Source organism: Streptomyces sp. AM 4-1-1 (assembly GCF_029167625.1).
In the GTDB taxonomy this organism is placed as follows: domain Bacteria; phylum Actinomycetota; class Actinomycetes; order Streptomycetales; family Streptomycetaceae; genus Streptomyces.
This window is the reverse complement of sequence record NZ_CP119145.1, coordinates 115,344-229,474: the sequence shown is the minus strand read 5'-3', so window position 1 is coordinate 229,474 and position 114,131 is coordinate 115,344. Positions and strand designations below refer to the sequence as shown.

Here is a 114,131-nt window from a genome sequence, read left to right as displayed (position 1 = left end):
GCATAGGTCCAGCGGTGTCCGGCCACCGGGTCGACGATCGCGACGCGGTCCGGGTGTTCGGCGGCGCGGTCGCGCAGCAGCTGCCCGAAGGTCTCGCCGCGCCACCACCCGGCGGCGCGATAGCGCTCCGCGAACTCGGCCGGCCAGGTGGGTGCTTGCTCCGTACTCACAGGTCGACCCCCACCGCGTGCAGGAACGTGCGGAACTTCGCGGCGGTCTCCGCGGTCTCCGACTCGGGTTCGGACGCGGCGACGACACCCGCTCCCGCGTACAGCCGCAGGGTCTGCTCCTCCGCCTCCGCGCACCGGATCGTCACCACCCACTCGCCGTCGCCGTGGGCGTCCCCCCAGCCCACCACCCCGGTGAAGAAGCCGCGGTCGAAGGGCTCGGTCTCGCCGATCACCGTACGGGCGAGGCCGGTCGGCGTACCGCAGACCGCCGGGGTCGGATGCAGGGCGCAGGCCAGCTCCAGCGCGGAGGTGCCGGAGGCGGCGAGCGTCCCGGTGATGGTGGTGGACAGGTGCCACATGGTGGCGGTGCGCACCAGTGTGGGCCGCGCGGGCACGGTCATCTCCGTGCAGTGCCCGGCCAGCGCCTGGTGCACCGCGTCCACGACCACGGCGTGTTCGTGGAGGTCCTTGGCGGAGTCCAGCAGGGCGGCGGCCCGGCGGACGTCCTCGGCCAGGTCGGTGCTGCGCGGTGTCGACCCGGCGAGCGGATTGGCGACGACACGCTGCCCGTGGCGGGAGACCAGCAGTTCGGGGCTGGCGCCGAGCAGGGTCCGGCCGGGCGCGGTGGGCAGGGCGAAGGTGTAGCCGGACGGGTCGCGGCGGGCGAGCCGTTGCAGCATCGCCGGGATGTCCAGCGCTTCGGGGGCGGTGAGTTCGAGCGTGCGGGACAGCACGACCTTGCTGAACTCGCCGCGCCACATGCGCTCGACGGCCGAGGCCACCCCGGCCCCGTACACCTCCGGAGCGGGGACCGGGCGTATCTCCCAGTCGGCCGAGTCGGGGGCCTCCGCGGGCAGCGCGATCAGCGGGTCGGCGGTGAGCGGCGGCGCGCTGCGCACGGTCTCCGGGACGGCCAGGGCCGAGGGCGCGGTGTGGTCGAAGGGGACGGCCCCGACGACGACCGGCGCGGACCGTCCGGCGCTGCGGGCGGCGGCCAGCGTGGCGGCCACTCGCTGTGGCAACGGGCGTTCGTCGTGCGGGACTTCACAGGCGGCGCCGGTCGCCAGCAGGGTGCGCGTGGGGGTGGCGAGGAAGCGGGCGCGCGGGGTGTACGCGTCGAGCAGCGCGGTGGCCGCTCCTACGGCGGGGTGGGCCGGATCGGCCAGGGGGACGTGCGTGGCGACTTGGGATGCCGTCGACACGGGGGCTCCATTCTCGGTGGTTCCCGTCAGCGTGGCGGGGGTCGGGGTGCGGATGCGGTGGGGTGCGGGACGCGGGGTGGGCGGGGTCAGCGCAGGGTGGCGCCGCCGTCGACGTACAACTCCTGCATGGTGATGTGCCGGGCGCGGTCCGAGGCGAGGAAGACGACGGCGTCGGCGATGTCCTGGGGGGCGGCGATCCGGCCGAGCGGAATCCCTGTCCGGTACGTCTCGGGGTCCCCGGCCACGACCCGCCGTTCGGAGTCTTCGCCGGTCCACAGGGCCCGTTGCATGGCGGTGTCGGTCGAGCCGGGGGCCACCACGTTGCAGCGGACGCCGCTGCCCGCGAGTTCGAGCCCCAGACACTTCGTGAACATGGCGGCGGCGGCCTTGGACGCGGCGTACGCGGCCATGCCCGTGCGGGGAACGCCGGCGGCGTTGGAGCCGACCGTGACGATGCACCCCGAGCCCCGGCCGGCCATCCGTCGTCCGACGGCCCGTGAAGTATGGAAGATTCCGGTGGTGTTGACCGCGAAGGTGTCCGCCCAGTCCTCGTCGGAGAATTCCGTCACGGGGGCGGTACGGAGAATGCCGGCGACGTTCACCAGCAGGTCCACCGGCCCGAGTTCGCGTTCCACCTGATCCACGGTCCGGTCGACGGACGCCCGGTCGGTGACGTCCAGGGTGAAGGAACTGACCGAGCCGGTGGAGCGGTCGGTGTCCGTCTCATCGGCCGGACCGGGCACGTCGCGCCGCGGGGCGATGTCGGTCGCCGCCACCCGTGCGCCGAGGGCGGCGAGTGAGGCGGCGACGGCCGCCCCGATGCCTTGTCCGGCGCCGGTCACCAGAGCGACGCGGTCCGCGAACTCGCCACGACAGCCCGGTATGTGCTCAGGCATGAACAACCTCCCCATGTTGTTAGGTGAGCCTAACCTAATATGAAGTGGCAGCCCAGTGGGTATCAGCTGTCGAATCAGTGGTTAGGTTAACCTCACCTGAGCGAAAAGCCGCACGGCGCAGTGGCCGGAGCGGCCGCCCGCCGTACCGGTCGACGGAAATGCCGTCCTCGGGGCGCGGTGTGGCGCTTCGGCTGCCGCGCAAGGGAGTTGACGAGGCGTGCGGTGGTCGGCCGCAGAGGCGGCGGCGGTCCGCGGTGCGGAGTGACGGGGGCGACGGCCCGGTGCGAAGGTGCCGCGCTTCCGTGCGACGCGCGTGCGGGACGGCTCGCGGCGGAGCTTGCGGGTGGGTGGCGTGAACGAGTGCGGGACGGCTCGCGGAGGTGAGCAAGCAGCTGCGGGGGGCGGCTCGCGGGCGTGTGTCGGGCCGTGCGCCGGGGCGCGGGCCCAGGACGACCGGGGCGGCGGCCCGCGCGGGTGCCGAGCGAGCCGCCGCCGTCGCCTCAGCCCGTCGGGCCCGGACCCGTGTCCGGCGGATCGGCCCCGTCGCCACCCCGGAATACGCCGAGGATGCGTTCGGCCGCCAGAGTGGCCGTCAACTCCCCGTCCCGCACCCGCTGTTCAAGGGCGGGAGCCAGCGCACGCACCCGGGGATGACTGCGCAGACTGTCCAGGAGCTCGTCGCGGACCATCGTCCAGGTCCAGTCCACCTGCTGCTCACGGCGTTTCGCGGCGAGCCGTCCGCTGGACTCCAGGAGCGCCCGGTGCTGTTCGAGCCGTTCCCAGAGGGCGTCGAGACCGCTGGACTCACGGGCACTGCACGTCAGCACCGGGGGAGTCCACGCCGCGTCCGCCGGGTGCATCAGCCGCAGCGCGCCCGCGAGTTCACGCGCGGCCGACCGGGCGTCGCGCTCGTGCGGGCCGTCCGCCTTGTTGACCGCGATGGCGTCCGCCAGCTCCAGGACGCCCTTCTTGATGCCCTGCAACTGGTCGCCCGTGCGGGCGAGTGTGAGGAGCAGGAAGGTGTCGACCATGTTCGCGACCGCCGTCTCCGACTGGCCGACCCCCACCGTCTCCACCAGCACCACGTCGTAGCCCGCGGCCTCCATCACGATGACGGACTCACGGGTCGCCTTGGCCACCCCGCCGAGCGTCCCGGCGGTGGGGGAGGGGCGCACGAACGCGGCGGCGTCCACCGCCAGCCGTTCCATCCGGGTCTTGTCGCCCAGGATGGAACCACCGGTACGGCTGGACGACGGGTCCACGGCCAGTACGGCGACCCGGTGTCCGAGCCCGGTCAGCATCGTGCCGAGCGCGTCGATGAACGTGGACTTGCCGACCCCGGGCACCCCGCTGACACCGATCCGCCGGGCCCGTCCGGAATGCGGCAGCAGTTCGCTCAGCAGCCGCTGCGCGAGCGCCCGGTGATCGGGGCGGGTCGACTCGACGAGAGTGATCGCGCGCGCGATGTACGCCCGCTTCCCGTCGAGCACCCCCTTCACATAGCTGTCGAGGTCGATCGTCGCGGCCATGGGTCAGCGGCTCACAGCTCGTGGCCGAGCGCGGCACCGAGCCGCGTCACCAGGTCGAACGCCGCGTCCGGGATCACCGTGCCCGGCGGGAACACCGCCGTCGCCCCCGCCTCGTGCAGTGCCTCGATGTCCTGCGGCGGGATCACCCCGCCCACCACGATCATGATGTCCTCCCGGCCCTCGGCGGCCAGCTCCTCGCGCAGCGCGGGCACCAGCGTCAGATGCCCGGCGGCCAGCGACGAGACGCCGACGATGTGCACGTCCGCCTCGACGGCCTGCCGGGCCACCTCCGCCGGCGTCTGGAACAGCGGGCCCACGTCCACGTCGAAACCCAGATCCGCGAAGGCCGTGGCGATCACCTTCTGGCCCCGGTCATGGCCGTCCTGGCCCATCTTGGCGACCAGGATGCGCGGACGGCGCCCCTCCGCCTCCTCGAACGCGTCGACCAGGGCCCGGGTCCGGTCCACGGACGGCGACTCACCTGCCTCTTTGCGGTACACACCGGAGATCGTACGGATCTGGCCCGCGTGCCTCCCGTACACCTTCTCCAACGCGTCGGAGATCTCACCGACCGTGGCCTTCGCACGGGCCGCGTCGACCGCCAGCGCCAGCAGATTGCCCTCCAGCCCCGGCCCCGGATTCCGCCCGGCCGCCTCGGTCAGCGCCCGCAGCGCGGCCTGGCAGGCGTCCTCGGAGCGCTCCTCGCGCAGCCGCCGCAGCTTCTCGATCTGCTGGGTGCGCACCGACGAGTTGTCGACCTTCAGCACATCGATCTTCTCGTCGGTCTCCACCCGGTACTTGTTGACGCCGATCACGGGCTGACGCCCCGAGTCGATCCGCGCCTGGGTGCGCGCCGCGGCCTCCTCCACCCGCAGTTTGGGGATGCCCGCGTCGATGGCCCGCGCCATTCCGCCCGCGGCCTCCACCTCCTCGATGTGCTGCCAGGCCCGCCGCGCCAGGTCGTACGTCAGCCTCTCCACGTACGCGCTCCCGCCCCACGGGTCGATGACCCGGCAGGTGCCGGACTCCTGCTGGAGCAGCAGCTGCGTGTTGCGGGCGATGCGGGCGGAGAAGTCCGTCGGCAACGCCAGTGCCTCGTCGAGGGCGTTGGTGTGCAGCGACTGGGTGTGCCCCTGGGTGGCGGCCATAGCCTCCACACAGGTCCGGGTGACGTTGTTGAACACGTCCTGCGCGGTCAGCGACCAGCCGGATGTCTGCGAATGGGTGCGCAGCGACAGCGACTTGGCGTTCTTCGGATCGAACTGCCCGACCAGCCTCGCCCACAGCAGCCGGGCCGCCCGCAGCTTCGCGATCTCCATGAAGAAGTTCATACCGATCGCCCAGAAGAACGACAGACGCGGTGCGAACGCGTCCACGTCGAGCCCCGCCTCCCGCCCGGCCCGCAGATACTCCACCCCGTCGGCCAGGGTGTACGCCAGCTCCAGATCGGCCGTCGCACCCGCCTCCTGGATGTGGTAGCCGGAGATCGAGATCGAGTTGTAGCGCGGCATCCGCTGCGAGGTGTACGCGAAGATGTCGGAGATGATCCGCATCGACGGGCCCGGCGGATAGATGTACGTGTTGCGGACCATGAACTCCTTGAGGATGTCGTTCTGGATGGTCCCCGCCAGCTTCTCCGGCGGCACGCCCTGCTCCTCGGCGGCCACGATGTACAACGCGAGCACGGGCAGCACCGCGCCGTTCATCGTCATCGACACCGTCATCCGGTCGAGCGGGATGCCGTCGAACAGCTGGCGCATGTCGTAGATCGAGTCGATCGCCACCCCCGCCATGCCGACGTCACCGGTGACCCGGGGATGGTCGCTGTCGTAGCCGCGGTGGGTCGGCAGGTCGAAGGCGACCGAGAGCCCCTTCTGACCGGCCGCCAGATTGCGCCGGTAGAAGGCGTTCGACTCCTCGGCGGTCGAGAACCCGGCGTACTGCCGGATCGTCCACGGCTGGTTGACGTACATCGTCGGATACGGCCCGCGCAGATACGGGGCGATGCCCGGATACGTCCCGAGGAAGTCCAGCCCCTCCAGATCGTGCTCGGTGTACAGCGGCTTGACGCCGATGCCCTCCGGCGTCTCCCACAGCAGATCGTCCTCGGACGACCCCGTGGCCTCCTTCAACGCCGCGCGCCACCGGTCGTCCGAGCCGTCGGCGGGGCGGTCGCTCGTCAGGGCGACGCCGGAGAAGTCGGGAACCGGGCTCACCGGGCTGTCGGGCGTCGGCATCACGCCACTCCCATACGGTCGAGGACGGAGGTGAGGACCGCGACGGCGTCGCAGCCCGCGAAGACGTACGCGTCGACGCCGGCGTACTCGCCGGGCCGGCCCGCGAGGAAGACCCGGCGCGCCCCGGCCGTGCCGAGGGCGGCGGCGACCGCCTCGGCCTCCTCCGCGTAGAGCGCGTCACTGGAACACAGACAGGCGATCTCGGCCCCGGCGGCCGCGAACGCGTCGGCGGCGGTCGACGCGTCCACCGACACCGGGTCGTGGACCGGTTCGATCCCGCCCGCCCGGAAGAGGTTCGAGGCGAACGAGGCCCGTGCCGTGTGGGCCGACGCGGGGCCGAGCGCCGCGAGGAACACCCGGGGCCGCCGCCCGGTCGCCGCGAGATGCGCGTCCGACCGGGCGCGCAACGCCTCGAACGCCTCGTCACGGCGCACCTTCGGCAGACCGCCGGAGGGATCGGGCGGGGCGCTCTCCCGCTCCACCGGACGCTCCGCGAGGTTCGGGAACTCGCTGACGCCCGTGATGGGTTCGCCGCGCCGCGCCAGCCGCCTGCCGCGCTCCGCCCAGGTGGCCGCCAGCCGCTCGCCGATCATCCCGGAGCGCAGCGCCGCCGCCTGGCCGCCCGCGCGCTCGATCTCCTGGAAGAACGCCCAGGACGCCTCGGCGAGTTCGGCCGTGAGCCGCTCGACGTACCAGGAACCGCCCGCCGGGTCGATGACCCGTGCCAGATGTGACTCCTCCAGCAGGATCGTCGAGGTGTTGCGCGCGATGCGCCGCGCGAACGCGTCCGGCAGTCCCAGCGCGTGGTCGAAGGGCAGCACGGTGACGGACCCGGCGCCGCCGACGCCCGCACCCAGACAGGCCAGCGTCGTCCGCAGCATGTTCACCCACGGGTCGCGGCGGGTCATCATCACCGGAGAGGTCACGGCGTGCTGACGCTGCGCTCCCGCGCCGGGCTCCCCGCACACCTCGGCGACCCGCGCCCACAGCAGCCGCGCCGCCCGCAGTTTGGCGATGGTCAGGAACTGGTCCGCGGTGGCCGCGTACCGGAACTCCAGCTGGCCGCACGCGGCCGCGACGGACAGGCCCGACCCGGTCAGCTCCCGCAGATAGGCCACACCCGTCGCCAGCGCGCTGCCCAGCTCCTCGGCGGCCGAACCGCCCGCCTCGTGGTACGGCATCGCGTCCACGGTCAGCGCGCGCAGACCCGGGTACCGGGTGTCGCACAGCCCCGCCCAGTGCGGAAGGGACGCCGTGCCGGGTTCCGCGCCGGTACGGGCCGCGTGCCCGAGCGGGTCCACCCCGAGGGTGCCGCGCGCCGACTCCTCGGCCACCCCCCGCTCCTCGTACAGCCGCAGGAGTTCCCGCGCGGCGGCGTCGAAGTCACCGCCCGCGTCGAGGGCGACGGGGGCCAGGTCGAGATAGACCCCGTCCAGCGCCCGTGCGAGCCCGGAGACCGGCACCCCGCCCGCGCCGCCCACGGTCAGCCAGAGCGAGGTGACCCCGTTCTCCAGGTCGGCGAGCACCGCCTCGTTGAGCCGGACGGGGTCGGGCATCGTGTGGCGCTGGCGCACGTCCCAGCCGCCCGTCGCGTTTCCCCCGGGTCTGTCCCCGCGCACGAAGGGGGCGAAGCCCGGGTGACCGGCGGCGGGCGCGGCGTCGCGGGAGGTGTAGAGGGGCCGGGTGGTGAGCCCGTCCCCCAGCGCGGTGGACAACGCTTCCTCGGCGGCCGCGCCCGAGAGGTCCTTGCCCGATTTGCGCAGTACGCCTTCGACGAGGCTCTGCCACTGCTCGTGGGTGGGGTCGGGGAACTCGGCGGCCAGGGAAAGCCCGTCATCGGGCAGTACCGTCATGCTCAGATGCTAGGGCAGGGGCCGGAATCCGCGACAGGTGCGGCCTGTGACCTTGCCCTCTCCGGAGCGCCCTTGATCCGCCGCGCCCCCTGTCCTGAGGGCTGTCCCGTGATCCCTGGTGGGCGTGCGACGACAGCTACGGCGCCTCGCGGCGTTGTGGGAGCGTCCCCGTACATCCAGTATGCGGACGCTCCTCCGCCTGGCGACGCACCGCATCCGACGCCGCACGCTGATCCACCACGGATCGCGGGACAGCCCTTGGGGCGGGCCGTCAAAGGGCGCAGGGAGCCCGTGACGCGGACTTCGGGCGTTCGGCGGCGTCGCCCCGCCGCTCTCATACCGTCCGGCAGATGCCCCACGGAACACCAGGGAGCATTGCAGCTGCGAGACGTATGCGAATATCTTGTCGCACATGCAGTCCTACACAATCGGGCAGGCGGCGCGCTTGCTGGGAGTCAGCCCCGACACCGCCCGCCGTTGGGCGGACGCCGGCCGGGTCGCGACCCATCGCGACGACAGTGGCCGCCGGCTCATCGACGGCCGTGACCTCGCCGCCTTCTCCATCGAGGTGGGACAGGGCGGGAGCGGGGACGACGAACCCTCGTACACCTCCGCCCGCAACGCCTTCCCGGGGATCGTCACGGGCGTGAAGCTCGGCGATGTGGCGGCGCAGGTGGAGATCCAGGCGGGCCCGCACCGCCTGGTGTCCCTGCTGACCCGGGAGGCCGTCGAGGAACTCGGACTGGAGGTCGGGATGCGGGCCACCGCCCGCGTCAAGTCCACCAGTGTGCACATCGACCGCGTCTGACCTGTCGCCACTTCCGGAGGAGTCCCTTCCTGATGCCCACCACGCCCACCGTCCGCCGGACCGCCGCCGCGCTCATCACCGCCGCACTGCTGGCACCGCTCACCGCCTGCGGCGGCGACGACGGCGGGAAGGCCGACGGCGCCCGGGCCACCGGCTCGTCCGCGGCGCCCGAGGCGCGCCTCACCGTGCTCGCCGCCGCCTCGCTCACCGATGTCTTCAAGTCCGCGGGCGCCGCCTACGAGAAGGAGCACCCCGGCACCACCGTGACGTTCTCCTTCGCCGGCTCCCAGGAACTCGCCGCCCAGGTCAAGCAGGGCGCCCCCGCCGACGCCCTCGTCACCGCGGACACCAGGACGATGGACGGCCTCGCCTCCGACACCGGCACCCCGACCGTGATCGCCAAGAACCGCCTGGTGATCGCCACCGGGGAGGGGAACCCGCACAAGATCCAGGGCCTGAAGGACCTCGCCGACACCAAGCTGAAGGTCGTCCTCGCCGCCCCCGAGGTCCCCGTCGGCCGCTACGGCAAACAGGTCCTGGACGCCCAGAAGATCGAGGTGAAGCCGGTCTCGCAGGAGCCCAACGTCCGCGCGGTCCTCAGCAAGGTCGAACTCGGCGAGGCCGACGCGGGCATCGTCTACCGGACGGACGCGGCCGGCGCCACGGACAAGGTCGACGCCGTCGACATCCCCGACGCGCAGAACGCCGTCGCCTCCTACCCGGCCGCCACCCTCAAGCAGTCCACGCACACGGAGGCCGCCGACACGTTCGTGAAGTGGCTGAGCGGTCCCGCCGCCCAGAAGATCCTGCGGGCCGCGGGCTTCCAGCAGCCGTAGCCGGACAGCCGTGAACAGCCCGGGGGACCGCCGCCCGGCCGGGAGACCCGCCACAGGGACGTGACCGGCCGGACCCCGGGCCCCCGGAAGCGACCCGACCGGGTGGCCACCCTTCGGGGCGGCCCCCCGCCCAGCCCCAGGAACCCGCGATGAGACGCCACCGCACCCGCCCGGCCGGCCCCCGCGCCCCCCTGGCGCTGGCCGTTCCCGCCCTCCTCGCGATCGCGTTCCTGCTGATGCCGCTGGTCGGCATCCTGGCCCGCACCTCCTGGGCGGACCTGGGCACCCATCTGACCAGCCCCGGTGTCACCCAGGCGCTCAGGCTGTCGCTGCTCGTCTCCTTCTGGGCGCTGGGACTCTCCCTGCTCCTCGGGGTGCCGCTCGCCTGGCTGCTGGCCCGGGTGCCGTTTCCCGGCAAGACACTGGTCCGCACCCTGGTCCTGCTGCCGATGGTGCTGCCGCCGACCGTCGGCGGGGTCGCCCTCCTCCTCGGCTTCGGCCGCCGCGGGGTGCTGGGCCCCTGGCTGGAGAACACCCTCGGCATCACCCTGCCGTTCCACACCTCCGGCGCGGTCGTCGCCGCGACCTTCGTGGCGATGCCCTTCCTGATCATCAGTCTCGAAGGCACCCTGGCCGGACTGCGTCCCTCGTACGAGGAGACAGCGGCGTCCCTGGGGGCCTCCCCGGTCCGGGTGTTCCTCACCGTGACCCTTCCCATGGTCGCCCCCGGCCTGGCCGCGGGTGCCGCGCTGACCTGGGCACGCGCCCTCGGGGAGTTCGGGGCGACCATCACCTTCGCCGGAAACCTCCCCGGCACCACCCAGACCCTGCCCCTCCAGGTGTATCTGCTCCTCCAGGACTCGCCCGAGGCCGCCACCTCCGTCTCGCTGCTGCTGCTCGCCATCGCGATGACCGTCCTGATCGCCCTGCGCGGGCGCTGGACCGGCGGCGCCCCGGGCCGCGCCCCGCGCGTCACGCCCCCGGCGGCCGACACCACCCCGCCCGCCCCGGACACCTCCGAGGCCGTGGAACCGGCCGTGGAACCGGACGAGCCACGGCAGCGCTGGCCGCTGCACGCCGACGTCACCGGCTTCGACCGGCTGACCCTCGACGCCGATCCCGGCACCACCATCGCCGTCGTCGGCCCCAACGGGGCGGGCAAGACCACCCTGCTGCGCGCCCTCCTCGGCCTCACCCCCCGGGCCCGCGCCGAACTGCGCCTCGGTGACCTCGACATCACCGCGCTCCCCCCGCACCGCAGGGGCGTCGCCTGGGTCCCGCAGGACGGCGCGCTCTTCCCGCACCTGAGCGCCCTCGGCAACACCGCGTACGGACTCCGTGCCCAGGGCGTCCGCCGCGCCGAGGCCCGCCGCGAGGCCCAGCGCTGGCTCGACCAGCTCGGCGTCGGCCAACTGGCCCACCGCAGACCCGGACAGCTCTCCGGCGGACAGGCCGGACGGGTCGCGCTGGCCAGGGCGCTCGCCGCCCGGCCCCGGCTGCTGCTCCTCGACGAACCGCTGGCGGCCCTCGACCAGACCACCCGCGCACGGGTGCGCCACACCCTGCGCAGGCACCTCGCCGACTTCCCGGGCGTCTGTCTGATCGTCACCCACGACCCCGTCGAGGCGGTCTCGCTGGCCGACCGGGTCCTGGTACTGGACGAGGGACGCACCCTCCAGGACGCGTCGCCCGCCGAGGTCGCCCGCCATCCGCGCTCCCCGTGGGTGGCCCGGATGCTGGGCCGCAACGCCTGGCCGGGCACCGGGGCGCCCGACGGCACCCTCACGCTCGACGGCGGCGCCCGGCTGGTGACCGCCGAGCCCGTCGCGGAGGGGGCGTCGGCGCTGGCGGTCATCGCGCCCGAAGCCGTCTCCGTGCACCGTGACCGTCCCGCGGGCAGCCCCCGTAACGTCTGGCCGGGAACCGTCCGTGAGATCACCGCCGTCGGCAGCAGGCTACGGGTCGTGATCGCCTCTGAGCGGGCACCGGACCTGGTCGCCGAGATCACCACGGCGGCGGCGACGGAACTCGGCATCACCGACGGATCAGCGGTATGGACCAGCGTCAAGGCCACGGAGATCACCCTCGTGACCCGGTGAGGGCGCCGAAGCGCGGAGCCCGGCGGAGCGCGTCGCGAGGGCTACGGAAGCGGCCTCAGCGCAGCGCCGCCAGCACCGGTCCGCCGACGAGTCCCAGCACCACCGAACCGGCCGCGGTGGCGCAGGCGAGGAGGCGCGGCCCCCGCCCGCCGTCCCGCAGCCGCCCGCCCGCGCCCGGCGTGACGGCGGGGACGATCCAGCGCAGGTAGTAGAAGAGCGAGGCCACGGTGTTGACGGCGGCCAGCACCGCGAGCCGGCCGTGACCGCCGTCGAAAGCGGCGGTGAACGCCTCCAGCTTGCCCAGGAACACCGCGGTCGGCGGGGTGCCCACGAGTCCGAGCAGACAGACGACGAGGCTCGCCGCGAGCAGCGGGCGCCGCCGCGCCAGCCCCCGGTAGTCCGCGGTCTCGCGGGCGTCGGGCAGGGCGCAGACCACCGCGAAGGCACCGAGATTGGTGACGGTGTACGCGAACAGGTAGTACAGGAGCGCGGGTTGCGCGAGTGAGGCCCGCCCGGTCACCGCCACCGGCAGCAGCAGATAGCCGATCTGGCTGATCGCCGAGTAGCCGAGCAGCCGCTTCACGTCCCGCTGGAAGAACGCGCCGAGGTTGCCGAGCGTCATGGAGGCCGCGGAGACCACCGCGATCAGAGCGGCCCAGGGGAGCGGGCCACCTGCCAGTGGTACGGCTCCGAGCCGGCCCAGCGCCACCAGCGCGCCGATCTTCGGCAGGGTGGTGAGGAACGCGGCGACCGGGGCCGCGCTGCCCTGCACCGCGTCCGGCACCCAGAAGTGCGCGGGCACAGCCCCCGCCTTGAACAGGAGCCCGGCCAGCAGCCCGACCGCCCCCACGACGACCAGTCCCCGGGGCGCGTCGCGCAGCGCCGCATCCAGGGCCGGGTAGCCGGTGGCGCGACCGGCCGCGTACAGCAGAGTGACCCCGGACAGCATCAGCACCCCGAGGAACGCCCCGACGACGTAGAACTTCAACGCCGCCTCGGTACCCGGGCCGTCCTTGCGGAATCCGGCGAGGGCGTACGCGGGAACGCTCGCCAGCAGATATCCGGCGGACAGCAGCAGCAGGTCCTGGGCACCCGCCAGGACCAGCGCCCCCAGCGCGCCCAGTTGCAGCAGGACGTGGAACTCGCTCTCCCTGGGGTCCGCCCGCAGCGGCCCGGCGCCGAGCCCGATGACGACGAGCAGTCCGGCGAGCACGGCGATCCGGCAGGTGGTGGTCGGTGCGTCGACGGCGAAAGCGCCGCCGAACGCGGTGCTGTCCGGCCCGGCCGAGGCCACGGCCGCCGCCACGATCCCCGCGACGCAGACCGCGGCGGCCACCAGCGCCACCACCCACTGCCGGGTGCGGGGCAGCCAGGACCCGAGCAGCAGCCCGACGACCGAGCCGCCCGCCAGCAGGATCTCGGGCAGCAGGGCGGCCGGGTTCTCGTCCATGCCGGTCACCGCGCGAGCAGCCCGAGGACGGCCCTCGACGCCGGTTCGACGAGGTCCAGCAGGAACCGGGGGGCCACCCCCAGCACGACGGCGAGGGCCAGCAACGGCGCCACGGCCAGTCCCTCATGGAGCCTGATGTCCGTGAACCCCCGCGGGATGCCCGGGGCGTCGGACGGGGCGGCCGGTCCGAGGAACACCCTCTGAAAGGCCCGTAGGAACAGCGCGGCGGTCAGCACGATGCCGAACAGCGAGAGTCCCGTGGCCACCGGCCGGGGCCCGAGGGCGCCGGCGAAGATCTGGAACTCTGCGATGAACCCGGAGAAACCGGGCAGCCCCAGCGACGCGAAGGCCGCCACACCCGTGAGCCCGGCGAACACCGGCGCGGGACCGGCGACTCCGGAGTACGCCCCCATGTCGTACGTACGCCCCCGCTCGTACAGCACCCCCGCGAGCAGGAACAGCGCACCGGTCAGCAGACCGTGACTGACCATCTGCGTCACCGCGCCGGTCACGGCGAGGGACCGGGCCTCGGCCACGTCGCCGCCCACGGCGGCCGCCGCGCCCACGGCGAGCACGACATAGCCCATGTGGGTGACCGAGGTGTAGGCGATCATCCGCTTGAAGTCGGTCTGCGCCAGGGCGACCAGCGCCCCGTGCAGCACGGACACGACGCCGACGACGACGAGGACGAGGGCGTACCGGCGCCAGGCGTCCGGGAGCATCGGCATGGCGATCCGCAGAAAGCCGTACGTGCCCATCTTCAGCAGCACCCCGGCGAGGATCGCCGATCCGGCGGTGGGCGCCTCCGTGTGGGCCGGCGGCAGCCAGGTGTGGAACGGCACGGTGGGGGTCTTCACGGCCAGCCCGACACCGATCGCGAGCAGCACGGCGCCGCCGTACGCGGCGCGCCCGGCGAGCGGGTTCTGCCGGGTCAGCTCCACCATGTCGAAGGTGTGCGGCGAGGCCGCCAGATAGAGGCCGATGAATCCGAGGAGCAGCGCCAGCGATCCGACGAAGGTGTAGAGGAAGAACTTCAGCGCCGCCCGCCCGGCGTCCCGGTGTCCCCAGCCCGCGATGACGAAGTACATCGCCACGATGGACAGGTCGAAGAAGACGAAGAAGAGGATCAGGTCCAGCGAGACGAACACGCCCAGGCAGGTCGTCTGGAGGAACAGGAAGAGCGCCGCGAACTCCCGGGTACGCCGGGTCCCGCGCAGCGAGTACACCGCACAGGCCAGGAAGAGCACACAGGTCAGTGCGGTGAGCGGCAGGGAGAGGCCGTCGACGCCGACGTGGTAGCCGACGCCCGCGCTCGGAATCCAGCGCGCCCGCTCCTCATGACTCGTCCCGCCGCCCGCCGGGTGGCCCGACCGGACGGCGACGGTCAGGCCCAGCTCGGCGGCGGTGACCGCGAGCCACACGGCGCGGATCACCCGCGCGGGCGTGCGCCGGGGCAGGCAGAGCAGCAGCGCGGCCACCGCGGCCGGTGCGAGGACGAGGACGGTCAGCACGGGGTCACCTCACCAGGACGAACACGACGGCGAGCAGGGTGAAGGCCGCTGCGGCCTGGGAGAGGTACTGGTGAAGCTGCCCCGTCTGCGGGGTACGGGCGAGTGCGCCCAGCGCGCGTGCTCCGGCCGCGACGGCGGTGACCGTGCCGTCGACGGCCCGCTCCACCACCCGGTCCGTCCCGCGCGCCAGCCGGAGGGTGAGGCGGGCGGAGCCGTCGACGGCCCGGTCCAGCACCCGGTCGTCGAGGACCGCCGACAGCCGGGCGAGCCGCAGCACGGGCCGTACCACCAGCAGCCGCGCCGAGCGCTCCAGTCCCAGCCACTGCTCGGCCCATGCCCTGGCGGACGGTGGCAAGGGCAGCGCCCGCCCGCCCCACACCCAGGCGGTGGCGGCGGACGCCAGGGCCACCGCCCCGGACAGCGCCGCCTCCCAGGCGCCGGGCCCGGCCCGCCCGGTCGTCCCGAGCACCCGCTCCACGGCGTCGCGTACCGGCGGGAACGCCGTCGCGGTCAGCGCGACGCAGGCGGCGGCCAGCAGGACGAGCGGCGCCACGGCGGCCGGGGGGAACCGGCGGGTGCCCCGTCGTTCGGTGTCGTACTCCGGCCGGTCCCGCGCGGGCGCGGGGCGCAGCACGAACCACAGGGCCTTGGCGCTGTAGGCAGCGGACAGCACGACGGCGGTGAGCCCCGTGACGTACAGCCAGGGGCTCCGGCCGAGCGCGGAGGCGAGCAGCAGGTCCTTCGTCGCCCACAGCGACAGTGGTGGCAGCCCCGCCAGACAGAGGGCGCCGACGGTGAAGGCGGCGCCGACCGTCCGGTGAAGGCGGGCCGCGCCGGACAGTCCGCTCAGCGTCCTGGTGCCGAGTGCGGTGAGCCAGGCGCTCGCCGCGAGGAACAGCAGGCTCTTCGTCGCCGCGTGGGCGATCAGCTGGAGCGTCCCGCCGGTGACGCCACCCGCCCCGGCGGCCATGACCATGAAGCCGATCTGCGCGCAGCTCGAAGCGGCCAGCAGCTGTTTGAGATCGGTCTGGGCCACCGCGACGAGTCCCAGCGCCACGGCGGTGGCCGCACCGGTCCAGGCCACGGCCGCGCCGCCCCAGCCGGACGCTTCGAGCAGGGGTCCGGTGCGCAACAGGAGGTAGGCCCCGGCCGCGACCATCGTCGCCGAGTGGAGCAGGGCGGAGACCGGGCCGGGGCCGCGCATGGCGCCCGACAGCCAGAAGCTGAAGGGCAGCTGGGCCGACTTGCCGAGCGCGGCGACGATGATCCCGGCCGTGACCACGGACCGCCAGGGGCCGGCCGCGTCGGACAGCCGGGCCAGATCGAGCCCGGCGGGACCGCCGCCCGCGAGCGCGGCCCCGGCCGCGAGGTAGAGGCCGAGATCGGCGGTACGGGTGGTGAGGAACGCGGTGTCCGCCGCGGCGACCCCGGCCGGATCGCGCCACCGGTATCCGATCAGCGCCCAGGAGGTCGCGCCCATGACCTCCCAGCCCATGAGCAGCACCGGCAGCGAGACCGCGGTGACCGTGACCAGCATGCTCGCGGCGAAGACGAGCATCAGGCCGAAGTACCGCGCCCGTGCCTCGGCGGCGCCGAACTCGCCGACGCCGGAGGCGAGTACGGCCAGGGTCACCGCCGTGACGGTCACGACCATCAGTCCGGAGAGCCCGTCGACCGCCAGCCGCACCGGTAGGCCGGCGACCAGTGGCGCGCCCGCGTGCGGATGCCGCAGCGCGGCGGTCAGCGCGAGACCGAGATCGCCGAGCGCGACGCACACGGCGACGGGGGCCGCGATCCGGTCGGCGGCGCGTCCGGCGACGGCGAGCGCGGTACCCGCCACGAGCGGCAGGGCGATCAGCGTCCACAGGAGTCCGTCCGCCCCGCTCACTCCTTCAACTCCGCGGCCAGGTCCGTCATGTCGATCTCGCGGGCGCGGAACAGGGCGGTGACGACGGCGAATCCGATCGCCATCTCCAGGGCCATCGCCGTGACGGCGAGAACGACCAGCACCTGACCGTCGCCGGTCGCCGGGGCGATGTAGTGCCGGACGGCTGCGGCGGCGACGATGACACCGCCCAGCATCAGTTCGAGGCCCATCATCAGCATCACGACGCTCTGCTGGGTGAGCGCGCCGAACAGGCCGACGCAGAACAGCGCGGCGGCGAGCAGCAGGAAGAGTTCCAGGTTCACCGGCCGACACCGCCACGCACCGGGTCGTCGGCGTGCCGGGCGCCGAGGCCGTCGCCCAGCCGGTCGTAACGTCCGCGGCGGGTGGCCAGGACGACGGTCGCGACGATGGTGGCGAACAGCGCCATGCCGAGGGTCATCATGGTGAGCATCTGAGGTCCCATCAGGGACAGGCCGAGCTGTTCCGTGGCGTCGGCGGGTGGCCGGCCGCGCCGCGAAGGCCAGGGCACCAGGAGGATTCCGGCGGTCAGCCCGGCGAGGACGACGAGGCTGATGACCGTCGCGCCCCGTCGGTTGTGGAGCATCGGCATCGGCGTGAGCCCCGCCGGGTTCATCATGTACATGATCATGAAGACGCCCATGACCGCCATCTCGACGGTCATCATCAGCACGATCACCACGCCCAGGTAGTCCAGCCCCAGCAGCATCACCTCGCCGCCGACGCAGAGCAGCGAGAACAGCAGGGCGTACGTGGCCCGGGCCATCGAGTCGAAACGGAAGACGGACACCCCGCCGACGACCGCCGACACGCCCAGCACCCAGAACAGCGGCCCGTCCGTCATCGGCCCAGCACCACCACGGCGACCACCAGGGCCTGGAGAACCGTGAGCGGTGTGAGCACCAGCCAGGCGATCTCCGTGTAACGGTCCATGCGCACGGCCGGAACCAGGTGCCGGACCCGGACCAGTACGGCCAGCACGGCCGCGGTCTTGACCAGGACCCAGGCCCAGCCGGGCAGCCACGGGCCGTGACCGCCGCCGAGGAAGAGCGGCACACCGACGGCCGCGGCCACCACGAGCAGCAGCCAGCGGCCACCGAAGAACAGCACCCGGTCGGCGCCCGACAGCTCGGCGCCCGCACCGCCCGACACGTCACGTCCGACGGGCTGGTCGAACGGCCCCCAGAACGCCATCGCCATGGCGCTGACCAGGTACACCACGAAGGCCACGGGCATCCACACGACGAACCACAGACCGGCCTGCGCGTCGACCACGCCACCCACCCGCAGTGAGCCCGCGCCCAGCGCCGCCGTGGTGAGCGCGAACATGTGCGGCAGCTCGTACGCCAGCCCCTGCGCCAGGAACCGGTAGCCGCCGATCAGGGCCAGGGCCGAGTTCGACGCCCAGCCCGTCAGCCACACCGCGGCCCAGGCCAGCGCCTCCAGCGCGTTGAACCACACGACGCCGATGTCCGGGTCGCCCACCGCGCGGAAGCCGAGCGGAAGCACCGCGGCGGCCAGTACGGCCGTCGTCGGCAGCAGGACCACCCCGATCCGGAGCAGCGTGACGTCCATGGCGGTCGTACGGCGGGGCTGCCGCACCAGGAGGCGTACCACCTCGCGCACCGGGGCCGCCGCCCGTGAGGCCGTCTCGCGGACCGTTCCGGCCCGGCCGCGCGCGGCCCCGGCCGTGAGGACGGCGTCGAGACCGGCGGTCGCCGCGGCGGCCGTGATCAGCAGGGCGGGCAGCAGGGCGGCGCTCCACAGCGGCCCCGGGTCAGCCACCTCGCACCTCCGTGCCGTCCGCGGACCCGGCGGCGCTGGTGACCAGGCCGTCGAGATCGGGGTCGAGGCTGGCCACGATCAGACGCGCGCCCGCGAACTCGGCTCCGTCGAGGAGGGCGGGCAGCAGATCGAGCAGCGCACGGGAAGGGGGACACGGGCCGTCGAGCGCGCCCCTGGGGCCGGTGCGCGCGGCGGGGCCGTCCAGCGGCCGGGCGTCCGCCGACTCCGCCGAGGCGCGTTCGGCGCCGGCCAGCCAGGCCAGCAGCCGGCCGTACACGTCCCCGTGGCCGTCCTCCGTGGCGGTCTGCGCGGGCCCGGTCGCCCCGGCGGCCACCGCACGCGCCCCGGTGAGCACGCCGAGCCCGGCCGTCGAGCGGCGCAGCACCCACGAGCGTCGTACCCGCCGCGCCAACGCATCGACGAGCGGCGGGAGTTCGGCCGCCGGGGTGTCCGTGAGCGCGGCGTCCCGGACCGACCGGGCACGCGCCGCCGCGTCGCCCCACCCCGCCACGGCGAGGAGCCGGCCCAGACTGTCGAGATGCGCCGCGCAGAGCCGTCGCGCGGCGGCTCCCCGGGACACCGTCTCGCCGCGCAGCGCGCGCAGCCACGGCTCGTCCCAGTACGCCGGCCGCGTGTGGTGCGCCGAGGGCGGCGGTGTCTCGACGGCGGCCCGCTGGATCACATCGCCCTGGAGCGCCAGCCGCAGCACCAGCCCGGCGGGCCAGTCGGGCAGCATCGGCCCGAGCGGGAGGTGCAGCCGGTCCAGCCGGAGACCGTCCCGGTCGTCCGCGCGCTCGGCCATCGCGGCCCCCGCGACACCGGACGTTCCGTGCCCGGTGTGCTCTTCGTGCCCGGTCCGTCCGTGCTGTGGGCCGGCGCCCGGGGAACGCCGCCGATGTGCCGTCAGGTCGCTTCCACGGCCGGGTTCCTGAGGCCGGCGCTCGACCGTGGGGTGGCCCCCTCCCGTCGCCCGGCAGGCGGCGAGCAGCGCCCGGTGCGCCTCGTCGAGAGCGTCGGCCACCCGCTCCGCCGCACCGACCGCGACCCTGGCGCGTGGCGCGCCCATCGCGTCCCACACCCCCGCGGCCCACTCGGCGTGACCGGTTCCCGGATCTCCGGCGACGACGAGCAGATCGGCGTCGGCGGGACCGTGCGCCGTGGGCCACCCCCGGCGCGGCAGTTCACGTTCGACGGCCAGCCGCACCCGTGTCGCGCCCGGCCCGGCGGCGACCAGGACGGCGGGTCTGCGCAGGGCCGCGCGGCGTAACCGGACGAGCGGGGTCAGGTCCATCGGAAGGCACCCTCGCGCCAGGCGTAGGCCACCGCCGCGAACAGGACGCCCAGGAAGAGGAACATCTCGACCACGGCCGACACGCCGACCTCGACGACGACCTTCGTCCAGGGGTACATGAACAGCATTTCCATGTCGAAGGCCAGAAAGACCATCGTCACCGGATACCAGCGCACATGGAACCGCGACATCGCGTGTTCCGGCGGAGCGAGCCCGCCGCTGAACGGCCGCGTCCGCAACGGCTCACGTACCACCGCCAGCAAGGCCCCGGCCGCGTGGAGCGCCGCCGTCCCGGCCAGGACGACACACAGCAGCAGCGCGATCGCCGGGCCCGACCCGTTCATGCGCACTCCTGTCCCCGCGTGACACCGGCCGTGCGCGTGGGGCGCACGGCCGGGGGCGTATCAGCAGACTCTCAGAAGATCTGCCGTATTCGTGGGGAGAAACGCCGTTATGGGAGTGGGGGAGGGGCCGGACGGACCGCGCCCCGCCCGGTCAGCCCGCCTGGCCGCGGGCGGCGGCCCGCAGGGGGGCACCCGCGTCGTGCAGGCTCCGCAGGGCCTGGCGGTAGGAACCGATCAGCCCCGTCTCGACGTAACGGACACCCAGTTCCTGGCAGTACCGCTGGACGATGGGGCGGGCCTTGCGCAGATGCGGGGTCGGCATGCTGGGGAAGAGGTGGTGCTCGATCTGGTAGTTGAGCCCGCCGAGCGCCACATCGGTGAACCAGCCGCCGCGTACGTTGCGGGACGTGAGGACCTGGCGCCGCAGGAAGTCGGGCCGGTCCTGGCCGGTGAGAGTGGGCATGCCCTTGTGGTTGGGGGCGAAGATGGAGCCCAGGTACAGCCCGAACAGACACTGGTGGACGGCGAGGAAGGCGATGGCCTTGCCGGGCGGCAGCACCACGAGGAGCGCGGTCAGATAGAGCGCGAAGTGGGCGAGGAGCAGCCCGCCCTCCGCGCCGCGCTGCTTCAGGGTCCGGTCGGCCAGCGCGCGTACGCCCGCGACATGGAGGTTGAAGCCCTCCAGCGCGAGAAGCGGGAAGAAGAGGTACGCCTGGTGGCGCCCGATCAGCCGGGGCAGCCCCTTGGCGACCCGTGCCTGGCGCGCGCTCCACACCAGGATGTCGGGGTTGACGTCCGGGTCCAGTTCCTCGTGGTTCGGGTTGGCGTGGTGGCGTGAGTGCTTGTCCTGCCACCAGCCGTACCCCATCCCGATGACGAGGTTCCCGGCGATCCGCCCGGTGCGTTCGCTCGCCCGGCGCAGCCGGAACACCTGGCGGTGACCGATGTCGTGCGCGACGAGGGCCACCTGACCGAAGACCACGGCGAGGAAGGCGGCCAGGGCGAGCGTCCACCAGCTGTCACCGACCATGACGAAGGCGGCCCAGCCCGCCGAGCAGAACAGCGCGACGAGCGAGATCCGCACCAGGTAGTAGCCCGGTCGCCGCCGCATCAGACCGTCCGCGGTGATCGCCCTGGACAGCCGGGCGAAGTCGCTGCCCGATTCGCGTGGGGGAGCGGTGGCCGTGGGGGCCCCGGAGGTGTGGATCGTCATGCCGTCAACGCCCTAACGAGTAGAAGAACCGGATCACGCGCTGTGCCACGTTTGGTACGGGACGAGAGAGGCGACGCGAGTCGCGGGACGCGAGATGCCGGGTACGGATTGCCGAAGTGGTCACTGCCACTGCGGTGTCGAGAAGGCGACGGGAGCACGGCGGCGTCGTGACGGATGCCGCGGTGACGGTCGCTGACGTCCCCGGTTGGGACCCGCGGCCCTGATGAGGCCGGTGGTCGCTGCCCGCGGGAGGGGCAGCCAGAAGCCAGGGGCTGGGGCGTCTTGTTCACCATGATAACCGCCCGCACAAACGCGGGCCGGACCGGTGAAGCGTACGGGAAGGGCCGGTGAAGGACGGGGGACGGGACGGTGAGGGGCGCGGAGCGGGAGAACGGCCGTGGCTCCGGCCGCGCGCGGAGCCGGACATGCCCCGGTGCGGCGCTCGGGGAGGAGCGCCGCACCGGGGCGGGGCCGGGGATGCCGGAGTGTTCGTTCAGACGCGGAGCAGCAGTTCGGCGCTCTCGCGGTAGCGCTGCAACGCGATCCTCAGTTCCTCCGTCTGTGCCTCGGTGTCCTGGCCCTGCCACCCGGCCCGCAGGGCGTCGCGGCGTCGGGCGAGGGCGTCCGTCAGCCCCGTGACGATCTCGTCGAAGGCGCGGTCGGCCTCCTCGACCGCCCGGCGCGGGCTCTCCACGAAGTCGCTGACGGCCTGCTGGAGGCGCGCGGCGAGCTGGTCCTGCTCGCCCGAGGGGAACAGCGGCTCGGCCGCGCCGGCACCGTCCGTGTTCCCCGCCGGTCCGGAGGTGCGGTGACCGTCCCGGGACGACGGGGTCCGCTTCCGCGCCCCGTCCTCGTGGACGTCCTGGTCCGGTCCGGCGCCGGACGCTCCGACGCCCGCTCCCGGTATGTCCAGCCGGGTCGTGTCGTGACCGCCGTCGGTTCCCGTCCCCGCCGTACCGGGCTCGGTGGGCAGATCCGTCCGGTCGTCGGGCCGGTCACCCGGGATCGGGCGCACGGTGGGAGGCGCGGCGCCCTCCGGACCCTGGGCCCTGGAGGCGGAACCGCGCCGCCCGGCGTTCTCGGAGCGTCCGGTGTTCTCGGAGCGGCCGGCGCGATTCGCCGGGGTCTGCGGGGTGCGTGCGGATTCGTACGTCATGATGTGCCACTTTCCTTCGTCGGGTGGTGCCCGCCGGCGTGGGCCGGCACCTTGGTTCCGTCCGAGAGCAGCGCGTCGAAGAGACCGCGGGCCTCGATCAGCGCCTCGCGCATCTCCTCCGTACCGGTCTGGCCGCGCCGGGCCGTGTGGACCCGGCGGTAACCGTTGACGTGCTCGGCCCGGTGCACGGACAGCGCCGCCATCTGCTCGTCGAAGTTCTCGGCGTCCGGGAAACCCCGGTCCCTGGCCATACGCGCCAGCAGCGCGTCGGCCTCGGCGACCGCGTTCTGCGGCGAATCGACGAACTGCTCCTGAAGCTCGGTCCAGCGCGCGGCGTACTCCGCGCGGGCCTCGGCCGACAGCGGCCGTTCGTCGAGGGAGCCGTACCGCTTGACCCGTTCACCGAGCTCCTGCTCGGCGGCATGGGTGTCACCGTCGTGCCGGGCGACGGCACGCTCGTACTCGGGGCCGAACCGGCTCCGCAGACCGCGTCCGCCCCGGGTGCGGCCGAAGGCGAAGAACAGTCCGGCGGCCACCACCAGGACCGCCACGATGATGATCACGACAGTCGTCATGGTCACCGCCCCCGCCGGGTCTCGGTCGTCGCGTCGTGCTGTTCCACTCTCACCAACCCCTTTCGTCCGTAACCGGAGCCGATGTCTGGGCTGCCGGATGCCGTGCTGGAGGTCGTGTACCCCGCCCGCGCCGTTCAAGGCCGGTCCCGCTCCGGAGAGAAGTGCGGGAGTCCGTGCGCCGGATCACGCGTGATGGACCGCCGGAGCGTGCGTAATACTCTCCACATGACATCGAGCATTACGCCCAGGGGTGGCGCCCCACGTCGCGAGGACGTGTCGGTGCGCCGGGCCACCGCGCGTGACACCAAACGGCTCACCCGGCTGGTCACGGCCTCCCGTGCCTACGAGGGGCCGTACGCGCCCATGGTGGCCGGATACCGTGTGGGGCCCGACTACGTCGAGACGCACCGGGTGTTCGTCGCCGTCGACAGCGCCTCGCACCGGGTGCTCGGCTTCTACTCGCTGATCCTCGACCCGCCGGAGCTCGACCTGATGTTCGTCGCGGACGACGCTCAGGGACTGGGGATCGGCCGGCTGCTCGTCGGTCATCTGCGGGACGAGGCGCGTCGCGCGGGGCTCGACGAGGTGCGGATCGTCTCGCACCCGCCCGCCGAGGGCTTCTACCGCAGCGTGGGGGCCCGGCGCGTCGGAACCGAGGCGGCCGACCCGCCCGCCGTCATGTGGGACCGCCCGGAGCTGGTGCTCCCCGTCGGCTGACGGCGCGGGGCGGCCACCTCCCCGTACCGCGGACCGACCCCGAGCTGCCTCCGATCCCGACCGGGACCCGAGGCCGGGCACGCCGGGGCGTGCCGTTCGACGCGGTCGTGAGCACGACGATCGAAAAGGGTTGCGAGCGGGGCCGTGGGCCGGATAGAGATTGCCTCTGCGTCCGCACCGTGAGGTGCGGGGCCACGACAGCGAGAGGAGGGACAAGCCCATGATCCGCAGGATTACCGCGCTCATGTCCTCCCGGGGCGCGCACCGCGTCTGACCCCGGAGCGGACAGGCGCCTTCACCGGAGTGTGCTTGACCGTGAAAACGAACGACCTGACCATGCGTCCGATCACCGGACGCGAAGAACTCGACCTGTTCTCCCGGCTGCCCTACACCCTCAACGGGGAACTGGCGAACGATCTCGCCGCCGGCCGTCGCCGTCCGGAATGGATGTGGGTCGCCCTGCGTGGTGACCGCCTGCTGGCCAGGGTGGCCTGGTGGGGCCGGGCGGCCGATGACGCGCCACTCATCCTGGACGTCCTCGACATCGAGGACGGCGCTCCGGATTCCGGCCAGGTGGACACAGGGGTACGACTCCTGCGCACCGCGATGGCCGCTGTCCTGCCGGACGGGGCGCACCCCCCTGAGTACAGCCGGTTCGCCCCGCCGGACTGGCGTGAGAACGCGATGACCGCACGAGTCGTCCAAGACCGCATGGCGGTACTGGAAGGAGTGGGGGCCCGGCCCTTCGTCGAACGACTGCGACTGGAGTGGCGCCCCGAGGCGCCGGTTCCCGAACCCGGCGGGCGCCTCGCGTTCCGGCCGGTCGACGACGGCAAGGAACTCGTGGCGCTGATGGCCTCGGTCCTCGACGGAACGCTGGACGCGCACAGCCGTGCCGAACTGACCCGGATGCCTGCCCATGAAGCAGCCGTCGAACAGTACGAGGACGAACTCGCGCGGTATCCGAGCCCGCGGGACTGGTGGCGGATCGCGGCCCTGCCCGGGGGAGAGCCGGTGGGGTTCGTCATTCCGGCCCGCAATGCCTACAACCCGATCATCGCCTACATCGGGGTGCTGCCCGAGCACCGCGGCAACGGCTACGTCGACGACCTCCTCGCCGAGGGGACCCGAGTCCTCGCCGCGGAGGGCGTCCCCCGCATCCGCGCGTCCACGGACCTCGGCAACATTCCGATGGCGGAGGCCTTCCGCCGCGCCGGATACCTCAATTTCGAGCGTGAGATCAAGATGAACTGGTGCTGATCGTGAGGTGGGGACACCGCGGACGGTGTCCCCACCACCCACGTCCCGACCGGACCGTGTCCCGACCGGACCGTGTCCCGACCGTGGGCCGCGCACATCCCCCGTACGGTGCCGCGCCCGCTACCGCCCGACCGCCAGGGTCCGCGTCTCGCTCGCGTGGCGTCGCTGTCCTTCTTCCCCGGCTTCTCCGCTTCGGGGCCACCTGGGCCCGGTCCGGTGCCGCCGGCGCCGTCAGCGCCCGCCCGTGCCCTGGCGGTGTGCGCTCAGTGCCCCGAGGTGAGTTCGCCGCTCAGCGTGGAGTGCAGCCTGGCGCTGTCCTCGTCGAGCCCGGTGATCTCGACGGTCTTCCCGCGCTCGGCGTACTTGGCGGTGACGGCGTCCAGCGCGGCGACCGACGACGCGTCCCAGACGCGGGTCGCGGACAGGTCGATCACCACCCGGCCGGGGTCGCCCGCGTAGTCGAAGCGTGTCACCAGGTCGTTGGAGGACGCGAAGAAGAGCTCACCCGTGACGGCGTACACCACCGAGGAACCGTCCGGGTCGGTCACGGAGGTGACCCGCACCAGCCGGGCGACGCGCTTCGCGAAGATCACCACGGCGGTGAGGCTGCCGATCACCACACCGATGGCGAGGTTCCGGGTGGCGACCACGCAGACCACGGTGATCACCATGACGCCGATCTCCCCGGCGGGCATCCGGCGCAGGGTGCGGGGCGCGACCGAGTGCCAGTCGAAGGTCGCCACCGACACCATCACCATCACGGCGACCAGCGCGGCCATCGGAATGTCCGAGACGACCGGCCCGAAGACGACGCACAGCACCATCAGGAAGGCGCCCGCGAGAAACGTGGACAGCCGGGTCCTGGCGCCCGACACCCGCACGTTGATCATGGTCTGGCCGATCATCGCGCAGCCCCCCATCCCGCCGAAGAACCCGGTGACCACATTGGCGATGCCCTGTCCGACGGACTCACGGGTCTTGCTGGACCGGGTGTCGGTGAGATCGTCGACCAGCGTGGCCGTCATCAGTGACTCCATCAGCCCGACCAGCGCCATGGCGAGCGCGTACGGCGCGATCGTCGTCAGGGTGTCGAGCGTGAACGGCACGTCGGGCAGCCCCGGCACCGGCAGCGCGGACGGCAGGGCCCCCTTGTCGCCGACGGTGGGCACGGCGATCCCCGCGGCCACCGTGATCGATGTGAGGACCGCGATGGAGACCAGCGGCGCCGGGACCACCCGGGTGAGCCTCGGGAAGAACACCATCAGCGCGAGCCCGCCCGCGATCAGCGGATACACCGCCCAGGGCACGTCACGCATCTCCGGGACCTGGGCCATGAAGATCAAAATGGCCAGCGCGTTCACGAAACCGACCATCACGCTGCGCGGTACGAAGCGCATGAGCTTCGCGATTCCCAGCGCGCCCAGCACGATCTGGATGACCCCGCCCAGGATGACCGCCGCGACGAGATGGCCGAAACCGTACTCCCGGTTGAGCGGAGCGATGACCAGTGCGACGGCGCCGGTCGCCGCGGAGATCATGGCGGGCCGGCCGCCGACGACGGAGATGGTGACCGCCATCGTGAACGAGGCGACCAGACCGACCCGGGGATCGACCCCGGCGATGATCGAGAAGGAGATCGCCTCGGGGATCAGCGCCAGTGCGACGACCAGTCCGGCCAGCACCTCGGTGCGCAGCACCTTCGGGGTGAAGGCATCGAGGGACGGCGGCTTCAGGGACCGTGCGGGGGAGGACAGCAAGAGGGAAGGGACCTGTCGTGCTCGGGCCACCGCGCGCCGGACACACGGCGGGCGGGACATGGATGCGGGAAACCCGGACTCTACCCTGACGTTAGGGTAGAGACCGAGCCGTCGAGTCACGAGATCTCTTCGGAAGACACCGAGGTCTCAGGGCCCGCCGCGAGCCACAAGGTTCGTGGGGGAAGCGGGAACGCGGGGAGTGGACGGACATGAGCGACGCGCATCTGCGGATCGGTGAGGTCGCCGCGCGGACCGAGCTGTCGCTGCGGACGATCCGGCACTACGACGAGGCCGGGCTGGTCACGCCCTCGGCCCGCTCCCAGGGCGGTTTCCGGCTCTACACCGAGGACGATGTCGCCCGCCTCATGCTCATCCGGCGCATGAAGCCGCTGGGGTTCACGCTCGACGAGATGCGCGACCTGCTCGCGGCCACCGACCGCCTGGACTCCGGCGACCCGGTCACCGGGGCCGAACGGGCGGCGCTGCTGGAGCGGGTACGCCACTTCGAACGGGCCGCCGCGGAGCGGGTGGCGCATCTGCGGACCCAGCTGTCGCGGGCCGAGGAGTTCGCCGACACCCTGCGCGGCCGGCTCCGCCCCTCCTGAGACACCACCGCTCCCGGCGGAAGGGACGGAGGGAAGGGAGGGGGAAGGGGGCGCGAGGACGTCGTGCCCCGGAGGTTCAACGGTGACCGGGCAGGGAACGCGGAGTACTCCGCGTACGCCGAGAGCGAGGCATTACGGTGAGCCCGAGATCCCCCATGGACATATCCCGCGACGGTGGCAACGGCCGGCAGGAAACGGCGGAGGAGCGTGCCGACCGCCAGTGGACCGAACTGCTCCAGGAACTGCGCGTCGCCCAGACCGGTGTGCAGATCCTCTTCGGTTTTCTGCTCGCCGTCGTGTTCCAGTCCCGCTTCGCCGATCTGGCGCCGGCCGATCTCACCATCTACGTCGTCACCGTGATCCTCGGCTCGGCCACGGCCGCCGCGCTGATCGCACCGGTGTCGTACCACCGGTTGCTGACCGGTCGCCGCATGAAACCGCAGACCGTCATCTGGGCGTCGCGGCTGACCGTCCTCGGACTCGTGCTGCTCCTCTGCACGATGTGCTCGACCCTGCTGCTCATCATGCGGGTGGCGCTGCACAACACCCTCGCCCTCTGGCTGGTCGGCGGCATGGCGCTGTGGTTCGTCGTGTGCTGGTTCGTGTTCCCGGCCTGGGCACTGGCCCGCTCCGGGAACGGCGACGACGACTGATCGCCGTGCGGAACCGGCCAGGGCCCGTCGGCCGAACGCCGCGCGGAACCGGTCCCGGGACAGCGGCCCCTCACCCCCGGAACAGCTCTCCGGCGCGCGGTGCCGGTCCGCGAGGACCGCGAGATGCCGGTCCGTGAGGACCGTGCGGTGTCAGTCCGTGAGCACGGTGGGGTGTCAGTCCGTGAGCACGGTGGGGTTCGGGACGTCGGTGACGGTGAAGAGGCCGCCGTCCGGGTCGCGCAGGGTCGCCTGCGTGCCCTGCGCGAGGGGCCGCCGTTCGATCACCGTGCCGCCGTGCTCGCGGGCCGCCGCCGACACCGCCGCCACGTCGTCGACGGGGAAGTGGACCTGCCAGCGCGGGCGCACCATCGGGTCACCGGCCGCCTCGACCGCGCCGGAGCTGATCCGGGCCAGCTGCCGCCCGGCGCAGACCACGACGACCTCGTCCCGCACGTACGAGACCTCGCAGGCGCCGGGGCGGTCGCTCGCCCAGCCCAGCACCTCGCCGTAGAAGATCGCCGCGTCGAAGGTGTCCCTGGTGCGCAGCCGCAGCCAGGCGTGCGACTGGTCGTCCGCGGCGGGCGGCGACGTGGCGGCCCCGGTCCGCTCCCAGATGCCGAACACCGCTCCCTGGCGGTCCGACGCCAGCGCGCCGCGTCCCTTGCCGAGCGCGAGCGGGCCCACGGCCACCGTGCCGCTGCGCTCCCGGATGCGGGAGGCCGCCACATCCGCGTCCGCCACCGCGAAGTACGGGGTCCAGGCCACGGCGACCTGGTAGGCGGTCGCCACCGCGCCGATCCCCGCGACGGGCACACCGTCACGGCGGGCCACCGCGAATTCGTCACCCAGCCTGGTCGGGCGGAACGTCCAGCCGAGCACGGAACCGTAGAACCGCTGGGCCGCCGCCAGGTCCCTGGTCATCAGATTGACCCAGCAGGGTGCGGACGCTCCGGTCAAGGGGGTCGCCGCGGAAGCCTTCGGTTCGCTTCGTCCGGTCATGGTCGAACTGCCTCCGTGGGGTCGGAGCGCTGAATGTACGCGGTCGGACGGCGGTGGCGTCCCTTTCCAGCCTCGGGTGGGGCGGGCGTCGCCGCAACACCTGCCGGGGCGGCACCCGTCCGCTCAGACACCGCCGTGCGGCGGCGCGTTCGTGATGTCGAGGAAGACGTGGTCGGCCTCCGGCCACTTCTCGACGACGGCCTCCTTGATCCGTACGCAGACCTGCTCGACCTCTTCGCTGTCGATACCGGGAGCGAGGTCCACCCGGGCCGCCACCAGCACCGAGTCCAGGCCCAGCCGCATGGTGAGCAGGGCCGCCACATTGTCGATCTCCGGCTGCTCGTCCAGGAGTTCACGGATGTGATCACGCAGTTCCGGAGCGACCGACTCGCCGATCAGCTGGTCACGGGCGTCCCGGCCGAGCCGGAACGCGACGAACACCAGCAGCAGTCCGATGCCGAGCGAGGCGGACGCCTCCCAGGCCACATCGCCCGTGGCCCAGTGGAGTGACATGCCCGCCATGGCCAGGACGACACCGAGGACGGCTGTGCTGTCCTCGGCGATGACGGTGCGCAGCGCCGGATCGCGGACCCCGCTGCCCTCGGCCCGCGCCTGGAGCAGGGCGCGGACCAGCGAGCTGCCCTCGGCGAGCAGAGCGACGCCCAGCACGATCAGTCCTGCGGTGTAGCCGGTCGGGGACTCCTGCTTGTCACTGCGGAACGCCTCGAAGCCCTGGAAGAACGAGAAGCAGCCACCCATGACGAAGATCCCGACGGCGGCGAGCAACGACCAGAAGTAGCGCTCCATGCCGTAGCCGAACGGATGACGGACGTCGGCCGGCCGACGGCTTCGGCTGAGCGCGGTCAGCAGGAAGATCTCGTTCATGCTGTCCGCGACCGAGTGAGCCGCCTCGGAGAGCAGCGCGGGGGACCCCGAGAAGAGACCGCCGACCGCCTTCGCCACCGCGATCAGCAGATTCGCCGCCAGCGCCACCAGGACGGTGACCCGGGTCTTCCGATCGGACTGCGCGTGGTCCACCACGGCCCCCTGGATGATGTGCGGATCGGTGCCTGACGAGACGCCGTGGACCGGTGCCGGGCGAGGCGCCGGAGCGCCGCGACCGGCCGGAACCCCGCGCGGGGCGTGCGGCCGGTGCGGTCAGTCGCGCGTCCCGTCGTCCCGGGGAGGCGTCGTGTCGTCGGCGTGCCGGATGGTCTCGTTGCCGTGATCACCCAGCTCGTACGGGGAGAGCCCCTTGCCGTCCGCCGGGAAGGCGTCGTCGCCGTGGACGTCGCGCTCCTCGATATGGGCGCGGTGGTCCGGCCGGGGCGGCTGTTCGTCCGGCCGGGGCGCCGGCAACTCCTGGGCCCGGCGCCGCCTCCCCAGCCAGACCGCTCCGATCAGCGTGCCCACCAGGACCACTCCGATGATGCCCAGCACCGCCCCCAGCGTGCTGCGTCCCAGGGCGAGTTCGACGGCCGGGGACGCGAGGGCTCTGTTCGATACATCCATGCAAGCCGGATACCCCGGGGGAAGGGTGTCACTCGGCCATTGCGTCGAATTCATGTTTTAAGGGGAGATGATCGGAAAAGCGTTTCGCATGGTGCAAATCGGCTACACGATGATGACCGAGCAGTCCGGGCCCCGCGCACTCGTCGAGGACGTGGTGGGCGCGGAACGGGCGGGTTTCGACTTCTCCGTCACCTCGGACCACTACTTCCCCTGGCTGAGTTCCCAGGGGCACGCCCCGTATGCGTGGACCGTCCTGGGAGCGGCGGCCCAGGCGACGACCACGATCCCGCTGATGACGTACGTGACCTGCCCGACCACCCGCTACCACCCGGCGGTGGTGGCGCAGAAGGCGGCGACGCTGCAACTCCTCTCCGAGGGGCGCTTCCGGCTCGGACTCGGGTCCGGCGAGAACCTCAACGAGCACGTGGTCGGGGCCGGCTGGCCGTCGCCCCATGTCCGGCTGGAGATGCTGGAGGAGGCCGTGGAGATCATCCGGGCCCTCTTCGGCGGCGGATACGTCAACCACCACGGCGCCCACTTCGACGTGGAGAACGCCAAGCTGTGGGACCTGCCCGAAGCGCCGCCGCCCATCGGCGTCGCCGTGTCGGGGGAGCGGTCCTGCGAGATCGCCGGAAAGCACGCGGACCTCGTCATCGCGACCGAACCCGAGCAGGAGCTGCTGGCCGCCTTCGACCGGCACGGCGGCTCGGGGAAGCCCCGGGTCGGTCAGCTGCCGGTCTGTTACGACACCGACCGGGACGCCGCGATCGCGCGGGCCCACGACCAGTTCCGCTGGTCCGTAGGCGGCTGGAAGGTCAACTCGGAGCTCCCCGGCCCTTCGAGCTTCGCCCAGGCGACGGAACTCGTCCGCCGGGACGACATCGCGGACGCGGTCCCGTGCGGCGACGACGTGGACGCGTTCGTCGACGCCGTACGCGCCTACAGCGACGCGGGCTTCACGGAGATCGCACTGGTCCAGATCGGCGGCGACCACCAGCGGCCGTTCCTCGAATGGGCGCAGCGGACTCTCCTTCCGGCCCTGCGCGAACTCTGAGGGGCTTCGGACAGGTTTCAGCTCCCCCGAGCGGGTACGCGGCCCCTCAGCCTCTGCCGGACCGGCCGGGCCGGGACGGACCCGGCCGGCCGTCCGCGGCTCCGGAGGGCGGCCACCGACGGACCGCTCCGTGTCGCAGACACCCAGCCGCGGGGTGAGCCTGTAGAGAATCCGCGAATCGCTGGAGGACGCGATGGGAGTGCCGAATCCGCTCGGCCGCTGGCCGGTCTACCGACAGCTGACCGGTGGTGACCGCCTGGGCAGGGGCCGCGCGGCGATGTCGCCGCCCACCGAGAACCTCCGGCCGCGCACCGACACCGCCGACCGCGTCGTACGGTCCGTCTGCCCGTACTGCGCGGTCGGCTGCGGGCAGCAGGTGTACGTCAAGGACGACCGGGTCGTGCAGATCGAGGGCGATCCCGACTCACCGATCAGCCGGGGCAGGCTGTGCCCCAAGGGCTCGGCCACCCTCCAGCTCACCACCGGCTCGTCCCGCCGCCACCAGGTCCTCCACCGCCGCCCCTACGCGGCCGACTGGGAACCGCTCGACCTGGAGACGGCCATGGACATGGTCGCCGACCGGGTGATCGAGACCCGGCGCCGGACATGGGAGTGGGAGCACGAGGGGCTGCGTACGGCACGCACGCTCGGCATCGCCAGCCTCGGCGGCGCCACCCTCGACAACGAGGAGAACTACCTCATCAAGAAGCTGTTCACCGGGCTCGGCGTGGTGCAGGTGGAGAACCAGGCCAGGGTCTGCCACAGCTCGACCGTCGCCGGACTCGGCACCTCGTTCGGGCGCGGCGGGGCGACCACCTTCATGCAGGACCTCCAGCACTCCGACTGCATCGTCATCCAGGGCTCCAACTTCGCCGAGGCCCACCCGGTCGGCTTCCAGTGGGTGATGGAGGCGAAGGCGCGCGGGGCGCGCGTCATCCATGTCGATCCGCGCTTCACCCGCACCAGCGCCCTGGCCGACCTGCACGTGCCGATCCGGGCCGGCAGCGACATCGCGTTCCTCGGCGGCATCATCAACCACGTCCTCACCGAGGGGAAGGACTTCCGCGAGTACGTCCTCGCCTACACCAACGCGGCCACCCTGGTCGGCGAGGACTTCCGCGACACCGAGGACCTCGACGGGGTCTTCTCCGGCCTGGACCGCGAACGGCACCAGTACGACCCGGAGAGCTGGCAGTACCAGGGCGCCGAGGTCCAGGCACCGGCCGGGGACGTCGACCAGCAGTACGAGGACCGGTCCGGGAAGAGCGGGACGCACGACCACCTGCACGGCGCCGCCGGCTCCGAGGCCCACGGCTCCGGCGGAGCCCAGACCGCCGGACGCGCCCCCCGCGACGAGACCCTCCAGCACCCCCGCTGCGTCTACCAGGTCCTCAGGCGTCACTACGCCCGCTACACCCCCGAACTGGTCGAGGACGTCTGCGGAGTCCCCCGCGACCTCTTCCTCCAGGTGTGCGACGCGCTGACCTCGAACTCGGGACGCGACCGCACCAGCGCCTTCGCCTACGCGGTCGGATGGACCCAGCACTCGGTCGGCTCCCAGTACATCCGGGCCGCCAGCGTCCTCCAGCTCCTGCTGGGCAACATCGGCCGGCCCGGCGGCGGCATCCAGGCGCTGCGCGGCCACGCCTCGATCCAGGGCTCCAGCGACATCCCGACCCTGTTCAACCTGCTGCCCGGCTATCTGCCCATGCCGCACGCCCACCCCGACGAGGACCTGGACGCCTTCATCCGGGCCAGCCGCACCGAGAAGGGCTTCTGGGGGAACATGCGGGCGTACTTCGTCAGCCTGCTCAAGGCGTACTACGGCGAGGCGGCCACCGCCGACAACGACTTCTGCTTCGACCATCTGCCCCGGCTGACCGGCTCCCACGCGACGTACGAAACGGTCCTGGCGCAGCTCGACGGCATCTGCAAGGGCTACTTCCTGATGGGGGAGAACCCGGCGGTCGGCTCCGCCAACACCCGGCTGCAACGGCTCGGCATGGCTGAGCTGGACTGGCTCGTCGTCCGCGACTTCTCCCTCATCGAGTCCGCGACCTGGTGGCAGGACGGGCCGGAGATCGAGACCGGTGAGATGGAGACCGACCGGATCGGTACCGAGGTGTTCTTCTTCCCGGCCGCCGCGCACACCGAGAAGTCCGGGTCCTTCACCAACACCAACCGCTGGCTGCAATGGCACCACGCCGCCGTCGAACCGGCCGGGGACGCCCGCAGCGACCTGTGGTTCATGTACCACCTGGGCCGCCGCATCAAGGAGCGGCTGGCCTCCTCCACCGACCCGATGGACCGCCCGCTGCAGGACCTGACCTGGGACTACCCGGTCGACGGCCCGCTGCGTGAACCCGTGGCCGCGGCCGTGCTGGCCGAGATCAACGGCCACGGTCCGGACGGCGCCCCGCTCTCCGCGTACACCGAGCTGAAGGACGACGGATCGACCACCTGCGGCTGCTGGATCTACTGCGGGGTGTACGCGGACGGGGTCAACCAGGCCGCCCGCCGCAAGCCGCAGAGCGAACAGGACTGGGTGGCCGCCGAATGGGCGTGGGCCTGGCCGGCCAACCGCCGTATCCTCTACAACCGCGCGTCCGCGGCCCCCGACGGCACCCCGTGGAGCGACCGCAAGGCGTACGTGTGGTGGGACGAGGTCGACGGCCGCTGGACCGGCCGGGACGTCCCGGACTTCGTACCGGACCGGGCCCCCGACCACGTGCCCGACGACGACGCGACCGGGCCCGACGCGCTGCGCGGCGACGACCCGTTCATCATGCAGGCCGACGGAAAGGGCTGGCTCTACGCGCCCGCCGGGCTGGAGGACGGCCCGCTGCCCACGCACTACGAACCGCAGGACTCGCCGTTCACCAGTGCCCTCCACCCGGAGCAGTCGCGGTCGCCGGTCCGGAAGCTCCACCCGAGGGAGGGCAACCGCTACCACCCCAGCGGGAACGAGCCCGGCGCCGACGTCTACCCGTACGTCGTCACCACCCACCGCCTCACCGAGCACTTCACCGCGGGCGGCATGAGCCGCTGGACCCCCTTCCTGGCCGAACTGCAGCCGGAGTTCTTCTGCGAGATCTCCCCGCAGCTCGCCACCGAACGCGGCCTCGAACACGGCGGCTGGGCGACGATCATCACCGCGCGCAACGCCGTCGAGGCGCGGGTGATGGTCACCCGGCGGATCACCCCGCTGACCGTCCAGGGCCGCACGGTCCACCAGATCGGTCTGCCGTTCCACTGGGGACCCAACGGGATCGCCACCGGGGACGCCGCCAACGAACTCGTCGCCATCGCCCTCGACCCCAACGCCCTCATCCAGGAGGACAAGGCGCTCACCGCCGACATCAGGCCGGGGCGCCGCCCCCGGGGTCCGGCCCTGCCGGAACTCGTCGCCGACTACCGGCGCCGGGCGGGCATCACGGCGACGACCGGAACGGAGGACCGGGCGTGAGGGACAACCTGTTCAGCGGGCCGGAGGCGGACCCGGCGGGCGACGCGGGCCACCGGGACGCCCCGCCGAGGGTCGGCTTCTTCACCGACACCTCGGTCTGCATCGGCTGCAAGGCGTGCGAGGTCGCCTGCAAGGAGTGGAACGCGATCCCGGCGGACGGGGGACCGCTGACCGGCATGTCGTACGACAACACGGGCGGCCTCGGCGCGTCCACCTGGCGTCATGTCGCCTTCATCGAACAGCCGAAGCCGGTCCGGGACGAGCGGCCCGAGGAGCCCGTCGCGGGCGGACGCACCGAACTCCCGCTCGCCGGGACCGGGCCCACGACCGCCGACGGCGCTGGCTGCGGCTGCGGGCCCCGGTCCGGCACGGCCGGCGGAGACGGTCCGGACGGGGGCGGCGGATGCGGCTCGGGCGGGGCCGGCGGGTGCGGATGCGGTACGGGTACCGGGCCGGGGGACACGGCCGTCACCGGGACCGGCGTCGCGGCCGAGGGCACCCGCTGGCTGATGTCCTCGGACGTCTGCAAGCACTGCACCCACGCCGCCTGCCTGGACGTCTGTCCCACCGGATCGCTGTTCCGCACCGAGTTCGGCACGGTCGTCGTCCAGGAGGACATCTGCAACGGCTGCGGATACTGCGTCCCCGCCTGTCCCTACGGCGTGATCGAGCAACGCCCCACCGACGGGCGGGCGTTCAAGTGCACGATGTGCTACGACCGGCTCGGCGCCGGTCAGGAACCGGCCTGCGCGAAGGCCTGCCCCACCGAATCCATCCAGTTCGGCCCGCTCGACGAACTGCGCGAGCGGGCGGCCCTGCGGGTCGGGCAACTCCACGAGGCCGGGGTCCCGGAGGCCCGGCTGTACGGCGAGGACCCCGGCAACGGGGTCGGCGGGGACGGCGCGTTCTTCCTGCTGCTGGACGAGCCCGAGGTCTACGGGCTGCCACCGGCACCCGTGGTCACCACCCGTGACCTGCCCGCCATGTGGCGGCACGCGGGGATCGCGGCGCTCTCCCTCGTCGGCGGCCTGACGCTCTCCTTCGCCCTGCCCGTGCTCACCAGGCGGAAAGGACAGCGATGAGCGACCCCGGACGGACGGACGACCGCACGCGTGGGCGCGGGCGCGGGGGCAGGCGCAAGCGGCGGCGCGGCGAGGAACTGATGGTGCCGCGCGCCGAGTTCGGGTCGTACTACGGGCGCCCGGTGATCAAGGCCCCCGCCTGGTCGGCGCAGGACATCGCCGGATACTTCTTCCTCGGCGGGCTCGCGGGCGCGGGTTCGGTGCTCGCCGCCGGGGCGCACCTGTCCGGCCGGCCGGTGACGGCCACCGCGATGAAGGTCTCCTCCGTCGTGACCATCGGCCTCTCCGCCGCCGCGCTCGTCCACGACCTGGGCCGGCCCAGCAGATTCCCCAACATGCTGAGGGTCTTCAAACCGACCTCGCCGATGAGCGTCGGCTCCTGGCTGCTGTCCGTCTACGGTCCGGCGGCGGGCGGCGCCGCCCTGTGCGCGGTCACCGGCCGGCTGCCCAGGGCGGGCGCCGCCGCGACCGGGGCGGCAGCCCTCTTCGGGCCCGCCGTGGCGACGTACACCGCCGTCCTGGCCGCCGACACCGCCGTACCCGCCTGGCACGGCGCGCACCGCGAACTCCCGTACCTCTTCGGGGCATCGGCGACGGCCGCCGCCGCGGGCATGGCCCTGGCCGTCGCCCCGGTCCGGGAGAACACCCCGGCCCGGTACGCCGCGGTGCTCGCCGCCGTGTGCGAAGGTCTCGCCGAACGCGCCGCCGAACGGCGGCTCGGCATGGTCGCCGAGACCTACCGGACGGGGCGGGCCGGGACACTGCTGCGCTCCGCCCGCGCCCTGACCGCCGTCGGCGCCGCGGGAGCCGCCCTGCTGGGGCACCGCAGCCGTGCGGCCGCCGTCGGCGCGGGGCTCGCGCTGCTCGCCGGATCGGCGTGCACCCGCTTCGGGGTCTTCGCGGCGGGCATCGCGTCGGCCGACGACCCGGTCTACACGGTGGGCCCCCAACGAGAGAACCCACAGCCCGACCACCAACGGAAGGAACCCCGGTGAACAGCACCGACGGACAGGCCCAGGACAGCGCCCGGAGCGGCAAGGAGAGCCGGGACGTGACGGTGTCGCTCAGCGGTTGCGCCGAGGGCGACGCGCAGACGGTCTTCGCCGTGCTGAGCACCTCCTTCGCGTCCGACCGGGCGCCGGAGGACGTACCGCACGAGGAGTCGAGGAGTCACCCCACGGTGTGGGCCGCGACGGTCGACGTCTCCCGGACGAAGGCGGTCGCGGGACCGGCGACCCTCTCCGCGCCGGTCACGGTCGAGGCACAGGGCGGCTACTGGGCCGTCGACCGGCTGCGCCAGCACCTGGCCGACGCCTTCACCGTGCGGGTGATCGGGACGGCGGCCGGGGACCAGGAGCAGGAGGTCCGGCTGCGGCTGGAGAGCCGGTAGCCGACGCGGGCCCGAGGGTGCCGGCACCGGTCCGAGGGTGTCGGTACCGAGGAAACGACAAGTGACCATGAAAATGTAATCAAATAGACAAATCGCGCGTGTGTGGTCCGGCCGGTCGGTCGGCGGGCCGGTCCGGCCGGACCGGCCGGGGGCGGCTTCGGCGGCCCGGCCGGCCCGGTTCCACCACCGCGGTCCGACCAGCCCGGACCGGCTCCGGCCGGGTTCTGAAAGGTGCGAGCGAGTGGACCTCATCAGCCAGCGGGAGGACGGCCCGGAGCAGCCGCCGGTGACCGACGACCGCTCCACCCTGACCCTGCGGGTCAACGGGACCGAGCACACCCTGACGCTCGACCACCGCACCACGGTCCTGGACGCCCTGCGCGAACACCTGGGACTCGCGGGGGCCAAGAAGGGCTGCGACCACGGTCAGTGCGGAGCGTGCACGGTCCTCGTCGACGGCCGCAGGGCCAACAGCTGTCTGCTGTTCGCCGTCGCGTACGACGGTTCCCGCATCACCACCGTCGAGGGCCTGGCCGACGGCGAGGACCTGCACCCGGTGCAGCAGGCGTTCCTCGACCGGGACGCCTTCCAGTGCGGATACTGCACCCCCGGTCAGCTCTGCTCCGCCGTGGGGATGCTCGGCGAGGCGGCGGACGGCTTCCCGTCCCACGCCACCCCGGACATCGAACCCGTCACCACCCCGGCGCCGCTCAACAGGCCCGAGATCCGCGAGCGGATGAGCGGGAACCTGTGCCGCTGCGGTGCCTATCCGCACATCGTCGAGGCGATCGAGGACGTGACGCCGTGAAACCCTTCGCCTATCTGCGCGCGGGCTCCACCGTCGAGGCGGTCCGCGCGGGCGCCGCCCACCCCGGTTCCAGGTTCCTCGGCGGTGGCACCAACCTCGTCGACCTGATGAAGCTCGGCGTCGAGACACCGGACCTGGTCATCGACGTCAGCCGGCTGCCGCTGGACCGGGTGACGGAGACCGACGGCGGGGGACTGCGGATCGGCGCGACCGTGCGCAACAGCGACCTCGCCGCCCATCTCGCCGTGCGCACCCGCTACCCCGTCCTCTCCCAGGCACTGCTGGCCGGCGCCTCGGGCCAGCTCCGCAACACCGCGACGACCGGCGGGAACCTGCTGCAGCGCACCCGATGCCCGTACTTCCAGGACACCTCCAAGCCCTGCAACAAACGGTCCCCCGGCACCGGCTGCCCGGCCCGTGAGGGCCACCACCGCGACCTCGCGGTCCTCGGCCACTCCGCGGACTGCGTCGCGACCAACCCGTCGGACATGGCCGTCGCGCTGGCCGCGCTCGACGCCACGGTGCTGCTGCACGGCCCCGACGGCGAACGCGCCGTGCCCGTCACGGAATTCCACCGGCTGCCCGGCGACAATCCCGACCAGGACACGGTGATCAGGCCGGGCGAACTCATCACCGAGGTCGTCCTCGCACCGCGCCAGCTCGGCACGGTCTCCCTCTACCGCAAGGCCCGCGACCGCGCCTCGTACGCCTTCGCCCTGGCCTCCGTCGCCGCGGTGCTGCTCGTGCGCGACGGCCGGATCGAGGACGCCGCGCTCGCCTTCGGCGGACTCGCCCACCGCCCGTGGCGGGCCCGCGCCGCCGAGGAGGTCCTGCGGGGCGCGCCCGCCACCGAGGACACCTTCGAGCGCGCGGTGGACGCCGAACTCGCCGCCGCCCGGCCACTGCGCGACAACGCGTTCAAGGTGCCCCTCGCCCGCAACCTCGCGGTCGACGCGCTGGCCGAACTCACCGCACGCACCTGAGCGCCCCGACACCGGGACCGAGCCCACGCCGCACCGTCCGGGCGGACCCGACACCGGGCAGCACCGGAAGAGCCGAAGGACCCCGCCATGAGCCACGCCCCCCACCCCCTGGGCACCCCTGTCATCCGCCGTGAGGGCCGGGAGAAGGTCACCGGCACCGCCCGTTACGCCGCTGAACTCCCCCCGGCCGGCACGCTGTACGCCTGGCCGGTCCCCGCGACCGTGCCGCACGGCCGGATCACCGCCGTCCGCACCGCCGACGCCCTCGCGCTGCCCGGCGTGCACACCGTCCTCACCCATGAGAACGCCCCACGGCTGAAGGAACCCGACGACCCGATCCTCGACGTCCTCCAGAACGAGCGGGTCCCGCACCGCGGCTGGCCCGTCGCCCTCGTGGTGGCCGAAAGCCTCGAAGCGGCCAGGGCGGGAGCCGACGCCGTACGGGTCGAGTACGACCGGCTGCCGCACGACGTCCTCCTCACCGAGGACCACCCCGGCCTGCACGTCCCGGACGCGGCCAACGGCGGCTATCCCGCGGTACGCGAACGCGGCGACTTCGACCGGGCCTACGCCGCCGCACCCGTCCAGGTCGACACCACGTACACGCTGAGCGCGCTGCACAACCACCCGATGGAACCGCACACCTCCGCCGCCGAATGGACCGACGGGCATCTGACCGTGCACGACTCCAGCCAGGGCGCCACCACGGTGCGCGACAGCCTCGCCGCGGCGTTCGGGCTCGAACCGGAGCGGGTCACCGTCCTCTCCGCCCACGTCGGCGGCGGTTTCGGTTCCAAGGGGACACCGCGCCCTCAGGTCGTCCTCGCCACCATGGCCGCGCGCCACACCGGACACCCCGTCGCACTCGCCATGCCCCGCGCCCAGATGGCGGCCGTCGTCGGCCACCGCGCCCCCACCGTGCAGCGTGTCCGGCTCGGCGCCGGACCCGACGGCGTCATCACCGCGCTCGCCCACGAGATCATCACGCAGACCTCCACGATCAAGGAGTTCGTGGAGCAGGCCGCCGTACCGGCCCGCGTCATGTACACCTCCCCGCACAGCCGGACCGTCCACCGGGTGACAGCCCTGGACGTGCCCAGCCCCTCCTGGATGCGGGCACCGGGCGAGGCGTCCGGCATGTACGCCCTGGAGTCGGCCATGGACGAACTCGCGGCGGCCCTCGGCATCGACCCCGTCGAGCTGAGACTGCGCAACGATCCGGCGCACGAGCCCGACAGCGACCGCCCGTTCAGCAGCCGCAACCTCGCCGCCTGCCTGCGGGAGGGCGCCGCCCGCTTCGGCTGGCACGACCGCGATCCGCGCCCCGCCGCCCGCAGGGAAGGGCCGCTGCTGACCGGCACCGGGGTCGCCTCGGCCACCTACCCGGTCCTCATCAGCGCCTCCGGCGCCACCGCCCACGCGTCGCCCGACGGCTCCTACCTCGTCCAGGTCAACGCCACCGACATCGGTACCGGGGCCCGCACCGTCCTCGCGCAGGTCGCCGCGGCGGCCCTCGCCACCCCCGTCGACAACGTCCGGATCGACATCGGTGACAGCGACCTGCCCGACGCACCCCTGGCGGGCGGCTCCTCCGGCACGGCCTCGTGGGGCTGGGCCGTGCACAAGGCCGCCGACATCCTGGCGCGCCGACTGCGCGACCACAGCGGCCCGCTGCCCGTCGAAGGACTGACCGTCAGCACCGACACGGCCCGGGAGACCGCGGAGGAACCCCCGTACGCGCGGCACGCGTTCGGCGCCCACTTCGCCGAGGTCACCGTCGACACGCGTACCGGCGAGGCCCGGGTCCGCCGGATGCTGGGCGTCTTCGCGGCCGGGCACATCCTCAACTCCCGGACCGCGCGCTCCCAGTTCATCGGCGGAATGACCATGGGCATCGGGATGGCGCTCACCGAGGGCAGCACCATGGACCCGGTGTACGGCGACTTCACCGAGCGGGATCTCGCCTCGTACCACGTCCCGGCCTGCGCCGACGTGCCCGACATCGAGGCGCACTGGATCGACGAGGACGACCCGCACCTCAACCCGATGGGCAGCAAGGGCATCGGCGAGATCGGCATCGTCGGCGCCGCGGCCGCCATCGGCAACGCCGTCGCGCACGCGACCGGCGCCCGCCCGCGCACCCTCCCCCTGACCCCCGACAGGCTGCTCCCGCTCCTGCCCTGACGGGACAGTCACCGACGACGCCGGCGGACGCCGGCGGACGCCGACGGCCGTCCGGCGGCGGTTGCGGCACGGCCCGGCCGGCGAACGGCCGGCCGGCGGGTACGAGCACGCGGGAGGCCGGGAGGTGCGGCGGATGGGACACGCGGTGGCGGTCATGGCCGAGGTCGCCCTGTGGTGGGCGGCCCTGTCCGGCCTCTGGCTGACGCTGGTCAGCGCGGTGGACGCCCTGGAGCTGGTGGTGGGCGGCTCTGCCGCACTACTGGCGGCCCTCGCGGCGAGCCGGGCCCGGCGCGCGGTGGCGGGCCGGTGAACGGCTGGCTCGTGGCGGCGGCGGTGCTCCTGGTGGGAGCGGTGGGACCGACCGTCCCCGCGGTCGCCACCGGACCGTTGCGGCGCCGGGTCGGCGCGCAGAACCACGCCACCGCGCTGATCTGCCTGGTACTCCTGCTCCTCGCCCAGGGGTTCGCGCGGCCCGCGTACGTCGACACGGCCCTGGTGCTGTCCCTCCTGGGCCCCGCGGGCACCCTCGTCTACGCGAGGCTGCTCGGCCCCGACCTCAAGGACGACCCGCCACGCGGCCGGATCGCCGACCGCTGCTCCCTCGTCGCCACGGTGGCGGTCGTGCTGTCGCTGTGCGTGGCCGCCGGACCGGGGCGGGCCGCGGTGAAACTCCTGGTGACCGGGGCTCTTCTGGTGGTCGGCAACCAGGTCGCGTCCCGGGCGCTGCGCGAGAACGAACCGGAGGCGGACGACGATGACTGACGCACTGACCGTGATCGCGCTGCTGCTCGTCGCCGCGTCGGCCACCGCCGCCGTACTGGTGCGCGATCCGGCCCGGCAGGCTCTGGTCCTGTCCGTGCTCGGACTGACCCTGGCCGCGCTCTTCCTGGTCCTCCAGGCGCCGGACGTGGCGCTGTCCCAGCTCGCGGTGGGCTCGGCGCTGACCCCGCTGTTGCTGCTGCTCTCCGTCCACAAGGTGCGCCGGCGCGGCAAGCGGCCCGCACCGGACGGCGAACGCCCCACCGAGGACCGCGAAACCCCCGCCCCGAAGGGAAGGCGGCGGGACGGCGGGCGGAGGGAACCGACGTGAGCCGGACTCTGCGGCTCCTGGTGCTGGCCGTCGGCACGGCCGGGCTCGCCGCGCTGCTCGTCGCGGCCTGCTTCCGGCTCCCCGCCTTCGGCGGCGACTCCCACCCGTACGGCGACCGCGCGGTGCGCGCCGCACTCGCCCGGCACACCGCGAACGTCGTCTCCTCCGTCAACTTCGACCAGCGCGCCTTCGACACCCTCGGTGAGGAGAGCATCCTCTTCGCGGCCGTGCTCGGCACCGTAGTCCTGCTGCGGCAGACCCGCGACGAACGCCAGGTCGAACCCGCCCCGGCCCGTGTCGCCCCGCACATCCGCCGTTACGCGCTCCTGACGCTGCCGGTCACCCTCCTCGTCGGCCTGTACGTCGTCGCGCACGGCCAGCTCAGCCCCGGCGGGGGATTCCAGGGCGGGGTCGTCGCGGCCACCGCTCTGCACCTGCTGTACATCGCCGTCGACTACCGGGCGCTGGAGCGGATCAGACCCGTCGGCCTCTACCAGTTCGGCGACGCGGCGGGCGAGGCCGCCTATCTGGTGATCGGCGTGGCCGGACTCCTCGGCGGGTCCGCGTTCCTCGCCAACACCCTGCTGCCGTACGGCACGTTCAACACGCTCGCGTCCGGCGGCACCGTACCGCTGCTCAACGCGGCGATCGGCATGGAGGTCGCCTGCGCGGTGGTCGTGCTGCTCGCCCGGTTCCTCGACCAGGCCGTGGAGATCGAGAAGGAGGACCACACATGAACCGGGAATCGGGTGCGTGCTGATGTCCGTCCTGCCGTACCTGACCGCCGCGTGGATCTTCCTCGTCGGCTGTCACGGGCTCGCCACCAGCCGTAACCTCATCCACGCCGTCGGCTGCCTCGCCGTCTGCCAGTCCGCCACCTACGTCCTGCTCCTTTCCGTCGGCTACCGTCACGACGCCACCGCTCCCGTCTTCTCGGACCTCGCCCCGGGCTCACGCCCGCTCGTCGACCCGGTCGTCCAGGCTCTCGCGCTCACCGACGTCGTCGTCGGCGCGACGGTCACCGCCCTGCTGCTCGCCCTCGTCATCCAGGTCGCCAAGCGGCACGGCACCGTGGACCCGGACGAACTGACCGAGCTGCGCGGATGAGCCGGCTGCTGCCGCTCGTCGTCGCCGCCCCGCTGCTCGGGGCGGCCCTGCTGGTCGCCGCCGGCCGCGGACTGCCCAGGCCCGTCGCCGAGGCCGTGGGCTGCGCGGTCGCCGCCGCCACCGCCGGACTCGCCCTCCACCTCCTGATGGCCTCCCCGGCCACGGACCTCAACTGGGTGGGCGGATGGACCCCCGGACACGACGGGACGAGTGTGGGCATCGTGCTGGCCGGGAATCCCGTCGCGCTCGGACTCGCCGCGCTGGTCTCGCTGCTGACGGTCGGTGTGCTCGCGTACTCCTGGCGGTACTTCGACGAACCGCCGAGCCATCACTCCGGCGCGTTCCCCGCGCTCGTCCTGCTCTTCCAGTCGGGCATGTGCGGCTTCGTGCTGACCGGTGACCTGTTCAACGCCTTCGTCTTCTTCGAGCTGATGAGCGTCGTCGCCTACGCCCTCACCGGCTACCGGGTCGAGGAGGCCAGGGCCGTCCAGGGCGCCCTCACCTTCGGCATCGTCAACTCCCTCGGCGCCTACGCCATGCTGATGGGCATCGTGCTGCTGTACGCCAGGACCGGCGAGCTGGGGATGCGGGCCATCGGGCGGCGGCTCGACGAACAGGGCGGCCCGGACGCCCTGGTCCTGGCGGCGTTCGTGCTCGTCCTCACCGGACTCCTCGTCAAGGCCGCCGCCTTCCCCTTCCACTTCTGGCTCCCCGACGCCCACGCCGTCGCCCCCACCCCGGTCTGCATGCTGCTGTCCGGAGTGATGGTCGAACTCGGGGTGTACGGCGTGGGGCGCGTGTACTGGACCGTGTTCGCCGGGCCGGGAGGCATCCCGGCGCCCGACACCGAACGCGCGCTGCTGGTGCTCGGCGCCGCCTCCGCCGCGGTCGGAGCCGTCATGTGCTGGCAGCAGCGCCACGTGAAACGCCTCCTCGCCTACGCCACCGTCGCCCACACCGGTCTGTTCCTGATCGGCCTCGGCCTGCTCACCCCGGAGGCGACCGGGGGAGTGGCGCTGTACGTACTGGCGCACGCCGGTGTCAAGGCGGCACTCTTCGCCTGCGCGGGCATCCTCCTCGACCGCTACGGCAGCATCGACGAACACGAACTCCACGGCAGGGCACGGAAGCTGCCCGTCGTCGGGACGCTCTTCGCCATCGGCGGCCTGGCGCTCGCCGGACTGCCCCCGTTCGGTACCGGACTGGGCAAGGCGGTCGTCGAGGAGGGCGCGGGCACCCCGCTCACCGCCCTCTTCGTGGCCGTCTCCGCCGTGACCGGCGCGGCGGTACTGCGGATGACCGCCCGCGTCTTCGGCGGCCTCGGCCCCCGGCCGACCGACGCGGGCCGGTACGAGACCAGTGGCCGGGACGAGGAACCCGAGACCCGGGGCACGCTGGTGCGCGTGCCCGACACCATGCTGGCCGTCCCGGCGCTGCTGCTCGCCGGGGCGCTCGTGGTCGGCCTGGTCCCCGGCGTCGCCGACGACGTCGGCCGGGCGGTGGACGGCGCGCTCCCCGGAGCGGCCCCGCACCCGCCGCACTGGACCGGTCCCGGTCTGCTCCTCGGCGGCCTCTCCGCCCTGCTCGCCGTCGCACTCGCGGCACGGGCCGTACGGCGGCCCGGCTGGGCGAAGCCGCATCCGTGGACCCAGCCGCTGCGCCGTCTGCACTCCGGGCACATCGGCGACTACGTGGCCTGGGCACTGATGGGGATGACCCTGCTGGGGGCGCTGGCCGTGCCCGGCCTCCTGCCGGGCTGAACCCCGACGTGTTGCGCGACCCGTCCCACCGCGTCACCCTGATGAGTGACCCATCAGTGACAAACGCTCACTCTTCGTATGCGGGGGGTCGTTGGTTCAACGAGGTGAAGTACGCGGGTCCAGGCGCTGAGGAGCCCCGACGATGACCGTTCCACTCGACCGGCACTACCTGGTCGAACTCCGGGTGACGGCGGACCGCGCGCACGGACTGCGGCGCATCGTCGCCGCGCACCTTCGCCACTGGGACCTCGAACTCCACGTGCGGCCCGTGTGCCGGGGCGTGGACGAGCTGCTGACGAACGTCCGGCGCCATGTCGGTGACGAGACCCGGTGCGTCGTGGAACTGCGTCTGTCCGGGCGGTCGCTGACGGTCTCCGTGGCCGACGACGGCTCCGGGATGCCCAGGCTGCTCGCCGCCGGAGGCGGCCTCAGCCGGGTGAGGGCCCTGAGCGACAGCTGGGGCACCTGCCGGACCGGCCAGGGCAAGGTCGTCTGGTTCACCCGGTACACCGACGCGCCCGTCGGTCCCGGCCGGCCCGCCCGCGCCCCGCTGCCCGGGACGCCCGCGACCGCCGCGCCGAGTCCGGCCCCCGCCCCGGTGTGACACCCGGGGGACCCCGCCCGGCACGGACGGAATGTCCGCCGCACGCATGATCCACGCCGGTCGGGTACGTGTGAACAGGAGGCTCCCGCGACGCCCGCGCACCGGACGCGGCGGGGACGGCCCGCGTTGCGCGTCGGCGCCTCGCGCGGCACGGTCGAAGAACCGAGGCAAGGAGGCCACCGGCATGCCCATCGCGACGGTCAACCCCGCGAACGGGGAAACGCTCAGGACGTTCGACGCGCTGGGGGAGGACGAGATCGAGCGCCGGATCGCCACCGCCCACAGCGCGTACCGCGCGTACCGGTCCACCGGGTTCGACGAACGGGCCCGGCTGCTGCGCCGCGCCGCCGACCTCCTCGACGAGGACCAGGGGGACATCGCCCGCGTCATGACCACCGAGATGGGCAAGCCGGTCAAGGCGGCCCGCGCGGAGGCCGCGAAGTGCGCCAAGGCGATGCGCTGGTACGCCGACAACGCCGCGGAACTGCTCGCGGACGAGCACCCGTCGGCCGCCGACGTCCGCGACTCCGGCGCGTCGAGCGCGTACATCCGCTACCGCCCGCTGGGCGTCGTGCTCGCCGTGATGCCGTGGAACTTCCCGCTGTGGCAGGTCGTACGGTTCGCGGCGCCGGCCCTCATGGCGGGCAACGTCGGCCTGCTCAAGCACGCGTCGAACGTCCCGCAGACCGCCCTGTACCTCGGCGACCTGTTCCACCGGGCCGGCTTTCCCGCCGGCTGCTTCCAGACCCTGCTGGTGGGATCGGGCGCGATCGAGGCGATCCTGCGCGACGAGCGGATCGTCGCGGCCACGCTCACCGGCAGCGAACCGGCGGGCCGGTCCGTCGCCTCGATCGCGGGCGCCGAGGTCAAGAAGACCGTCCTGGAGCTGGGCGGCAGCGACCCGTACCTCGTGCTGCCGTCGGCGGACATCGCCCGCGCGGCCCGCACCGCGGTGACCGCCCGCGTCCAGAACAACGGGCAGTCCTGCATCGCCGCCAAACGCTTCATCGTGCACACCGACGTGTACGAGGAGTTCACCGAACGGTTCACCGCGGGGATGCGCGCCCTCACCGTCGGCGATCCGCTCCAGGAGTCCACCGACGTAGGCCCCCTCTCCAGCGAACAGGGCCGCGCCGACCTGGAGGAACTCGTGGACGACGCCGTGCGCCGGGGCGCGCGCGTCCTGTGCGGCGGCGCACGGCCCGAGAACCTGGGCGGGGGACTGGACCGCGGCTGGTTCTACGCCCCCACCGTCCTCACCGGGATCACCCCGCAGATGCGCCTCCACCACGAGGAGACGTTCGGCCCGGTCGCCACGCTCCACCGCGTCGCCGGCCTCGACGAAGCCGTCGCCCTCGCCAACGACACCCCCTTCGGCCTCAGCTCCAACGTCTGGACCCGGGACGCCGACGAGGCCCTGCGCTGTGTACGCGACCTGGAGGCGGGCGGTGTCTTCTTCAACGGCATGACGGCGTCCCACCCCGCGCTGCCCTTCGGCGGTGTCAAGCGCTCCGGATACGGGCGCGAACTCGCCGGACACGGCATCCGCGAGTTCTGCAACGCCACCACGGTCTGGTACGGCCCCGAGTCCGACCAGGCCGACCGCACCTGACCCGCACCCCTGCCCACGAGACAGGACACCTCATGACCGACGCCCCCCTTCCGCCCGCCGCCCCCGGCCCCGCCGGTGACGAAACCCCGGCCGAAGAGCCCCGGGCCGGCGGACCCGGAGCGGGACAGACCCCGGCGGCCGAGCTGTCCGCGTCCGAGGTCGCGGCGCTCGACGCGCACTGGCGCGCCGCCAACTACCTCGCCGTCGGCCAGATCTACCTCATGGCCAACCCGTTGCTGAAGCAGCCGCTCGCCCCTGAGCACATCAAGCCGCGACTGCTCGGCCACTGGGGCACCTCACCCGGACTGAACCTGGTCCACACCCATCTCAACCGGATCATCAAGGCCCGCGGCACCCGGGCACTGTGTGTCTGGGGACCCGGCCACGGCGGCCCCGCCGTCCTGGCCAACTCCTGGCTGGAGGGCAGCTACCACGAGACGTACCCCGACGTCGGCCGCGACGAGGCGGGCATGGGGCTGCTGTTCAAGCAGTTCTCCTTCCCGGGCGGTGTCCCCAGCCATGTCGCCCCCGAGACCCCCGGCTCCATCCACGAGGGCGGCGAACTGGGCTACGCCCTCGCCCACGCCTACGGAGCCGCCTTCGACCACCCCGATCTGCTCGTCGCCTGTGTCATCGGCGACGGGGAGGCGGAGACCGGTCCGCTCGCCGCGTCCTGGCACTCCAACAAGTTCCTCGACCCCGTCCACGACGGGGCCGTCCTGCCGATCCTCCACCTCAACGGCTACAAGATCGCCAACCCGACGGTGCTCGCCCGCCTCCCGGAGGACGAACTCGACGCGCTGCTGCGCGGCTACGGCCACGACCCGCTCTACGTGAGCGGTGACGACCCGCTCACCGTGCACCGGGCGATGGCGGGCGCGATGGACCGGGCGGTGGACCGCGTCAGGGAACTCCAGGAGGCCGCCCGCGACGGGGGCGACACCGAACGCCCCCGCTGGCCGATGATCGTGCTGCGCACCCCGAAGGGATGGACCGGTCCCCGGGAGGTGGACGGCCTGCCCGTCGAAGGGACCTGGCGCGCACACCAGGTGCCGCTCTCCGGCGTCCGGGACAACCCCGAGCACCTGCGGCAGCTGGAGGCGTGGATGCGCTCGTACCGGCCCGAGGAACTGTTCGACGACGACGGCCGGCCGACTCCGCGGGTCCTCGAATGGGTTCCCGAGGGCGCCGCCCGGCTCGGAGCCACCCCGTACGCCAACGGCGGACTCCTCCTGCGCGATCTGCCGATCCCGTCCCTCGACGACCACGCGGTCGAGATCACCGGCCGGGGCACCGTCACGCACGAGCCGACGCGTGTCCTCGGCGGGCTACTCGAAGCCGTCATGGCCGCGACCGCCGAACGCCGGGACTTCCGTCTCGTCGGCCCCGACGAGACCGCGTCGAACCGGCTCGACGCGGTCTACGAGGCGTCCGGAAAGGCATGGCAGGCGCGTGTCCTGCCCACCGACGAACACCTGGCACGTGACGGACGCGTCATGGAGGTGCTGTCCGAACACCTCTGCCAGGGATGGCTGGAGGGCTACCTCCTCACCGGCAGGCACGGCCTCTTCTCCAGCTACGAGGCGTTCGCCCACATCGTCGACTCGATGGTCAACCAGCACATCAAATGGCTGCGGACCTCCCGCCGGCTCGCCTGGCGGCGCCCCATCGCCTCCCTCAACTACCTGCTCACCTCGCACGTCTGGCGCCAGGACCACAACGGCTTCTCCCACCAGGACCCGGGCTTCGTCGACCACGTGCTCAACAAGAGCCCGGAGGTCGTCCGGGTCTACCTGCCGCCGGACACCAACACCCTGCTCTCGGTCGCCGACCACGCGCTGCGCAGCCGCGACTACGTCAACGTGATCGTGGCGGGCAAGCAGCCGTGCCTCGACTGGCTCACCATGGACGAGGCCCGCGCGCACTGCGCGCGGGGCGTCGGAGTCTGGGACTGGGCGGGCACGGAGGACGGCAGCCGGGAACCGGACGTGGTGCTCGCCTGCGCCGGGGACGTGCCCACGCTGGAGGTCATGGCGGCGGCCGGACTGCTCCGCGACCACCTCCCCGAACTCGCGGTGCGCGTGGTCAACGTGGTCGACATGACCCGGCTGCTGCCGCAGCGGGAGCATCCGCACGGGATGCCGGACTCCGAGTACGACGCGGTCTTCACGCGCGACCGGCCGGTGATCTTCGCGTACCACGGCTACCCCTGGCTGGTGCACCGGCTCGCCTACCGCCGTGCCGGACACCCGAATCTGCATGTACGCGGCTACAAGGAGGAGGGCACCACCACCACGCCCTTCGACATGGTGGTCCGCAACGACCTCGACCGCTACCGGCTGGTCATGGACGTCATCGACCGGGTCCCGGGCCTCGGCGTCCGCGCCACCGCCGTGCGTCAGGCGATGGCGGACGTCCGGCTCCGCCACCACGACTGGATCAGGGAGCACGGCGAGGACCTGCCCGAGGTGACCGGCTGGACCTGGAACGGCTGAGACACGCCGCCGCCCCGTCCCGCGGACGCGCGGGACGGGGCGGCGAGGCGGCGGGACTCAGCGGCCGACGGCCTCGGCCAGCTGGTCCTTGGTCATCGACGAACGTCCCTTGACGTTCTTCTTCCTGGCCTCTTCGTAGAGCTGGTCGCGGGTCGGTCCCCCGGCGCCGGTGTGCGAGCGCAGTCCGCCGCGGCGCGAGGACGAGATGTCCTGGGTCGAGGTGCGGCTCGCGGTCCTCGCCTCACCGGAGCGGGCCCGCTCCTTGTTGACCGTCCGCGCCGCGATCTCCTCCGCCCGGTCCTCGCCGACCCCGCGCTCCTGCTGGCTCTCCTTGATGTGCTCGTACTGCCGTTCCCGCTTGGAACTGGAACCACGTGGCATGGCGCCGTCACTCCTTTCCGTGGAACGGCCCCGAGAACGCCGGTGTGTGCCGGTGTTCCCGGAGCCACCTGTGTGCCGGGTACCCGCTCAGCGCACGGTCACCCGGACGGTCGGTGACACCATCTCGCCGCCGGCGATCCGCGGCTCGTCCGGCCTCTTCAGACCGAAATCCACACGGAAACCCCCGTGGGGCGGGGTGTCAGGGCGTCAGAAGCGGAGCGAGGCGGCGATCCGGCCGTGCTCCGCGAGGGAGTCGTCGGCGACGAACACCACGGTGGCGCCCCCGTCCAGGGCCGTCTCCACCAGCTCGTCCACGATGTCCTCGCGTACCAGGCCGTCCGCACCCCGTTCCCCGGCCTCGTCCACCGGTTCGAGATGGCCCTCCGTGACCCGCATCGTCCGCTGGAAGTGCTCTTCCACCGCCACGAGTCCGGCGCGTCCCTCCCGTACCGCCGCCCACACCTCGTCCAGCCCGCTGGCGAAGGAATGACCGCTGCGCGCGTCGTCGAGGCGCTTGCGGATCTCCGCCGCGAACCGCTCCCGCCGCTCCTCCAGCGCGGGCCGCAGCTCCTGGAGGAAACCGCTCGGGGTGACATCGGCCGGCACGCCCTTGGGGACCCGGCCGACGGCCGCCCCCGTACTCTCGCCGACGTCCTCCAGCAGGCTGAGCGCGTGCACGATCCCCGCCAGGTACAACGGCCGGGGATCGGCGGTCAGCGCGGCGCGCAGATTCTCGTCGACGGCCCGCATGAACTGCCGGGTGTCCTCGTTGCGGTAGACGCTCGGGGTGTCGCCGATCCGCTCCTCGCGCTGCGGGTTCGGTTCCAGCCGGGGCGCCGTCATGGGAAAGCCGTACGCCTCCACCGGGCGCACGGAATCCACCGTCCCGCTCCACAGCGTGGCGTGGTCAGCGGAGACGGACAGCGCCCAGAACGGCCTGGCCAGGGCCTTCGCGGCGACCAGGTTGCGCGTGAGGTACGAATCGCTGAGCACCACTCGTTCGGGTGCCGTACGCGGCAGTTGCCAGATCCGGTACTCATCGGCCGTGGCGAGGAGCACCAGACCGTCCAGCGCCCGCCGTGGATCGATGTCCGCCACCGCCCGGTCGAGCTGCTCCCTGACGGCGGCCCGCGCCTCCCGGGTGACCCGGGGATCATGGTCGAGCCTCGTTCCCGCCTCGGCGACCAGATTGCGCAGCCGTACGGAGTCCTGGGCGTTGTCCGGGGCGCGCCGGTGCGTCGGCATGGTCAGGGACAGTGCCGGATAGGGCCTGGTCGCGCGCAGCTCCCGCAGTACGTCCACGGTCAGGGCGTCCGTGTCCATCGTTCCCTCCCGGGGGTCGCACCCGCTCCCGTGCGGAGCGGGTGGTTCGGCGAGTCCATACATACCTGTCGATCGCCGTACGGGCGACATATGGACGATCTGGTCGACTCCGCCCAGCCGCTGTTCCCGCGCCCCGCGTCCGCCGTACCCGCGACACCGGACGGGCCCCCGGACGCCGGGTCGGGGCGGAGATCCGGCGGGGCACCGACCCGGGGGCCGATCGGCGGGGATGCCGACGAGGGCTTCACGCCTTTCGCTCTTCCGGGAACTCGTCCCGGCGCAACCGGGCCCGCGCCGTGATCGCGGTGCAGACCATGACGAACGCCAGCGCGAACTGGGCCAGGACACGGCCTACCGCCGCTCCCGTAGCCACCCCCGCCACAGCCGATACGGCCATCACGACGGCCAGTACAGGTGACGACCACACCAGCATCCGGTCGACGGAGCGCATGAATCCTCTGCTCACCGGGTCGGTCGGTCTCGTCTCACGCATGACCACCAACTACCCCGAAAGGCGCATCCGATGACCGGTAGTCCCCTCGTCCCCCGACCGCTGTCGCCAGCCAGGTCCCAGGGAGAAGCCGGTGACCGCCGCCATCCCGACGGCCCGTCCCGACTGCGGGCACGACACCGGTCAGGCCGTCGTGGGGCGACGCACGGCTCTCCGCCCCGCAGGCCGGCTCGCCTCCGAAGGAGAACGGACGGCCCGGGAGCCCGCTGCCGCTCGTCTGTCAGGCGCGCAGGCCGGCTTGTCGCATGCCGATCGCCGCCAGGTCGGCGATGACCTGTTCGTCGCCACGCCGCCAAGCCGCTGCGAGACCACCGGGGGGCGTGGGCAGCGCCGCGAGTTCGCGCTCCGAGCCGGTGAGGACGCGCAGTGCCAGGAGGTCCGCGCCGCCCGGTTCGGCGGCGAGGCGCCGGGTGACGGCGCTGCGCCGGATCCAGCGCAGGCGTAGGGGCAGCCACAGCAGCAGCACCAACACCACCGGGATGACGATCAGGGCGACCGTGGTCAGTGTCGCCACGTGGCCCACCGTGTCCTGGAGCGACCGGCCCGCGTCGGCCAGCCCGGTGCCGGCCTCGGCGGCGGACGTGAGCGGCTTCTTCAACCGGTCCCCGACGAAGGGCACCTTCGAGGCGGCGTCGCCGGCGTCGACGAGTCCGTCGGAGAGAGTGTTGCCGGCGGTTTCCGCCTCGCGGCCCGGACCGGCCAGTCGCCCGATCGCGTCGTGCACCGCCGACGCCAGCTTCACCGCGGCGTAGATCAGCGCCGCCGCTGTCACGTCTGCGATGACCTGTCGGCTCCGACGTGCCGGGGTCTGGGCGTAGAGGCGCATGGGCGGTGTCCTTTTCCGGTAGGGCATCGGTGGTCGGCGGCTGCCCGTACGACTACCCCGATCGGACGGGCGGGACGCCGCGCGCGGCTCCGGTCCATGTGCCTTCGGAAAGAGAAGGCCGGGGTCCGATCGCCGTCGAAGTGGAACTGCCGGCCTGGGGTACTCGCCAGTCATGAGGCACTGGTGGCTGTGGGTGGGAATACCGGTCGTCCTGGGCACTGCGGTGGGTGCCGCCGTGACCCTTCTGACGGACAGGGCGTGGGGCTCCGAGCTGACGCCTCGCTGTGTGATGTTCTCGGTCGTCTATCTGTTGATCAGGCCGGCCATGCGCCTTCGGCGCTCCGCGCGGCGAGGGAAACGGACGACGGGGGACGGCGAGGAGGCGCGGTACGAGTGAGGCGGGGTTATCCGCTCCACGGTCTGCCCGGGCCCTCCGGCTCACCAGCTCACATGCCATCCTGGCGGCGGGTCAGGTCAGCGGGTCGAGGGGAGAGCAGGGGCGATGAGGGCTGTGCACTACCGTGCCGACAGCGAGAACGGCGACCACATCGACGACCCGTCCGAGGACGCGCTGTTCATGCTGATCGACGACCTCGACGTCTCGGACAACACGTTCGTCGTCATCCGGCCCGACGGGGACGACCCGGCCTGGTCCGTATCCGTCGCGGTCCTGGACCGGGGCGGCTACGAAGTCGTCCGCCGCGACACCACTCACCATGAGCATGACGTCGTCACCGGGACCTGCGTCGACCGGATCGCCCGGGACCTCACGATCTGGATGGCCGCCCGCGATTTCCCCGGACGACCGGCCCGGCACACCGGCGACGTCTGAAGACGGCCCGAGGGCGGTCCCGTACTCCTTGGTGGCGCGGCGCGCGGCGTCGGACGCGGTGCGCCACAAGACGGCGGGACGTCCGCATACCGGATGTCCGTGGATGTTCCGACAACGCCGCGAGGCGCTGCAGCTGCCGTCGTGCGCCCACCAGGGAGTACGGAACAGCCCTTAGCCTGGACGCACGATGAATCTCTTCACGACGCCATGGGGCGAGCTCGACCTCACCCGCTTCCCCGAGGACCCGCGCGATCCGCTCCGCGCCTGGGACGCCGCCGACGAATACCTGCTGCGACAGCTGGCGGGAACCGACGAGGCGGCGCCGACCGATCTCTCCGGCAGCGTCGTCGTCGTGGGTGACCGCTGGGGCGCGCTCACCACGGCCCTGGCCTCCCACCGCCCCGTACAGATCACCGACTCGTACCTCGCCCAGCGCGCCACCCTGGCGAACCTCGCCCGCGCCGGCGCCGACCCGCACGGTGTGCGGCTCCTCTCCGTGCGGGACACCCCGCCGGACCGGATCGACGTGCTGCTCGTACGGGTCCCGAAGAGTCTCGCCCTCCTGGAGGAGCAGCTGCACCGGCTCGCACCCGCCCTCCACCCCGGCACGGCCGTCATCGGTACCGGCATGGTCAAGGAGATCCACACCTCCACCCTCAGGCTCTTCGAGCGGATCGTCGGACCCACCCGCACCTCCCTGGCCGTGAAGAAGGCCCGGCTGGTCTTCGCCGACCCGGCCCCGGACCCGGGCCGCGTCCCCAGCCCCTGGCCGCACCGCTACGCACTGCCCGACGACGTCGGCGCGGTCTCCGGCCGGACCGTCACCAACCACGCCGGGATCTTCTGCGCCGAACGCCTCGACATCGGCACCCGCTTCTTCCTGAAGCACCTGCCCCACCGCTCGGGCCCCGACCACGTCGTGGACCTGGGCTGCGGGAACGGCGTCGTCGGTACCTCCGCCGCCCTCGCCAACCCGGACGCCACCGTCACCTTCGTCGACGAGTCGTACCAGGCCGTCGCCTCGGCCGAGGAGACCTTCCGGACCAACCTCGGCCCGGGCGCCCCGGCCGCCTTCGTCGTCGGCGACGGACTCGCCGGCATACCGCGCGCCGGGGCCGACCTGGTGCTCAGCAACCCGCCCTTCCACTCCCACCAGGCGGTCACCGACGCCACCGCCCGCCGCATGTTCCACGGCGCCCACTCCGCGCTGCGTTCCGGCGGCGAACTCTGGGTCGTCGGGAACCGGCACCTCGGCCACCACACCCAGCTGCGCCGGACCTTCGGCAACTGCGCGATCGTGGCGTCGGACCCGAAGTTCGTCGTGCTGCGCGCCGTGCGCCGCTGACGGCCGGGCCGCCGTACCGGACCGGGGACGTACGCGTACGACTCCGCGCCCACCGCCACGACCCGGCCCGGCCCGGCCCGCCCCGCACGGCCCGCGCGCACGGGCGGCCATACTGGACGGGCCGGGGAGGGCGGACGGCAGGCGCAACGACGCGACGGGGGCGACAGCACGCGATGGCGGACACCAGGCTGATCCAGAGCCGGTACCGATTGCTCGACCTGATCGGGCGCGGAGGGATGGGGGAGGTGTGGCGGGCCCGCGACGAAGCGCTGGGCCGTCACGTCGCCGTCAAGTGCCTCAAGCCCATGGGGGCCCAGCACGACCGGACCATCACCCGGGTGCTGCGGGAACGCTTCCGCCGTGAGGCCCGGGTCGCCGCCGCGCTCCAGCACCGGGGCGTGACCGTCGTGCACGACTTCGGCGAGCACGAGGGCGTCCTCTATCTGGTCATGGAACTCCTCGACGGACGCAACCTCAGCCAGCTGCTGGAGGACAACACACAGCGCCCGCTGCCGGTGTCCGACGTCGTCGACATCGCGGACCAGGTGGCCGACGCCCTCGGCTACACGCACCAGCAGGGCATCGTGCACCGCGACCTCAAACCCGCCAACATCATGCGGCTGGCCGACGGCACGGTGAAGATCTGTGACTTCGGCATCGCCCGCCTCGGACGGGAAATCGGCTTCACCTCACGTCTCACGGGCACCGGCATCGCGATGGGCACCCCGCACTACATGTCGCCCGAACAGATCAGCGGCGGCCAGGTCGACCACCGGAGCGATCTCTACTCGCTGGGGTGCGTGCTCTACGAGATCGCGACCGGGGTGCCTCCCTTCGACCTGGAGGACGCCTGGTCCGTGCTGGTCGGCCACCGGGACACCCAGCCGGAACCGCCGCGCACCCACCGGGCCGAACTCCCCGGTTTCTTCGACCGGGTCGTCCTCGACCTGCTCGCCAAGGCCCCCGAGGAGCGGCCCGTCGACGCGGGCGACCTGCGCCGCCGCCTCGCGACCGGTCGTACCGGGGAACAGACGCACCTCCCGTTCCCGGGCGGGAGCCCCGTGCCGTTCCAGCCCACGTCCTTCGTCCACCCGGGGCGCCCCGCCGAACCGTCTTCGCCGCCCTGGGCCAAGGAGCTGACGGGCGGCCGCCGGGCGGTCGGTCCCTCCTGCCCCGTCCCCGCTCCCGACCACTCGGCGGGCCTGGCGGTCGCGTGGACGACCGGAGACGGAGTCCGGTCCGCGGCCGGCGGGTTCCCGGCGGCCCCGCCCGCCCCGTCGCCCGAACTGCTCGCCACCCTCGCGGAGCGCCATGCCGCCGGTGTCGAACTGGGCGGCCTCGGACGCTGGGAGGAGGCCGGCGAGACCCATCGCGCGGTCGCGGCCGAACGCGAACGCCTGCTGGGCACCGACCACCCCGACACCCTCGCCAGCCGCTACGAGGTCGGCTTCACCCTCAGCCGCACCGGGCGCGACGCGGACGCGCTGCGTGCCTTCGACCGGGTCGCCCAGGGCCGTGCCCGCACCTTGGGGCCGGATCATCCGCAGACACTGGCGGCCCGTCAGGAGACGGCGTACGTACTGGGAAGACTCGGCCGTCATTTCGAGGCCCACCAGGTGTACGCGGCGGTGCTGGCGTCCCGGGAACGGTCGATGGGCCCCGACCACCCGGACACCTTGCGCTGCCGCCACAACCTGGCCTTCAACCTGAGCCGGCTCGGGCGGCTGGAGGACTCGCACCGGATGGCACGCGACGTCGCGGCCGACCGGGCCCGGGTACTGGGCTCCGACCATCCGGACACCCTGGCCACGCTGTACGAAGTCGCTTACACGCTGGGCCAGTTGGGACGCTGGACGGAAGCGCTGCACGCCTACAGGGAAGTCGCGGGAGCCCGGGCGCGGGCCCTCGGCTCCGACCATCCCGACACCCTGGCCGCCCGCTACGAGGTCGGTATCAGCCTCGGCAGGCTGGGGCGCGGCGCGGAGACCGTCGAGCTGTACCGCGCGCTCGTCGCCGACCGCACCCGGGTCAGCGGACCCGAGCACCCGGAGACCCTGCGGGCCCGGCACGGCCTCGGGGTCGGCCTGGGCCGGCTGGCCCGCTGGGAGGAGGCCCTGGCCGAGTCCCGCGAGATCCACGCGATCCGCGAGCGCCTGCTGGGCGCCGACCACCCCGACACGCTCGTCAGCCACCGTGAGGTCGCGGTGGCCCTCGGTTGGCTCGGGCACTGGGCGGCGGCGCTGGCCCGGTACCGCCAGGTCACCGAGGCGCGCGAGCGCGTCTTCGGCGCCGACCACCCCGAGACGCTGGCCGGGCGCGACGACGAGGCGCACTGTCTGGAACAGCTCGGCCGGGCCACGGAGGCGGCGGAGCTGTACCGCCGGGTGGCGGCGCTCCGCCAGGAACGGGGCGCGCCCGCCCCCTGACCCGTGGTCCCCCTCGTCTCCCCGTCAGTCCCGGGACGCCGTCCACCCCACGGCCTCGACGCGACGGCCGTCCGCGGCCCTGGTCCCGTCGAAGACCGTCCGGCCGCCGTCCTCGACCCGGATCGCGTCGACGTACACCCCGCGGCCCACGTACAGCCGGTCGGTGACGTACCGCCAGCGCAGCCGCACCTCCGTGCCGCGCCAGGCGGCGAGATCGGCGCTCAGCCGGTGCCACACCCGGCCGGACCAGCCGGACACCGTGCCCTCCGGACGCGGTTCGGGCTCCGGGTGGCGCGTCCCCCCGCCCGGCACGGTGGTGAACGGCACCGGCCGCCAGCTCGTACCCGCGTCCGCCGACGCCTCCAGGACGAGGAGATCGGAACCGGGCTCGGTGTCCCACCACAGGGCGCAGGTCAGCCGGGCCCGCGCGGAACCCGGCCGCAGCGCGGGCAGCGTGAGCGTGGCGGACGCGCCGCTCGCCATGCCGGAGAACCACGCGGCACGGCCCCGGGGCGCCCTGACCGGCACGGCGCGCGCCAGTTGGTTCGCGGTGGCGACGCGCGGGGCGCTGCCACTGCGCCAGTCACGCAACGGATGCACGGAGTTGCCCAGCACGACGAGGAACGAGTCGGTCGTCGGATCGAGCACCAGACTGGTGCCGGTGAAACCGGTGTGCCCCGCGGTGCGCGGAGTGGCCATCGCCCCCATGTACCAGTGCTGATACAGCTCGAAACCGAGTCCGTGCGCGTCGTTGGGGAACGCCGTGTTGAAGTCGGTGAACAGCAGCTCCACCGAGTCGGCGGAGAGGATACGGGACCGTCCGTAGGCCCCGCCGTTGAGGAGCGCGCGGGCCAGGACCGCGAGGTCCCAGGCGCAGGAGAACACCCCGGCGTGCCCCGCGACACCCCCCAGGGCGTACGCGTTCTCGTCGTGCACCTCGCCCCACACCAGCCCCCGGTCCAGCCCCGACCAGGGCGGCCGGGCGTCCTCGGTGGCGGCGATCCCGGGCCGCCAGGACGCCGGCGGGTTGTAGCGGGTGCGGTGCATCCCGAGCGGAGCGGTGATCTCGTCGCGGAGCAGCACATCCAGGGTGCGACCGGTGATCCTCTCCAGGACCAGTTGCAGCGAGATCAGATTGAGATCGGAGTAGAGATACGCCGTGCCGGGCTCGGTCGCGGGAACCTCGTCCCACAGCAGCCGCAGCTTTCCCTCCCGGGTCGGTTCCCCGTACAGCGGTATCCACGAGCGGAAACCCGAGGTGTGTGTGAGCAACTGCCGGACCGTCACGTCCTGCTTGCCGCCGCCCGCGAAGTCCGGGAGGTACGAGGCGACCGTGGCCTCCAGCCGCAGCCGGCCGCGCTCGATCTGCTGCACGGCCAGCAGCGAGGTGAACAGCTTCGACACCGAGGCCAGGTCGAAGACGGTGTCCTCGGTTGCCGCGATCCGCTGATCCTCCGGGAACTCCACCCCGGCGCCGGTCTTCTCGTCGTACGCCGTGTAGCGCACCGCGAAACCGATCGCCCGGTGCAGCGCGACCGTGCCGCCCCGTCCCGCGAGCAGCACCGCGCCCGCGTACCAGGGGTGCGTGGGTGACGGGCCGAGGAACCGCTCGGCCTCGCGGACCAGTTGATCCAGCGGGCCCGCCAACAGCCCGGCGCGCGCCGCTGATCCGTGCCGCAGTGTCGGCGCCCCGTCACCGGTTTCCGCGCCGCTCCCCGAGCCCGGACGCCCGCCCGCCATTCCGTCGCCCACCGCATCCGCTCCCGTGCCCGGTTCCATGGCGGCCGCCGTCCGGGCGAACGGGACCGGGGCCAGGGCGAGCGCTCCGCCCAGAGCCAGTATCCCGCCACCCACCCTCCGCCGCCCGACCCCTCGCGCCGTGGTGCCGTCCGTCATCCCGAACTCCTCTCGACCGCCGGTACGCCGCCGGGGACGGACCGCGTCGCCGCCACCGCCCTCGCCCATCCCACCCTCCCACCGCCCCCGGGCCGGCCGCCGCCGGTTTCCGGCGACCGGTGATACCGCCGTCAGCACAGCCACCTCTTCGCCCTCCCCAAGGGGGAATTATTGAGCAAATAGAAGGTCATGACAGGGCAAAGCTGGATATGGATTCCGACTTCCGCGACTCTGGAACCCGTTCGGATTCGGCAAAGAAGCGTCGTGCCGCGCGGAAGTTCGTCCCGGTGTGTGCCGCACGCCCGCCGGGTCCGTGCGCGGCCGCCTCTCCACACAGAGCTAAGGACAACGAATGACATACGGAAGCAAGCTGCGTGACGAGGTCGCCACAGCGGGTACGACACCCCTGATCGGCGTCTACGACATGTACTCGGCGTCTGTCGCGGCCGGGCACTACAACGGCTTCTTCGTGTCGGGCTTCGGCTTCGCCGCGTCGTACTACGGCCTGCCGGACATCGGGTTCATCGCCTGGCCGGACATGGTCGCCTTCGTCGAGCGGCTGCGCGGCGCCTTCCCGCAGCACCATCTGCTCGTCGACATCGACGACGGCTACGTCGATCCGGAGGTGGCCTGCCATGTGGTGCGGCGCCTGGAGAGCATCGGCGCGTCCGGGGTCATCCTGGAGGACCAGAAGCGCCCCCGCAGATGCGGGCACGCGGACGGCAAGCAGGTCCTGCCCCTAGCCGAATACCTCGACAAGCTGAACATGGTGCTGGCCAGCCGCACCGACCTGCTCGTCGTGGCCCGCACGGACGCCACCGAGCCGGACGACATCCTGCGCCGCGCCGAGGCCCTGGCCGCCACCGACGCGGACGTGATCCTCGTCGACGGAGTACGCAGCGTCGAGTGGATTCGCCGGGTCCGCGCGGTCGTCGGGAACAAGCCACTGCTCTTCAATCAGATCGCGGGCGGCAAGTCACCCCGGCTCTCCCTCTCCGAACTGACGGAACTCGGGGTCGACGTGGCGATCTACAGCACACCGTGCCTGTTCGCCGCGCACCGCGCGATGGACACGGCCCTGGCCGAACTCAAGTTCGCCGACGGGCGGTTGCCCGCCACCGGGGACAGCGGAGAGGTCGGTGTCCGCGAGTCCACCGAACTACTGGCCAGGAACATCAGCCGGCACCACGTCGAGCGCGAAGGCGTGACGGCATGAGGGGCGTACGGGGCGTGCGGGCCTGTCCCGCGTCGCCTCCGCGCGGTCACGGCGCCCGCGCGGCGGCGGTCACGGCCGCCGCCATGGCGGCGGCCGTCGCGGCTCTCGCGGCCGGCGCCGCACCGGCCCAGGCGTCGACCAGCTTCCTGACCCTGATCGACAACTCCGAGGCCGACTCCTGGCTGGAGATCGACCGGACGGCGAACATCGAGACGGGCGGTGGCACCGCGGGCAGCGACCACGACGGCAGCGCGGTCGACCTGATGGACACCCTGATCAACCCGGACCGTCCGGGCGACGAGGACGAGGACTGAGCGGCACCAGCCGGTCGGGCGCGGGCGGGCGGTCCGGTCCGTCCGCGCCCGGCTCCGGCGGCGCCGTCCGGCGCGCGAACCCTTGACCCGCGGGGCGCCGCCCCCCAGGATCACGCCATGACAGGTGTACGCGGCAGCACGGTGGACGGCGTCCTGACCCGCAGCGCGCGACGCGCTCCCGAGCGCACCGCCGTCCGGTACGCCGAGCGGATCTGGACCTACCGGGCCCTGGACACGGCGGTCGGCACCGCGGCCGCCGTGCTCGTCGGTGACCACGGCCTGCGCCCCGGCGACCGGGTCGCCTGTTACGCGCACAACTCCGACGTCTATCTGATCGCCTACCTCGCCTGCGCCCGCGCCGGGCTGGTCCACGTACCGGTCAACCAGAACCTCACGGGCGACGACCTTGCGTACCTCCTGAGCCAGTCCGGCAGCGTTCTCGTCCTCACCGACCCGGACCTCGCCGACCGCGTCCCGGACGGCGTACCGGTACGCGCCCTGCGCGGCGCGCCGCACTCGCTCCTCGACGAGCTGGCCGACCCGCGGTCCTTCACTCCCGAACGTGTACCGGACGCCGGTGACCTGCTGCAACTGCTGTACACCTCCGGTACCACCGCCCTGCCCAAGGGGGCGATGATGACGCACCGGGCCCTGGTCCACGAGTACGTCAGCGCGATCACGGCACTCGGCCTGCGCGCCACCGACCGGCCCGTCCACGCCCTGCCGCTGTACCACTCCGCGCAGATGCATGTGTTCCTGCTGCCCTACCTCGCCGTCGGCGCGGAGAACACCATCATCGACGCGCCGGAACCGGACCGGATCTTCGACCTGGTCGAGGCCGGGCAGGCGGACAGCCTCTTCGCCCCGCCCACCGTCTGGATCGGCCTCGCCAACCACCCGGACTTCGCGCGCCGTGACCTCGGCGCCCTGCGCAAGGCGTTCTACGGTGCGTCGGTCATGCCGGTGCCCGTGCTGGAACGGCTGCGGGCCCGTCTGCCGTCACTCGCCTTCCACAACTGCTTCGGCCAGAGCGAGATCGGCCCGCTCGCCACGGTCCTGGGACCCGACGAGCACGACGGCCGGATGGACTCCTGCGGGCGTCCGGTGCTGTTCGTCGAGGCGAAGACCGTCGACGAGAACGGTGAGGAGGTGCCGGACGGCACGCCCGGCGAGATCGTCTACCGCTCGCCACAACTGTGCGAGGGGTACTGGGACAAGCCGGAGGAGACGGCCGAGGCGTTCCGAGACGGCTGGTTCCACTCGGGTGACCTGGCGGTCCGCGACGCCGACGGCTACTTCACCGTGGTCGACCGGGTGAAGGACGTCATCAACTCCGGGGGAGTCCTGGTCGCCTCCCGCCAGGTCGAGGACGCCCTCTACACCCATCCCGCGGTCGCCGAGGCCGCGGTCGTGGGACTGCCCGACGCGCGCTGGATCGAGGCCGTCACCGCCGTCGTGGTGCTGCGCGAGGAGGCCACCGAGCAGCAGCTCCTGGACCATGTACGGGACCGGCTCGCCCATTTCAAGGCGCCGAAGAGAATCCTCTTCGTGGACGCACTGCCACGCAACGCGAGCGGGAAGATCCTCAAGCGGGAACTGCGGGACCGTTTCGCCGCCGGTTGAGAACGGCACCCGCCCGCGCCTTCGGTGACCTGCCGGGCGGTCCCGCCCGCCCCCGCGATGAGACCCACCCGGCGTGACCGTCCGCGCCCTCAGTGACCCCGGCGTGGTCTGCCCGCGCCCCTCAGTGCCCCGCCCCGTGGCCCCCGCCCCGCCCCTCGCGTTCGTCCACGACCCGCCTGCTCTTGCCCGCCGAACGCTCCAGCGTCCCGAAGGGCACGATCTCGACCCCGACCGAGAGTCCCACCCCCTCCTTGACACCCGCCGCGACGGACAGCGCGGCGGTCGCCCGCTCCTCCGGGGTCGTCCCGCCGCGCGCCTCCGCCCGTACGGTCAGCGCGTCGAGCCGCCCGGTCCGGGTCAGCCGCAGCTGGAAGTGGGGTGCCAGTGCGGGCGTCCGCAGCACGACCTCCTCGATCTGGGTGGGGAAGACGTTCACCCCGCGCACGATCAGCATGTCGTCCGTGCGGCCGGTGACCTTCTCCATCCGCCGGAAGGAACGGGCCGTCCCCGGCAGCAGCCGGGTCAGATCCCTGGTCCGGTACCGGACCACCGGCATCGCCTCCCTGGTCAGCGAGGTGAGCACCAGCTCGCCCTCCGCCCCGTCCGGCAGCACCTCACCGGTGAGCGGGTCCACGATCTCCGGGAGGAAGTGGTCCTCCCAGATGTGCGGCCCGTCCTTGGTCTCCACGCACTCCTGCGCGACGCCGGGCCCCATCACCTCCGACAGTCCGTAGATGTCGACCGCGTCGATCGCGAGGCGTTCCTCGATCTCACGGCGCATCTCCTCGGACCACGGCTCGGCGCCGAAGATGCCGACCTTCAGTGAGGTCGACCGCGGATCGACGCCCTGCCGCTCGAACTCGTCGAGCAGCGTCAGCATGTACGAGGGCGTGATCATGATGATCTCCGGCCGGAAGTCCTGGATGAGCCTGACCTGACGCTCCGTCATGCCGCCGGACGCCGGGATGACCGTGCAGCCGAGCCGTTCCGCCCCGTAGTGCGCGCCCAGCCCGCCGGTGAACAGGCCGTAGCCGTACGCCACATGGACCTTCTGCCCCGGGCGCCCGCCGGCCGCCCTGATCGAGCGGGCGACCAGATCGGCCCAGATGTCCAGGTCCCGTTCGGTGTACCCGACGACGGTGGGACGTCCCGTGGTGCCGCTGGACGCGTGAATCCGCCGCACCTGGTCCTCGGGCACCGCGAACATCCCGAACGGATAGTTGTCCCGCAGATCGGCCTTGGCCGTGAAGGGGAAGCGGGACAGGTCGGCGAGGGTCCGGCAGTCCTCGGGCCGGAGCGCGGCCTTGTCGAAGGCCGTGCGGTGGAAGGCGACCTTCTCGTACGCGTGGCGCAGTGTGGCGCGGAGCCGTTCCAGCTGCAGGGCCTCCAGTTCGTCGCGGCCGAGTCGTTCCGCGGCGTCCAGCGCAGCTGTCATGCGCCTCATCCTCTCCCGGGGGCGGTCGACCGATCATTCGGTCGTTTCTTCCGGGAGCAGTAATTCAGGATCATCCACGACCTGGCAAGGGTCCCGGCGACATCCCGTACCGGCGGGAGCGCGGCCGCCCTCCGCTCCGTCCGCCTGCCCGCGGCGGGCCGGTCCCGCCCGGCTCGGCCGCACCGCCCGGGACACGTACCATGTCCCCATGTCCTTCCTCCGCCGCCGTAGCGCCGCCACACCCGCGGGCCCGGACTTCGACGTCCTGGCCATGGACCCGGGGGACTGGCCCGGAAACCTCGGCGCCGGTCTGCTGCCCGCGCCCGACGGGAGCTGCCAGGGTGTCTTTCTGCGCTACGACCTGTTCGGCGGCCGAGGCCCGGCGATGGTCATCGGGAACCTCCCCGAGGGCTCGCCCGCCCGCGAGACCGAGGACGGCCAGGTCCCCTTCGAGGTCGCCCAGCTGCTGCTGGCACTGGAGAACGACGAGCCGGTCGAGGTGACCGGCACCGAGGACGTACCGGTGATGCAGGGGGACAACCTGCTGATCGTGCGACGCGTCAAGCTCTCCGAGAGCCGGATCTCCTGTGTGCAGTTCGACCGCAGCGACGGCGTACTCGTCACCATCGCCAGCTGGGACCGGCCGATCACCGACGATCTGTACGCGCTCCTGAAGCCGCTGCCCGCCGAACTGTTCCAGCAGGGCTGAGGCGGCGGTACCGCCGGGTCCCGCCGCCCACCAGGACACGGAAGCCCGCCGCGTCGTCCGCACGGCGGGCCGGACCGGTCAGCTCATCGCGTATCGGGCGAACGACGCCGGAACCCGTGCGGCGGAGGTTCCCGGCCCGGTGGGCCCGCTCAGGCGGAACGGCGAACCGGTGCCGCGCCGCAGATCCTCCTCGCGGTAGCGGCGGCAGCCGCGATGCCAGATCAGGATGCCCGCCATCCAGTGCTGGAGCTCCACGACGTACCCGGCCAGGATCTCCCTCGCCTCCGCGTCCAGGCCGAAGTCGTCGTACAGAACCGGAAGTTCGTGCTCGGCGACATGCTGGAACTGCCGCATCCGCGAGTTCATCAGATCCCCGACGATCCGTAGCGCGGTCGGGTAGTCCACGCCGAAGAAGTCCTGCACGACGAGCACACCGTTGTGCACCTCGCCCTCGTACTCGATCTCCTTCTGGTACGAGAAGACATCGTTGAGCAGACAGGCGTAGTCCGCCGCCGCGTTCTCCAGCGAACGCAGCGGCCCGCTCCGGTAGATCTCGTCCGGGACCTGCTTCCCGTGACCCAGCCGGCACAGGCTCATCGTCAGATCGGAGCCGAACGTCATCCGACGCATCTCGATGTAGTCCACCGGGTCCGGAATCCGGTTCTGCGCCTGATTGGCCAGCTCCCACAGCCAGCTCTCGGTCATCGACTCGACCGAGGTGCGGAACGTGCGCCGCTCGTTCTCGGCCATCGGCTCCGCGGTCCGCCGCCACAGGTCCGCCAGCCCCCGCTCCAGCGCGTTCACCGGCTCCGGCACGACGGCCGCCCCGTCCACCGGCATGAACAGCGAGAGCCGCTCGTTGGCGGCCCGCGCCCCGGCCAGATCACGGGTCCGGCCGTGCACCACCGGGAACCAGTCGTCCCCGTAGGTGCCCCACGCCAGCCACCCCGACGAGAGGTCCAGCTCGTCCGCGGTCGCGTCGGGGTGCAGCCCCGCCGCGCACAGGGGCAGGTCGAACGCGACGATCTTCTCCTCGTCCCACACCTGGGAGCCCGGTACCCCGGGCTGTGACTCCAGCAGCCCCATGCGATGCGCCCACTCGACGAGCCGCACCCGCGCGCCCTCCAGGTGCGGGCTCAGGGTCGTGGTGAACGGCATCTCGAAGTCGGGCAGCCGGGAAGGGCCCACGTACTGGTACGGCACATGGGCATGGCCGCGCCACCGGGCGATCTCGGAGCGTGGCGTCAGCCGGATCGACGCGGCAGAGCCGAGCGAGCGCAGAGAGCCCGGCGAACCGAACGGGGCGGACGAACCGAACGCGCCGAGCGAACCGAACGGAACGGACGAGCCCGCGGTGCCGGTCGGACCGAGCGGCACGGGGCTCTCCACCCCGCCGCCGTTCATGTACCGGCTGGAGCGCAGGTGCCACTCATGGCCGCCGGACTGCCAGTCCTGAAGTCCCTTGACGTACGCGAGGACGGCGGCGGTCTCCGCCGGGTCGAGGCCCTTCTCCGCGCACAGCGGACCGAGTTCGGTGAGCGCGGTGTTCTCGAACTGCTGGAGCCGCGAGGTCAGCAGATCGTTGACGGCCTCCGCGGCCTCCTGGGTCGAACAGCCCAGAAACGTCTCCAGGACCAGGACACCGTTGCTGTTCTCCCCCTCGTCCTCCACCTCCCGCTGGTACGAGAACAGGTCGTTGCGCAGATGAACGGCGTCCGAGAAGGCGTCCCGGAGCACCCGCAACGGCCGTGACCCCGCCGCGGAGGCCGGTACCTCGGCGTTCGCCGCGTACTCCACGAGCCCGGCCGACCACGGCGCGCCGCCGACCTTGCGCCGCATCTCGATGTACTCGACGGGGTTGGCGATCCGGTCCTCGTTGATGTTGGAGAGCTCCCACAGGGACTCGTTGAGCAGGTTCTCGGTGGCCTCGGCGAATCTGGCCCGCCAGCCGTCGGACATGCCGGGCACCGTCCGCTGCCACAGATCCGCGAGCCCCGCCTCGACCGGGTTCCTCGGCTCGGGCGTCGCCGCTCCCCGCTCCATCGGCATGAACGCCGGCAGCCGGTCGAGATACCGCTTGCCGCCCTCCCGGTCCGGATTCCGTTTGAACAGCTCCAGGAAGTGGTCGTCGAAGAAGAAGACCCACACATACCAGTCCGTGACCAGGGACAGCGCCTCGGCCGAGCAGTCGGGGTGGGTGTACGCGCACAGCAGCGCGTAGTCGTGGGAGTCGAGATCCTTCTCCTCCCAGATGCCGGACCCCTCCAGCATCTCCATCCGGCGCGCCCACTCCTTCGTGTGCCGTCGGGCGTCCTCCAGATGGGGATTGAGCCGCGCCGGATACGGAACGTAGAACTCCGGCAGGGTGAAGGGCTGTGCCATGTGCGTCCGGCCTCTCGAGAGACATCCGCGCGGTGCTCGCGCGGACCGGTCATGTCCCGCGAGCACTACCCCTCACCCATACGGCCCACGCACACCAGGAATTAGTCACACAAATGGTGCTCCTTGGTGTGCCGTTCCGCGCACTTCCTCCCCACCCGCCACCTGAGCAGAGCCCGGGTAACGGGCCGTCGCCACCCGGCGCCGCCGAACTTTCGCCCGCAGGTCGCGGGCCCCGCCAATGGTCCGGTCCGGTGGCTCGTCCGGACGCCCGGCACGAACCCTTGACGCCCCGTCACCCCGCACCACAGAGTGTGCGCCGAGAGCCGCCCGGCAGGACCCCCCACTCACAGCCGCCATGCGCGCGGACGCCTCGCGCCAGGCCTCAGGAAGTCCAGAAAGGGTTGTCATGACCTCCAGACAGCGGACCGGTCTCGCACTCGCCCTGACCGCCACCGGCGCACTCGGCCTCACCCTGCTCACCCCCGTCCCCCACGCCGGCGCGGACGGGACACGCCCCGAGTGCCCCCGGGGCCTCGCCTGCGACTGGGTCCCGGCGGCCTACCGGCAGATCGGCGCCCCGGACGACAAGGAGACGTACGGCAACTACGACATCGCGGACCGCGCGCACAACGGGACGATCAAGTTCATCGTCCTGCACGACACCGAGGAGGACTTCGCGACCACCCTGGACATCTTCAGGAATCCGCTGAAGCAGACCTCCGCCCACTACGTGGTGCGTTCCCGCGACGGCCATGTCACGCAGATGGTGAAGACCAAGGACATCGCCTGGCAGGCGGGCAACTGGTACGTCAACTCCCACTCCATCGGCATCGAACAGGAGGGTTACGCCACCACGGGCGCCACCTGGTACACCCCCGAGATGTACCGCTCGACGGCGAAGCTCGTGCGACACCTGGCCGCCACCTACGACATCCCGCTCGACCGGCAGCACATCATCGGCCACGACGGCGTACCCCCCACCAGCGCGGCCGGCACCAGGAACATGCACTGGGACCCGGGGCCCTACTGGGACTGGAACCGCTTCATGTCCCTGCTCGGCAGACCCACGGGACCCACCGCACCGGAGAACAGCGCACTCGTCACGATCGATCCCGGCTTCACCGGCAACAGACAGGTGTTCCGCGACTGCGAGAAGGGCGTCGACCTGCCGGTCCAGGGCAGCAGCGCCGTCCCCCTGTACACCGAACCGTCCACCGGGGCGCCGCTCTTCCCCGACCCCGGCCTGCACACCGACGGCTCGCCCGGCACGAACTGCGCCGCCGACTGGGGCAGCAAGATCAGCGCCACCCAGCAGGCGGTCGTGGCGGACCACGCACCAGGCTGGACCGCGATCTGGTGGTACGGGCGCAAGGCGTGGTTCCGCACCCCGCCGCACACCCGGATCACCACCCCGACCGCCGGCCTGGTCGTCACGCCGAAGGCGGGCCGGACCGACGTGCCGGTGTACGGGGTGGCGTACCCCGAGAAGTCCGAGTACCCGGCGGGCTTCGCCGCCCCGGCACCTGGCAGTCCGCTCCCGTACACGATCAGCGCCGGCCAGTCCTACCCGGGCGGCGGCAGGGCTCCCACCGGCTACTTCTACGCCCCCACCATCGACGCCTCACTCCCGTACGGCCACACCTACTTCCCGGGCCGGCAGAAGTACGTGACGGTCCAGATCGGCCACCGCGTCGCCTTCGTGAAGGCGGCCGACGTCGACATCGTCCGCGCCCACTGAGATCCCGGGGAGCGGCGCGCCACGCTCCCCGGGTGTCGGCGCGAGGGCCCCGGGAGCCGGCCGGTACCGTACGGCACCGGCCGGCGGTCAGCGGGTGCCGACCGCCGCGCGCACGGCCCCACGGGCCAGCGCGCAGTCGTCGTGCAGCCGGCGCAACAGCAGCCGCTGCTCCTCGCCCGACGGAAGCACGCCCGGCCGTTCCTGACCGGTGCCCGCGCGCGGGGCGTCGTGTACGGTCCGGCGCACGGCCAGTTCGTACCTGCGGATCTCCCGTGTCAGGACGAGCATCAGATTGACCAGGAACGCGTCCCGGGCGGCGGGCCCCTTGGCCTGCGCGAGCTGGCTGATCTGCCGCCGCGCCCCGGGAGCGTCGCCCAGCACCGTCCACAGCGTCGCCAGGTCGTACCCCGGCAGGTACCAGCCGGCGTGTTCCCAGTCGACCAGGACCGGCCCCGTCGGTGACAGCAGGATGTTGGAGAGCAGCGCGTCACCGTGACAGAACTGCCCCCGTCCGCCCTGCCGTCCGCCCGCGTGCGCCAGGCCGTGCACCAGCTTCTGGAGATCACCCAGATCGCGGTCGGTGAACAGACCCAGCTCGTGATAGCGGGCGATCCGCGAGGCGTAGTCCAGCGGCGCGTCGAACAGCCCGGACGGCGGCCGCCACTCGTTGACCCGGCTGACCGCACGCAGGACCGCCAGCAGGTCGGCGCGGGGCGGCGCCTCCGCCGGATGCCGTGTCAGCGCCGCCACCCGTCCCGGCATGCGCTCGATCACCAGCGTGCAGTTGTCGGGGTCGGCGGCGATCAGCCGGGGCACCCGGACCGGCGGGCGGTGCCGCACGAAGGAACGGTAGGCGGCTATTTCGTGCCGGAACCGCTCCGACCAGGCGGGGGAGTGGTCGAGTAAGCACTTGGCCACCGCGGCTGTCCGGCCGGTCGAGCCGACGAGCAGCACCGAACGCCCGCTGCGCCGCAGCACCTGCACCGGATTGAACTCCGGACAGATGCGGTGCACCGAGGCGATGGCCATCCTCAGCTGGGCGCCCTGCGGACCGGACAGATCGAGTCTGCCGCTGAGCGGTTGGGCACCCGGCCCCGCCGGCCGCCGGGCCCGACCACCGCCGGCCGCCGATGCTCCGGCGCGTGGGTCGAGATACGGTCCGCCGCTCGTCGTCAGGGGACGCAGCGGGCGGGGCGGGGCGGACACGGAGGACGATGCTGTGTACATGAACGGGACAGATCCCTTCGCGCGCCGACAGGTTGCGTGCACCAGCCCCGGCCGGCGGCCGTTCGGCACCCTGGGGAGTACCTAGGGCTGCCGGGCGGGGTGGCGCTTTCCTACCTGACACCGGCCCGCGGGTGGCAGACCATCTGGCGGACCCTGGCGAACCCTGGCGAATAGGCGCAGGGCCCCTGACAGGGGGTTACTGTCAACACAGCCGAGAACCTGGGGGCTTGACGTGACCGGAGAACCCAACACCCGTCTGTCGGATCTGTTCGGCCTTGCCGGCTGGTCCAAGGGCGAACTCGCGAGGCTGGTGAACCGGCAGGCGGCGGCCATGGGCCACCCCCAGCTGGCGACCGACACCTCGCGGGTGAGGCGCTGGATCGACATGGGGGAGTCCCCCCGTGATCCCGTGCCCCAAGTGCTGGCGGCCCTGTTCACCGAGCGGCTCGGTCGTGTCGTGACCATCGAGGACCTCGGGTTCGGCCGACGCGGGCGCGCGGGGAAGAGGCGGGATGTCGGGGCGGAGCAGAATCCCGACGGAATGCCGTGGGCGCCCGAACGGACGGCGGCGGTCCTCACCGAATTCACGGGAATGGACCTCATGCTCAACCGACGCGGCTTGGTGGGCGCGGGCGCCGCGCTCACCGCCAGCTCCGTACTCACCGGTGCCATGCACGACTGGCTGCACACCGACCCCTCCCTGACCACAGCCGCTCCCCACACCGGCGACTCCGTCCACGCGGACCCGGCCGGATTCGACCGGTACGAGGCCGCCCCCATCGGATCGCAGGAGATCGAGGCGCTGGAACGATCCGTCGAGGTGTTCCGCGCCTGGGACGCCTCACGCGGCGGCGGACTCCAGCGCAAGGCCGTCGTGGGCCAGCTCAACGAGGTGGGCGGAATGCTCGCCTACCGCCACCCCGACCATCTCCAGCGCCGCCTCTGGGGCGTCGCCGCAAACCTCGCCGTACTCGCCGGGTGGATGTCCCACGACGTCGGCCTCGAACCCACCGCCCAGAAGTACTTCGTCATCGCCGCCCACGCGGCGCGCGAGGGAGGCGACCGGCCGCGCGCGGGCGAGGCGCTCTCCCGGGCGGCCCGTCAGATGGTCCATCTGGGCCGGCCCGACGACGCGCTCGATCTGATGAAGCTCGCCAAGTCCGGGTCCGGCAGTACGACGTTGCCGCGCACCCAGGCGATGCTGCACACCATCGAGGCGTGGGCGCAGGCGTCCATGGGAAAGGGCCAGGCCATGCGCCGCACCCTGGGCAGGGCCGAAGAACTCTTCGTCTCCGACAAGGGTGACGTCCCGCCGCCCAGTTGGATGCAAATGTTCGACGACGCGGACATGCACGGCATGCAGGCACTGGCGTTCCGTACGCTCGCCGAACACGATCCCTCGGTGGCGGGCATCGCCCAACGCCACGCCAAGCAGGCGCTGGAACTCCGGGCCAACGGCCGTCAGCGCTCCAAGATCTTCGACTACATCTCGCTCGCCTCGGCGTGCTTCATCGCCGACGATCCCGAGCAGGCGGACCGCTACGCGCGGCTCGCGCTCGTCACCATGGGGGAGACCTCCTCGCACCGCACCTGGGACCGGCTGCGCCAGATGTACCGGCTCACCGGTCAGTTCGCCGGATACGCCAAGATCGAGGACCTGCGCGAGGAGATCAAGCTCTCCCTGCCGCAGAGCTCCTTGATCACACGGCCCGGGGGCGCGGAGGTCTGACCAGGCCCTGACGCAGGGGCATCACCTCGTACAGGCGTACCACCGCACGGCGTCGGCATGTGGCGTCGACGTGACCGGCGGGCGATCCGCCGTTCGGCGCCTCTTCACGCCCCGATCCGGGCGATCAGTACGCACGCGTCGTCCAGGCGGCCGGTGCCGCCGAACTCCTCGACGACGGTCCGCAGGCACTCCTGTGCCGTACGGGCCCGGGCGAACCGTGGGGCGAGGCCGAGCAGCGCCTCGGGGCCCACGCTCCGGTCGCTGCGGCGTGTCAGTCCGTCGGTGTGGAGCACCAGCACGTCGCCGGGCAGCAGGCGCGCTTCGGCCTGCTCGTACGCCGCGCCGGAGCCCGCTCCCAGCAGCACCCCGCCGGGGGCGGACAGGGGCCGCCCCGTCCCGTTGCGGAACAGCAGCGGCGCGGGGTGTCCCGCCTGCGACCAGGTGAGCGTGCCGGTCGCCGGATCGAAGCGGCAGCACAGGGCGCTGCCCAGGGCCGGCTGGGCCGACGCGTCGAGCAGCTGGTTCAGATGTCCCATCAGCGTGCCCGGCCCGATGCCCGCCACCGCCATGCCGCGCACGGCTCCCAGCAGCATCGCCATGGCCGAGGTCGCGGAGATGCCGTGGCCGGTGAGATCACCGACCGTGAGGAGCGTTCTGCCGTCGGGCAGCTCCAGCGCGTCGTACCAGTCGCCGCCGATCATCGCGCTCGACTCGGAGGGCAGGTAGTGGGCGGCGAGGTCCAGTGTGCCGGACTCCCCGCCGCGCAGCCGCGGTGAACCGCGCCAGGGGGGGAGCACGGCTTCCTGGAGCTCGACCGCGATCCGCCGCTCGGTCTGCGCCCTCCGGTGGCCCCGCTCCAGCGAGTCCCGTGAGGCGTCCAGCACCCGCTGGCTGCGCCGCAGTTCGCTGACGTCCCGCAGGACCGCCCACATGGACGCCGTGCAGCCGTCCGGGTCGAGGACGGGCTCGCCCATCATGTGCAGAGTGCGTGTCCGGCCGTCGGCGTGACGGATGCGGAACTCCCCGTCCATCGGCCTCCCGTCCACCAGGCAGTCCGTGACCATCGAGGTGAGCAGCGGCTGGTCCTCCGGAAGGAGTGTGGACGGGAGGTCGTCCAGTGACAGCGGGCCCGCCTCGACGCCGCGGCCGAAGATCTCGTACAGCTCCGCCGACCAGGTGACCTCGTCGGTCAGCAGGTTCCACTCGGCGCTGCCCACCCTGCTGAGGAGCGAGCCGCGCGGTGGCGCGGTGACGCTCCCGGAGGCGCCTTCCGGCGGTTCCTCCCGTCCGTCCTCCGGGGGCAGGCCCTCCTTGAGCTGCCCCAGATGGGAACCGAGGTCGTCGAGGTGGCTGACGGCCAGGTCGCAGAGCGCCCGTTGCCAGCGCAGCCGCGGGTCGTCCTCATCGATCACAGCGGTGTCCCGCCGCACGGCGTCCATGTCTCCGCGCAGTCGCCGGGTGCGGTCGATCAAGGCGTCAACGGTGGCGACGACATCGTGTTCGGGCGGTTGCGGGGCGGGGTGGTCCGCGAACGGATGGGACGACATCTCGTACTCCGATACAGGCGCGGCACTACCAGGTCTGAAGGGTGGGGCCGATGACGACTGTGACACAGGCGGAGGAGGCCCGTAAGGCGTTTGGCAACACTCGACGCGTAGTTGCGCAGGGCATATGCCGCAGGCCGCGTGGGACACCCCTTGCTTCGAACAGCCTTGCGTCCGGCGGGCATTGATGCAAGTCACCCGGCGCTTTCGGCGGTCCACGCGCCCGCGTGCGCGGTTCTCGCGCGGCGCACCACCGGGTACCCGGGGCATATTCGCCAGGGATGCCGATCGGATTCGGCCATCGCCGGGAATGCGGCACGCCCGCCATCCGTTGAACCGGTCACGACAACGACACCCGTCCCCGTGCGGGAGGGGGTCGGTGCAGACGTCTGGAGGCGCCCATGGCACGCAGTGAGATCCGTCCCGTCATCACGCTCCGCTCGGTCGCCGGATCGGGCCACAGCTATGTGACGCGAAAGAACCGCCGGAACGACCCGGACCGTCTGGTCCTGCGCAAGTACGACCCGGCCGCCGGCCGGCACGTCCTCTTCCGCGAGGAGCGCTGAGGGCCCGACCGCCGGGCGGCGCCTGACGCCGCCCGGCGGGGCGTGCGGCACGGACGCGCGGACCCGTGTCCTGAATCACACCCGAGCCGTCACGGGCGGGGAACAGTGCCGCGTGGTTTATCGTTCATCTATATGTGGGCGTGGAGGGGACAGTGTCCCCGGGCCTCAGTTATCGCCCATGGGGAAGATCGTTCGGCTGAAGCCCCATGGAGCCCCTCGCCGAGAGGCGACCACCCTTCACTCCCACCCTCAGGCCGCCCCGGCCGGATTCCCCCGATCCGGCCGGGGCTTCTCTCTGCCCGGCCGTGTGCCGCAGGCCGTCCGTCCCGTGATCCCCGGCGGGCGTACGGCGACGGCCGCGACGCGCCTCGCCGTGTCGCCGGAACGCCCGCACCCGTCCGGCGGGCGGGCGTCTCCCCGCGCGCACCCCGTCCGACGCCACGCGCCGATCCATCAGTCAGCCGGCCGTCAGGGATTCAGGGGACCGCGCTCGGCCGCGGAGGTGGAGGTCACGGCTTCCGACCGCGCCGTCCTCCCGGCGCGGTCTCCAGGAGCAGCGCGCATACCGCGAGCACCGCCCCGACCGCGGCCGCGGCACCTGGCCAGAACCGGACGGTCAGCGCGGTCGCCCCGGCACCCGCCACGACGCCGACGACCCTGCCGATCGCCCAGCCGTCCCCCGGGCGAGGTGCCCGCAGCGCCGCCCGGGCGATGAGGGCCGTGAGCGTGCCGGTGAAGTAGTTGGTGGGTGTCACCCGCACCCGCCCCTGGATGCCCATCGCCAGAGCCGTGATCGACAGCAGTCCCAGCCGGTCGCCGTCCGAGACGATCAGGCCCGGACCCCACAGCGCCGCCGCGCCCGCGAGCAGTACCGCCTCGATCAGCAGCGTGACCGGCGCAGGCAGCCGGCGGGCCTCGGCCAGCCACGCCCCGAGGGCGGCCCCGCCCCCGTACGCCACCAGCGCCGTGGTGGCGCGCCACGCCACCCCGTCCTCTCCCGCGCCCGCGGCCGAGGCGCCGAGCAGGACCAGGTTTCCGGTCATCACCCCGGCGAAGACGTGCCCCACGCAGAGGAAGACGAACGCGTCCACGGCGCCGGACGTCGCCGACAGCAGCCACAGCACCCACTCGCCGCGCCGTTCGCGCGCGGCGGCCGTGGTCTTCGGCCCGGAGGCCGACGCGTCGGAGGGTGGTGTCGAGGCGGAGGAAGGAGGCACGCCCGCATTCTCGGTGCCTGTCCGCCTTCCGTGGCGCCTCGCGGCCGGGGCGGCGTGGCGCCCCGGCCGAACAGTGGCCCCGGAGGTCCATGGTTCGGATCATCGGCGCAATCCGCCGCGGCGGACCGGTCGTTGAGGCGTGATGTCGCCGATGGATATACGATCACGCCTCCCACCCCCGGCGGGCATGATGATCGTATGACTTGGACAGCTCCTGAACCCGCCCGTACGCCTTCACCCACCGCGACGACGTCTACTCGCTGCGGATGGTCTACCTCCACATGATCGCGGAGTACGCCCGCCATGTCGGGCACGCCGACCTCCTGCGCGAGCGTCTGGACGGTGTCACGGGCGGCTGAGTTCGCGTCCTCCCCGCCGGGATGTACTTGACGTGCACGCGTCCATCGGTATGGTCTAGTCCAAGTACAGGGCAGCACCGAACTCCCCGTGAGCCAGGGGAAATTCGGCTGCTTACCCTGTCGCGCCCTTCGCGCCTCTTGGCCCCACACTCGAGAGGCCGGCTCGCGGCGGACTGGCTCCCACGGCCTGTCGGCACGCGGAAGGCCTCCTGTGAAGGAGAAGCATGAACGCAAAGAGGAAGACCGCCGTCGCCTTCGGCGCCGTACTCGCCCCGGTCCTCGCCCTGACCCTTCCCGCGGCGTCGGCGAGTGCCCACGGGTACATCAACTCGCCGCCGAGCAGGCAGGCGCAGTGTGCGGCCGGAACCGTCCAGTGCGGCTCCATCAAGTACGAACCGCAGAGCGTGGAAGGCCCCAAGGGGCTCATGAGCTGCAGTGGCGGCAACAGCGCCTTCGCCGACCTCGACAACGACTCCAAGGGGTGGAAGGTCACCCCGGTCAGCAGCACCACGGCGTTCAAGTGGACCCTGACCGCCCGGCACGCCACCAGCACCTGGCAGTACTACGCCGGCGGCCGGAAGATCGCCGAGTTCAACGACAAGGGCGCCCAGCCCGGCGCGACCGTCAGCCACCAGGTCAACTTCGGTGGGCTGAAGGGCAAGCAGAAGGTGCTCGCCGTCTGGAACATCGCCGACACCCCCAACGCGTTCTACGCCTGCGTCGACGTCAACGTCAGCTGACGTGAGCCCGACTGCCTGATCATCCTCGATCAGTCCTGGGGCGCCCCGGCCGGTCCGTCCGGTCGGGGCGCCCCTGCGCGTGCGCGGACACACGTGGGTGTCGGCGCGGCGGCAGCCGAAGCGGACCGGTCCGGTTCCCGGACGGTCGCGGAGATCCGCGGCCTTCCCGTACCGGCGGCTGCCGGGCGATCCGCGACTCGCCCGTACCGGCGGACCGCCCGGAGATCCGTGGCCACGCCCACCGTGTGACGGCCCGGACGCCGCTCGCCCTCCTCACGTTCACCGGGGAGAGCGCGCGGCCGGTGGGTGGGACGGTTCCGTGGGAGCCGGACATCCCGGGCGCCGCCCAGTCCCTCGCCCCGCCCACCGGGCGCGCGACCCGCGCTACCGCTGGTCCGAGTCCGGCGGCCGCACCGATTCCACGCCCGCCGACGGCCCCGGACCGTTGTCCGGAGTGCCGGCCGAGCTGGAATCCGGGGCGAACAGCGTCATCCCGAGGTACACCGCCGCCAGGAACGCGGCCGTCCCTGCGACGGCACTCGCCACCCTGGGCCGGCGCCTGATGACCTCCCGGGCACCGCCGCGCCGCGCCGCGGGCCTGGCCCGCCCGGAGGCGGGTGCCCGTCTTCGCCCCGTGGCCTGTGGCAGCCGGTAGGTCGTCGTGGAGGGCGCGGCGGCGCGGGACGCCGGCGTGAGGGCGGGGGAGGGGGCGGAGGCGGAAGGTACGGACGGAGGAACGTGCCGGGGCAGTGGTTCCGGATGTCCGCGCCAGGCGTCCGTGCGGAACCAGTCGGCCACCTGTTGCGCGCCGGGACGTTCCTCCGGCTGCTTCGCGAGCAGCCCCAGCAGATACGCGTCGAAGGCGGCGGGGACGTCCACGCCCCGCTGACGCAGCGGAACCGGAGCCGCGTCCACATGCTGGTAGAGGGTCCCGGTCGCGGTGTCCGATTTGAACGGCGGCTCTCCCAGGAGCAGTTGGTAGATCACGCAGCCGAGGGAGTACATGTCGGACGCGGCCCCGGCCGTACGGCCCAGCGCCCGCTCCGGCGCCAGATAGAGGCTCGTACCGACGATCTGGCCGGTTCCCGTCAGGGCGGCGGACGGGTCGTCGACGAACTGGGCGATGCCGAAGTCGCCGATCTTCACCGACCCCTCGGCGTCGAGCATCAGGTTGCCGGGCTTGATGTCGCGGTGGACGACGCCCTGCCGGTGCGCGGCGGCCAGACCGGCGGCGGCCTCACCGGCCATCCGCGCCACCCGTTCGGGGCTCAGCCGCCGCTCGGTGTCGAGCAGTCCGCCGAGGCTCACCCCCTCGACCAGCTCCATGACGAGGAAGAAACGATCCTCCCAAGCCCCGAAGTCGAAGACCGCGACCAGATGCGGGTGGCTCAGCCGGGCCGCCGTCTGCGCCTCCAGCCGGAACCGCGCGGTCGCCGAGGCATCGGCCCGGTCCCCCAGGAGCAGCTTCACGGCCACCGCACGGCCGAGGACCTCGTCCGTGGCACGCCATACCTCCCCCATGCCGCCACGGCCGATGGGGGACATCAATCGGTACCGACCAGCTACCAGCACCTGTGCACCAATCTCCAACTGTGGGCCACCTCGACAGCCGCGAAGGCGACCTCATCGGGTACGGGACGGACAGGAGCCCGCGGCGCGACCAGAGTATCTGTCCGCGGACCCGTCCACGGTACGGACAAGCCACCGCCCCCGCCCGTGACCGGCCACTTCACCGGTGCCCCGCCGTACCCGGGAGGGCCCCCGCGGAACACGCGCGCCGGACGCCGGCCGGCGGCGGAACGGATTGGCCCGGACCGTGCCGGGTACCCGGCGTGGAACCCCATCCCCCGAACGAAGGGCCCCGCCGTGCCGCAGAAGCGGAAGAACATCTTCGTCGTCGGTCTCGACGAGGCGAACCTCCCCACCCTCACGGCCGTGCCGGACGCCGACAGCTACCGGTTCCACCGACTGCTCACCATCGACCAGCTGCAGCAGGGCGAGGTGTCCGTCGCGGACCTGCTCACCGAGGCGCACAAGGTGCTCGACGCGCACGAGGGAAGCATCGACGCCATCGTCGGTTACTGGGACTTCCCGGTCAGCACGCTCGTACCGCTCCTCAGCGAGCACTACGGCACCCGCAGCACCAGCCTTGAGTCCGTCGTCAAGTGCGAGCACAAGTACTGGAGCCGGCTGGAACAGCGGAAGGTCATCGAGGAGCACCCGCGCTTCGGCATGGTCGACCTCGACAGCGACGACCCGCGGCCGCCCGAGGGCGTCCGATTCCCGATGTGGCTGAAGCCGGCCCTCTCCTACTCCTCCGAACTGGCCTACGGGGTCAAGGACATGGCAGAGTTCCGTACCGCGGTGGACGACATACGCGCCGGGATCTCCCGGGTCGGCCGCCCCTTCGAGTACATCCTCGACCGCATGGAGCTGCCCCCGGAGATGGCGGGCGTCGGCGGGCAGGTGTGCCTGGCGGAAGAGGCCCTGACCGGAATCCAGGTCGCCGTCGAGGGATACACGCTCGACGGCGAGGTCACCGTCTACGGCGTCCTCGACTCGATCAACTACCCCGACTCCCCGTGCTTCCTGCGCCACCAGTACCCCAGCACCCTGCCCGACCCGGTGATCCGCCGGCTGCGTGACATCAGCGAACGGACCATGCGGCAGATCGGCATGGACCACGCCACCTTCAGCATCGAGTTCTTCTACGACCCCGGCACGGACAGCATCAACCTGCTGGAGATCAACCCGCGCCACTCGCAGTCGCACGCCGAGATGTTCCAGTACGTGGACGGGGTGCCCAACCACCACCGCATGCTCCGGCTGGCCCTCGGCGAGGACCCGGCCGTGCCCGGCGGCAAGGGCCGCTACCGGACGGCCGCCAAGTGGTACTACCGCTGGTTCGGCGACGCCTCCGCGCACCGCGTCCCCAGCCCGGACGAGATCGCCGAGATCGAGCGGACGATACCCGGGGTGCGGATCGACATCGTCCCCGCCGAGGGACAGCGGCTCTCCGAGATCCCCGGACAGGACAGCTACAGCTTCGAACTGGCGCACATCTTCACCGGAGGCGACAGTGAGGAGGACATGCGCGAGAAGTACGACCGGTGCGTGGCGGCGCTCGACTTCACCTTCCGCGACACCGAACCGGGTGACCGCCACCAGAAGACGGCGTGAGCCGGCCCCGCGCGGCCGGCGACGGACCGCGGCCCGCCCGCCCCATCCGCACCACCGGGAAGGAGCACCCATCGGCATGCGTATCGTGGACCAGTTGCCGTACGTGACGAAGGAAGAGAACCACGTCACCATCCCCATGCCGGACGGCGTCCAGTTGTCCGCCCGTATCTGGCGGCCCACGTCGTCCGACCACGAGCCGGTTCCGGCGGTGCTGGAGTACATCCCCTACCGCAAACGCGACCTGACCTCCGTACGTGACGCGATCAGCCATCCGTACATGGCGGGACACGGCTACGCCTGCGTACGGGTCGATCTGCGCGGCACCGGGGAATCCGAGGGCGTCCTGCGGGACGAGTACCTCGAACAGGAACAGCGCGACGCCGAGGAGGTCCTCGCCTGGCTCGCCGACCAGCCCTGGTGCGACGGCAGCACCGGCATGATCGGCATCTCCTGGGGCGGATTCGCCGCTCTCCAGGTGGCCGCCCGCCGCCCGCCCAGCCTGCGGGCCGTCGTCATCGCCTCGTTCACCGACGACCGGTACGCCGACGACATGCACTACATGGGCGGCGCGATGCTGTCGGACAACCTCGCGGAAGCCGGCACGATGTTCGCGTACGCGACCTGTCCGCCCGACCCCGCGGTGGTCGGCGGACGATGGCGCGAGATGTGGCACGAACGGCTGGAGAACACCCGGCCCTGGGTCCTCGAATGGCTGCGCCACCAGCACCGCGACTCCTACTGGCGGCACGCGTCGGTCTGCGAGGACTACGGGGCGCTGCGCTGCCCGGTCCTCGCCTCCAGCGGCTGGGCCGACGGTTACTCCAACGCGGTGACGAGGCTGCTCGCGAACGTGGACGTGCCGCGCAAGGGCCTCATCGGCCCCTGGTCGCACAAACTGCCCCACCTCGGCGAGCCCGGCCCCGCCATCGGATACCTGCAGGAGGTCGTCCGCTGGTGGGACCACTGGCTCAAGGGCGTCGACAACGGCGTGATGGACGGCCCCATGCTCCAGACCTGGATGCAGGAGAGCGTGCCGCCCTCCACCGCGTACGAGGAGCGGCCCGGACGCTGGGTGGGGGAACCGAGCTGGCCCTCGCCGCACGTCCAGGAGGTCGTCCACCCGCTGCACGACCGGCACATCGTCCGTCCCGCGGACCCGGAGGGGCGATCCGCCGGCCCGGCCCGGACGGACGCCGGGGAAGGGCGGGTGCTGACCCTGCGGTCGCCGCTCTCGGTCGGGCAGTTCGCCGGGAAGTGGGCCTCGTACAACGCTCCGCCCGACCTGCCGTACGACCAGCGCGAGGAGGACGGCGGTTCGCTCGTTTTCGACACGGAGGTCCTCACCGAACGGGTGGAGATCCTCGGCTCCCCCTCGGTCGAGCTGGAGGTGTCGGCCTCCGAACCGGCCGCGCAGATCGCGGTGCGGCTCTCGGACGTGGCGCCGGACGGAAGCGCCACCCGCGTCACCTACGGCGTCCTCGACCTCGCCCACCGAAACGGCGACCCGGAACCGGTCGAACCCGGCCACCGCTACCGGGCGACCGTCCACCTCAACGGTGTCGCGCAGGCATTCCCGCCCGGTCACCGCATCCGCCTGTCGCTCTCCACCTCGTACTGGCCGCTCGTCTGGCCGACGCCCAGGCCCGTGCTGCTCAGCGTGTACGAGGACGGCTGCGCCCTCACCCTGCCGGTCCGGCCCACACAGGAGCCGGACGAGATGTCCGGCAGCCCCTTCGGCGCCCCGGAGGGCACCGCCCCGGCCCGGGTCACCCGGCTCACCGAACCCGAGCAGCGCTGGGACGTCACCCGCGATCTCGTCGGCTACCGGTCCCAGCTGGAGATCGTCAAGGACCAGGGCATGACGCGCTTCGAGGACCCCGGCATCGAGGTGGGCCGCAGGGCATACGAACGGTACGCGTCGGTCGCGGAGGATTTCAGCTCGGTGAGCGGGGAATCCACCTGGACCATGCGGTTCCGGCGTGACGACTGGGACGTCAAGGTGATCACCCGCACGGTGCTCACCTGCGACGAGGAGGAGTTCCACGTCGACGCGACACTCGACGGCTACGAGGGCGAACGCAGGGTCTTCTCCCGTACCTGGAACGAGAGTGTGCCCCGGGACACGACCCCACCGGGCGACCCGGGGCCCTGAGCGTCCGGGCCCCGGGCCGCCCGGTGGCGGGCCGCCCGGGGCGGTCAGCCGACCGGCGTCCCCAGCGCCGTGTCGACCTCGCGGAGGAAGTCCTCCAGGTCGTCGGGGGTCCGCGAGGTGACCAGGACCCACCCGCCGGAGTCATCGGTGACGACCGGCCTGTCCACCCAGTCAGCCCCGGCGTTGCGGATGTCCGTCCGCAGCGAGGCGTAGGAGGTGAGCGTCTTGCCGGTGACGACGTCCGCCTCGACGAGCGCCCACGGTCCGTGGCAGATCGCCGCCACCGGACGCCCGGACGATGTGAACGAGCGGACGATCTCCGGCGTCCTGGCCTCCAGGCGCAGCGAGTCGGCGTTGAGCGTGCCGCCCGGCACCAGCAGCAGGTCGTAGGCGGAGGCGTCCACGTCCGCGAGGGCGATCGTCGGTGTCACCGTCTCGCCGGGGTCCTTGTCGCCGACGAGTGTCCGGACCGGGTCCGTCGAAACGGCCGCCACGTCCACCTCGGCGCCCCGCTCGCGCAGATGCCGCACCGGTACCAGCAGCTCGTCCTGTTCGACGCCGTAGTTCGTCACGATCGCCAGAACCCGACGGCCGTCGAGCGCGCTGTCAGCCATGGTCTGTCCTCTCAGCCCGAGGTGCGCTTCCGATGGAACTCCCCCCGTCCAACGTAGACCGGCCATCGCTCACGCGCAGACGCGGCAGCCGACGGCCGCTGCCCGCGCCGTCGGGCCGGGAGCGGCCACCCGGCCTACGCTGGGCGAGGGGCGGACGCGTGCCCGCACGACCGTGGCCGAAGCGGCGATCCAGAACGAGAAGACAGATCCGAACCGGTACCGGCCCCGGAGCCCCCGGGCCGGCCGAATCCCACTCCGGAGGACACGACCATGGCACGTGCAGCGCTGTTCGATGTGGACGGGACGCTGGTGGACACCAACTACCTGCACGTCACCGCCTGGTGGGAGGCGTTCCGGCAGGCCGGGCACGACGTACCCATGCAGGCCGTCCACCACGCCGTCGGACTGGGCTCGGACGACCTGATGGACCACCTCCTCGGCACCGGCAGGGACCACGAGGAGGGCGCGGCGATCAGCACCGCGCACAAGGTGCTGTACGGGCAGTACTTCGAGCGGCTGCCCGCCCTGGACGCCGCGGGAGATCTGCTGCGCACGCTCGCCGCCCGCGGCTGGACCGTCGTTCTCGCGACATCCGCATCGGGGCCGGAACTCGACGCGCTGAGAAAGGCGCTGGACGCCGACGACGTCATCGCGGACACGGCCGGCGCGGAGGACGTGGACGAGGGGAAACCCGCCCCGGAGCCGGTCGAGCGAGCCAGGAGACTCGCGGGCGCGACCCGCGAGGACAGCGTGTACGTCGGTGACTCCGTGTGGGACATGGAGGCGGCGACCCGTGCCGGCGTCCCCGTCATCGGTCTGCTGTCCGGAGGAATCCCGAGGGCGGACCTGGAGAACGCGGGGGCGGCCGAGATCTACCGTGATCCGGCGGACCTGCTCGCCCGGCTCGACGAGTCCCTGTTCGGCTCCGCACGGCGCGATGGCTGAAACACGGCCGGATCGGCGGTCCGGAAACGCGACGCCGGAACCAGGGCCGGCTCCCCGGACCGGGAACGTGGGAACAGGCGGAAGTCGTGTTTCCGGCCGATGGACCGAATGCGTGAACACGGACGCCGAAGGGGAGCCATTTCCCGTCCTGAGGGCTGTCCCGCGATCCGTGGTGGATCAGCGCGCGGCGTCGGACGCGGTGCCTCGCAAGGCGGAAGGGCGTCCGCGTACTGGACGTATGGGGACGTTTCGACAACGCCGCGAGGCGCCGTAGCTGTCGTCGCACGCCCACCAGGGATCGTGGGACAGCTCTTGGGCCCTGTTCCCACCGAGCCGGTCGTATTCCTGTCCGGTGATACGGAAGGCGTGGCCCGGCGCGCCCGCGCCCGGACATGGGTCCGCGCCGGCTCCCGTCGGGAACCGGCGCGGCGTCTCCGGGCCGCCGGGAGGTCAGCGGGGAAGGGTCGCGAGAATGACCTTGCCGCCGCCCGCCCCGGCACGCACGCTCACGTCACGGGCCAGCCGCTGGACCATCGGCCAGCCGAAGCCGCCGCACTGCCCGGTCATGTCGGGGGTACGGCTCGTGGGCCGGGCCGGGCTGGGATCGGCGACGTGCACGCTGACACCGGCACGGTCCGCCGTCAGCCGCAGCGCCGAAACCGACCCCGCGTGGCGAAGAGCGTTGGTGACGAGTTCGGAGACGAGCAGCAACAGGTTCTGCACGGTCTGCGTCGGCAGAGCGGGGTGCAGCCGTGCCACGAAGGTGGCGACGGCGTCACGCGCCTCCGCCGCCCAGCGGGGCCGGCAGACGAACTCCGCGTGCGTCTCTCCGTTGAACGAGCCGGACGCCTCGGCCATGGGAATGCGGTTGTTCATGCGTTTCACCCCGTCGAGTATTTTCCCTGGTGATTTTCTTGTACCCGCGATACGGGCCCTGAAATGACCAAATGTCCCTCGGCGGGCCTCAGCCGGAGAGAATCCGGATCGCGCCGCATCGTCCGACGGCCGGCCACCGTTTTCCCGAATCCCGGCACGCCACACCGGACCCCACCCGGTCTTGTCTCCGGTGGCCGGTGGCCCGGCCACCCCGGCAGAACCGGCACCGGCCGACGGTCCGAAGACCCACCGCCTCCGCCGGCACCGTCCCGTCGAGCGGCCCCGGCGAAGGGGCCGCCGTTTCACACCCGCGGGACCGGCGGGCGCCGCCGCGCCCAGCCGAACAGGACGACCGAGCACACCGCGGCGAACGCGCACCAGGTCGAGACGAACTCCAGCCGCCACAGCGCCACGCAGACCACCGCGCCGACAGCGGCCAGCACACCGAGCATCCGCAGCCATCGGTCGGTGGCCGAGAGCAGGGAACCGACGGTCGCCAGCAGATATCCCGCGATGATCAGCCCGCCCTGGGGAAGGTCGACCAGGTAGCCGAGGGTGTGGCCCCGGACCTCGGCCGTCACGGGACGCATGGCGAGAACGTACCCGAGGACCGCCGCCGTCGCGGCGCCCGCGGCGAGGGGCACCAGCACCCGTCGGCGGGCACCCGGCGGCGCGGCGCACCACACCCCCAGCGGCACCCACAACGCCAGCAGCGGAAGCGCGATGACCGTCCAGGCGACGGTCGCGGGACCCGCGCCCCCTCCCGCGCGCCAGACCAGGGACTCGACGATCTGATGAGCGCCGAGAAGCAGGGGCAGCGAGGCGAGGGGCAGGTCGCGGACCCGGTGCCGACGGGCGACACACGCCACCCCGATCGCGGCGACCCCGGTGCCCGCCACGAGGTCGGCGGTCGCACTCCAGCACATGGCGCCACCCGGCCCCGCGATGTCATGAGGATCGATCGTCGTCGCGCTCCACGCTACCGGCGCCCGCCCGGCGCCACCGGCGCTCTTCGCCCGTCCGGCGGTCTTGTCGGGCCGAAGAGGGCTGCGATGCCACTCGATCGGGCAAGGGAAGAAAATGCCTGAAGTCTCCGCGCCAATGATCAATCTCGTCCGGCGGACCACCGAACCCGTGGCGGCACAGACCCTGCGCTCGACGGCGGCCGCCGTCATCGCCTATGTCGTCGCCCTGTGGACCCTTCCCCAGCCGGCCCCCCTGACAGCCCCGCTCACGGCCCTGCTCGTCGTGCAGGTCACCCTCTACGCGACCCTCACCACCGGAATCCGCAGGGTGAACGCCGTCGTCGTCGGCGTCCTCATCGCCATCGGCTTCAGCTCCCTGGTCGGACTGACCTGGTGGAGCCTCGGGCTGACGATCTTCACCGCGCTGATCGTCGGACGACTGGTGCGCGTGAGTGAGTTCGTGCCCGAGGTGGCGATCAGCGCCATGCTGGTGCTCGGGGTGGCCCAGGTGGCCGACACCGCCTGGGATCGGGTGCTGGAGACCCTGATCGGCGCGGGTGTGGGCCTGATGTTCAATCTGCTGTTCGCGCCCCCCGTGTGGGTGCAGACAGCCGGTACCTCGATCGACAGGCTGGCCCGGGAGATGGGGGAGATGCTCCGGGCCATGGGTGACGAGACGGGCGAGCTGGTACCCGCTCCCCAAGCGGCCGCCCGGCTGCACAAGGCCCGGCGCCTGGACCACGACATCGTGGAGGTCGACGCGTCCTTGCGGCAGGCGGAGGAGAGCCTGAGGCTCAACCCGCGCGTACGGCAGGGGCTGCTGTACCGGGTCGTCCTGCGCACCGGACTCGACACCCTGGAGATCTGTGCCGTGGTGCTGAGGGTGCTGACCCGCACCATGACCGACCTCGCCAAGGCGCGCACCGACGAAGAGCTGTTCCCCGAGGACGTGGCCGCCTCGCTCAGGGAACTGTTCGGGCAGATGGCCGGCGCCATCGAGAGCTACTCACTGCTGGTCACCACCTCGGTCGCCGCCAGCGCCGAAGAGGCCGAGTCCCGGCTGGCCGAGGCCCTCGAAGTCAGCCGCACGACCCGCGACCGGGTGGCGGACATGCTCCTGTCGGGAGTTCAGGAACACCCACGGCAGTGGCAGTTGCACGGAGCCCTGCTCGCCGAGGTGGACCGCATCCTGGACGAGCTCGACATCGACAAACGCACCGAGCGCCTGGGCAAGGAACTGGACCGCCGCTCGGCCGAACTGCACGAACGCCACCCGCGGCTGCTCGCCCTGGGCCGCCGGCTGCGCGGTGGCGCGGTCGCTGCCCGGCGCGCGGTCGAATTCTGAACCGTACGAGGACGGGTCACCCTGTTCGTCCGGCCGACCGCGCGCCCATGGACAGGCCGGCCCGGTACCCGCCCCCGCGGGAACCGACCGCCCACCGCCGCGGTCGCGGACCGGTGAGGGCCCCGGACCTCACCTTGGGTTCTCACGGTCCTCGCAACACCCGCGATGGTGGGAGTTGCGAGGACCCCTGGAACCCAGGCACCGGTCCGGGGCCCTCATCGTGCGGGCCGACCGCGATCAACGTCCTGGCCCGGCCTCGCGGCCCGCGTCGGGATCAGTCGCGGTCCACGTGCTCGCGCTTGACGTCGCCGTTCGCGGCGTCGATGTCGAACGTCGTCTTGTTCCAGTCGTCGGTGGTCACCACATCGACGGACCAGACGAGAGTGCCCTTCTTCTCGTCCAGCTCGATGGCGCTGACCGTGCCCTTCCTGCCGGCCGCGGTGATCTTGTCCATGGCGACCTTGGCGGCCGCCTCGGGGGTCTCCTTGGCCTTGGCGAGCCTGTCGGCGAGCTCGCGCTTGTCGTCGGCGTCCTGGTCGGGGTCCGTCTCGGACCGGATGACCTTGCCGGACACCGCGTCGATGCGCACGGTGTGCGCCGTACCGTCCTTCGAGGCGACCTTGGCGATCCACTGGGGGTGCCCGGTGTCGGCGCTGCCGCTCGTCCCCTTCAGTTCGAGTTCGGCGAGCTTGCTCCCCGGAACCTTGCCCACCGCCGTGTCGGCCGCCTTGAGGAAGGCGATCTTCGCGGCCGGGATCAGTGCTTTGCGTTCGGCCTGGTCCTCGGTGAGGGGCGCCCGGCTCGACGCGGTGGCCGACGGCGAGGCCGACATGGACGAGGAGGCGGAGGGAGCGGCCGACGACACGGTCGGGCTCTGCGTGGCGCGCGCGGGTGAGGGCGCCCCTTCCTCGTTGTCGCTGCCGCCGCATCCCGCCAGCAACAGGGCCGAGGCGGCGACGACGCACAGGGAGCCGACCACACGCGGGTGTCGGGTACGAGGGCCCGGGAGGCCGTCGGTCTTCGTGGAACGTGGCTCAAGACTCATGACTGCACACCTAACCCACGATCCGCTTCGGCATGTCGCGCCACCTCATGAGTCACCCGATCGACCGGCGCGCGACGGCGGCCGGTCCCGGCGCGGGCGTCGAACGGTCTCTCCGCTTTACCTGCCGCTGGCGTACAGCTGTTCAGGAGGTGGGGCGGCGGCTGTTACACGAACGCGGCGCCGCGTGCCAGGGGCGCGCGGGGGTGTGGGAAGGGTGGTGGGACGGCGTGTTCATCCCGGTGCCGCGACGCCCCACGGCCGGTGGGACTCACCGGCCGACAGGAGCCGACGCATGGCGTGATGGGTGCCGGGTACAGCCGCGTGTGACGGAAATGTCGGTGTTTCGTAACAGACATCTGGGCACCTTCCGGCCGTCGCGCCGTCCGGCCACAGTGTGCGTTCTCGGTAGCACGCCGGGACCGAACACCGTCCGGGCACCGGGCCCGGCAACGCCAGATGAGGGGTTCTCATGTCCCGTTCCGCACGACGAATCACCGCCGCCGTTCTCGCGTCCGGCGCACTGCTGGCCGCAGCGGCTCTCCCCGCCGCGGCCGACAACGGACACGGCAGGACCCACGACGCGCCGGCCAAGCGCTCGGTGATCGTCCTGGGCAAGATCCAGTACGACAGTCCCGGCCGCGAGGACGGCTCCAACCGCAGCCTGAACGGGGAGTGGGTCACCGTCACCAACACCTCCCGGCAGTCCGCCGATCTCCGTGGCTGGACGCTCGGCGACGAGGGCGGCCACACCTACCGCTTCAAGCTGCGGCTGGCGGGACGCTCCTCCGTGCGGGTGCACACCGGCGTCGGCCGCGACAACGGCCACGACGTCCACCAGGGCCGGCGTACCTATGTGTGGGACAACCGGGACACCGCCACCCTGCGCGACGCCCGGGGCCACAAGGTCGACTCGGAGTCCTGGGGCCGCCGGGGCGGTCACCGCTGACGTCCCCTGAACCACGGAGACACGTGGTGCCCCCGGCGACTGCCGGGGGCACCACGCCGTGCACGAGCCGCTGACGGGCCGGACGCGAACCCGTCGGACGATGAACATGGGGCGAAAGTGTATAAAATCGGTGAAATCCCCAGGGAAGAGGAGGCGGCATGTCATCGAAGCGGCGTCGTAAGAAGAGAGCGCGTCGTAAGAACGCGGCCAATCACGGTCGGCGTCCTCAGAGCTGACCGCACCACGCCGTCGGGCCCGCCGTCCCTCAGGACGGCGGGCCCGACGGGCTTGGGCGGGAGGATCAGCGGTGGCTGTGCCCTCGTCCTGTGACCATGCGGTACAGGGCGAGAAGGATGAGCGAGCCGATGATCGCGGCGATCCAGGTGGAGAGATGGAAGAAGCCGTCGATCGAGTCCACGCCGAAGATCACCTTGCCGAGCCAACCGCCGAGCAGCGCGCCGGCGATGCCGATGAGCATGGTGATGATGATGCCGCCCGGGTCTTTGCCCGGCATCAGTGCCTTGGCGATAGCTCCGGCCAGCAGGCCGATGATGATCCACGCGATGATGCCCATAGCCGACAGCCCCTCTACTTGGTGTCTTGGTGTCTTGTTCCTGCGTCTCACTTCACATGGCCGGTCAACGCGTTTCCAAACGCGGTTGATCACCGCTTCCCGTTGTGACCGGGACGCGAAGGACGGTTGTCGTCCGGGGAAGCGCGGTACGCATACGGTATGCAGACTTTTCTGCCGTTTCCTGATTTCGCGTCATCGGCGCAGGCTCTGGACCGGCGCCGCCTGGGGAAGCAGCGTGTCGAAGCACTCCAGGTGCTACGAGGTCTGACGGTGCCCGGTTACGGCTGGCGTCACCACCCGGCGGTACGGATGTGGTGCGGGTACGAGGAGGCACTGGTCCGGTACGGGCTGGAGGTGTGCCGGGTCTGGACGGACCAGGGTCACGGCGACACGTGCGCCGCGAGCCTGACGGCCGGCTTCGGCGCCTGCCGACCGGATTCCGCCGTGCGGGATCAGAGCGCTCTCTCGGAAGCGGGTGAACTGCCGCCATGGCTGGGGGATTCCGCGTTCCATCGCAGTCATCGCTCGGCGCTGGTACGCAAGGACGCGGAATATTACCGTCCTCGATTCCCCGGGGTTCCGGACAGCCTGCCCTACGTATGGCCGAGTTCCGATCGCGACCGAAATTCCTGCGAGTGACCGCTTTGTTGTGTCGGGTCCCGTACGGAAATGGACCGACGCGGCTCCTGGGAATCATTCCCGGGAGCCGCGCCCGTGTTGTCGCGCACGTTTCCGATCAGCCGGGCCGGACGCCGCTCTCAGCGGCGGCGGGCTCTTGGACCGCTGTCAGGAGTGGGTGGCGACGGTACCGCTGAACGCTCCGTCCGGGCCCGCGCCCCGAACGGTGTCGAAGTAGAACGCCTCGCCGTCGGGGGTGAAGCCGGTGGCGCGGACCGTGGACCACGAGCCCTCCGGGCCGGCGACCTGGCCGGTGCGGACGTACAGCGGGCCGGCGGTCTCGCCACGGTTGTGGTCGCGGTTCTGGCCGCGGTCGTGGTGACGGCCCACGAGGCCGGAGAGGAAGCCGTTTCCGGCGTTCCCGCCCTGCTCGGCGGCCCTGGTCTGGCCGACGGCGCCGGCGTCGGCGGAGGCCACACCGGCACCGCCGAGGGCGATCGGGGCGACGATCGCGACGATCGCGAGGGCCTTGGTGAAGTTGCGCATGGAGTGCCTTCCCTTACTATTCGGGCAGTTAGAAGACCGGAGCTGAAAGCGGTGCATTCCGGCTGGGCCGGTAGCTCCGTTCAGTGGCCGGACGTCAGGCTGCCCGGTCACCGAGCGTATTTCGTGACCGACTCCCGTATCGGATTGGAAAACCTCCCGATATCCACTCGAACCGCCTAGTAGTCACACGAGAAAGGCGTCGGTCCATGGGTAATTCAGGGATTCTCAGGTCGACCGTCGTGTTCCGGCTGCCGCGGTCACGGCGTGTGCCCGTCGTGGTTCCGCCGGGCCGCGTGACGGGTATCGGCACGCTCTGTCCGTGACCCGGCGCCGTCTTCCACGGGCCCGGACAAGCGGGGCCGCCCGGAGCGGCAGCCGGTGATCCGGGGACGGGTTCCGACCGCACGGGGCGAGGCGCCGCCGGATCGTCGCAGCAGGGCACGGCGTCGGCAAATGAAAGTGGGCCAATGTTGGGTGAATATGCGATCAGCGAATCGTGCCGGACTCAATTGATTAAGTTTTTGATCATAAATCATCATTGAATGATCGGATTCGGTCTCTTGCCCTCCGGGGCGTGGCGATCGTGGGGCAGAGATTCACTCTTGGTGGTGACTCAGGGCTGGGCTTGCCGGATGTCCCCTTCTCCGCGCGCTGAGACGGACATGAATGAAATGGGCCGGTACGGCGAGCGTCCCGCCCCGGCAGTGGCACGATTCGTCAGACCGCGCGGAGCCGGAGCCGAAGGCCCGCGCGGATCGACCTGGTCGGAGCCGGAGCCCGTGACGGCTACCGCCGACTTCCGTAAGACAGAAGGGCGTTCCGTGTCCGTACCCACCCTTGCCCACAGCGCCGCCGGGCCCCGGCGGCCACGTGGCGCCGAGCCCGCCGCCGTCACCGCGCCCACGGTCCCGGGAGCCGAGTCCACCGCGCACGACGGCCCTCGGTTCCCCCGCGCGGCGACCGGGCCGCGCGGTGCTGTTCCTCCGGCCGGAGCACCCGCATTCCGGCTCCGCCGCCGCACCGCCACCGGACTCTCCGGTACCGCGCGGAGCTGAGGGGTGCCACAAGATGCGCGAACACACCGGCCGTCCGATGAAGGCCGTCGCAGACCCCGGGAGCGCCATCGGGAGACTGGCCTCCCGCCTGCGCGAGGCCAGGAGCAGGAGGGTGCTCTCCCGCGCCGACATAGCCGAGCTGATCGGCTGCTCCGAGTCGACGATCCAGCGCGCTGAAGCCGGCCGGACACCGCCCACCCTGGCGATCATCCAGGGATACGCCCGGGTCTGCGGGCTGGACTCCGAAGAACTGCTGGCGCTGCGTCTCGCCGCGCGCCGCACTCGCGGCGGTACCGCCCGGCGAAGCCTCACCCAGGCCCCCAGCCTGAAGCTGGTCCGCAGCGTCGAGGATCTCGGCGCCGCTCTGGTACGCGCGTACGAACTGAACGACCGCCCCTCCGCCCGTGTCATGGCGCAGCGGGCCGAGCGGCGCTACCGCGCCACCCGGCTGTACGCGCCCCTGTCCAGGAGCACCGCATGGCGCATCGCGACCCGCAAGTCCCTTCCGGCGTCCGCGGACACACTGCGGGCGTATCTGCTGGCGGTGGGGGTCGCGGAGCGCGCGTTTCCGGACTGGGTGTCGGCGTGGAACCGGGTGCGTGAGCGTGAACGACGCAGGGAGTTACGGGGCAGGGCGGCCGAAGCGGCGGAGGTGGAACGCCGCACCCTGAACGGGGACCCGGCGGAGGCCGAACGCCGGATGCGCGCCGCAGGCCTGGTCCCGGTGACCCGGTACCCAGGCTTCCGGACCCCCTGGGCCGCGCGCTGCGAGAGGTGCGGATCTCTGAGTCGCTATCGTCTCGCACGCGTCGTGGAGAACACCGAACGCCCGTGCCCCGCATGCCGCAGGACCACCGCCGCGACGGACCATCCCGCCGTCTGAGATAAACCGTCCGGTGGTGCGTGTCCGTGTCCGGCATGGGAACGCGCACCGCGCCGATGTCCGGGCCCGGGAACGTCATCAGCTGTTCGTCCGACTCCCACCGCTCGTGGACATCGGCGCGGCCCGGTCCGAGGGGGTCGGTGGACAGCGCGTGATCAAGTCCCTCCCCGCCACGGCCCGCGGCCACCGCACGATCCTCAGGGGCTGCGCCACCCCGATGATCACGCGGTGGCCGTATCCGCTCACAACCGGGCCACCGGTTGCTTGTGACCAGTGCCGAATTCGGGGGGGTGCGACGGTTCCCGCGTGCTCTACGGGATGTCGTGGCCGTCGAGGAAGCGAAACAGCACAGCGGCTTCGGCGCGGAGCCGCGCGACTCGGTCGGCGTGCGCGGGCGCGGTCAACTGCGCCGCGACGTCCAAGCGTTCGGTGGCCTCGGCCCGCACGACATCCGCCACATCGTGCTCGCTCAGCTCACGTCGCATTGCCTCGGTGGCACCGGCACCGACCGGTGACTGCTCAAGGGCCAGGCCGCGCGCCTCGGCTCCGTCCACGGGCACCGCCTCCGCGTTGTCCAGCGCGGCGAGCGTCGCGCGCAGGGCGCTCACCGCGACCTTGTCGCGGGCACGCATCGCTTCCGGGAGGGCTTGGCGCATACGAACACGTAGGAACATACCGGGAGCCTAAGGCCGTGCTCCGGATGTGAACAACGGAGTGCCGGGCGCCCGGTGTCCGGTGGCTGACGGTCTTGCCTTGACGTCCGCGTCAAGGACTACCGTCGTGGACATGCGAATCGGTGAACTGGCGCGGCGAGCGGGGACGACCACGCGCACTCTGCGTTACTACGAGTCCCGGGAACTGTTGTCCGCGCGGCGTGCGGTGAACGGATACCGGACGTACGACGAGGCCGATCTGCGGCTGGTGCGGCAGATCAGGAGCCTGCAGGACTTCGGGTTCGAGCTGGAGGAGACCCGGCCGTTCGTCGAGTGCCTGCGTGCCGGACATCCGGCCGGAGACGCGTGCCCCGACTCGCTCGCCGTCTACCGTCGCAAGCTCTCCGAGCTGGACGCGCTGATCGAGCAGCTTCAGCGCGTTCGCGGACGAGTGGGAGCGCAGCTGGCGCGCGCCGAGGCGGGGCTGCCCGGCGGCCCCGAACCACGTTGTGAACTTTCCGAGCGGGAGGACGACAGACAATGATCCACGCAGTGGGCGTCGAGGCCGTGACCGATGCGGACTTCGACACCGAAGTACTCCAGGCGGACCTGCCGGTCCTGGTCGAATTCACCGCCGACTGGTGTGGGCCGTGCCGCCAACTGGCGCCGGTGCTGAGCGCCGTCGCCGGCGAGGAGGCGGAGCGTCTCAAGGTCGTGCAGTTGGACGTGGACAGCAACCCGGAGGTGATGGTCAGGTACGGAGTGCTGTCGATGCCGACGCTGATGGTGTTCCGCGACGGTGAACCGGTGAAGTCGATGGTCGGAGCCCGGCCCAAGCGGCGGCTGCTTCAGGAGCTCGCCGACGTGATCTGAGCGGGGCGCGGGGCAATTCCGTTCCGGTCCGATCGCTCGCAGGGGGAACCTCGTCGCGGAAACGGCGGATTCCCGGAGACACCCCGCGGCGGACGCTCGTGGGTTCGGCTCCGTCCCGGCTCACCGAAAGGCGGGCCGGGACGGGCCGGTTGCTGATGCCGGGGAGGTACTGCGGGAGGAGGCACCGCGAGAGGCACGGGGAGAGGTCTTCGTCACAACTCGGGTGAGGCGTGCTGACGTTCTCGGTCCGGTGCCGCATCAGGCAGCGTTTGTCCTGCCTCGGTGCACCACGGCGGGTGCCGCCGTGGTGCGTCAGGCCAGCAGCTCCCATAGCCACGACCGTTCCGCGCGGCTGGTGGCGCGGGCGATGGTGAGCATGCCGCGGCGGTAGGGGTCGTCGGTGTCTTCGGCGCTCAGGAGGCCGTCGCCACCGCGGAAGAAGCTCGCGGGCTGTTCCAGGAAGTCCAGCCGTCGGCGCAGTACCGCATGCTGGTCGGCGAGGTCGGGAAGCCGGGAGAGAAAAGCCAGGACCGTGAAGTACCGGGTGCTGTCGCTGATGTCCAGGCCGTCGGCTTCCCTCAGCCGGCGCAGCAACTCGGTACGGCCGGTGGCGGTCAGGCTCAGGGTGTGCCGCTGGACGGCCGAGGCGCCCGGCTCGGCTCTGCGGTCGAGCAGTTCGGCCTTGACCAGACGGTTGATCGCCGGATAGAGGCTGCCGTCGCTGACCGGGCGGGCATGGCCGGACAAGTGCGCTATCCGGCGGCGCAGTTGGTAGCCGTGCAGTGGCCCTTCGGCCAGGAATCCCAGGATCGCGAGTTCCAGCATGGTGCTACTCTCGCACATCGAAACGAGATACCTCGAATCGATACAAGGGGCGAGGATGGCGTATACCGAGGAATGGGTGACCGCGCGAGCGCGTGACGCCTACGAGCACGGCCGGGCATCGTTCGACGTACGGCCAGAGGACACGGCGCTGCTGGTCATCGACATGCAGGACGAATTCGTCCGCCCCGGGGGGAGTCCCTACTGGGTGCCCGCGGCGACCCGGATGGCACCTCGGCTACGGCGGCTGGTCGAGGACTGCCGGGCCGCCTCGGTCCCGGTGATATGGACCGTCTTCGACGACACCCACCTCGGACTGGACCGGCCGCACGCCCTGCGCTTCCTCCCGCACGCCGACACCGACTGGCGTCGCCCGGGCCCCGCCGAGGTGTCGGCTCTGATGGGCCGACGCCCCGACGAGGCCCTGATCCGCAAACCCTCCTACGGCGCGTTCTACGACACCCCGCTCGACACGATGCTGCGCAACCTCGGTCGCGACACGGTCATCGTCACTGGCACCCTCACCAACTACTGCTGCGGCACCACGGCCCGGCAGGCATACGAACGCGGCTACAAGGTCGTCTTCGGATCCGACACCACGGCCACCGACGACGAGTCCCGTCAGGAAGCGGAACTCGCCGTCCTGCGCAAAGGCTTCGCACTCGTGCTGACCGCCGAGGAGATCACGAACCGACTGATCACGACCACCCCGGCATCGGAGGAAGCGGGCAGGGCGAACGCTGTCCGAAGCGGCACCGGACGTAACGGTCGATCCGCCGGGTCCGGCGGATCGACTGTTGTGTGAGACGGCTGTGTCAGACCGGCGGGCCGACCAGGCCGAGCAGGTGGTTGCCCGGCGCGTCCGGGTCGGCGCTGAGATAGAAGTCGGAGATGGCCGTACGGAATTCGCCGTGACTGATCACTCCGTTCCCGTCCAGGTCCAGCTTGGTGAACGCTTTCCCGGAGGTCTCCGGGGGGATGCCCAGCGCGTCGTACATGCGCACGTACTCGTCGCGGCTGAGGACTCCGTCCCCGTCGGTGTCGAGGGCGCTCATCAACGCGTCGATGATCGCCATGACAGCGCCTTCGAAGTGCTCGGGAGCCGTGACATTGGCTTCCATGACGGTGATGAATTCCTGGCGCGACACCCGCCCATCGCCGTTCGTGTCACCGTGCTTGAGCAACAGCTGCCACCACCGCTCGAAGGCGTTGTGCATGGCCCCGATGTTGGTGTGGTCGTCCTCCGCCGCCACCCGGGCGAACACACCGGCCGTTGCCCGCAGGTCGTCCTGAGTGAGCTGTCCGTCCCCGCCCTGGTCGAACCAGTCGAAGAGGATGCTGAACTTCTGGTTCTTCACGGCACTCGTCATCGCGTCGTCCTCGGTCCGCAGGCCATGCACAGCGCACGGCGGTCTCCAGGAAGGTTAGGAACGACCACGGCGTCAGACCTTCGATACGGCGTCGTTCCATCACCTCGGGTGAACGTCGGTGGACAAACGCGGAAGACGGCATCAGTCATGAATTGGCCGAGATGACATGGGAGTTGCTTCCTGGAGGTCGTGCCATGGCCCGGCGGCCGGGCCGCCGGACCGCACCAGACCCGGAGGAGGAGACCGGCAGCCGTTGGTACGGCTCGTGGGAAGGAGTTCCGTGAGCTGTCAGAGCTTTTTGCTGATCCGCTGCCGGGCGGCTTCGTAGAGGATCGCGGTCGCGGCATTCGCCGCGTTCAGTGAGCTCGCGGAGCCGGTCATCGGGATGCTGACCGTGTAGTCGCACAACGTACGCCAGGTGTTGCTGAGCCCGGCTGTCTCATTGCCGATCAGCAGCAGTGTCGGCTGGGTGAAGTCAAAATCGAACACATCGCAGTCGCCGTGCTCGTCCGTACCGACCAGGACGATCGGTGCCCCGCCGGCCCGGCGGGCGTCCACCCAGTCCATCACCTCGCCCGGTGACGGCACCCGGACGGCGGGCAGGGAGAACAGCGAGCCGGTGCTCGACCGGACTGATTTCGGGTCGTAGACGTCGGCGGCGTGTCCCGTCACGATCAGTCCGTGAGCGCCCAGGGCGTCCGCCGAGCGGATGATGCTCCCGATGTTCCCCGGACTGGTCGGCCGGTCGAACAGTACGCCCAGGAAGTCTTCCCCGGCCATGATGCGGCCGAGGTCGTCGGCGGGCATCTCCACGACGGCGACGACCTCGGGCGGGGCCTCGCTCTTCTCACCCAGCTCCATCAGCAGGTCCGGGGCCATCGCGATCTGCTCCGTCCGCACCGTACGAAGGAGTTCCCGCGCCCACTTCGACAGCTCCCGCTGTCCGTCGTAGAGGAGGGCGCGTACGGGCCAGCCGTGCTCCACCGCGAGCGAGATCGGACGGACTCCGAGGACCAGGAACTCACCTGCGCGCGTGCGTTTGTTGCGGTTGCCGAGCAATGCCTGCCACTGCTGGAAGCGGGCGTTGCGTGAGGTGATCCGCCGAGCCACCGGCACCCGCTCTCCACGTGATCCTGCCATTTCCGAGAGCCTATCTTCCGGCCCAGGTACGAGCAAAATGGCTACACCCAAGCCGACTTGGCCCGGCAGCAGCGGCGCGAGCGGTGACCGCGCGCCGGGGTCCGGAGCGTGGGAGCTGCCGGGCCCGGAGCGGCCGCTCCCACGCGTCGCGGTCACAGCGGCCCGGCGGAGGCGAGGGGCCGGTGGCAACGCGTCAGGGAGCGCGTCCCGGCCGGCCCGGGTACGGGTGTGGTGTGCGTGCCCTGTGGGACAGGCCGGGGGCCGTGGCTCAGTGTTCCGGGGGCGGTGCCTGCGGCATGAGCCGTTGCTTCAGGCGCTCCGCCGCTTCGATGTCCTCCACGATCAGGCAGAAGGGGACGGTGCCGGTGGTCTTCGCCCGCCAGGAGTTCAGCAGGACGACACCGGTGCGGGTCTCCCGGTCGTAGCCGAGGCCCTCGCTCTCCACGTACTTGCGGGCCTCCGCGAAGGAGGGCATCGGCCAGGAGACGTACTCGGCCAGCAGGCGGTCGCGGGCGTAGTCCGCTCCGGCCAGGCGCTTGCCGAGGTGGTAGACGTGGGTCGACCCGGTCACCACACCGTTGTACTCCGTGAACAGGACCTCGGGGGTGCCGTCGGCGGCGTCGACCACGATGGCGTCGGCGCTCAGGACGCCCCGGTAGCCCATCTCCCGGAGGACCTCGCTCAGCCGGCGGCCGCCCGCCATCAGGGCCTGCTCCTGCTCCGGCGTCAGACCGGGGGCCGGCAGGAAGGAGTGGTCGGCGACCGGTTCGGCCACCAGCTCGCCCTGGCCGCCGAGTTCGATTCCCTCGTCCCCGATCCAGAACTCGGCGAACACGGCCCGGCTGCCCGGGTGGTACTCCTCGACGACGATCTGGTGGAGCCGGCCCTCGGTGAGCCATTCCCAGCGCTCGTTGAGGTAGACGCGGACGGCGTCGCGGGCATCGGGGAGGACGACCGTACGGGCCGCGCCGTTGACCTTGATGCCGTCCGTGAGGGTCAGGACCTCGTTGCCGCTGCCGGCCTGGAGGAACTCCTTCTTCAGGATGACCGGCCGGCCCGCGTCGAGGAGGCGTGTGATCAGACGGTAGGCGCTTTCCGGATTGGCGCTGACGCCGCCCTCGGGCAGGGGCACGCCCGCGCCGGCCGCGAGCATGCGGAAGACCGCCTTGCTGTCGGCGACGCGGGCACCGCCCTGGTCGAGGAAGGCGTGGCCGGGCACCGCCGACTTCGCTCCCAGGGACCTGGCGAGTTCGACCACCGCCTCGTTGGGACAGAGCGCGAACACCTCGGTCGGCGGGAGTCCGCCCAGTGCCTGCCGTGTCCGGTCCGCCAGCTCCGGTTCGAGCAGCCAATCGCCGGGCCGGATCACGGCGGGCGGGACGACGAACGTGATGCTCTCCGGGTCCGTACCGACCAGCTCGGTGACGTAGGCCAGGAACTCCTCGTCCGGGGCTTCGGGCAGTACCAGGACGTCGCCGTCGCGGATGAACCAGAGCAGGCGCTGGGCCCACCAGCCCATGAAGGGCTTGTTCCACGTTCCCACCAGGTCTTCACTCGGTCCGTTGCCGATCAGCAGCCGGGGCATGTCTGTGGTCCACCTCGTGTCGTCCGTGTGCGGGAATGGGAAAGGAGGAACGGAGGAATGCGGCAAGGAGCCGACGCGATCCGGGTGAACCGCGTGCGGTGGTGGCGTGTGATTGCACGTGCACACGGGTGTCGGAGCGGGCTCCGGTGGTTGCCGCGCCGCCGTGAGCGGTCCGTGGGACTCGCGACGTCCGGTGCGACACACCTCGCGGCGCTCGGGTGCGGGACTGCCGGGCGGTGGGAGTTCCTGCCGGTGGGGAGTCGGAAGAACCGGGTAGGGGTCGGGGAAATCCGTTCCTGAACCGCGCACTTGGTTCCGTCGGAACCGCGTCGGTTCGTCGTGCGGGCCAGGGGCCTCGCCGGTTTCGATGGAAGCACATCCGGCACGGCCTCGACCATCGCTGTGGCCCACGTCACACTCGTGTGAGTGTCCGATGCGCGGATCAGGACACATCCGGCAGGCGGACCATTGCCCTCGTGAAGCTTTTCGATCGTCTGTGCGGGTCTGTGCGATGGTGTCGCTGACCAGGTAAATCCCCCTGGTACGCACGGAATGCGGTCTGCGCGTGGCACCTGCCGGACACGCCGCGCGGTGGAAGACCGAAAAGCGGTCACCACGACAATTGCCCCTTGCCGTTGATCGCCTCGGGAGCCGAGGGTGGAGAACGCGACGGCCCCGTCCCGGGGGCCGGTCGGAGCCGAGCGGGGCGGTGGCACGCCCCAGGCGATCGATGGAGCACGCGATGATGCTGAACAGCTTCGACGAATGGTCCACACTCAAGGAAGTGATCGTCGGATCGGCGGCCAACTACACCTCACACGAACGTGAGTTGTCCTTCGACCTCTTCTTCCACGACAACATCGCCGGCGACAACGCGAGCCGGTCCGAGTGGTACTACCCCCGGCTCACGGTCGGCGGCGAACCGGCCGGCGAAAGCGGGCGACGAGGCCGCGTACCCATCAAACAGCGTTACGTCGACGAGCTGGTCGAGGACCTGGACGGCATAGCCGCGGCACTGACCGACCTCTCGGTCACGGTGCACCGCCCGATGGACCTCGACGCGGGCACCAGCGAGGTGCGCACCCCAGCCTGGTCCGCCTCCGTCGTCCCCCCGCTGAACATCCGTGACAACACCCTGATCCTGGGCGACGAGATCATCGAGACCCCGCCCATGATCCGCTCCCGCTACTTCGAGACGCAGTTCCTCACCCCGGTCTTCCAGCGGTACTTCGAGCGGGGCGCCCGCTGGACGGTGATGCCCCGGCCCCTGATGACCGACGCGTCCTTCGACCTCACCTACGCCCGTGAGAGCACGGTCGGCGGTCCCACCGAACCCATCGGGGCGCCGACCCCCTCCCCTTACGACGTGGGCATCGAGATGATGTTCGACGGGGCGCAGGTGCTGCGACTCGGCCGTGACCTGGTGGTCAACATCTCCACCACCCACCACGCGCTGGCCTGCGACTGGCTGGAGCGCCACGTGGGGGACCGGTTCCGCGTCCACCGGGTCCACCGGCTCAGCGACAGCCACATCGACAGCATGGTCCTCGCTCTGCGCCCCGGCACGCTGCTGGTGCGCTCGGAGGCCGTCGCCGACAAGCTCCCGGAGGCGCTGCGCGGCTGGGACCGGATCGTCGCGCCCACACCCGAGAGCGACAACTTCCCCCGCTACGAGGACAAGGACCTGGTCCTGACCAGCCCGTTCATCGACCTCAACGTGCTCTCCGCCGGCCCGGACACCGTGCTCGTCAACGAAGCCTGTCCCGAGCTGATCCGCACCCTGGAGAAGCACCGGTTCACGGTCGTACCCGTGCGGCACCGGCACCGGCGGCTGTTCGGAGGAGGCTTCCACTGCTTCACGCTCGACACCGTGCGCGAAGGCGGCCCGGAGGACTACCTCGGATGACCCGGCCCGGCGTCGGATCCCGGCTCGCCGGGGTCGGCACCGCCGTCCCCGACACCACGTACACCCAGCGCGAACTGCTCGACCTGCTGGACGTCACGGACCCCCGCGTCCGCTCGGTCTTCCTCAACAGCGCGATCGAGCGACGCGGCCTGACCCTCCCCGCCCCCCGACCGGACGGCTCCCGGACCGTGGAGTCCCAGGGCGATCTGCTGCGCAAACACACCCGACAGGGACTGGAACTCGGCCGCAGGGCCGTCGAGAACTGCCTGGAGGACGCCGGCGCACGGATCTCCGACATCCGCTACCTGTGCTGCGTCACCTCCACGGGCTTCCTGACACCCGGCTTCTCGGCCCTGCTCATCAAGGAACTCGGCATCGAGGTGTCGTGCTCGCGGCTCGACGTCGTCGGCATGGGGTGCAACGCCGGCCTGAACGCGCTGAACGCGGTCGACGGCTGGGCCCGCGCCCACCCCGGCGAACTGGCCCTGCTGGTGTGCGTGGAGGTGTGCTCGGCGGCGTACGTCTTCGACGCGACGATGCGCTCCTCGGTCGTGAACAGCCTCTTCGGCGACGGGGCGGCGGCCGTCGCCGTCACCACCGCCGGTACGCGGGAGGGGAGTGCCCCCGCGCCGGCCCTGCTGGGCTTCTCCAGCCGCATCATCCCGGAGGCGGTCGACGCCATGCGTTACGACTGGGACGACGGGCACGGCAAGTTCAGCTTCTGGCTCGACCCGCAGATCCCCTACGTCGTCGGCGCGCACGCGCCCGGCGCGCTGGAGCGACTGCTGCGCGGCACCGGGCTGCTCCCGTCGGACATCGCCCACTGGGTGGTGCACTCCGGGGGCAAGAAGGTGGTGGACTCCGTCCGGATCAACCTGGGGCTGACCCGGCACGACGTACGGCACACCACGGGAGTGCTGCGTGACCACGGCAACCTGTCGAGCGGCTCCTTCCTCTTCTCCTACCAGCGGCTCGCGGCCGAGGGCACGGCCCGGCCGGGGGACGTGGGGGTCCTGATGACGATGGGGCCTGGATCGACGATCGAAATGGCACTGGCGCGGTGGTGATCCCCGAGCCGGACGACATCCCGCGAAGGCCCGACGACCCTACGGCCCCACGGCCCCACGGCCCCACGGCCAGGGACATGACCACGCGACGACGTGCGGACACGACGACGTGAAGACGCGAACGACGAAGGGAACCGCGGTGCGCACGCACGACATGCCGCCACCCCCCGCGGAGGGCGGGCAGGCGAGGCACAGTACAGCGGAAGGCGGACCGGGGGACGGGCCGGACGGCTTACCCGACGGGCTCGACATCACCCTGCGGCTGGAGACGGGTCTGCCGCTGCCCCGGCTGACCGCCGTCGTCACCGAGGCCTGCGACCGGGCCGAGGGACGGTCCGAGCGCACGGTCGTGATCGTCCGCCTCCCGAGGGCGCCCGCCGCGGCACGGTCCTGGCCGGGCCCGGTGGACATCCAGCAGATCAACCGCTGGGAGCGTGCCGTACGGAGACTGGAACGCCTGCCCGCGATGAGCATTGCCGTGGCCGGCGGGGCCTGCGGCGGACCCGCCCTCGATCTGCTGCTGGTCAGCGACTACCGGATCGGTGCCCCGGATCTGAGGCTCCTCGCCCCCGTGAACGACGGACAGTTCTGGCCCGGAATGGCCGTATACCGGCTCTCCCAGCAACTCGGCGCCGCCCGCGCCCGGCAGATCGTGCTGTGGGGCGACGACATCGACGCACCCCGCGCCCGGGAACTGGGCCTGATCGACCAGGTGTCGGCGGACACCGATGAGGCCGTCCACACGGCGAGCGTGCTGATGGGCCGCATCTCCGACCGCGAACTCGCCGTCCGGCGACAGCTGTTGCTGGAGGCGCAGACCCTGGAGTTCGACGACGCGCTCGGCGCCCACCTGGCGGCCTGCGACAGGGAACTGCGCCGGCTGACCGCGCTCCAGGCCGGCCGGACACCGGGAGACGCCGCGTGAACGAGAGCACGAGCCGAACGACAGGCGGCCCTCCGCGTGCCTCCGGCGGAGGCCGGTCCGGGGAAGCGACGGCAGGCGGTCCGCTGCCCGCCGCCCCTGCCCCGGCGGGCGACCTGACCGTCGACGCCGCGGCCCTCGCCCGTCACACGGCCGAAGGCGAACGACTCCTCGCGCACCTGCCCTCCGCCCCCGCCCGCACGGAAGCCGAAACCCGCCGCGCGGGCGCCCTCCACGAGGACTGCCGGGCCGCCCGGCACGCCTTCCTCGCCCGGCACGCCGACGCGGTCTACGACACCCTGACCGCCGACCGCACACGGCGGCCCCGTCTGGCCGAACTGGCCGCCGAGGCCGCCGTGCGCTTTCCGGGCCTGGTACCGGACGCCTCCCGGATGGCCGAGGAACGCACACGCGTCCAGGCGCACAAGGAAGGCCGCGAGATCGACCAGGGCATCTTCTTCGGAGCCCTTCTGCGGTCCCCGTCCGCCGGTGCCCACCTCATCGAGTCGATGCTGCGTCCCGTGCCCGGATCGGCCGCCCGCCTGGCCGAATTCCGGAGCTCGGACCGGCTGGAGCTGGACGCCGTGCTCCTGGAACGCCGTGGTGGGGCGGCCCACGTGACCTTCCGCAACGCGCACTGCCTCAACGCCGAGGACACCCGGCTCATCGCGGATCTGGAGACCGCCGTCGACGTCGTCCTCCTCGACGACCGGATACGCGTCGGGGTCCTGCGCGGCGGCCCGGTGGACCATCCGCGCCACGCCGGGAAACGTGTCTTCAGCGCCGGTATCAACCTCAAGGAGCTGCGTGCCGGCGCGATCCCCTTCGTCGGCTTCCTGCTCGGCCGCGAGCTCGGCTACGTCAACAAGATGGCCCGAGGTCTGCTCGACGACGACCCGTTCGGTGCGGTGACCAAGCCCTGGGTGGGCGTCGTCGACTCGTTCGCCATCGGCGGCGGGATGCAACTGCTGCTCGTCCTCGACCGTGTCATCGCCGAGGAGGGGGCCTTCCTCAGCCTGCCCGCCGCCGACGAGGGCATCGTCCCCGGCCTCGGCAACCTCCGGCTCACCCGGCTGACCGGGGCCCGGACGGCCCGCCAGATCATCCTCTCCGGCCGCCGGATTCACACCGACGAGCCCGCCGCGGCCCTGCTGGTCGACGAGGTCGTGCCGACCGCGGGTCTCGACGAGGCCGCGGAGCGCGCCGTACACGACCTGGCGGGCCCGGCCGTGGCCGCCAACCGCGCCATGCTGATCCACGCCGAGGAACCCCTGGACCTCCTGCGCGGCTACCTGGCGGAGTTCGCCGTCGTCCAGGCCCGCCGCATCCACAGTCCCGACGTGCTGGCCAAGGCCGAACGGCACTGGGCCCGCTCCCGGAGCACCGCCGGGCCCACCGCGGTCGAGGGGGCACCCGGATGAGCGGCACGAGCCCCCGTACGGCCCTCCTCGACCGGGAAGCCCTGCATGCCTCGCTCCAGGACCCGGTGCTGGAGTCGATCGGCTTCCTCAACGAGATCATGAGCCGCTACCCGGATGCCGTCTCCTTCGCCCCGGGCGCTCCCCACCCCGACCCGTACGCCGAACTGGACACCACCCGCTACCTGGACCGCTTCGTCTCCCACGTGGCCGCCGCCCCCGGCAGCACCCGCGAGACAGCGGCCCGGCTGCTCTACGAGTACGGGCCCGCGCGGGGCATCGTCAACACCGTCGTGGCCGAGGCGCTGCGCCGCGACCAGGGCATCGACGCCGATCCGGACAGTCTGGTGATCACCGTCGGCGCCCAGGAGGCGATGTTCCTGACGGTGCGGGCCCTCATCGCCACCGAACGGGACCTCCTGGCCGTCGCGGAACCCTGCTTCGTGGGCATCACCAGCGCCGCCGCCCTCCTCGGCGCCGGGGTCGTCCCCGTCCCCGAGGACCGTGACGGCCTCGACGTCGACGCGCTGGCCGAGGCCTGCCGGGCGGCCCGCCGCACCGGCCGCCGCATCCGTGCCTGCTACGTCGCGCCGGACTACGCCAATCCCAGCGGCTCACGCATGGAACGCGGCCGGCGCCTGCGGCTGCTGGCTCTCGCCGAGCGGGAGGACTTCCTGGTCCTGGAGGACAACGCGTACGGCTTCACGGCCGTACCCGGCACCGAACTGCCCGCCCTCAAGGCACTGGACACCACCCGGCGGGTGGTCCACATCGGCACCTTCGCCAAGGTGTGCTTCCCCGGGGCCCGCGTCGGCTACGTCGTCGCCGACCAGAGCGTGCGCACCGCTGGCGGCGTCGTACCGCTCGCCGCCGAACTGGCACGCCTGAAGACCGCCGTCACCGTCAACACCTCCCCGGTCTGCCAGGCACTGATCGCGGGCATGCTGCTGGAACACGGCGGCTCGCTCGCCGAACCGATCCGGACGCGGTCCGCGCTCTACCGGCGCAACCTCACCCACCTGCTGCGGGCACTGGAGCGCGAGAGCGCCGACGGCCTGCCGGAGGGGGTGCGGTGGAACCGTCCCGGCGGCGGCTTCTTCGTCCTCATGCGGCTGCCCGTCCCGGCGGACGAGGCACTGCTGGAGGTGGCCGCGGCCGAGTACGGGGTGCTGTGGACGCCGATGGCCCCCTTCCACCCGGGCGGCGGAGGCACCCACAGCCTGCGGTTGTCGTGCAGTTACCTGGACCCGGACCGGATCGACGAAGGCGTCCGCCGCCTCGTCGCCTTCCTGCGGGCGCGGGCACAGGGCCGGCCGGGAACCGGCACCCCGGCTTTCGAGGAAGGCGTCCGGCGATGAACGAGCGGAGCGTTCCCGTACCACCGCCCGCCCGCCCGGAACAGGACGGCCCCGAGGCTCGAAGCGGCCCCGAGGCATGTCCCCGCCCAGCGGCGCCGAGCGGACGCGAGAAGCAGGGCTGCCCCGCGACCCACGGCGGCCCGGGGCGCGGCGACGTGCCCACGCACCCGACGGCCCGCGACCGCCGCCGCCCCTTCGACCCGCCCCCCGAACTCATGGCCGCGCGCGACCAGGGACCCCTCACCCGCCTGCGCTACCCCGACGGGCACGTCGGCTGGCTGGTCACGGGCCACGAACTGGCCCGCCAGGTCCTCGCCGACCCCCGCTTCAGCGCCCGCTCGGAACTGAAACGGGTGCCGGTGACCCGTCCCGGAACGGACCCCTTCTACGGCAGTCCCGCCCTGCCGGGCTGGCTGGTCGACATGGACGCGCCGCACCACACCCGGCTGCGCCGGCGTCTGATGGGCTGGTTCACGGCCCGCCGCACCCGCGCGCTGACGCCCCGCGTCGAGCGCATCGTGGAGGAGCGGCTGGACGCCATGGCCGCCCTCGGCGAACACGCCGACCTGATCGAGCAGTTCGCGTTGCCCGTCCCCTCGCTCGTGATCTGTGAACTGCTGGGCGTCCCCTACGCCGAACGCGCCGGTTTCCAGCGCAACAGCGCCATCCTCTTCGAGCTCGACGCCACGGCGGAACAGGCTTCCACCGCGATGGAGGAGCTGGACGCCTTCCTCACGGAGCTGGCCGGACACCGACGCCGCAGTCCCGGCGACGACCTGCTGAGCGAACTGGCCCAAGGGGGTGAGCTGTCGACGGCCGAGATCGCCGGTGTGGGCGCCCTGCTGCTGTCGGCGGGCCACGAGACGACGGCGGGCTCCCTCGGACTGGGCGTGTTCGCGCTGTTGTCCCACCCCGACCAGCTCGCCCGCCTGACGGCCGACCCGTCCCTGGCCGCCGGCGCCGTCGAGGAACTCCTGCGCTACCTGACCATCTTCCACTTCGGTGTGCCCCGCTCCCCGTTGGAGGACATCGAGATCGCCGGCCGCCTCCTGCGCGCCGGGGAGTCCGTGACCGTGTCGCTGTCCGCGGCGAACCGCGACCCGGCCCGTTTCGAGGACCCCGATCGTCTCGACGTCACCCGCTCCGCCTCCGGACACCTGGCCTTCGGCCACGGAGCGCACCAGTGCATCGGCCAGCACCTGGCCCGTACCGAGATGCGGATCGCCTTCCCCGCGCTCTTCGCCCGCTTCCCCGGGCTGAGGCTCGCCGTGCCGCCGTCGAGGGTGCCGCTGGGCGAGGACATGGGCTTCTACGGGGTGCACGCGCTGCCGGTCGCCTGGTGAGCGGGCGGCGCCGGTCGCGTCGACGCGCTGCCGCGCGCTCACCGCGCCGGGCCGGCCGGCCCGGCTCCGGGTGCCGTCAGCCGTGCCAGGACCTCCACAGCTCCGCGTACGCTCCGCCGCGGCCCACCAGGTCGTCGTGGGACCCGCTCTCGACGATCAGGCCGTCCTCCATGACCACCACCCGGTCGGCGTCGTGGGCGGTGTGCAGGCGGTGTGCGATCGAGATGACGGTGCCGTTCAGCAGCCCGGCCAGGGACCGCTCCAGGGTGCGGGCCGTATGCGGATCGAGCAGGGCGGTCGCCTCGTCGAGGACCACCACCGGCGGGTCGCGCAGTACCAGCCGTGCCAGCGCCAGTTGCTGGGCCTGGCCCGGGGTCAGCTCGCCCGCTCCGGAGGAGCCCACCTTGTGGTCCGGACCCAGGACGGAGGCCCATCCCCAGGCCGCGACGGCCCGCAGGGCGCGCTCCAGGTCCGCGGGGCCCGCGTCGGGACGGGCGATGAGAAGGTTGTCCGCCAGGCTGCCCCGGAACACGTGGTACTCCTGCGTGACCAGGACGACGTCGCGGCGCGGCTCGGCCGACGACGACTCGGCGAGGGAGGTCCCGCCCAGGGTCACACTGCCCCCGCCGGGTGTGTCGATCCCGGCGAGGAGCCGGCCGAGAGTCGACTTGCCCGCCCCGGACGGGCCCACGATCGCCAGCCGTTCCCCGGGGGACACCCGTAGGTCGATGCCGCGCAGGCTTTCGCGGCCGTCCCGGTAGGAGAAGCGGACCCCCTTCAGCTCGACGCCGCCCTCCGGGGCCGGTTCCGCCCCGGAGGGCGGCGGGGGAGCCGTCGAGGGGGCCTCCGCCTGCCCGGCCGCGTCGCGCACGCCGAGGACGCGGGCCAGGGAGGCGCCGCCGACCTGGAGTTCGTCCATCCAGAAGAGCAGGGTGTCCACGGGCGCGATGATCTGCTGGACGTACAGGGTGGCGGCGGTGACGGCGGCCAGGCCGACCAGCCCGTCGATGTACATCAGCCCGCCGATGACCAGGGTCGCGGCCACGGGAAGGACGTAGCCGGTGTCGGCGATCGGCAGGTAGACGCTGCGCAGGTTCAGCGTGTGGAGCTCGGCCGCGTAGGACGCCGCGATGTCCCCGTCGGTGCGCGTACGGCGCCGCCGGCGCAACCCCAGAGCCTCCACCGTACGGGCGCCCGCGACGGTCTCGGCGAGGTGGTCGGTGAGGTGCGCGTACGAGGCGTTCACGCGCAGGTATCCGGCGCGGGCCCGCCGCAGGTACCAGCGCGTCGACAGCCACAGCACCGGCACGGCGACCAGACAGGGCAGCACCAGCAGCGGATCGGTCAGGCAGACGGCCCCGACGGTCAGTACGACGGTGGTGCCCGCCACCAGGGTGTCGGGAACGGCCCGTTGCACGGTGAGGGCCAGTACGTCGATGTCACGGGTGGTCCTCGTGACCAGTTCACCGGTCCCGACCCGCTCGACCGTGTGGGTCGGCAGGGCCAGCACGCGGTCCACGAACTCCTCGCGCAGGTCGGCCAGCACGGTCTCGCCGAGCCGTAGCGAGAAGAGCCGCGCGAAGCCGGTCAGGACCGCCTGGAGGACCACCGCCGCGCAGATCGTGAGCGCCACCGGGGTGACGGCGACGGTTCCGCCCGCCGCGTTCTGCACGATCCGGCCGAGGAGTTGCGGGACCACCAGCGCGGCGGCACAGGCCAGCGCGTGGAGCAGGAGCGAGCGGGCCAGTGGCCCCCGGTGGCGCAGCATCGTGCGCCGGGCGTAGGAACGCACTTCCCGCTGCGAGGCGATGGGCAGCCGGTCGACGGGCGGGGCCGTAGCGGTCATGCCGTGACCTCCCGGGTGACGACGCCGCGGTAGTCGGGGTCCGCGAGCAGGCTCGGATGATCACCCTCGGCCACCGCCTTGCCGTCCTGGACGAACACGACGTGCTCGGCGTGGGCGAGCAGGATGGGGCTGGTGGTGAACACCACGGTGGTCCGGCCCGCCCGGTACGGTCCCAGACGCCCGGCGACCCGGCCCTCCGTGTGGGCGTCGAGGGCGTTCGTCGGGTCGATCAGGACCAGTACCTCCGGACCGGCGAGCAGGGCGCGGGCCAGGCGGAGCCGCTGCTGCTGGCCGCCGGAGAACTCGCGGCCTCCGCTGATCTCCTGCGCCGGCCCGTCGGGCAGGGCATCGGTCACGTCCTCCGCGGAGGCCGCCTCCAGGGCGCGCAGCACGGCGGCCCGGTCGAATCCGCCGTCCCTGCCGTCCCTGCCGTCACCGTCGTCCCCGCGGCTCGTGTCGCGGGCGTCACGGATGTCGAGTTCGGCGCCCAGCCGGCCCGAGAACAGGGCGGCCCGGTTGTCGGACACCAGGACCCGGCCGCGCACGTCCTCGGTGCGGTAGTCCGACAGTGGCGTCTCGCCGTGCCGGGCCGCCGGGTCGACGTACCGGCCGATGCGGTCCGCCAGGGCCCGCGCGTCCCCGTCCGTGGCGCAGACCACGCCGAGCAGCCGGCCGGGCGGCACGGTCAGGTCCGACCCCGGGTCGTGCAGCCGCAGCTTCTCGTCGGGCAGCGGCCGGGTGCCCGACGGCAGTTCGGGTTTCAGGGCGAGGAGGTCCAGGATGCGGTGAGCCGCCACCGTGGCGCGGGTCAGCTGGTCCAGCATCGTGGTGATCTGCCCCAACTGCTGGGTGAGGAAGACCGTGTACCCGTAGAAGGCGACGAGCAGGCCCGGTTCGAGACGGCCGGTGCTCACCTGGTACGCGCCCAGCCAGACGATGGCGACCAGCAGCATGCCCGGCAGGAGGACCCGCAGAAGGGCGATGCCGGCCACGGTCGCCGCGACCCGTACCCCCTCGGCGCGCACATCCTGCGAGGCGTCACGGTAGTGGCGCGCGTAGACGTCCTCGCCGCCGATGCCGCGCAGCACGCGCAGTCCGTCGATGATGTCGACCGACAGGTCGGTGAGTGCGCCCTGCCGGTCACGCAGCCGTTCCTGCCGGCCGTGCAACAGCCGCATCAGCCGGGCGGCGGCGGCCACGATCAACGGTACGCCGACGAGGACGACGAGCCCCAGCTGCCACGACGTGACCAGCATGAACACGGACGCGAAGAGGATCGAGGCGATGGCCCCGCCGCCGCGTGCGGTGCCCTCGACGGCGGTGCCGAGGGAGCCGACGTCCATGGCGCTGACAGCGACCACCGAGCCGGTGGAGGCCCGCCGGGGCAACTCCGCGCCGAGCTCGGTGGCCTGCCGGACGACCAACTGGGTGGCACGGTAGGCCGCCCCGAACCGGTTCGTGGCCGACGCCCGGTCGCGCAGCGTCCCGACGACGGCCTGGAGGACGCCGAGCAGCAGCACCGCCCCGCCCCACACCAGCAGCGCGCCCCGGTCACGGGGGAGCAGCCCCCGGTCGATGCCGAGGCCGATGGCCACCGGCACCAGTGCCTGCGCGAGCGTGCACAGCACACCGAACACGGTGGCCAGGACGAGGCTGTCCCGGTGCCGGGTCGCGAGCCACACCAGGAAGCGGACGGGAGAGGTGGTGACCGGGTCACCCGGATCGGGGACGGGGAAGTGGCCGCGGCCGCCGAGGGCCTTTCTCACGGTTTGGTGCCGATGGTCAGGCCGTGCTCGTAGGGGTGGTCGGTGAGGGTCCGTACGCCGGTGAAACCGGCCCGGCGCGCCCATTCCTCGTAGTCACGGGCGGGGTAGGCCATGCCCTGCCCGCTGGCGAGCACGTTGAGGTAGAGGGAGAGCCGGGCGGAGTACCAGCCCCGCGTCTCGTCGTCGGAGACGTTGTAGCCGTAGACGAACACCCGTCCGCCGGAGGGCAGGACGGAGCACGCCTTCGTCAGCAGCGCTGTTATCTGTTCGCCGGAGAAGATCTCCAGCACGTGGCTGAAGAGCACCGCGTCCGCGCCGTCGGGGAAGGGGTCGGCGAACAGGTCGCCGGGGTGCAGCGCGATGCGCCCGCCGCCGGCCTCGCCGGCCGTGCCGCGGCCCGCCGCGAGCTGCGACACCGACGGGATGTCGAAGATGGTCGAACGCAGCCGGGGGTGACGGGCGATCAGCCGCTCGCTGGTCGTACCGTCGCCGCCGCCCACGTCGAGGAGGTGACGCACGGTGGCGAACTCCTCGCACTCCACCAGCGAGTCGAGGCTCTTGAGCGTGAAGGCGCTCATGCTGCGGTGGAAGACGGTCTCCAGTTCCGGGTTGTGCGACAGCCTGCGGTAGAGGGTCGGCTCGTCGCCGGGGTGTGCCGCCAGCGCCGTGTTGGTGCCGGCGGCGAGGGCCTCGCTCATGCGCGCGAAGGCCGGGTAGTAGATCTCCTTCCAGCCGGTGAGGATGTGGCGCCAGCTGTCGGGCCCGTCGGGAACCAGGAGCTCCTCGGCGGCCGGGGCGTTGTGGTAGCCGCCGTCCGCCCGCCGCTCCAGCAGGCCGGTGGTGCACACGGCGTGCAGCAGGACCCGCAGCGAGTGGGCGGGGACACCGGTGGTCCGGCGCAGCTCTTCGAAGGACGCTCCGGGGTGTTCGGCGAGTAACGCGAAGAGGTCCCATTCGAGCGCGGTGACGACGGCGTTGAAGAGCGCCGGAGCGTTCACCAGGAAGTGGAAGCGCTCGACGACGGGATCGACGGCGTTCCGGTCGTCCCGAGGAGGCGTGTTACGCGGCGGCTGGTGGTCGGAGTCGGCAGACGGATTCACTTCCGTACCTCTCGTCGACAGATCGGCGCGGGCCGGACGGCGACTCCGCGACCAGTTGCAAGATCATGTTTGCGTTTGCGCAGTCGCATGCTCACACAGGCCCGATATGCCCACAAGAACGATCGTCGCGATCCGGCCGACGTCCGCCCGGCCCCGACACCCGGGACGCGGCGGCCGGGCGCGGGACGCCCTCCGGGACGGTGCCGTCCGACGGCACGGCCGATCCCCGCGCCCTCATGACGGGGAGGGAACGTCCGCATACGGGCATCACCGACCACAGGCTCGAACGCCTTCGCGGGCCCGCCCTCGCGCCGTGCCCACGACGTACCGGGCCGGGCCGGCCGGAGCCCCCGGCGCACCCGGCGCAGGACCGGGCCAACGTCGGCCGATTCCGGGCGGTCCCCACATGAGCCGTCCCGGCCCTCCTGAAGCTGGGAGGTGTGGTGGTGGGTGTGCGGGGTGCGGGCTGAACCGGTGTGTTGCTGGTCTACCGAGAGGCGGGACGAGTGGTCCGAGCGGGGGTCTCAGGGTGTGCGGGCCGGGGGCTGCCTGTTCTCGGCGGCACCACGGCAGGCCAACTCGCGGGGCGAGCCGGTACGAGCGGACCCGGGTCGCCGGCCTCGCCCCGCGGAACGCGATCCGCGCCGCCCGCGCCACACCGGACGCCGCGCGGGACGGAGCCCCGGCCGCGACCGCTTCCGCCACCGCACGCGCCGACAACCACAACCCCGATCAGGCGGCGGCCGCGCCGCACGCCGTCGACCGGGCCGGCCGAGTGGGGACGGCGTCAGTGCCCTGTACCGACCTCCGCGTCGGCTCTGTGTTGTCCGGTGCGGGGCTGATCGTCGTCCGGCAGGGCGGGCCGGGGGCCTTCGTCGGGCACAACCACCAGGCGTACGGCCATGTGCCGTGAGCCGGGCGGGTGGTCACCGGGCTCGCTCAGGTACTTGCGCAGCAGCGCCTGGTATTCCTCGACGAACGTGGCGACCTGCTCCTTCGTCATCCGCAGTCCGGCGCGGTAGATCTGGTTCCAGCCTGCGGCGGAGTCGTAACCGGTGTAGGCGCTCACGACCAGGTTTAGATCATGGGTCATCTTGAGCGCGCCGATCTTGACCGCGGCCTCGCGTTCGTCGGCCGTCAACTCCAGGCCCGGCGGCGTGAAGATGTCCGTCATGAGCGACTTCCACCAGCGTTCCCGGCCGGTGGACCGCTCCTCGATCTCGGCGATCAGCTTGAGGCCGGCGAGTTTGCGCAGGTGGTAGCTGGTGGTGCCTGTGCTTTCGCCGAGGGCCTTGGCGACGCTGGTGGAGTTCGCCTCGCCGTGCTCTCCGAGGTAGCTCAGGATGTCGCGGCGCACCGGGTTGGACAGTGCCTTGTAAAAGGCTTTGAGGTCCGGGCCGGTGAGCACTCTCTTCTCGGGGCGCTCGACCATACCGGCCAGCGTACTGCAGAGACCCTCTGCAGTAACCGCAGAGATTATTTGCAGAATGTCTCTGTAATCGCTACGTTGGTTCGAGAGGGCGCCGACGGGGCGCCGGGACGTTCGGGGGTCCGGATGCGAAAGAACCTGGCCGGGGTGCCGCTGAGGTCCGCAGAGACGGTACTGCTGGTGCCGTGGCCCGCGGTACTGGTGCGGCGTGGTGGCCACCGGGCACCGCTGGTGTCGATCGCGACGGCCGTGCTGTTACTGGCCGGCGCTTGGTGCGACTTCATGAGGGCCGGGCACTGCCTCCTCATTTCGCCGGCGCCGGCCTGCACACCGGAACTGCCATTTGCGGCATTGTGTGTAGTCGTCGCGCTGAGACCGTCAGGAGTGGCGTCCGCTCAGGCGACAGTGGTGCGGCGGGTGGCCGTCCATGTCTGAATCAATGGATGCCCGGATGCGGGACGAGATCGACGATCAGGTCGCGGAGGCGTTCGACGCCTACCTGGCCGACAGGCTGGCCGAACCGGGGCCGCTGCGCGCATCACTGGCGCGGAGGCGCAGCACCGGACTGGTGCTGGGCACGGTCGCTTTGGGCGCACTGGCCACGGCGTTGGCACCTGACGGAAGCGCCGCCGTCTGCTGGATCTGGGGTGCGATCGCGGTGACAGACCTCGCCTGGCTGCTGACCGGACACCGCGGTTGACGGCCCGTCGACCGGCCCTCGTCCACCAGTCGATCGCACTTGACCCAGGGAGTTGAGTCTCGTGGCGGCCGACCGACCGAACGAGACGAGGCTGGAAGCGATGAAGTGCTTCGCGCAGGGGTGCTCGCTCCCGTTACGAACCCATCAGCGGAGTACGCCGCTCACTCCGCGCCGCTGGTCGGTACATGGAAGCGTCCTCGCCTCCCAACGAGTTCGATGAGACCGCCGATCGGGCGGACAAGGATCAGATGATCTGCCGCGACTCCTGGCCGAGGCTGATGACCGAGTGCGACGGCTGATTTCGTCGTCGTCCGGGACGGTGGATCAGGGCAGACGGTTCCCGGTGGGAGAAGGCCCCCGGATCAGCTCTGTTCAGTTGCTCGCTGAGCACACTCGGCTGATCTTTCCTTCCACTGGTCTGCCGTCATCCGCCAGATGACGCCAATCCCCATTTCGCCGGGAGCGACCGGTCCTTCACGTGCTTGTACGCGTTCGATCTCAGTGAATGCCAGGCGGCGGGCGACGGCTCCGCTGGCAGGGTTGGCAGCGTCGTGATGGATCTCGATGCGGTCGGTGCCCGCCAGTTGGAAGCCCTGGCCGGTGAGGGCCTCAGCGGCCGTCGTGGCCAGGCCCCGTCCGGTCCGGTGAGGGTGAAGCCAGTAGCCGATTTCGAGGCCGCCCGTACCGATGCGGCGCATGAGGCCGCAACTGCCGATCACCGCGGCATCGGACGTGATCGCGTAGCCGAAGG

Annotated in this window: 101 protein-coding genes and 1 pseudogene (2 of these 102 cut by a window edge); 54 read left to right on the top strand and 48 right to left on the bottom strand. The window is 72.1% G+C overall.

Annotation, left to right across the window (positions count from 1 at the left end):
• The 6 genes from PZB75_RS01080 to PZB75_RS01055 all read right to left on the bottom strand — a co-directional run.
• A protein-coding gene (locus tag PZB75_RS01080; protein ID WP_275533379.1) for a (2,3-dihydroxybenzoyl)adenylate synthase crosses the window boundary here: on the bottom strand, positions 1–170 show its 5' portion. Its footprint begins 1,477 nt before the window's first position; only the first 170 of its 1,647 coding nucleotides appear in the window; its start codon is at positions 168–170; its stop codon lies off the left edge, out of view.
• Positions 167–1,372 (bottom strand): isochorismate synthase DhbC, encoded by a 1,206-nt coding sequence (gene dhbC, locus PZB75_RS01075; protein ID WP_275533378.1) that lies wholly within the window; start codon positions 1,370–1,372, stop codon positions 167–169. The genes PZB75_RS01080 and dhbC overlap by 4 nt, the downstream gene beginning before the upstream one ends.
• An 86-nt stretch (positions 1,373–1,458) precedes the next feature.
• Positions 1,459–2,268, bottom strand: coding sequence for a 2,3-dihydro-2,3-dihydroxybenzoate dehydrogenase (locus PZB75_RS01070; RefSeq protein ID WP_275533377.1), 810 nt, complete (start codon positions 2,266–2,268; stop codon positions 1,459–1,461).
• A 500-nt stretch (positions 2,269–2,768) separates the two neighbouring features.
• Positions 2,769–3,797, bottom strand: coding sequence for a methylmalonyl Co-A mutase-associated GTPase MeaB (gene meaB, locus PZB75_RS01065; RefSeq protein WP_275533375.1), 1,029 nt, complete (start codon positions 3,795–3,797; stop codon positions 2,769–2,771).
• Between the two features lie 11 nt (positions 3,798–3,808).
• Entirely contained in the window at positions 3,809–6,034 is a 2,226-nt protein-coding gene (gene scpA, locus PZB75_RS01060) for a methylmalonyl-CoA mutase (RefSeq protein WP_275533374.1), read from the bottom strand.
• Positions 6,034–7,887, bottom strand: coding sequence for a methylmalonyl-CoA mutase family protein (locus PZB75_RS01055; RefSeq protein WP_275533373.1), 1,854 nt, complete (start codon positions 7,885–7,887; stop codon positions 6,034–6,036). The genes scpA and PZB75_RS01055 overlap by 1 nt, the downstream gene beginning before the upstream one ends.
• Positions 7,888–8,299: 412 nt before the next feature.
• Between PZB75_RS01055 and PZB75_RS01050 the strand changes: the two genes are divergently transcribed.
• From PZB75_RS01050 to PZB75_RS01040, 3 genes are all read left to right on the top strand, one after another.
• Positions 8,300–8,695, top strand: a complete 396-nt coding sequence (locus PZB75_RS01050; protein ID WP_275533372.1) for a helix-turn-helix transcriptional regulator — start codon at positions 8,300–8,302, stop codon at positions 8,693–8,695.
• 32 nt (positions 8,696–8,727) lie between these two features.
• Positions 8,728–9,531 carry a molybdate ABC transporter substrate-binding protein gene (modA, locus tag PZB75_RS01045; protein WP_275533371.1) on the top strand — a complete coding sequence of 268 codons (804 nt, stop codon included), beginning with the start codon at positions 8,728–8,730 and terminating at the stop codon, positions 9,529–9,531.
• A 149-nt stretch (positions 9,532–9,680) separates the two neighbouring features.
• Positions 9,681–11,630 carry an ABC transporter permease gene (locus PZB75_RS01040; RefSeq protein WP_275533370.1) on the top strand — a complete coding sequence of 650 codons (1,950 nt, stop codon included), beginning with the start codon at positions 9,681–9,683 and terminating at the stop codon, positions 11,628–11,630.
• 55 nt (positions 11,631–11,685) lie between these two features.
• Here PZB75_RS01040 and PZB75_RS01035 read toward each other — a convergent pair whose 3' ends face one another.
• The 11 genes from PZB75_RS01035 to PZB75_RS00985 form a co-directional block, all read right to left on the bottom strand.
• Positions 11,686–13,089 carry an NADH-quinone oxidoreductase subunit N gene (locus tag PZB75_RS01035; protein ID WP_275533369.1) on the bottom strand — a complete coding sequence of 468 codons (1,404 nt, stop codon included), beginning with the start codon at positions 13,087–13,089 and terminating at the stop codon, positions 11,686–11,688.
• A complete protein-coding gene (locus PZB75_RS01030) occupies positions 13,086–14,591 on the bottom strand; it encodes an NADH-quinone oxidoreductase subunit M (RefSeq protein WP_275533368.1) in 1,506 nt (501 codons plus the stop codon). Before PZB75_RS01030 ends, PZB75_RS01035 begins: the two co-directional genes overlap by 4 nt.
• Before the next feature lie 4 nt (positions 14,592–14,595).
• Entirely contained in the window at positions 14,596–16,479 is a 1,884-nt protein-coding gene (locus PZB75_RS01025; RefSeq protein ID WP_275533367.1) for a proton-conducting transporter membrane subunit, read from the bottom strand.
• Positions 16,476–16,781, bottom strand: a complete 306-nt coding sequence (nuoK, locus tag PZB75_RS01020; protein ID WP_275533366.1) for an NADH-quinone oxidoreductase subunit NuoK — start codon at positions 16,779–16,781, stop codon at positions 16,476–16,478. The genes PZB75_RS01025 and nuoK overlap by 4 nt, the downstream gene beginning before the upstream one ends.
• Complete coding sequence (locus tag PZB75_RS01015) at positions 16,778–17,341, bottom strand: NADH-quinone oxidoreductase subunit J (protein WP_275533365.1); 564 nt, start codon at positions 17,339–17,341, stop codon at positions 16,778–16,780. The genes nuoK and PZB75_RS01015 overlap by 4 nt, the downstream gene beginning before the upstream one ends.
• A complete protein-coding gene (locus PZB75_RS01010; RefSeq protein ID WP_275533364.1) occupies positions 17,338–18,282 on the bottom strand; it encodes a complex I subunit 1 family protein in 945 nt (314 codons plus the stop codon). The genes PZB75_RS01015 and PZB75_RS01010 overlap by 4 nt, the downstream gene beginning before the upstream one ends.
• A complete protein-coding gene (locus tag PZB75_RS01005) occupies positions 18,275–19,573 on the bottom strand; it encodes a hypothetical protein (protein ID WP_275533363.1) in 1,299 nt (432 codons plus the stop codon). Before PZB75_RS01005 ends, PZB75_RS01010 begins: the two co-directional genes overlap by 8 nt.
• Positions 19,564–19,917, bottom strand: coding sequence for an NADH-quinone oxidoreductase subunit A (locus PZB75_RS01000; RefSeq protein ID WP_275533362.1), 354 nt, complete (start codon positions 19,915–19,917; stop codon positions 19,564–19,566). Before PZB75_RS01000 ends, PZB75_RS01005 begins: the two co-directional genes overlap by 10 nt.
• A gap of 151 nt (positions 19,918–20,068) precedes the next feature.
• Positions 20,069–21,130: an acyl-CoA desaturase gene (locus PZB75_RS00995; protein ID WP_275533361.1), complete on the bottom strand. Its 1,062-nt coding sequence runs from the start codon at positions 21,128–21,130 to the stop codon at positions 20,069–20,071.
• A gap of 493 nt (positions 21,131–21,623) precedes the next feature.
• Positions 21,624–22,286: a hypothetical protein gene (locus PZB75_RS00990; RefSeq protein WP_275533360.1), complete on the bottom strand. Its 663-nt coding sequence runs from the start codon at positions 22,284–22,286 to the stop codon at positions 21,624–21,626.
• Positions 22,283–22,861 carry a hypothetical protein gene (locus tag PZB75_RS00985; RefSeq protein WP_275533359.1) on the bottom strand — a complete coding sequence of 193 codons (579 nt, stop codon included), beginning with the start codon at positions 22,859–22,861 and terminating at the stop codon, positions 22,283–22,285. The genes PZB75_RS00990 and PZB75_RS00985 overlap by 4 nt, the downstream gene beginning before the upstream one ends.
• Before the next feature lie 225 nt (positions 22,862–23,086).
• On the opposite strand from PZB75_RS00985, the gene PZB75_RS00980 reads away from it, so the two are divergent.
• Positions 23,087–23,578, top strand: a complete 492-nt coding sequence (locus PZB75_RS00980) for a GNAT family N-acetyltransferase (RefSeq protein ID WP_275533358.1) — start codon at positions 23,087–23,089, stop codon at positions 23,576–23,578.
• Between the two features lie 336 nt (positions 23,579–23,914).
• A complete protein-coding gene (locus PZB75_RS00975) occupies positions 23,915–24,838 on the top strand; it encodes a GNAT family N-acetyltransferase (protein WP_275538532.1) in 924 nt (307 codons plus the stop codon).
• 263 nt (positions 24,839–25,101) lie between these two features.
• Here PZB75_RS00975 and PZB75_RS00970 read toward each other — a convergent pair whose 3' ends face one another.
• Entirely contained in the window at positions 25,102–26,655 is a 1,554-nt protein-coding gene (locus PZB75_RS00970; protein WP_275533357.1) for a SulP family inorganic anion transporter, read from the bottom strand.
• 149 nt (positions 26,656–26,804) lie between these two features.
• On the opposite strand from PZB75_RS00970, the gene PZB75_RS00965 reads away from it, so the two are divergent.
• Both PZB75_RS00965 and PZB75_RS00960 read left to right on the top strand, forming a co-directional pair.
• Positions 26,805–27,200 carry a MerR family transcriptional regulator gene (locus PZB75_RS00965; protein ID WP_275533356.1) on the top strand — a complete coding sequence of 132 codons (396 nt, stop codon included), beginning with the start codon at positions 26,805–26,807 and terminating at the stop codon, positions 27,198–27,200.
• Positions 27,201–27,355: 155 nt separating this feature from the next.
• Entirely contained in the window at positions 27,356–27,853 is a 498-nt protein-coding gene (locus PZB75_RS00960) for a DUF6328 family protein (RefSeq protein WP_275533355.1), read from the top strand.
• Between the two features lie 174 nt (positions 27,854–28,027).
• Here the strand turns inward: PZB75_RS00960 and PZB75_RS00955 are convergent, their stop codons facing one another.
• The 3 genes from PZB75_RS00955 to PZB75_RS00945 form a co-directional block, all read right to left on the bottom strand.
• Positions 28,028–28,852: a VOC family protein gene (locus PZB75_RS00955; protein ID WP_275533354.1), complete on the bottom strand. Its 825-nt coding sequence runs from the start codon at positions 28,850–28,852 to the stop codon at positions 28,028–28,030.
• 123 nt (positions 28,853–28,975) lie between these two features.
• Complete coding sequence (locus PZB75_RS00950; protein ID WP_275533353.1) at positions 28,976–29,890, bottom strand: cation diffusion facilitator family transporter; 915 nt, start codon at positions 29,888–29,890, stop codon at positions 28,976–28,978.
• A gap of 120 nt (positions 29,891–30,010) precedes the next feature.
• The gene (locus PZB75_RS00945) at positions 30,011–30,364 is read right to left on the bottom strand and encodes a DUF6479 family protein (protein WP_275533352.1); all 354 of its coding nucleotides are present in this window, start codon (positions 30,362–30,364) and stop codon (positions 30,011–30,013) included.
• A gap of 88 nt (positions 30,365–30,452) precedes the next feature.
• On the opposite strand from PZB75_RS00945, the gene PZB75_RS00940 reads away from it, so the two are divergent.
• The 17 genes from PZB75_RS00940 to PZB75_RS00860 all read left to right on the top strand — a co-directional run bounded on the left by PZB75_RS00940 (position 30,453) and on the right by PZB75_RS00860 (position 49,999).
• Positions 30,453–31,418, top strand: a complete 966-nt coding sequence (locus tag PZB75_RS00940; RefSeq protein ID WP_275533351.1) for an LLM class F420-dependent oxidoreductase — start codon at positions 30,453–30,455, stop codon at positions 31,416–31,418.
• A 193-nt stretch (positions 31,419–31,611) separates the two neighbouring features.
• Positions 31,612–34,884 (top strand): formate dehydrogenase, encoded by a 3,273-nt coding sequence (gene fdh, locus PZB75_RS00935; protein WP_275533350.1) that lies wholly within the window; start codon positions 31,612–31,614, stop codon positions 34,882–34,884.
• Positions 34,881–35,966, top strand: a complete 1,086-nt coding sequence (locus PZB75_RS00930; protein WP_275533349.1) for a 4Fe-4S dicluster domain-containing protein — start codon at positions 34,881–34,883, stop codon at positions 35,964–35,966. Before fdh ends, PZB75_RS00930 begins: the two co-directional genes overlap by 4 nt.
• A complete protein-coding gene (gene nrfD, locus PZB75_RS00925; RefSeq protein WP_275533348.1) occupies positions 35,963–36,961 on the top strand; it encodes an NrfD/PsrC family molybdoenzyme membrane anchor subunit in 999 nt (332 codons plus the stop codon). Before PZB75_RS00930 ends, nrfD begins: the two co-directional genes overlap by 4 nt.
• The gene (locus PZB75_RS00920) at positions 36,958–37,356 is read left to right on the top strand and encodes a hypothetical protein (RefSeq protein ID WP_275533347.1); all 399 of its coding nucleotides are present in this window, start codon (positions 36,958–36,960) and stop codon (positions 37,354–37,356) included. Before nrfD ends, PZB75_RS00920 begins: the two co-directional genes overlap by 4 nt.
• Before the next feature lie 241 nt (positions 37,357–37,597).
• Positions 37,598–38,164: a 2Fe-2S iron-sulfur cluster-binding protein gene (locus PZB75_RS00915; protein ID WP_275533346.1), complete on the top strand. Its 567-nt coding sequence runs from the start codon at positions 37,598–37,600 to the stop codon at positions 38,162–38,164.
• The gene (locus tag PZB75_RS00910) at positions 38,161–39,147 is read left to right on the top strand and encodes a xanthine dehydrogenase family protein subunit M (protein WP_275533345.1); all 987 of its coding nucleotides are present in this window, start codon (positions 38,161–38,163) and stop codon (positions 39,145–39,147) included. The genes PZB75_RS00915 and PZB75_RS00910 overlap by 4 nt, the downstream gene beginning before the upstream one ends.
• An 87-nt stretch (positions 39,148–39,234) precedes the next feature.
• Positions 39,235–41,331, top strand: a complete 2,097-nt coding sequence (locus PZB75_RS00905) for a xanthine dehydrogenase family protein molybdopterin-binding subunit (protein ID WP_275533344.1) — start codon at positions 39,235–39,237, stop codon at positions 41,329–41,331.
• Positions 41,332–41,464: 133 nt separating this feature from the next.
• On the top strand, positions 41,465–41,641 hold the full coding sequence (locus PZB75_RS00900) for a hypothetical protein (RefSeq protein ID WP_275533343.1): 177 nt from the start codon (positions 41,465–41,467) through the stop codon (positions 41,639–41,641).
• Positions 41,638–42,093, top strand: a complete 456-nt coding sequence (locus PZB75_RS00895; RefSeq protein ID WP_275533342.1) for a monovalent cation/H+ antiporter complex subunit F — start codon at positions 41,638–41,640, stop codon at positions 42,091–42,093. Before PZB75_RS00900 ends, PZB75_RS00895 begins: the two co-directional genes overlap by 4 nt.
• Positions 42,086–42,421 carry a DUF4040 domain-containing protein gene (locus PZB75_RS00890; RefSeq protein WP_275533340.1) on the top strand — a complete coding sequence of 112 codons (336 nt, stop codon included), beginning with the start codon at positions 42,086–42,088 and terminating at the stop codon, positions 42,419–42,421. Before PZB75_RS00895 ends, PZB75_RS00890 begins: the two co-directional genes overlap by 8 nt.
• Positions 42,418–43,158: an MnhB domain-containing protein gene (locus PZB75_RS00885; RefSeq protein WP_275533339.1), complete on the top strand. Its 741-nt coding sequence runs from the start codon at positions 42,418–42,420 to the stop codon at positions 43,156–43,158. The genes PZB75_RS00890 and PZB75_RS00885 overlap by 4 nt, the downstream gene beginning before the upstream one ends.
• Before the next feature lie 22 nt (positions 43,159–43,180).
• The gene (locus PZB75_RS00880; RefSeq protein WP_275538531.1) at positions 43,181–43,528 is read left to right on the top strand and encodes a sodium:proton antiporter; all 348 of its coding nucleotides are present in this window, start codon (positions 43,181–43,183) and stop codon (positions 43,526–43,528) included.
• Positions 43,525–45,288, top strand: coding sequence for a complex I subunit 5 family protein (locus tag PZB75_RS00875; RefSeq protein ID WP_275533338.1), 1,764 nt, complete (start codon positions 43,525–43,527; stop codon positions 45,286–45,288). Before PZB75_RS00880 ends, PZB75_RS00875 begins: the two co-directional genes overlap by 4 nt.
• Before the next feature lie 142 nt (positions 45,289–45,430).
• A complete protein-coding gene (locus tag PZB75_RS00870) occupies positions 45,431–45,892 on the top strand; it encodes an ATP-binding protein (protein WP_275533337.1) in 462 nt (153 codons plus the stop codon).
• A 184-nt stretch (positions 45,893–46,076) separates the two neighbouring features.
• Positions 46,077–47,504, top strand: coding sequence for an NADP-dependent succinic semialdehyde dehydrogenase (locus tag PZB75_RS00865; protein WP_275533336.1), 1,428 nt, complete (start codon positions 46,077–46,079; stop codon positions 47,502–47,504).
• Between the two features lie 32 nt (positions 47,505–47,536).
• The gene (locus PZB75_RS00860) at positions 47,537–49,999 is read left to right on the top strand and encodes a phosphoketolase family protein (RefSeq protein ID WP_275533335.1); all 2,463 of its coding nucleotides are present in this window, start codon (positions 47,537–47,539) and stop codon (positions 49,997–49,999) included.
• A 57-nt stretch (positions 50,000–50,056) separates the two neighbouring features.
• Here the strand turns inward: PZB75_RS00860 and PZB75_RS00855 are convergent, their stop codons facing one another.
• The 4 genes from PZB75_RS00855 to PZB75_RS00840 all read right to left on the bottom strand — a co-directional run bounded on the left by PZB75_RS00855 (position 50,057) and on the right by PZB75_RS00840 (position 53,040).
• On the bottom strand, positions 50,057–50,380 hold the full coding sequence (locus PZB75_RS00855; RefSeq protein ID WP_275533334.1) for a plasmid stabilization protein: 324 nt from the start codon (positions 50,378–50,380) through the stop codon (positions 50,057–50,059).
• A gap of 207 nt (positions 50,381–50,587) precedes the next feature.
• Positions 50,588–51,703, bottom strand: coding sequence for a chemotaxis protein (locus tag PZB75_RS00850; protein WP_275533333.1), 1,116 nt, complete (start codon positions 51,701–51,703; stop codon positions 50,588–50,590).
• A 244-nt stretch (positions 51,704–51,947) separates the two neighbouring features.
• The gene (locus tag PZB75_RS00845; RefSeq protein ID WP_275533332.1) at positions 51,948–52,196 is read right to left on the bottom strand and encodes a hypothetical protein; all 249 of its coding nucleotides are present in this window, start codon (positions 52,194–52,196) and stop codon (positions 51,948–51,950) included.
• A 238-nt stretch (positions 52,197–52,434) separates the two neighbouring features.
• Positions 52,435–53,040 carry a hypothetical protein gene (locus PZB75_RS00840; protein WP_275533331.1) on the bottom strand — a complete coding sequence of 202 codons (606 nt, stop codon included), beginning with the start codon at positions 53,038–53,040 and terminating at the stop codon, positions 52,435–52,437.
• 235 nt (positions 53,041–53,275) lie between these two features.
• On the opposite strand from PZB75_RS00840, the gene PZB75_RS00835 reads away from it, so the two are divergent.
• The 4 genes from PZB75_RS00835 (at position 53,276) to PZB75_RS00820 (ending at position 57,643) form a co-directional block, all read left to right on the top strand.
• Positions 53,276–53,437 carry a hypothetical protein gene (locus PZB75_RS00835; protein WP_275533330.1) on the top strand — a complete coding sequence of 54 codons (162 nt, stop codon included), beginning with the start codon at positions 53,276–53,278 and terminating at the stop codon, positions 53,435–53,437.
• Positions 53,438–53,542: 105 nt separating this feature from the next.
• Positions 53,543–53,872 carry a hypothetical protein gene (locus tag PZB75_RS00830; RefSeq protein ID WP_275533329.1) on the top strand — a complete coding sequence of 110 codons (330 nt, stop codon included), beginning with the start codon at positions 53,543–53,545 and terminating at the stop codon, positions 53,870–53,872.
• Positions 53,873–54,059: 187 nt separating this feature from the next.
• Positions 54,060–55,217: a methyltransferase gene (locus PZB75_RS00825; protein WP_275533328.1), complete on the top strand. Its 1,158-nt coding sequence runs from the start codon at positions 54,060–54,062 to the stop codon at positions 55,215–55,217.
• A gap of 173 nt (positions 55,218–55,390) precedes the next feature.
• Positions 55,391–57,643 (top strand): serine/threonine-protein kinase, encoded by a 2,253-nt coding sequence (locus tag PZB75_RS00820; protein WP_275533327.1) that lies wholly within the window; start codon positions 55,391–55,393, stop codon positions 57,641–57,643.
• Positions 57,644–57,667: 24 nt separating this feature from the next.
• On the opposite strand, the gene PZB75_RS00815 is transcribed toward PZB75_RS00820, so the two are convergent.
• Positions 57,668–59,539 (bottom strand): serine hydrolase, encoded by a 1,872-nt coding sequence (locus PZB75_RS00815; RefSeq protein WP_275533326.1) that lies wholly within the window; start codon positions 59,537–59,539, stop codon positions 57,668–57,670.
• A 352-nt stretch (positions 59,540–59,891) separates the two neighbouring features.
• On the opposite strand from PZB75_RS00815, the gene PZB75_RS00810 reads away from it, so the two are divergent.
• The 3 genes from PZB75_RS00810 to PZB75_RS00800 all read left to right on the top strand — a co-directional run bounded on the left by PZB75_RS00810 (position 59,892) and on the right by PZB75_RS00800 (position 62,692).
• A complete protein-coding gene (locus PZB75_RS00810; protein WP_275533325.1) occupies positions 59,892–60,755 on the top strand; it encodes an isocitrate lyase/PEP mutase family protein in 864 nt (287 codons plus the stop codon).
• Entirely contained in the window at positions 60,752–61,069 is a 318-nt protein-coding gene (locus PZB75_RS00805) for a hypothetical protein (protein WP_275533324.1), read from the top strand. The genes PZB75_RS00810 and PZB75_RS00805 overlap by 4 nt, the downstream gene beginning before the upstream one ends.
• 117 nt (positions 61,070–61,186) lie before the next feature.
• Positions 61,187–62,692, top strand: coding sequence for an acyl-CoA synthetase (locus tag PZB75_RS00800; RefSeq protein ID WP_275533323.1), 1,506 nt, complete (start codon positions 61,187–61,189; stop codon positions 62,690–62,692).
• A 121-nt stretch (positions 62,693–62,813) separates the two neighbouring features.
• On the opposite strand, the gene paaK is transcribed toward PZB75_RS00800, so the two are convergent.
• Positions 62,814–64,127, bottom strand: a complete 1,314-nt coding sequence (paaK, locus tag PZB75_RS00795) for a phenylacetate--CoA ligase PaaK (RefSeq protein ID WP_275533322.1) — start codon at positions 64,125–64,127, stop codon at positions 62,814–62,816.
• Positions 64,128–64,335: 208 nt separating this feature from the next.
• Here paaK and PZB75_RS00790 point away from each other — a divergent pair, with 208 nt between their 5' ends.
• A complete protein-coding gene (locus PZB75_RS00790; protein WP_275533321.1) occupies positions 64,336–64,836 on the top strand; it encodes a hypothetical protein in 501 nt (166 codons plus the stop codon).
• 78 nt (positions 64,837–64,914) lie between these two features.
• On the opposite strand, the gene PZB75_RS00785 is transcribed toward PZB75_RS00790, so the two are convergent.
• Positions 64,915–67,218: a terpene synthase family protein gene (locus PZB75_RS00785; RefSeq protein ID WP_275533320.1), complete on the bottom strand. Its 2,304-nt coding sequence runs from the start codon at positions 67,216–67,218 to the stop codon at positions 64,915–64,917.
• 406 nt (positions 67,219–67,624) lie between these two features.
• On the opposite strand from PZB75_RS00785, the gene PZB75_RS00780 reads away from it, so the two are divergent.
• Positions 67,625–68,956 (top strand): peptidoglycan recognition family protein, encoded by a 1,332-nt coding sequence (locus PZB75_RS00780; RefSeq protein WP_275533319.1) that lies wholly within the window; start codon positions 67,625–67,627, stop codon positions 68,954–68,956.
• Positions 68,957–69,043: 87 nt separating this feature from the next.
• On the opposite strand, the gene PZB75_RS00775 is transcribed toward PZB75_RS00780, so the two are convergent.
• Positions 69,044–70,183 carry an aminoglycoside phosphotransferase family protein gene (locus tag PZB75_RS00775; protein ID WP_275533318.1) on the bottom strand — a complete coding sequence of 380 codons (1,140 nt, stop codon included), beginning with the start codon at positions 70,181–70,183 and terminating at the stop codon, positions 69,044–69,046.
• Between the two features lie 232 nt (positions 70,184–70,415).
• On the opposite strand from PZB75_RS00775, the gene PZB75_RS00770 reads away from it, so the two are divergent.
• Complete coding sequence (locus PZB75_RS00770) at positions 70,416–71,912, top strand: hypothetical protein (RefSeq protein WP_275533317.1); 1,497 nt, start codon at positions 70,416–70,418, stop codon at positions 71,910–71,912.
• Positions 71,913–72,016: 104 nt separating this feature from the next.
• Here the strand turns inward: PZB75_RS00770 and PZB75_RS00765 are convergent, their stop codons facing one another.
• Positions 72,017–73,459, bottom strand: a complete 1,443-nt coding sequence (locus tag PZB75_RS00765) for a SpoIIE family protein phosphatase (protein ID WP_275533316.1) — start codon at positions 73,457–73,459, stop codon at positions 72,017–72,019.
• Positions 73,460–73,857: 398 nt separating this feature from the next.
• Between PZB75_RS00765 and rpmG the strand changes: the two genes are divergently transcribed.
• Positions 73,858–74,022, top strand: coding sequence for a 50S ribosomal protein L33 (rpmG, locus tag PZB75_RS00760; RefSeq protein WP_275533315.1), 165 nt, complete (start codon positions 73,858–73,860; stop codon positions 74,020–74,022).
• 509 nt (positions 74,023–74,531) lie between these two features.
• Here the strand turns inward: rpmG and PZB75_RS00755 are convergent.
• Positions 74,532–75,137 (bottom strand): DUF1275 family protein, encoded by a 606-nt coding sequence (locus PZB75_RS00755; RefSeq protein ID WP_275538530.1) that lies wholly within the window; start codon positions 75,135–75,137, stop codon positions 74,532–74,534.
• Positions 75,138–75,472: 335 nt separating this feature from the next.
• On the opposite strand from PZB75_RS00755, the pseudogene PZB75_RS00750 reads away from it, so the two are divergent.
• Both PZB75_RS00750 and PZB75_RS00745 read left to right on the top strand, forming a co-directional pair.
• Positions 75,473–75,598 (top strand): annotated as a pseudogene (locus tag PZB75_RS00750) (DUF664 domain-containing protein); the annotation flags it as partial.
• A gap of 224 nt (positions 75,599–75,822) precedes the next feature.
• Positions 75,823–76,338, top strand: a complete 516-nt coding sequence (locus PZB75_RS00745) for a lytic polysaccharide monooxygenase auxiliary activity family 9 protein (RefSeq protein ID WP_275533313.1) — start codon at positions 75,823–75,825, stop codon at positions 76,336–76,338.
• 384 nt (positions 76,339–76,722) lie between these two features.
• On the opposite strand, the gene PZB75_RS00740 is transcribed toward PZB75_RS00745, so the two are convergent.
• Positions 76,723–77,859, bottom strand: coding sequence for a serine/threonine-protein kinase (locus tag PZB75_RS00740; RefSeq protein WP_275538529.1), 1,137 nt, complete (start codon positions 77,857–77,859; stop codon positions 76,723–76,725).
• Positions 77,860–78,204: 345 nt separating this feature from the next.
• Here PZB75_RS00740 and PZB75_RS00735 point away from each other — a divergent pair, with 345 nt between their 5' ends.
• Together PZB75_RS00735 and PZB75_RS00730 are read left to right on the top strand one after the other, a co-directional pair.
• The gene (locus PZB75_RS00735) at positions 78,205–79,518 is read left to right on the top strand and encodes an ATP-grasp domain-containing protein (protein WP_275533312.1); all 1,314 of its coding nucleotides are present in this window, start codon (positions 78,205–78,207) and stop codon (positions 79,516–79,518) included.
• Between the two features lie 76 nt (positions 79,519–79,594).
• A complete protein-coding gene (locus PZB75_RS00730) occupies positions 79,595–81,670 on the top strand; it encodes a CocE/NonD family hydrolase (RefSeq protein ID WP_275533311.1) in 2,076 nt (691 codons plus the stop codon).
• A 44-nt stretch (positions 81,671–81,714) separates the two neighbouring features.
• Here the strand turns inward: PZB75_RS00730 and PZB75_RS00725 are convergent, their stop codons facing one another.
• On the bottom strand, positions 81,715–82,284 hold the full coding sequence (locus PZB75_RS00725; protein ID WP_275533310.1) for a type 1 glutamine amidotransferase domain-containing protein: 570 nt from the start codon (positions 82,282–82,284) through the stop codon (positions 81,715–81,717).
• A gap of 270 nt (positions 82,285–82,554) precedes the next feature.
• Between PZB75_RS00725 and PZB75_RS00720 the strand changes: the two genes are divergently transcribed.
• Positions 82,555–83,229 (top strand): HAD family hydrolase, encoded by a 675-nt coding sequence (locus PZB75_RS00720; protein WP_275533309.1) that lies wholly within the window; start codon positions 82,555–82,557, stop codon positions 83,227–83,229.
• Between the two features lie 450 nt (positions 83,230–83,679).
• Here PZB75_RS00720 and PZB75_RS00715 read toward each other — a convergent pair whose 3' ends face one another.
• Positions 83,680–84,105 (bottom strand): ATP-binding protein, encoded by a 426-nt coding sequence (locus PZB75_RS00715; protein WP_275533308.1) that lies wholly within the window; start codon positions 84,103–84,105, stop codon positions 83,680–83,682.
• A 302-nt stretch (positions 84,106–84,407) separates the two neighbouring features.
• Positions 84,408–85,031: a DUF6629 family protein gene (locus tag PZB75_RS00710; protein ID WP_275533307.1), complete on the bottom strand. Its 624-nt coding sequence runs from the start codon at positions 85,029–85,031 to the stop codon at positions 84,408–84,410.
• A 154-nt stretch (positions 85,032–85,185) separates the two neighbouring features.
• Here PZB75_RS00710 and PZB75_RS00705 point away from each other — a divergent pair, with 154 nt between their 5' ends.
• Positions 85,186–86,415 (top strand): aromatic acid exporter family protein, encoded by a 1,230-nt coding sequence (locus tag PZB75_RS00705; RefSeq protein ID WP_275533306.1) that lies wholly within the window; start codon positions 85,186–85,188, stop codon positions 86,413–86,415.
• 274 nt (positions 86,416–86,689) lie between these two features.
• Here PZB75_RS00705 and PZB75_RS00700 read toward each other — a convergent pair whose 3' ends face one another.
• Complete coding sequence (locus PZB75_RS00700) at positions 86,690–87,460, bottom strand: PepSY domain-containing protein (protein WP_275533305.1); 771 nt, start codon at positions 87,458–87,460, stop codon at positions 86,690–86,692.
• 469 nt (positions 87,461–87,929) lie between these two features.
• Between PZB75_RS00700 and PZB75_RS00695 the strand changes: the two genes are divergently transcribed.
• Positions 87,930–88,406 (top strand): lamin tail domain-containing protein, encoded by a 477-nt coding sequence (locus tag PZB75_RS00695; RefSeq protein WP_275533304.1) that lies wholly within the window; start codon positions 87,930–87,932, stop codon positions 88,404–88,406.
• Between the two features lie 301 nt (positions 88,407–88,707).
• On the opposite strand, the gene PZB75_RS00690 is transcribed toward PZB75_RS00695, so the two are convergent.
• Complete coding sequence (locus tag PZB75_RS00690; protein ID WP_275533303.1) at positions 88,708–88,980, bottom strand: GlsB/YeaQ/YmgE family stress response membrane protein; 273 nt, start codon at positions 88,978–88,980, stop codon at positions 88,708–88,710.
• Between the two features lie 159 nt (positions 88,981–89,139).
• On the opposite strand from PZB75_RS00690, the gene PZB75_RS00685 reads away from it, so the two are divergent.
• The gene (locus tag PZB75_RS00685; protein WP_275533302.1) at positions 89,140–89,619 is read left to right on the top strand and encodes an MSMEG_6728 family protein; all 480 of its coding nucleotides are present in this window, start codon (positions 89,140–89,142) and stop codon (positions 89,617–89,619) included.
• A 147-nt stretch (positions 89,620–89,766) separates the two neighbouring features.
• On the opposite strand, the gene PZB75_RS00680 is transcribed toward PZB75_RS00685, so the two are convergent.
• On the bottom strand, positions 89,767–90,144 hold the full coding sequence (locus tag PZB75_RS00680) for a hypothetical protein (protein WP_275533301.1): 378 nt from the start codon (positions 90,142–90,144) through the stop codon (positions 89,767–89,769).
• Between the two features lie 1,068 nt (positions 90,145–91,212).
• On the opposite strand from PZB75_RS00680, the gene PZB75_RS00675 reads away from it, so the two are divergent.
• Positions 91,213–92,082: a helix-turn-helix transcriptional regulator gene (locus PZB75_RS00675; RefSeq protein WP_275533300.1), complete on the top strand. Its 870-nt coding sequence runs from the start codon at positions 91,213–91,215 to the stop codon at positions 92,080–92,082.
• A gap of 311 nt (positions 92,083–92,393) precedes the next feature.
• On the opposite strand, the gene PZB75_RS00670 is transcribed toward PZB75_RS00675, so the two are convergent.
• Positions 92,394–92,714, bottom strand: a complete 321-nt coding sequence (locus tag PZB75_RS00670; protein WP_275538528.1) for a hypothetical protein — start codon at positions 92,712–92,714, stop codon at positions 92,394–92,396.
• A 154-nt stretch (positions 92,715–92,868) separates the two neighbouring features.
• Here PZB75_RS00670 and PZB75_RS00665 point away from each other — a divergent pair, with 154 nt between their 5' ends.
• Both PZB75_RS00665 and trxA read left to right on the top strand, forming a co-directional pair.
• Entirely contained in the window at positions 92,869–93,279 is a 411-nt protein-coding gene (locus PZB75_RS00665) for a MerR family transcriptional regulator (RefSeq protein ID WP_275538527.1), read from the top strand.
• Positions 93,276–93,608, top strand: a complete 333-nt coding sequence (trxA, locus tag PZB75_RS00660) for a thioredoxin (protein WP_275533299.1) — start codon at positions 93,276–93,278, stop codon at positions 93,606–93,608. Before PZB75_RS00665 ends, trxA begins: the two co-directional genes overlap by 4 nt.
• Before the next feature lie 312 nt (positions 93,609–93,920).
• Here trxA and PZB75_RS00655 read toward each other — a convergent pair whose 3' ends face one another.
• Positions 93,921–94,451, bottom strand: a complete 531-nt coding sequence (locus PZB75_RS00655; RefSeq protein ID WP_275533298.1) for a PadR family transcriptional regulator — start codon at positions 94,449–94,451, stop codon at positions 93,921–93,923.
• A gap of 37 nt (positions 94,452–94,488) precedes the next feature.
• Between PZB75_RS00655 and PZB75_RS00650 the strand changes: the two genes are divergently transcribed.
• The gene (locus tag PZB75_RS00650; RefSeq protein ID WP_275533297.1) at positions 94,489–95,235 is read left to right on the top strand and encodes an isochorismatase family cysteine hydrolase; all 747 of its coding nucleotides are present in this window, start codon (positions 94,489–94,491) and stop codon (positions 95,233–95,235) included.
• Between the two features lie 10 nt (positions 95,236–95,245).
• Here the strand turns inward: PZB75_RS00650 and PZB75_RS00645 are convergent, their stop codons facing one another.
• The 3 genes from PZB75_RS00645 to PZB75_RS00635 all read right to left on the bottom strand — a co-directional run bounded on the left by PZB75_RS00645 (position 95,246) and on the right by PZB75_RS00635 (position 98,525).
• Positions 95,246–95,800, bottom strand: coding sequence for an EF-hand domain-containing protein (locus tag PZB75_RS00645; protein ID WP_275533296.1), 555 nt, complete (start codon positions 95,798–95,800; stop codon positions 95,246–95,248).
• Positions 95,801–96,088: 288 nt separating this feature from the next.
• Complete coding sequence (locus PZB75_RS00640; RefSeq protein ID WP_275533295.1) at positions 96,089–96,940, bottom strand: RNA methyltransferase; 852 nt, start codon at positions 96,938–96,940, stop codon at positions 96,089–96,091.
• A gap of 268 nt (positions 96,941–97,208) precedes the next feature.
• Positions 97,209–98,525, bottom strand: a complete 1,317-nt coding sequence (locus PZB75_RS00635) for a peptide ligase PGM1-related protein (protein ID WP_275533294.1) — start codon at positions 98,523–98,525, stop codon at positions 97,209–97,211.
• A gap of 742 nt (positions 98,526–99,267) precedes the next feature.
• On the opposite strand from PZB75_RS00635, the gene PZB75_RS00630 reads away from it, so the two are divergent.
• The 6 genes from PZB75_RS00630 to PZB75_RS00605 all read left to right on the top strand — a co-directional run bounded on the left by PZB75_RS00630 (position 99,268) and on the right by PZB75_RS00605 (position 106,539).
• Positions 99,268–100,431 (top strand): glycine amidinotransferase, encoded by a 1,164-nt coding sequence (locus PZB75_RS00630; RefSeq protein WP_275533293.1) that lies wholly within the window; start codon positions 99,268–99,270, stop codon positions 100,429–100,431.
• Positions 100,428–101,498: a 3,5-dihydroxyphenylacetyl-CoA synthase DpgA gene (gene dpgA, locus PZB75_RS00625; protein ID WP_275533292.1), complete on the top strand. Its 1,071-nt coding sequence runs from the start codon at positions 100,428–100,430 to the stop codon at positions 101,496–101,498. The genes PZB75_RS00630 and dpgA overlap by 4 nt, the downstream gene beginning before the upstream one ends.
• 139 nt (positions 101,499–101,637) lie before the next feature.
• Complete coding sequence (dpgB, locus tag PZB75_RS00620; protein ID WP_275533291.1) at positions 101,638–102,423, top strand: enoyl-CoA-hydratase DpgB; 786 nt, start codon at positions 101,638–101,640, stop codon at positions 102,421–102,423.
• Positions 102,420–103,841, top strand: a complete 1,422-nt coding sequence (gene dpgC / locus PZB75_RS00615; protein ID WP_275533290.1) for a (3,5-dihydroxyphenyl)acetyl-CoA 1,2-dioxygenase DpgC — start codon at positions 102,420–102,422, stop codon at positions 103,839–103,841. Before dpgB ends, dpgC begins: the two co-directional genes overlap by 4 nt.
• On the top strand, positions 103,838–105,196 hold the full coding sequence (locus tag PZB75_RS00610) for a PLP-dependent aminotransferase family protein (RefSeq protein ID WP_275533289.1): 1,359 nt from the start codon (positions 103,838–103,840) through the stop codon (positions 105,194–105,196). Before dpgC ends, PZB75_RS00610 begins: the two co-directional genes overlap by 4 nt.
• A gap of 215 nt (positions 105,197–105,411) precedes the next feature.
• Entirely contained in the window at positions 105,412–106,539 is a 1,128-nt protein-coding gene (locus PZB75_RS00605; RefSeq protein WP_343286272.1) for a cytochrome P450, read from the top strand.
• Between the two features lie 76 nt (positions 106,540–106,615).
• Here PZB75_RS00605 and PZB75_RS00600 read toward each other — a convergent pair whose 3' ends face one another.
• The 4 genes from PZB75_RS00600 to PZB75_RS00585 all read right to left on the bottom strand — a co-directional run bounded on the left by PZB75_RS00600 (position 106,616) and on the right by PZB75_RS00585 (position 112,683).
• On the bottom strand, positions 106,616–108,385 hold the full coding sequence (locus PZB75_RS00600; RefSeq protein WP_275533287.1) for an ABC transporter ATP-binding protein: 1,770 nt from the start codon (positions 108,383–108,385) through the stop codon (positions 106,616–106,618).
• Entirely contained in the window at positions 108,382–110,151 is a 1,770-nt protein-coding gene (locus PZB75_RS00595; protein WP_275533286.1) for an ABC transporter ATP-binding protein, read from the bottom strand. The genes PZB75_RS00600 and PZB75_RS00595 overlap by 4 nt, the downstream gene beginning before the upstream one ends.
• Positions 110,148–111,251, bottom strand: coding sequence for a methyltransferase (locus tag PZB75_RS00590; protein WP_275533285.1), 1,104 nt, complete (start codon positions 111,249–111,251; stop codon positions 110,148–110,150). Before PZB75_RS00590 ends, PZB75_RS00595 begins: the two co-directional genes overlap by 4 nt.
• 787 nt (positions 111,252–112,038) lie before the next feature.
• Positions 112,039–112,683: a helix-turn-helix domain-containing protein gene (locus PZB75_RS00585; RefSeq protein WP_275533284.1), complete on the bottom strand. Its 645-nt coding sequence runs from the start codon at positions 112,681–112,683 to the stop codon at positions 112,039–112,041.
• A 424-nt stretch (positions 112,684–113,107) separates the two neighbouring features.
• Here PZB75_RS00585 and PZB75_RS00580 point away from each other — a divergent pair, with 424 nt between their 5' ends.
• Positions 113,108–113,380, top strand: coding sequence for a hypothetical protein (locus PZB75_RS00580; protein ID WP_275533283.1), 273 nt, complete (start codon positions 113,108–113,110; stop codon positions 113,378–113,380).
• Between the two features lie 362 nt (positions 113,381–113,742).
• Here PZB75_RS00580 and PZB75_RS00575 read toward each other — a convergent pair whose 3' ends face one another.
• Positions 113,743–114,131 carry the 3' portion of a GNAT family N-acetyltransferase gene (locus PZB75_RS00575; RefSeq protein ID WP_275533282.1) on the bottom strand. Its footprint extends 202 nt past the window's final position, so 389 of the gene's 591 nt are visible here — the last part of the coding sequence; its start codon lies beyond the right edge, outside the window; it ends in the stop codon at positions 113,743–113,745.

Bases quoted from the DNA above. Each gene is read 5' to 3' on its own strand.
- PZB75_RS00840 (WP_275533331.1), bottom strand. From the start codon at position 53,040: ATGCGCCTCTACGCCCAGACCCCGGCACGTCGGAGCCGACAGGTCATC.
- PZB75_RS00940 (WP_275533351.1), top strand. From the start codon at position 30,453: ATGGTGCAAATCGGCTACACGATGATGACCGAGCAGTCCGGGCCCCGC.
- PZB75_RS00650 (WP_275533297.1), top strand. From the start codon at position 94,489: ATGGCGTATACCGAGGAATGGGTGACCGCGCGAGCGCGTGACGCCTAC.
- modA (WP_275533371.1), top strand. From the start codon at position 8,728: ATGCCCACCACGCCCACCGTCCGCCGGACCGCCGCCGCGCTCATCACC.
- nrfD (WP_275533348.1), top strand. From the start codon at position 35,963: ATGAGCGACCCCGGACGGACGGACGACCGCACGCGTGGGCGCGGGCGC.
- PZB75_RS01000 (WP_275533362.1), bottom strand. From the start codon at position 19,917: ATGAACGGGTCGGGCCCGGCGATCGCGCTGCTGCTGTGTGTCGTCCTG.
- PZB75_RS00610 (WP_275533289.1), top strand. From the start codon at position 103,838: ATGAGCGGCACGAGCCCCCGTACGGCCCTCCTCGACCGGGAAGCCCTG.
- PZB75_RS00850 (WP_275533333.1), bottom strand. From the start codon at position 51,703: ATGGACACGGACGCCCTGACCGTGGACGTACTGCGGGAGCTGCGCGCG.
- PZB75_RS00745 (WP_275533313.1), top strand. From the start codon at position 75,823: ATGAACGCAAAGAGGAAGACCGCCGTCGCCTTCGGCGCCGTACTCGCC.
- PZB75_RS00995 (WP_275533361.1), bottom strand. From the start codon at position 21,130: ATGACGATCCACACCTCCGGGGCCCCCACGGCCACCGCTCCCCCACGC.
- PZB75_RS00945 (WP_275533352.1), bottom strand. From the start codon at position 30,364: ATGGATGTATCGAACAGAGCCCTCGCGTCCCCGGCCGTCGAACTCGCC.
- PZB75_RS00680 (WP_275533301.1), bottom strand. From the start codon at position 90,144: ATGCGCAACTTCACCAAGGCCCTCGCGATCGTCGCGATCGTCGCCCCG.
- PZB75_RS00700 (WP_275533305.1), bottom strand. From the start codon at position 87,460: ATGAGTCTTGAGCCACGTTCCACGAAGACCGACGGCCTCCCGGGCCCT.
- PZB75_RS00985 (WP_275533359.1), bottom strand. From the start codon at position 22,861: ATGACGACTGTCGTGATCATCATCGTGGCGGTCCTGGTGGTGGCCGCC.
- PZB75_RS00810 (WP_275533325.1), top strand. From the start codon at position 59,892: ATGACATACGGAAGCAAGCTGCGTGACGAGGTCGCCACAGCGGGTACG.
- PZB75_RS00710 (WP_275533307.1), bottom strand. From the start codon at position 85,031: ATGTGCTGGAGTGCGACCGCCGACCTCGTGGCGGGCACCGGGGTCGCC.
- PZB75_RS00845 (WP_275533332.1), bottom strand. From the start codon at position 52,196: ATGCGTGAGACGAGACCGACCGACCCGGTGAGCAGAGGATTCATGCGC.
- PZB75_RS00865 (WP_275533336.1), top strand. From the start codon at position 46,077: ATGCCCATCGCGACGGTCAACCCCGCGAACGGGGAAACGCTCAGGACG.
- paaK (WP_275533322.1), bottom strand. From the start codon at position 64,127: ATGACAGCTGCGCTGGACGCCGCGGAACGACTCGGCCGCGACGAACTG.
- PZB75_RS00870 (WP_275533337.1), top strand. From the start codon at position 45,431: ATGACCGTTCCACTCGACCGGCACTACCTGGTCGAACTCCGGGTGACG.
- PZB75_RS00825 (WP_275533328.1), top strand. From the start codon at position 54,060: ATGAATCTCTTCACGACGCCATGGGGCGAGCTCGACCTCACCCGCTTC.
- rpmG (WP_275533315.1), top strand. From the start codon at position 73,858: ATGGCACGCAGTGAGATCCGTCCCGTCATCACGCTCCGCTCGGTCGCC.
- PZB75_RS00805 (WP_275533324.1), top strand. From the start codon at position 60,752: ATGAGGGGCGTACGGGGCGTGCGGGCCTGTCCCGCGTCGCCTCCGCGC.
- PZB75_RS01040 (WP_275533370.1), top strand. From the start codon at position 9,681: ATGAGACGCCACCGCACCCGCCCGGCCGGCCCCCGCGCCCCCCTGGCG.
- PZB75_RS00830 (WP_275533329.1), top strand. From the start codon at position 53,543: ATGAGGGCTGTGCACTACCGTGCCGACAGCGAGAACGGCGACCACATC.
- PZB75_RS00725 (WP_275533310.1), bottom strand. From the start codon at position 82,284: ATGGCTGACAGCGCGCTCGACGGCCGTCGGGTTCTGGCGATCGTGACG.
- PZB75_RS00785 (WP_275533320.1), bottom strand. From the start codon at position 67,218: ATGGCACAGCCCTTCACCCTGCCGGAGTTCTACGTTCCGTATCCGGCG.
- scpA (WP_275533374.1), bottom strand. From the start codon at position 6,034: ATGCCGACGCCCGACAGCCCGGTGAGCCCGGTTCCCGACTTCTCCGGC.
- PZB75_RS00820 (WP_275533327.1), top strand. From the start codon at position 55,391: ATGGCGGACACCAGGCTGATCCAGAGCCGGTACCGATTGCTCGACCTG.
- PZB75_RS01005 (WP_275533363.1), bottom strand. From the start codon at position 19,573: ATGGACCTGACCCCGCTCGTCCGGTTACGCCGCGCGGCCCTGCGCAGA.
- PZB75_RS00705 (WP_275533306.1), top strand. From the start codon at position 85,186: ATGCCTGAAGTCTCCGCGCCAATGATCAATCTCGTCCGGCGGACCACC.
- PZB75_RS00775 (WP_275533318.1), bottom strand. From the start codon at position 70,183: ATGTACACAGCATCGTCCTCCGTGTCCGCCCCGCCCCGCCCGCTGCGT.
- PZB75_RS00800 (WP_275533323.1), top strand. From the start codon at position 61,187: ATGACAGGTGTACGCGGCAGCACGGTGGACGGCGTCCTGACCCGCAGC.
- PZB75_RS00675 (WP_275533300.1), top strand. From the start codon at position 91,213: ATGCGCGAACACACCGGCCGTCCGATGAAGGCCGTCGCAGACCCCGGG.
- fdh (WP_275533350.1), top strand. From the start codon at position 31,612: ATGGGAGTGCCGAATCCGCTCGGCCGCTGGCCGGTCTACCGACAGCTG.
- PZB75_RS00670 (WP_275538528.1), bottom strand. From the start codon at position 92,714: ATGCGTGCCCGCGACAAGGTCGCGGTGAGCGCCCTGCGCGCGACGCTC.
- PZB75_RS00740 (WP_275538529.1), bottom strand. From the start codon at position 77,859: ATGGGGGAGGTATGGCGTGCCACGGACGAGGTCCTCGGCCGTGCGGTG.
- PZB75_RS00855 (WP_275533334.1), bottom strand. From the start codon at position 50,380: ATGCCACGTGGTTCCAGTTCCAAGCGGGAACGGCAGTACGAGCACATC.
- dpgA (WP_275533292.1), top strand. From the start codon at position 100,428: ATGACCCGGCCCGGCGTCGGATCCCGGCTCGCCGGGGTCGGCACCGCC.
- PZB75_RS00635 (WP_275533294.1), bottom strand. From the start codon at position 98,525: ATGCCCCGGCTGCTGATCGGCAACGGACCGAGTGAAGACCTGGTGGGA.
- PZB75_RS00955 (WP_275533354.1), bottom strand. From the start codon at position 28,852: ATGACCGGACGAAGCGAACCGAAGGCTTCCGCGGCGACCCCCTTGACC.
- PZB75_RS00695 (WP_275533304.1), top strand. From the start codon at position 87,930: ATGTCCCGTTCCGCACGACGAATCACCGCCGCCGTTCTCGCGTCCGGC.
- PZB75_RS00960 (WP_275533355.1), top strand. From the start codon at position 27,356: ATGGACATATCCCGCGACGGTGGCAACGGCCGGCAGGAAACGGCGGAG.
- PZB75_RS00980 (WP_275533358.1), top strand. From the start codon at position 23,087: ATGACATCGAGCATTACGCCCAGGGGTGGCGCCCCACGTCGCGAGGAC.
- PZB75_RS00965 (WP_275533356.1), top strand. From the start codon at position 26,805: ATGAGCGACGCGCATCTGCGGATCGGTGAGGTCGCCGCGCGGACCGAG.
- PZB75_RS00990 (WP_275533360.1), bottom strand. From the start codon at position 22,286: ATGACGTACGAATCCGCACGCACCCCGCAGACCCCGGCGAATCGCGCC.
- PZB75_RS00905 (WP_275533344.1), top strand. From the start codon at position 39,235: ATGAGCCACGCCCCCCACCCCCTGGGCACCCCTGTCATCCGCCGTGAG.
- PZB75_RS00970 (WP_275533357.1), bottom strand. From the start codon at position 26,655: ATGTCCCGCCCGCCGTGTGTCCGGCGCGCGGTGGCCCGAGCACGACAG.
- PZB75_RS01015 (WP_275533365.1), bottom strand. From the start codon at position 17,341: ATGACGGACGGGCCGCTGTTCTGGGTGCTGGGCGTGTCGGCGGTCGTC.
- PZB75_RS00665 (WP_275538527.1), top strand. From the start codon at position 92,869: ATGCGAATCGGTGAACTGGCGCGGCGAGCGGGGACGACCACGCGCACT.
- PZB75_RS00655 (WP_275533298.1), bottom strand. From the start codon at position 94,451: ATGTGCGAGAGTAGCACCATGCTGGAACTCGCGATCCTGGGATTCCTG.
- PZB75_RS00580 (WP_275533283.1), top strand. From the start codon at position 113,108: ATGTCTGAATCAATGGATGCCCGGATGCGGGACGAGATCGACGATCAG.
- PZB75_RS00875 (WP_275533338.1), top strand. From the start codon at position 43,525: ATGAGCCGGCTGCTGCCGCTCGTCGTCGCCGCCCCGCTGCTCGGGGCG.
- PZB75_RS01070 (WP_275533377.1), bottom strand. From the start codon at position 2,268: ATGCCTGAGCACATACCGGGCTGTCGTGGCGAGTTCGCGGACCGCGTC.
- PZB75_RS00780 (WP_275533319.1), top strand. From the start codon at position 67,625: ATGACCTCCAGACAGCGGACCGGTCTCGCACTCGCCCTGACCGCCACC.
- PZB75_RS00630 (WP_275533293.1), top strand. From the start codon at position 99,268: ATGATGCTGAACAGCTTCGACGAATGGTCCACACTCAAGGAAGTGATC.
- PZB75_RS00690 (WP_275533303.1), bottom strand. From the start codon at position 88,980: ATGGGCATCATCGCGTGGATCATCATCGGCCTGCTGGCCGGAGCTATC.
- PZB75_RS00890 (WP_275533340.1), top strand. From the start codon at position 42,086: ATGACTGACGCACTGACCGTGATCGCGCTGCTGCTCGTCGCCGCGTCG.
- PZB75_RS00685 (WP_275533302.1), top strand. From the start codon at position 89,140: ATGCAGACTTTTCTGCCGTTTCCTGATTTCGCGTCATCGGCGCAGGCT.
- PZB75_RS00640 (WP_275533295.1), bottom strand. From the start codon at position 96,940: ATGGCAGGATCACGTGGAGAGCGGGTGCCGGTGGCTCGGCGGATCACC.
- meaB (WP_275533375.1), bottom strand. From the start codon at position 3,797: ATGGCCGCGACGATCGACCTCGACAGCTATGTGAAGGGGGTGCTCGAC.
- PZB75_RS00790 (WP_275533321.1), top strand. From the start codon at position 64,336: ATGTCCTTCCTCCGCCGCCGTAGCGCCGCCACACCCGCGGGCCCGGAC.
- PZB75_RS00715 (WP_275533308.1), bottom strand. From the start codon at position 84,105: ATGAACAACCGCATTCCCATGGCCGAGGCGTCCGGCTCGTTCAACGGA.
- PZB75_RS00860 (WP_275533335.1), top strand. From the start codon at position 47,537: ATGACCGACGCCCCCCTTCCGCCCGCCGCCCCCGGCCCCGCCGGTGAC.
- trxA (WP_275533299.1), top strand. From the start codon at position 93,276: ATGATCCACGCAGTGGGCGTCGAGGCCGTGACCGATGCGGACTTCGAC.
- PZB75_RS00645 (WP_275533296.1), bottom strand. From the start codon at position 95,800: ATGACGAGTGCCGTGAAGAACCAGAAGTTCAGCATCCTCTTCGACTGG.
- PZB75_RS00585 (WP_275533284.1), bottom strand. From the start codon at position 112,683: ATGGTCGAGCGCCCCGAGAAGAGAGTGCTCACCGGCCCGGACCTCAAA.
- PZB75_RS00730 (WP_275533311.1), top strand. From the start codon at position 79,595: ATGCGTATCGTGGACCAGTTGCCGTACGTGACGAAGGAAGAGAACCAC.
- PZB75_RS00600 (WP_275533287.1), bottom strand. From the start codon at position 108,385: ATGACCGCTACGGCCCCGCCCGTCGACCGGCTGCCCATCGCCTCGCAG.
- PZB75_RS00975 (WP_275538532.1), top strand. From the start codon at position 23,915: ATGCGTCCGATCACCGGACGCGAAGAACTCGACCTGTTCTCCCGGCTG.
- PZB75_RS00900 (WP_275533343.1), top strand. From the start codon at position 41,465: ATGGGACACGCGGTGGCGGTCATGGCCGAGGTCGCCCTGTGGTGGGCG.
- PZB75_RS01050 (WP_275533372.1), top strand. From the start codon at position 8,300: ATGCAGTCCTACACAATCGGGCAGGCGGCGCGCTTGCTGGGAGTCAGC.
- PZB75_RS00720 (WP_275533309.1), top strand. From the start codon at position 82,555: ATGGCACGTGCAGCGCTGTTCGATGTGGACGGGACGCTGGTGGACACC.
- PZB75_RS00605 (WP_343286272.1), top strand. From the start codon at position 105,412: ATGGCCGCGCGCGACCAGGGACCCCTCACCCGCCTGCGCTACCCCGAC.
- PZB75_RS01055 (WP_275533373.1), bottom strand. From the start codon at position 7,887: ATGACGGTACTGCCCGATGACGGGCTTTCCCTGGCCGCCGAGTTCCCC.
- PZB75_RS00765 (WP_275533316.1), bottom strand. From the start codon at position 73,459: ATGTCGTCCCATCCGTTCGCGGACCACCCCGCCCCGCAACCGCCCGAA.
- PZB75_RS00880 (WP_275538531.1), top strand. From the start codon at position 43,181: ATGTCCGTCCTGCCGTACCTGACCGCCGCGTGGATCTTCCTCGTCGGC.
- PZB75_RS00815 (WP_275533326.1), bottom strand. From the start codon at position 59,539: ATGACGGACGGCACCACGGCGCGAGGGGTCGGGCGGCGGAGGGTGGGT.